The 111,453-nt window shown below is 69.6% G+C and carries 104 protein-coding genes (1 of these 104 only partly in view); 47 read left to right on the plus strand and 57 right to left on the minus strand.

Annotation, left to right across the window (positions count from 1 at the left end):
• Positions 1–826 precede the first annotated feature (826 nt).
• Positions 827–2,533, plus strand: a complete 1,707-nt coding sequence (locus AC1DSA_RS08570) for a Na/Pi cotransporter family protein (protein WP_477888050.1) — start codon at positions 827–829, stop codon at positions 2,531–2,533.
• On the opposite strand, the gene AC1DSA_RS08575 is transcribed toward AC1DSA_RS08570, so the two are convergent.
• The 3 genes from AC1DSA_RS08575 to AC1DSA_RS08585 form a co-directional block, all read right to left on the minus strand.
• Positions 2,454–2,888 carry a response regulator gene (locus AC1DSA_RS08575; protein ID WP_477888052.1) on the minus strand — a complete coding sequence of 145 codons (435 nt, stop codon included), beginning with the start codon at positions 2,886–2,888 and terminating at the stop codon, positions 2,454–2,456. The two genes, AC1DSA_RS08570 and AC1DSA_RS08575, sit on opposite strands and share 80 nt — an antisense overlap.
• A gap of 116 nt (positions 2,889–3,004) precedes the next feature.
• Positions 3,005–3,796 (minus strand): NUDIX hydrolase, encoded by a 792-nt coding sequence (locus AC1DSA_RS08580; RefSeq protein ID WP_477888054.1) that lies wholly within the window; start codon positions 3,794–3,796, stop codon positions 3,005–3,007.
• Positions 3,793–4,776: a quinone oxidoreductase family protein gene (locus AC1DSA_RS08585; RefSeq protein ID WP_477888056.1), complete on the minus strand. Its 984-nt coding sequence runs from the start codon at positions 4,774–4,776 to the stop codon at positions 3,793–3,795. The genes AC1DSA_RS08580 and AC1DSA_RS08585 overlap by 4 nt, the downstream gene beginning before the upstream one ends.
• Positions 4,777–4,883: 107 nt before the next feature.
• Between AC1DSA_RS08585 and AC1DSA_RS08590 the strand changes: the two genes are divergently transcribed.
• A complete protein-coding gene (locus tag AC1DSA_RS08590) occupies positions 4,884–5,774 on the plus strand; it encodes a DMT family transporter (protein ID WP_477888058.1) in 891 nt (296 codons plus the stop codon).
• 18 nt (positions 5,775–5,792) lie between these two features.
• Here AC1DSA_RS08590 and AC1DSA_RS08595 read toward each other — a convergent pair whose 3' ends face one another.
• The 4 genes from AC1DSA_RS08595 to AC1DSA_RS08610 all read right to left on the minus strand — a co-directional run bounded on the left by AC1DSA_RS08595 (position 5,793) and on the right by AC1DSA_RS08610 (position 8,841).
• Positions 5,793–6,590 carry an SDR family oxidoreductase gene (locus AC1DSA_RS08595; protein ID WP_477888060.1) on the minus strand — a complete coding sequence of 266 codons (798 nt, stop codon included), beginning with the start codon at positions 6,588–6,590 and terminating at the stop codon, positions 5,793–5,795.
• A gap of 121 nt (positions 6,591–6,711) precedes the next feature.
• The gene (locus tag AC1DSA_RS08600; RefSeq protein WP_477888062.1) at positions 6,712–7,719 is read right to left on the minus strand and encodes a 2-dehydropantoate 2-reductase; all 1,008 of its coding nucleotides are present in this window, start codon (positions 7,717–7,719) and stop codon (positions 6,712–6,714) included.
• 31 nt (positions 7,720–7,750) lie between these two features.
• Positions 7,751–8,518: a fumarylacetoacetate hydrolase family protein gene (locus tag AC1DSA_RS08605; protein ID WP_477888064.1), complete on the minus strand. Its 768-nt coding sequence runs from the start codon at positions 8,516–8,518 to the stop codon at positions 7,751–7,753.
• An 8-nt stretch (positions 8,519–8,526) separates the two neighbouring features.
• Complete coding sequence (locus AC1DSA_RS08610; protein WP_477888066.1) at positions 8,527–8,841, minus strand: HAD family hydrolase; 315 nt, start codon at positions 8,839–8,841, stop codon at positions 8,527–8,529.
• A gap of 211 nt (positions 8,842–9,052) precedes the next feature.
• On the opposite strand from AC1DSA_RS08610, the gene AC1DSA_RS08615 reads away from it, so the two are divergent.
• Positions 9,053–9,547: a putative pterin-binding protein gene (locus tag AC1DSA_RS08615; protein ID WP_477888068.1), complete on the plus strand. Its 495-nt coding sequence runs from the start codon at positions 9,053–9,055 to the stop codon at positions 9,545–9,547.
• The gene (locus AC1DSA_RS08620; protein ID WP_477888070.1) at positions 9,547–11,709 is read left to right on the plus strand and encodes an ATP-binding protein; all 2,163 of its coding nucleotides are present in this window, start codon (positions 9,547–9,549) and stop codon (positions 11,707–11,709) included. The genes AC1DSA_RS08615 and AC1DSA_RS08620 overlap by 1 nt, the downstream gene beginning before the upstream one ends.
• 58 nt (positions 11,710–11,767) lie before the next feature.
• On the opposite strand, the gene AC1DSA_RS08625 is transcribed toward AC1DSA_RS08620, so the two are convergent.
• The 6 genes from AC1DSA_RS08625 to AC1DSA_RS08650 all read right to left on the minus strand — a co-directional run bounded on the left by AC1DSA_RS08625 (position 11,768) and on the right by AC1DSA_RS08650 (position 18,710).
• Positions 11,768–12,679, minus strand: coding sequence for a DMT family transporter (locus AC1DSA_RS08625; protein ID WP_477888072.1), 912 nt, complete (start codon positions 12,677–12,679; stop codon positions 11,768–11,770).
• Complete coding sequence (locus AC1DSA_RS08630) at positions 12,657–13,940, minus strand: DUF3422 family protein (RefSeq protein WP_477888074.1); 1,284 nt, start codon at positions 13,938–13,940, stop codon at positions 12,657–12,659. The genes AC1DSA_RS08625 and AC1DSA_RS08630 overlap by 23 nt, the downstream gene beginning before the upstream one ends.
• Positions 13,941–14,014: 74 nt before the next feature.
• Positions 14,015–15,526 (minus strand): tripartite tricarboxylate transporter permease, encoded by a 1,512-nt coding sequence (locus AC1DSA_RS08635; protein WP_477888076.1) that lies wholly within the window; start codon positions 15,524–15,526, stop codon positions 14,015–14,017.
• Between the two features lie 13 nt (positions 15,527–15,539).
• On the minus strand, positions 15,540–16,028 hold the full coding sequence (locus AC1DSA_RS08640; RefSeq protein WP_477888078.1) for a tripartite tricarboxylate transporter TctB family protein: 489 nt from the start codon (positions 16,026–16,028) through the stop codon (positions 15,540–15,542).
• A 125-nt stretch (positions 16,029–16,153) separates the two neighbouring features.
• A complete protein-coding gene (gene tfpB / locus AC1DSA_RS08645) occupies positions 16,154–17,944 on the minus strand; it encodes a type IV pilus assembly ATPase TfpB (protein ID WP_477888080.1) in 1,791 nt (596 codons plus the stop codon).
• A 13-nt stretch (positions 17,945–17,957) separates the two neighbouring features.
• On the minus strand, positions 17,958–18,710 hold the full coding sequence (locus tag AC1DSA_RS08650) for a class I SAM-dependent methyltransferase (protein ID WP_477888082.1): 753 nt from the start codon (positions 18,708–18,710) through the stop codon (positions 17,958–17,960).
• A 215-nt stretch (positions 18,711–18,925) separates the two neighbouring features.
• On the opposite strand from AC1DSA_RS08650, the gene AC1DSA_RS08655 reads away from it, so the two are divergent.
• A complete protein-coding gene (locus AC1DSA_RS08655) occupies positions 18,926–19,900 on the plus strand; it encodes a hypothetical protein (RefSeq protein WP_477888084.1) in 975 nt (324 codons plus the stop codon).
• Between the two features lie 7 nt (positions 19,901–19,907).
• Here the strand turns inward: AC1DSA_RS08655 and AC1DSA_RS08660 are convergent, their stop codons facing one another.
• Positions 19,908–20,726 carry a TatD family hydrolase gene (locus AC1DSA_RS08660; protein ID WP_477888086.1) on the minus strand — a complete coding sequence of 273 codons (819 nt, stop codon included), beginning with the start codon at positions 20,724–20,726 and terminating at the stop codon, positions 19,908–19,910.
• Positions 20,727–20,845: 119 nt separating this feature from the next.
• Here AC1DSA_RS08660 and AC1DSA_RS08665 point away from each other — a divergent pair, with 119 nt between their 5' ends.
• From AC1DSA_RS08665 to AC1DSA_RS08680, 4 genes are read left to right on the plus strand one after another with little or no spacing between them, the layout of a single operon-like run.
• The gene (locus tag AC1DSA_RS08665) at positions 20,846–21,859 is read left to right on the plus strand and encodes a S1C family serine protease (protein WP_477888088.1); all 1,014 of its coding nucleotides are present in this window, start codon (positions 20,846–20,848) and stop codon (positions 21,857–21,859) included.
• 34 nt (positions 21,860–21,893) lie between these two features.
• Positions 21,894–22,901 (plus strand): AAA family ATPase, encoded by a 1,008-nt coding sequence (locus AC1DSA_RS08670; RefSeq protein ID WP_477888090.1) that lies wholly within the window; start codon positions 21,894–21,896, stop codon positions 22,899–22,901.
• Positions 22,882–23,901 carry a DUF58 domain-containing protein gene (locus AC1DSA_RS08675; RefSeq protein WP_477888092.1) on the plus strand — a complete coding sequence of 340 codons (1,020 nt, stop codon included), beginning with the start codon at positions 22,882–22,884 and terminating at the stop codon, positions 23,899–23,901. The genes AC1DSA_RS08670 and AC1DSA_RS08675 overlap by 20 nt, the downstream gene beginning before the upstream one ends.
• Positions 23,902–23,914: 13 nt before the next feature.
• Entirely contained in the window at positions 23,915–24,955 is a 1,041-nt protein-coding gene (locus tag AC1DSA_RS08680) for a VWA domain-containing protein (RefSeq protein WP_477888094.1), read from the plus strand.
• Between the two features lie 117 nt (positions 24,956–25,072).
• Here the strand turns inward: AC1DSA_RS08680 and lolD are convergent, their stop codons facing one another.
• Together lolD and AC1DSA_RS08690 are read right to left on the minus strand one after the other, a co-directional pair.
• Positions 25,073–25,843, minus strand: coding sequence for a lipoprotein-releasing ABC transporter ATP-binding protein LolD (lolD, locus tag AC1DSA_RS08685; RefSeq protein WP_477888096.1), 771 nt, complete (start codon positions 25,841–25,843; stop codon positions 25,073–25,075).
• Positions 25,836–27,089, minus strand: coding sequence for a lipoprotein-releasing ABC transporter permease subunit (locus AC1DSA_RS08690; RefSeq protein WP_477888098.1), 1,254 nt, complete (start codon positions 27,087–27,089; stop codon positions 25,836–25,838). The genes lolD and AC1DSA_RS08690 overlap by 8 nt, the downstream gene beginning before the upstream one ends.
• A gap of 80 nt (positions 27,090–27,169) precedes the next feature.
• On the opposite strand from AC1DSA_RS08690, the gene AC1DSA_RS08695 reads away from it, so the two are divergent.
• Positions 27,170–28,105 (plus strand): hypothetical protein, encoded by a 936-nt coding sequence (locus AC1DSA_RS08695; protein WP_477888100.1) that lies wholly within the window; start codon positions 27,170–27,172, stop codon positions 28,103–28,105.
• Positions 28,102–29,811: a single-stranded-DNA-specific exonuclease RecJ gene (gene recJ / locus AC1DSA_RS08700; protein WP_477888102.1), complete on the plus strand. Its 1,710-nt coding sequence runs from the start codon at positions 28,102–28,104 to the stop codon at positions 29,809–29,811. The genes AC1DSA_RS08695 and recJ overlap by 4 nt, the downstream gene beginning before the upstream one ends.
• Before the next feature lie 10 nt (positions 29,812–29,821).
• Here the strand turns inward: recJ and AC1DSA_RS08705 are convergent, their stop codons facing one another.
• On the minus strand, positions 29,822–30,148 hold the full coding sequence (locus AC1DSA_RS08705; protein WP_477888104.1) for a hypothetical protein: 327 nt from the start codon (positions 30,146–30,148) through the stop codon (positions 29,822–29,824).
• Positions 30,149–30,157: 9 nt separating this feature from the next.
• The gene (locus AC1DSA_RS08710; RefSeq protein ID WP_477888106.1) at positions 30,158–30,478 is read right to left on the minus strand and encodes a hypothetical protein; all 321 of its coding nucleotides are present in this window, start codon (positions 30,476–30,478) and stop codon (positions 30,158–30,160) included.
• A 115-nt stretch (positions 30,479–30,593) separates the two neighbouring features.
• Here AC1DSA_RS08710 and AC1DSA_RS08715 point away from each other — a divergent pair, with 115 nt between their 5' ends.
• Positions 30,594–31,511, plus strand: coding sequence for a delta(1)-pyrroline-2-carboxylate reductase family protein (locus AC1DSA_RS08715; protein ID WP_477888108.1), 918 nt, complete (start codon positions 30,594–30,596; stop codon positions 31,509–31,511).
• A gap of 25 nt (positions 31,512–31,536) precedes the next feature.
• Here the strand turns inward: AC1DSA_RS08715 and dcd are convergent, their stop codons facing one another.
• Together dcd and AC1DSA_RS08725 are read right to left on the minus strand one after the other, a co-directional pair.
• Entirely contained in the window at positions 31,537–32,103 is a 567-nt protein-coding gene (gene dcd, locus AC1DSA_RS08720; protein WP_477888110.1) for a dCTP deaminase, read from the minus strand.
• 74 nt (positions 32,104–32,177) lie between these two features.
• Positions 32,178–33,155 (minus strand): tripartite tricarboxylate transporter substrate-binding protein, encoded by a 978-nt coding sequence (locus AC1DSA_RS08725; RefSeq protein ID WP_477888112.1) that lies wholly within the window; start codon positions 33,153–33,155, stop codon positions 32,178–32,180.
• Positions 33,156–33,283: 128 nt separating this feature from the next.
• Between AC1DSA_RS08725 and AC1DSA_RS08730 the strand changes: the two genes are divergently transcribed.
• Positions 33,284–34,081, plus strand: coding sequence for an alpha/beta fold hydrolase (locus AC1DSA_RS08730; RefSeq protein WP_477888114.1), 798 nt, complete (start codon positions 33,284–33,286; stop codon positions 34,079–34,081).
• Here the strand turns inward: AC1DSA_RS08730 and guaD are convergent.
• The 4 genes from guaD to AC1DSA_RS08750 all read right to left on the minus strand — a co-directional run bounded on the left by guaD (position 34,078) and on the right by AC1DSA_RS08750 (position 38,685).
• Positions 34,078–35,376 carry a guanine deaminase gene (gene guaD, locus AC1DSA_RS08735; protein WP_477888116.1) on the minus strand — a complete coding sequence of 433 codons (1,299 nt, stop codon included), beginning with the start codon at positions 35,374–35,376 and terminating at the stop codon, positions 34,078–34,080. The genes AC1DSA_RS08730 and guaD overlap by 4 nt on opposite strands.
• Positions 35,377–35,380: 4 nt before the next feature.
• Positions 35,381–36,454, minus strand: a complete 1,074-nt coding sequence (locus tag AC1DSA_RS08740; RefSeq protein WP_477888118.1) for a BMP family ABC transporter substrate-binding protein — start codon at positions 36,452–36,454, stop codon at positions 35,381–35,383.
• Positions 36,455–36,537: 83 nt separating this feature from the next.
• A complete protein-coding gene (locus AC1DSA_RS08745) occupies positions 36,538–37,470 on the minus strand; it encodes a beta-xylosidase (RefSeq protein WP_477888120.1) in 933 nt (310 codons plus the stop codon).
• Between the two features lie 201 nt (positions 37,471–37,671).
• On the minus strand, positions 37,672–38,685 hold the full coding sequence (locus tag AC1DSA_RS08750; protein ID WP_477888122.1) for a hypothetical protein: 1,014 nt from the start codon (positions 38,683–38,685) through the stop codon (positions 37,672–37,674).
• 277 nt (positions 38,686–38,962) lie between these two features.
• On the opposite strand from AC1DSA_RS08750, the gene AC1DSA_RS08755 reads away from it, so the two are divergent.
• Genes AC1DSA_RS08755 through AC1DSA_RS08765 form a run of 3 tightly spaced genes read left to right on the plus strand, consistent with a single transcriptional unit; the run spans position 38,963 to position 42,398 of the window.
• Positions 38,963–40,657 (plus strand): thiamine pyrophosphate-binding protein, encoded by a 1,695-nt coding sequence (locus AC1DSA_RS08755; protein ID WP_477888123.1) that lies wholly within the window; start codon positions 38,963–38,965, stop codon positions 40,655–40,657.
• Positions 40,658–40,698: 41 nt separating this feature from the next.
• Positions 40,699–41,676, plus strand: coding sequence for a tripartite tricarboxylate transporter substrate binding protein (locus AC1DSA_RS08760; RefSeq protein ID WP_477888125.1), 978 nt, complete (start codon positions 40,699–40,701; stop codon positions 41,674–41,676).
• Positions 41,673–42,398 carry a VOC family protein gene (locus AC1DSA_RS08765; RefSeq protein WP_477888127.1) on the plus strand — a complete coding sequence of 242 codons (726 nt, stop codon included), beginning with the start codon at positions 41,673–41,675 and terminating at the stop codon, positions 42,396–42,398. Before AC1DSA_RS08760 ends, AC1DSA_RS08765 begins: the two co-directional genes overlap by 4 nt.
• On the opposite strand, the gene AC1DSA_RS08770 is transcribed toward AC1DSA_RS08765, so the two are convergent.
• From AC1DSA_RS08770 to AC1DSA_RS08795, 6 genes are all read right to left on the minus strand, one after another.
• Positions 42,342–43,379, minus strand: a complete 1,038-nt coding sequence (locus tag AC1DSA_RS08770; protein WP_477888129.1) for an adenosine deaminase — start codon at positions 43,377–43,379, stop codon at positions 42,342–42,344. The two genes, AC1DSA_RS08765 and AC1DSA_RS08770, sit on opposite strands and share 57 nt — an antisense overlap.
• Positions 43,380–43,964: 585 nt before the next feature.
• Positions 43,965–45,131 (minus strand): BMP family ABC transporter substrate-binding protein, encoded by a 1,167-nt coding sequence (locus tag AC1DSA_RS08775; protein ID WP_477888131.1) that lies wholly within the window; start codon positions 45,129–45,131, stop codon positions 43,965–43,967.
• 40 nt (positions 45,132–45,171) lie between these two features.
• On the minus strand, positions 45,172–46,092 hold the full coding sequence (locus tag AC1DSA_RS08780; RefSeq protein WP_477888133.1) for an ABC transporter permease: 921 nt from the start codon (positions 46,090–46,092) through the stop codon (positions 45,172–45,174).
• 89 nt (positions 46,093–46,181) lie between these two features.
• On the minus strand, positions 46,182–47,252 hold the full coding sequence (locus AC1DSA_RS08785) for an ABC transporter permease (RefSeq protein WP_477888135.1): 1,071 nt from the start codon (positions 47,250–47,252) through the stop codon (positions 46,182–46,184).
• A complete protein-coding gene (locus AC1DSA_RS08790) occupies positions 47,245–48,822 on the minus strand; it encodes an ABC transporter ATP-binding protein (RefSeq protein ID WP_477888137.1) in 1,578 nt (525 codons plus the stop codon). Before AC1DSA_RS08790 ends, AC1DSA_RS08785 begins: the two co-directional genes overlap by 8 nt.
• Before the next feature lie 15 nt (positions 48,823–48,837).
• Positions 48,838–49,773, minus strand: a complete 936-nt coding sequence (locus AC1DSA_RS08795) for a LysR family transcriptional regulator (RefSeq protein WP_477888139.1) — start codon at positions 49,771–49,773, stop codon at positions 48,838–48,840.
• 102 nt (positions 49,774–49,875) lie between these two features.
• On the opposite strand from AC1DSA_RS08795, the gene AC1DSA_RS08800 reads away from it, so the two are divergent.
• Together AC1DSA_RS08800 and xdhB are read left to right on the plus strand one after the other, a co-directional pair.
• Positions 49,876–51,435, plus strand: coding sequence for a xanthine dehydrogenase small subunit (locus AC1DSA_RS08800; RefSeq protein WP_477888141.1), 1,560 nt, complete (start codon positions 49,876–49,878; stop codon positions 51,433–51,435).
• Positions 51,432–53,738, plus strand: a complete 2,307-nt coding sequence (gene xdhB / locus AC1DSA_RS08805; RefSeq protein WP_477888143.1) for a xanthine dehydrogenase molybdopterin binding subunit — start codon at positions 51,432–51,434, stop codon at positions 53,736–53,738. Before AC1DSA_RS08800 ends, xdhB begins: the two co-directional genes overlap by 4 nt.
• Before the next feature lie 9 nt (positions 53,739–53,747).
• On the opposite strand, the gene AC1DSA_RS08810 is transcribed toward xdhB, so the two are convergent.
• From AC1DSA_RS08810 to AC1DSA_RS08820, 3 genes are all read right to left on the minus strand, one after another.
• On the minus strand, positions 53,748–54,131 hold the full coding sequence (locus AC1DSA_RS08810) for a hypothetical protein (protein WP_477888145.1): 384 nt from the start codon (positions 54,129–54,131) through the stop codon (positions 53,748–53,750).
• Between the two features lie 74 nt (positions 54,132–54,205).
• On the minus strand, positions 54,206–56,368 hold the full coding sequence (locus AC1DSA_RS08815) for an alpha/beta fold hydrolase (RefSeq protein WP_477888147.1): 2,163 nt from the start codon (positions 56,366–56,368) through the stop codon (positions 54,206–54,208).
• On the minus strand, positions 56,368–57,072 hold the full coding sequence (locus AC1DSA_RS08820; protein ID WP_477888149.1) for a TetR/AcrR family transcriptional regulator: 705 nt from the start codon (positions 57,070–57,072) through the stop codon (positions 56,368–56,370). The genes AC1DSA_RS08815 and AC1DSA_RS08820 overlap by 1 nt, the downstream gene beginning before the upstream one ends.
• A 139-nt stretch (positions 57,073–57,211) precedes the next feature.
• Between AC1DSA_RS08820 and AC1DSA_RS08825 the strand changes: the two genes are divergently transcribed.
• The 5 genes from AC1DSA_RS08825 (at position 57,212) to AC1DSA_RS08845 (ending at position 63,467) form a co-directional block, all read left to right on the plus strand.
• On the plus strand, positions 57,212–60,085 hold the full coding sequence (locus AC1DSA_RS08825) for a DUF2339 domain-containing protein (protein WP_477888151.1): 2,874 nt from the start codon (positions 57,212–57,214) through the stop codon (positions 60,083–60,085).
• Positions 60,082–61,488: a DUF3999 family protein gene (locus tag AC1DSA_RS08830; RefSeq protein ID WP_477888153.1), complete on the plus strand. Its 1,407-nt coding sequence runs from the start codon at positions 60,082–60,084 to the stop codon at positions 61,486–61,488. The genes AC1DSA_RS08825 and AC1DSA_RS08830 overlap by 4 nt, the downstream gene beginning before the upstream one ends.
• Positions 61,489–61,609: 121 nt before the next feature.
• Positions 61,610–62,419 carry a dioxygenase family protein gene (locus AC1DSA_RS08835; protein ID WP_477888155.1) on the plus strand — a complete coding sequence of 270 codons (810 nt, stop codon included), beginning with the start codon at positions 61,610–61,612 and terminating at the stop codon, positions 62,417–62,419.
• Positions 62,416–63,033 carry an esterase gene (gene ypfH, locus AC1DSA_RS08840; RefSeq protein ID WP_477888157.1) on the plus strand — a complete coding sequence of 206 codons (618 nt, stop codon included), beginning with the start codon at positions 62,416–62,418 and terminating at the stop codon, positions 63,031–63,033. The genes AC1DSA_RS08835 and ypfH overlap by 4 nt, the downstream gene beginning before the upstream one ends.
• A complete protein-coding gene (locus AC1DSA_RS08845) occupies positions 63,030–63,467 on the plus strand; it encodes a hypothetical protein (protein WP_477888159.1) in 438 nt (145 codons plus the stop codon). The genes ypfH and AC1DSA_RS08845 overlap by 4 nt, the downstream gene beginning before the upstream one ends.
• A 3-nt stretch (positions 63,468–63,470) precedes the next feature.
• Here AC1DSA_RS08845 and AC1DSA_RS08850 read toward each other — a convergent pair whose 3' ends face one another.
• Together AC1DSA_RS08850 and AC1DSA_RS08855 are read right to left on the minus strand one after the other, a co-directional pair.
• The gene (locus AC1DSA_RS08850) at positions 63,471–63,839 is read right to left on the minus strand and encodes a hypothetical protein (RefSeq protein ID WP_477888161.1); all 369 of its coding nucleotides are present in this window, start codon (positions 63,837–63,839) and stop codon (positions 63,471–63,473) included.
• 166 nt (positions 63,840–64,005) lie between these two features.
• The gene (locus AC1DSA_RS08855; RefSeq protein ID WP_477888163.1) at positions 64,006–65,139 is read right to left on the minus strand and encodes an alpha/beta hydrolase family protein; all 1,134 of its coding nucleotides are present in this window, start codon (positions 65,137–65,139) and stop codon (positions 64,006–64,008) included.
• Between the two features lie 112 nt (positions 65,140–65,251).
• On the opposite strand from AC1DSA_RS08855, the gene AC1DSA_RS08860 reads away from it, so the two are divergent.
• Both AC1DSA_RS08860 and AC1DSA_RS08865 read left to right on the plus strand, forming a co-directional pair.
• Positions 65,252–65,695, plus strand: a complete 444-nt coding sequence (locus AC1DSA_RS08860; RefSeq protein ID WP_477888165.1) for a helix-turn-helix domain-containing protein — start codon at positions 65,252–65,254, stop codon at positions 65,693–65,695.
• A gap of 82 nt (positions 65,696–65,777) precedes the next feature.
• Positions 65,778–66,059 (plus strand): hypothetical protein, encoded by a 282-nt coding sequence (locus tag AC1DSA_RS08865; RefSeq protein WP_477888167.1) that lies wholly within the window; start codon positions 65,778–65,780, stop codon positions 66,057–66,059.
• On the opposite strand, the gene AC1DSA_RS08870 is transcribed toward AC1DSA_RS08865, so the two are convergent.
• The 3 genes from AC1DSA_RS08870 to AC1DSA_RS08880 form a co-directional block, all read right to left on the minus strand.
• Positions 66,049–66,942, minus strand: coding sequence for a LysR family transcriptional regulator (locus AC1DSA_RS08870; protein ID WP_477888169.1), 894 nt, complete (start codon positions 66,940–66,942; stop codon positions 66,049–66,051). The genes AC1DSA_RS08865 and AC1DSA_RS08870 overlap by 11 nt on opposite strands.
• A 75-nt stretch (positions 66,943–67,017) precedes the next feature.
• The gene (locus tag AC1DSA_RS08875) at positions 67,018–67,686 is read right to left on the minus strand and encodes a c-type cytochrome (RefSeq protein WP_477888171.1); all 669 of its coding nucleotides are present in this window, start codon (positions 67,684–67,686) and stop codon (positions 67,018–67,020) included.
• A 23-nt stretch (positions 67,687–67,709) separates the two neighbouring features.
• Positions 67,710–68,777, minus strand: a complete 1,068-nt coding sequence (locus AC1DSA_RS08880; protein ID WP_477888173.1) for a PQQ-dependent sugar dehydrogenase — start codon at positions 68,775–68,777, stop codon at positions 67,710–67,712.
• Between the two features lie 388 nt (positions 68,778–69,165).
• On the opposite strand from AC1DSA_RS08880, the gene AC1DSA_RS08885 reads away from it, so the two are divergent.
• The 6 genes from AC1DSA_RS08885 to AC1DSA_RS08910 all read left to right on the plus strand — a co-directional run bounded on the left by AC1DSA_RS08885 (position 69,166) and on the right by AC1DSA_RS08910 (position 76,368).
• Positions 69,166–71,319, plus strand: coding sequence for a thiamine pyrophosphate-dependent enzyme (locus tag AC1DSA_RS08885; protein WP_477888175.1), 2,154 nt, complete (start codon positions 69,166–69,168; stop codon positions 71,317–71,319).
• A complete protein-coding gene (locus AC1DSA_RS08890; RefSeq protein WP_477888177.1) occupies positions 71,316–72,938 on the plus strand; it encodes an indolepyruvate oxidoreductase subunit beta family protein in 1,623 nt (540 codons plus the stop codon). The genes AC1DSA_RS08885 and AC1DSA_RS08890 overlap by 4 nt, the downstream gene beginning before the upstream one ends.
• A 107-nt stretch (positions 72,939–73,045) precedes the next feature.
• Complete coding sequence (locus tag AC1DSA_RS08895) at positions 73,046–74,071, plus strand: TRAP transporter substrate-binding protein (protein WP_477888179.1); 1,026 nt, start codon at positions 73,046–73,048, stop codon at positions 74,069–74,071.
• A 64-nt stretch (positions 74,072–74,135) separates the two neighbouring features.
• On the plus strand, positions 74,136–74,651 hold the full coding sequence (locus tag AC1DSA_RS08900; RefSeq protein ID WP_477888181.1) for a TRAP transporter small permease: 516 nt from the start codon (positions 74,136–74,138) through the stop codon (positions 74,649–74,651).
• The gene (locus AC1DSA_RS08905; protein ID WP_477888183.1) at positions 74,648–75,949 is read left to right on the plus strand and encodes a TRAP transporter large permease; all 1,302 of its coding nucleotides are present in this window, start codon (positions 74,648–74,650) and stop codon (positions 75,947–75,949) included. Before AC1DSA_RS08900 ends, AC1DSA_RS08905 begins: the two co-directional genes overlap by 4 nt.
• A 2-nt stretch (positions 75,950–75,951) precedes the next feature.
• On the plus strand, positions 75,952–76,368 hold the full coding sequence (locus AC1DSA_RS08910) for an acyl-CoA thioesterase (protein WP_477888185.1): 417 nt from the start codon (positions 75,952–75,954) through the stop codon (positions 76,366–76,368).
• A gap of 122 nt (positions 76,369–76,490) precedes the next feature.
• On the opposite strand, the gene AC1DSA_RS08915 is transcribed toward AC1DSA_RS08910, so the two are convergent.
• The 4 genes from AC1DSA_RS08915 to AC1DSA_RS08930 all read right to left on the minus strand — a co-directional run bounded on the left by AC1DSA_RS08915 (position 76,491) and on the right by AC1DSA_RS08930 (position 80,481).
• The gene (locus AC1DSA_RS08915; protein ID WP_477888187.1) at positions 76,491–77,057 is read right to left on the minus strand and encodes a cysteine hydrolase family protein; all 567 of its coding nucleotides are present in this window, start codon (positions 77,055–77,057) and stop codon (positions 76,491–76,493) included.
• A 66-nt stretch (positions 77,058–77,123) separates the two neighbouring features.
• The gene (locus tag AC1DSA_RS08920; RefSeq protein ID WP_477888189.1) at positions 77,124–78,077 is read right to left on the minus strand and encodes a tripartite tricarboxylate transporter substrate binding protein; all 954 of its coding nucleotides are present in this window, start codon (positions 78,075–78,077) and stop codon (positions 77,124–77,126) included.
• Between the two features lie 54 nt (positions 78,078–78,131).
• The gene (locus AC1DSA_RS08925; protein WP_477888191.1) at positions 78,132–79,202 is read right to left on the minus strand and encodes a tartrate dehydrogenase; all 1,071 of its coding nucleotides are present in this window, start codon (positions 79,200–79,202) and stop codon (positions 78,132–78,134) included.
• A gap of 103 nt (positions 79,203–79,305) precedes the next feature.
• Positions 79,306–80,481: a hypothetical protein gene (locus tag AC1DSA_RS08930; RefSeq protein WP_477888193.1), complete on the minus strand. Its 1,176-nt coding sequence runs from the start codon at positions 80,479–80,481 to the stop codon at positions 79,306–79,308.
• 83 nt (positions 80,482–80,564) lie between these two features.
• Here AC1DSA_RS08930 and AC1DSA_RS08935 point away from each other — a divergent pair, with 83 nt between their 5' ends.
• Together AC1DSA_RS08935 and AC1DSA_RS08940 are read left to right on the plus strand one after the other, a co-directional pair.
• Entirely contained in the window at positions 80,565–81,491 is a 927-nt protein-coding gene (locus tag AC1DSA_RS08935) for a LysR family transcriptional regulator (RefSeq protein ID WP_477888195.1), read from the plus strand.
• Positions 81,492–81,513: 22 nt separating this feature from the next.
• On the plus strand, positions 81,514–82,092 hold the full coding sequence (locus AC1DSA_RS08940) for a DUF4337 domain-containing protein (RefSeq protein WP_477888197.1): 579 nt from the start codon (positions 81,514–81,516) through the stop codon (positions 82,090–82,092).
• Between the two features lie 3 nt (positions 82,093–82,095).
• Here AC1DSA_RS08940 and AC1DSA_RS08945 read toward each other — a convergent pair whose 3' ends face one another.
• From AC1DSA_RS08945 to xdhC, 4 genes are all read right to left on the minus strand, one after another.
• Positions 82,096–83,412: a glycerate kinase type-2 family protein gene (locus AC1DSA_RS08945; protein WP_477888199.1), complete on the minus strand. Its 1,317-nt coding sequence runs from the start codon at positions 83,410–83,412 to the stop codon at positions 82,096–82,098.
• A gap of 57 nt (positions 83,413–83,469) precedes the next feature.
• Positions 83,470–84,513, minus strand: a complete 1,044-nt coding sequence (locus AC1DSA_RS08950; protein ID WP_477888201.1) for a hypothetical protein — start codon at positions 84,511–84,513, stop codon at positions 83,470–83,472.
• Between the two features lie 21 nt (positions 84,514–84,534).
• Positions 84,535–85,734, minus strand: coding sequence for a urate hydroxylase PuuD (locus AC1DSA_RS08955; RefSeq protein ID WP_477888203.1), 1,200 nt, complete (start codon positions 85,732–85,734; stop codon positions 84,535–84,537).
• Between the two features lie 113 nt (positions 85,735–85,847).
• A complete protein-coding gene (gene xdhC / locus AC1DSA_RS08960; RefSeq protein ID WP_477888205.1) occupies positions 85,848–86,651 on the minus strand; it encodes a xanthine dehydrogenase accessory protein XdhC in 804 nt (267 codons plus the stop codon).
• A 125-nt stretch (positions 86,652–86,776) separates the two neighbouring features.
• Between xdhC and AC1DSA_RS08965 the strand changes: the two genes are divergently transcribed.
• Complete coding sequence (locus AC1DSA_RS08965) at positions 86,777–87,286, plus strand: hypothetical protein (RefSeq protein WP_477888207.1); 510 nt, start codon at positions 86,777–86,779, stop codon at positions 87,284–87,286.
• Positions 87,287–87,333: 47 nt separating this feature from the next.
• On the opposite strand, the gene uraH is transcribed toward AC1DSA_RS08965, so the two are convergent.
• Positions 87,334–87,687: a hydroxyisourate hydrolase gene (uraH, locus tag AC1DSA_RS08970; protein ID WP_477888209.1), complete on the minus strand. Its 354-nt coding sequence runs from the start codon at positions 87,685–87,687 to the stop codon at positions 87,334–87,336.
• A 66-nt stretch (positions 87,688–87,753) separates the two neighbouring features.
• On the opposite strand from uraH, the gene AC1DSA_RS08975 reads away from it, so the two are divergent.
• Genes AC1DSA_RS08975 through AC1DSA_RS08995 form a run of 5 tightly spaced genes read left to right on the plus strand, consistent with a single transcriptional unit; the run spans position 87,754 to position 93,457 of the window.
• A complete protein-coding gene (locus AC1DSA_RS08975) occupies positions 87,754–88,422 on the plus strand; it encodes a GntR family transcriptional regulator (protein ID WP_477888210.1) in 669 nt (222 codons plus the stop codon).
• The gene (puuE, locus tag AC1DSA_RS08980) at positions 88,419–89,444 is read left to right on the plus strand and encodes an allantoinase PuuE (RefSeq protein ID WP_477888212.1); all 1,026 of its coding nucleotides are present in this window, start codon (positions 88,419–88,421) and stop codon (positions 89,442–89,444) included. Before AC1DSA_RS08975 ends, puuE begins: the two co-directional genes overlap by 4 nt.
• Position 89,445: 1 nt before the next feature.
• Positions 89,446–91,257: a 2-oxo-4-hydroxy-4-carboxy-5-ureidoimidazoline decarboxylase gene (gene uraD / locus AC1DSA_RS08985; RefSeq protein WP_477888214.1), complete on the plus strand. Its 1,812-nt coding sequence runs from the start codon at positions 89,446–89,448 to the stop codon at positions 91,255–91,257.
• Entirely contained in the window at positions 91,254–92,477 is a 1,224-nt protein-coding gene (locus tag AC1DSA_RS08990) for a M20 family metallopeptidase (protein WP_477888216.1), read from the plus strand. Before uraD ends, AC1DSA_RS08990 begins: the two co-directional genes overlap by 4 nt.
• Positions 92,478–92,482: 5 nt before the next feature.
• A complete protein-coding gene (locus AC1DSA_RS08995; protein WP_477888218.1) occupies positions 92,483–93,457 on the plus strand; it encodes an MYG1 family protein in 975 nt (324 codons plus the stop codon).
• A gap of 15 nt (positions 93,458–93,472) precedes the next feature.
• Here AC1DSA_RS08995 and AC1DSA_RS09000 read toward each other — a convergent pair whose 3' ends face one another.
• Genes AC1DSA_RS09000 through AC1DSA_RS09010 form a run of 3 tightly spaced genes read right to left on the minus strand, consistent with a single transcriptional unit; the run spans position 93,473 to position 98,058 of the window.
• Positions 93,473–96,004 (minus strand): branched-chain amino acid ABC transporter ATP-binding protein/permease, encoded by a 2,532-nt coding sequence (locus AC1DSA_RS09000; RefSeq protein ID WP_477888220.1) that lies wholly within the window; start codon positions 96,002–96,004, stop codon positions 93,473–93,475.
• Positions 96,001–96,876, minus strand: coding sequence for a branched-chain amino acid ABC transporter permease (locus AC1DSA_RS09005; protein ID WP_477888222.1), 876 nt, complete (start codon positions 96,874–96,876; stop codon positions 96,001–96,003). The genes AC1DSA_RS09000 and AC1DSA_RS09005 overlap by 4 nt, the downstream gene beginning before the upstream one ends.
• Positions 96,877–96,879: 3 nt before the next feature.
• Positions 96,880–98,058 (minus strand): ABC transporter substrate-binding protein, encoded by a 1,179-nt coding sequence (locus AC1DSA_RS09010; protein WP_477888224.1) that lies wholly within the window; start codon positions 98,056–98,058, stop codon positions 96,880–96,882.
• A 199-nt stretch (positions 98,059–98,257) separates the two neighbouring features.
• Here AC1DSA_RS09010 and AC1DSA_RS09015 point away from each other — a divergent pair, with 199 nt between their 5' ends.
• The 4 genes from AC1DSA_RS09015 to AC1DSA_RS09030 are packed head-to-tail and all read left to right on the plus strand — an operon-like array spanning position 98,258 to position 101,641.
• Positions 98,258–98,686 carry a nuclear transport factor 2-like protein gene (locus AC1DSA_RS09015; protein ID WP_477888226.1) on the plus strand — a complete coding sequence of 143 codons (429 nt, stop codon included), beginning with the start codon at positions 98,258–98,260 and terminating at the stop codon, positions 98,684–98,686.
• Positions 98,683–99,660: a polysaccharide deacetylase family protein gene (locus AC1DSA_RS09020; protein ID WP_477888228.1), complete on the plus strand. Its 978-nt coding sequence runs from the start codon at positions 98,683–98,685 to the stop codon at positions 99,658–99,660. Before AC1DSA_RS09015 ends, AC1DSA_RS09020 begins: the two co-directional genes overlap by 4 nt.
• On the plus strand, positions 99,657–100,904 hold the full coding sequence (locus AC1DSA_RS09025; protein ID WP_477888230.1) for an amidase: 1,248 nt from the start codon (positions 99,657–99,659) through the stop codon (positions 100,902–100,904). The genes AC1DSA_RS09020 and AC1DSA_RS09025 overlap by 4 nt, the downstream gene beginning before the upstream one ends.
• Positions 100,901–101,641: a GntR family transcriptional regulator gene (locus tag AC1DSA_RS09030; protein ID WP_477888232.1), complete on the plus strand. Its 741-nt coding sequence runs from the start codon at positions 100,901–100,903 to the stop codon at positions 101,639–101,641. The genes AC1DSA_RS09025 and AC1DSA_RS09030 overlap by 4 nt, the downstream gene beginning before the upstream one ends.
• Positions 101,642–101,713: 72 nt before the next feature.
• On the opposite strand, the gene AC1DSA_RS09035 is transcribed toward AC1DSA_RS09030, so the two are convergent.
• The 7 genes from AC1DSA_RS09035 to AC1DSA_RS09065 all read right to left on the minus strand — a co-directional run bounded on the left by AC1DSA_RS09035 (position 101,714) and on the right by AC1DSA_RS09065 (position 107,248).
• Entirely contained in the window at positions 101,714–102,259 is a 546-nt protein-coding gene (locus AC1DSA_RS09035; RefSeq protein WP_477888234.1) for a phosphatase PAP2 family protein, read from the minus strand.
• Between the two features lie 81 nt (positions 102,260–102,340).
• Complete coding sequence (locus tag AC1DSA_RS09040; protein WP_477888236.1) at positions 102,341–103,312, minus strand: SMP-30/gluconolactonase/LRE family protein; 972 nt, start codon at positions 103,310–103,312, stop codon at positions 102,341–102,343.
• 10 nt (positions 103,313–103,322) lie between these two features.
• Positions 103,323–103,520, minus strand: coding sequence for a hypothetical protein (locus tag AC1DSA_RS09045; protein WP_477888238.1), 198 nt, complete (start codon positions 103,518–103,520; stop codon positions 103,323–103,325).
• 87 nt (positions 103,521–103,607) lie between these two features.
• Positions 103,608–104,891 carry a TRAP transporter large permease gene (locus AC1DSA_RS09050; protein WP_477888240.1) on the minus strand — a complete coding sequence of 428 codons (1,284 nt, stop codon included), beginning with the start codon at positions 104,889–104,891 and terminating at the stop codon, positions 103,608–103,610.
• Positions 104,882–105,370: a TRAP transporter small permease gene (locus tag AC1DSA_RS09055; protein WP_477888703.1), complete on the minus strand. Its 489-nt coding sequence runs from the start codon at positions 105,368–105,370 to the stop codon at positions 104,882–104,884. Before AC1DSA_RS09055 ends, AC1DSA_RS09050 begins: the two co-directional genes overlap by 10 nt.
• A gap of 61 nt (positions 105,371–105,431) precedes the next feature.
• Positions 105,432–106,397, minus strand: coding sequence for a TRAP transporter substrate-binding protein (locus AC1DSA_RS09060; protein WP_477888242.1), 966 nt, complete (start codon positions 106,395–106,397; stop codon positions 105,432–105,434).
• 32 nt (positions 106,398–106,429) lie between these two features.
• Positions 106,430–107,248, minus strand: a complete 819-nt coding sequence (locus AC1DSA_RS09065; protein ID WP_477888244.1) for an NAD-dependent epimerase/dehydratase family protein — start codon at positions 107,246–107,248, stop codon at positions 106,430–106,432.
• Positions 107,249–107,363: 115 nt separating this feature from the next.
• On the opposite strand from AC1DSA_RS09065, the gene AC1DSA_RS09070 reads away from it, so the two are divergent.
• The 4 genes from AC1DSA_RS09070 to gudD form a co-directional block, all read left to right on the plus strand.
• Positions 107,364–108,083: a FadR/GntR family transcriptional regulator gene (locus tag AC1DSA_RS09070; RefSeq protein ID WP_477888246.1), complete on the plus strand. Its 720-nt coding sequence runs from the start codon at positions 107,364–107,366 to the stop codon at positions 108,081–108,083.
• An 81-nt stretch (positions 108,084–108,164) separates the two neighbouring features.
• Complete coding sequence (kdgD, locus tag AC1DSA_RS09075) at positions 108,165–109,076, plus strand: 5-dehydro-4-deoxyglucarate dehydratase (RefSeq protein WP_477888248.1); 912 nt, start codon at positions 108,165–108,167, stop codon at positions 109,074–109,076.
• Between the two features lie 30 nt (positions 109,077–109,106).
• Positions 109,107–110,066: a Bug family tripartite tricarboxylate transporter substrate binding protein gene (locus tag AC1DSA_RS09080; RefSeq protein ID WP_477888705.1), complete on the plus strand. Its 960-nt coding sequence runs from the start codon at positions 109,107–109,109 to the stop codon at positions 110,064–110,066.
• 114 nt (positions 110,067–110,180) lie between these two features.
• On the plus strand, positions 110,181–111,453 hold the 5' portion of the coding sequence (gudD, locus tag AC1DSA_RS09085) for a glucarate dehydratase (protein WP_477888250.1). The gene runs 53 nt beyond the window's last position; 1,273 of the gene's 1,326 nt are visible here — the first part of the coding sequence; it begins with the start codon at positions 110,181–110,183; the stop codon falls past the right edge of the window.

A 111,453-nucleotide genomic window follows, 5' to 3' on the forward strand; every position in this document is an offset into this window, starting at 1 on the left:
GCGTCCCCCTCGTTGTAGTGCGCCTTCTGGGCATTCAGGTTGCCATTGACGAAGACTTCCTGGCTCTGCCCCGTCCCATCGACATCGCCCTGCAGGACCGATCCATCGGCCCACTGGTCCAGGTTGACACTGACATTTCCGCTGAGTGGCTTGGCCATGGCTGACTCCGATCAAGAGAAGTTGAACAAGGCCGCATCCGGCAGGCAGGGCTGCCGGAGTACAGCGGGAAGGATGGAGCGATGCGCGCTCGCGTGGCGGGGCATGGCGTCACGGTAGTGATCCAAGCTCTGGAGCAGCAATACATCGCATGGTGTACCCCGACCGTTCTGAAAACGGCTCGCCGGCCCCTGCCTTGCACGCCAGGTTGAGAGTGGAGATGAAGACATCACGGCTCCCTTGGTGCGCGTGGAGATGCGTCGCCATGGCGTCAGCCTTAGCAAATCCATGCCATGGCGTCCTGTAGGCCGAAACTCCTGGCACGCGCTGGGAGCAGCAGCCAATGCCAGGGCGCGTGCGCTGACCTAGAGTGAGGCCGCCGCGGTGCCATCCCGCCGCGCCCGCCTACGGCGCTTGCCCGGGACACACGGCCGTGCATCCGTGAAGCGAAAAGCGGGGCGGCTTCGCCGACACAGTCTCCCCGCAGCACCGGCCGCGTGCGGTGTCCGGAACCGGTGCTTTCACCGGCGCCGGCGCCGCCTTTCAGGCCGGTCGCGCCCCACCGGACGCGGCCGGCTCTCTTTACGTTGGCGCGGACGCAACTTCTGCACGCACGCCAGGCTGCCGCCTGGCACGCAGCCCAGCTGCCCGGCGTATCATTGCTTCAAACATGAAGCATTTGCTGAACCTGCTGGCGGCCGTTGCGCTGCTGGTCTGGGGCACGTACCTCGTACGCACCGGCATCCTGCGCGTCTTCGGCGCCAACCTGCGGCAGGTGCTGGCCCGCAGCATCGGGACCCGACCTGCCGCGGCCATGGCCGGATTGGGAGTCACCGCGCTGGTGCAATCCAGCACGGCGACCGCACTCATCGTGGCCTCGTTCGTCGGCCAGGGCCTGGTCGCGCTTCCCACCGCTTTGGCCGTGATGTTGGGTGCCGACGTGGGCACCAGCCTGATGTCGGTGGTGTTCTCCTTCGACCTGTCCTGGCTGTCGCCGCTGCTGATCTTCGTGGGGGTGGTGCTGTTCATCACGCGCCAGGCGACGCCGCTGGGGCGCTTCGGCCGCGTGCTGATCGGGCTTGGCCTGATGCTGCTGGCGCTGCGGCTCGTGTCCGAATCCACCGCCATCATCGTGCGCTCGCCGGCGGTGAAGGCGCTGCTGGAGTCCCTGTCCAGCGACATCCTGCTGGAGATCACGGTGGGCGCGGTGCTCGCGGTGGTGTCCTACTCCAGCCTCGCGATCGTGCTGCTCACCGCCACGCTCGCCGCGTCCGGCGCAATCCCGCTCGACGTCGCCCTGGGCCTCACCCTCGGCGCCAACCTGGGCAGCGGCCTGCTGGGCGTGCTGGCCACGGCGAAGTCCACCGTCGAAGTCCGCCAGGTGCCCATCGGCAACCTGGTGTTCAAGTGCGTGGGCGTACTCATGGCAGCTCCTTTCGTGGGCTTCTGGATCCGCACCCTCAAGCCCTACCTGCCCGAACCCGCCGCGGTGGTGGTGCTCTACCACCTGGTGTTCAACCTGCTGATCGCATTGATCTTCCTGGCCTTCACGCACGTGGTGGCCCGCTGGGTCGAGCAGTGGCTGCCCAAGCCGGACCGCAGCATGGTGGCGGGCCGGCCGCACCACCTCGATCCCTCCGCGCTCGCCACGCCCTCGCTCGCCATCTCGAACGCCGCGCGCGAGGCGCTGCACCAGGCGGACGTGGTGGAGACCATGCTGCTGGGCATGCTCAAGGTGATCAAGGAAAACGACCTGCGCCAGGCGGAAGAGCTTCGCCGCATGGACGACACGGTCGACCAGCTCTACTCCGCGATCAAGTACTACCTGACCAAGATCTCACGCGAGGCGCTCGGCGAGGAGGAAAGCCGCCGCTGGACCGACATCATCAGCTTCACGATCAACATGGAGCAGGTCGGCGACATCATCGAACGCATCCTGCTGGACATCGAAGACAAGAAGATCAAGAAGGGCCGCACCTTTTCCGACGCCGGCATGGCCGAGATATGCGAACTGCACGCGCGGCTGCTGGACAACCTGCGCCTGAGCATGAGCGTGTTCCTCAACGGCTCGGTGCGCGACGCGCAGAAGCTGCTGGAGGAAAAAGCCCGGTTCCGCGACCTGGAGCGCGCCTATGCGGGCACGCACCTGATGCGGCTGACCGAGAACACGGTGCAGAGCATCGAGACCAGCTCGCTGCACCTGGACCTGATCAGCGACCTGAAGCGCATCAACTCGCACATCTGCTCGATCGCCTACCCCATCCTCGATTCGGCCGGCGCGCTCTCGCCCACCCGGTTCAAGCAGGTGCAGCCGGAAGAGCCGGCGCTGTCGGTGCCACGTTCGTCTCCGCATCCGGATGCTCGCGCTGCGCCTTGAAGCGCGCGCAGTAGTCCACCAGCATCTCCAGTTCGGTCGACTTGTCGAACACGGCATCGGCGCCCAGCTGCATGCAGCGCCAGCGCACGTCCCGCGAGGAATGGTTGCTCAGCACGACGACCTTCTGGCCGGTTCGGCGCTGCCGGCACGCGTCCAGCACGTTCATGCCGCTGCCTTCCTGCAGGAACAGGTCGATCACCGCCAGGTCCCAGTCGTTCTGGGCGAGCCAGCGCTTGGCTTCGTGTTCGGATCCGGTGGTGCCCACGGGCTGCACCTGGGCCAGCTCGTTCAGGGTCTCGATCAGGTTCTCCCGGATCGTCGAGCTGTCCTCGACGATGTAGGCGCGGAACGTCATGGCTTCTTCTCCAGGGACGGCCACTGCGGCGGGCCGTCGTCTGGGAAGCCACTGTAGGCGTCCACCTGCAGCGCGGCTGAAAGCGGCCAAGCCATGCTGCTGTAGGAAAGCACAACTCAGCCGGGATGGGCGGCCAGCAGCACCAGCGCAGCATCGATGGTGCAGGCGTCCTGCTGCAGGCGCAGCGCGACCTCTCCGGCCTCCAGGCACTCGAAGGCCGCCACCTCGCCGTCCTGGTTGCAGGGCGCGACGCCCTGCGGCAGCGTGCCGGCATACCAGTCCAGTGTTTCCACCACGTAGCCATGGGGCTGCTCGGCGAAGGGACGGCGGGTCTCGACGCGGCCGCGATGGCGCAGCCCTTGCAGCTGGGACAACTGCAGGCCGGCCTCCTCCCAGGTCTCGCGCGCCAGCGCCTGTTCCAGGCCGTCGCTCGCCGGCACGGTGCCGCCCACCAGCGTGTCCCACAGGCCGGGGTCGGAGGGCTTGTCGAAGGCGCGCTGCTGCAGCCAGATGCGGCCGTCGGGTGCGATGGCGGTGAGGTGCACGGCCTGCGTGGCGATGCCCAGCGCGCGCGTGACGGCACGCTCCACGGTCCCGAGCACGGCGCCATCGCCAGCGCGGACGGCGAGCTGCTCGTTGCGCCAGGTGTGGGCCAGGCCGGTGTCGCGCAGCACCTGGGCGATGCGCTGCAAGGAGGCGCCCAGGTCGCCGGCGATCCGCCATCCGCCGTCGCCGGCAGCTTGCAGCAGCACATCGCCGGCGAGCCCGGCCCTCGCAAACAGGTCGGGCTCCACCGAACCGATGCGGTGCGCCTGCCACCACAGCGGAACGCGCGGTCGCAGAGGAGGCGCGTCCGCCCGGGCCTGCAGGCGCTCGCGCCAGGCGGGCGCGACCGCCAGCGCCGTCACAGCGTCAGGATGGTGCAGCCGGTGGTCTTGCGCGCTTCCAGCGCGACGTGCGCCTCGCGCACCTGCGCCAGCGGGAACTTCTGGTCGATGCGGATCTGCACCTTGCCGCTGGTGACGGCGCCGAACAGGTCGTCGGCCATCTGCTGCGTGCTCTCGCGCGTGGCGATGTGCGTGAACAGGGTCTGGCGCGTGACGTACAGCGAACCCTTCACGCCCAGGATGCCGGGGGCGAACGGCGGCACCGGCCCGGAGGCGTTGCCGAAGCTGGCCATCAGGCCGAAGGGCGCGAGGCAGTCCAGCGACTTGTCCCAGGTGTCCTTGCCCACGGAGTCGTACACCACCTTCACGCCCTTGCCGCCGGTGATCTCCTTGACCTTCTCCTTGAAGTCTTCCTTGCTGTAGTTCACCATGAACTCGGCGCCGAGCGACTTGGCGAGCCGGCATTTCTCGTCGCTGCCGGCCGTGCCGATCAGGCGCAGGCCCATGGCCTTGGCCCACTGCACGGCGATCAGGCCGACGCCGCCCGCGGCAGCGTGGAACAGCACGAAGTCGCCCTCCTTCAGCCCGCCCTGGGGCAGCGTGCGCTTGAGCAGGTACTGCGCCGTCAACCCCTTGAGCATCATCGCGGCGCCGGTCTCGAAGTTGATCGCATCGGGCAGCTTGCACACGTTCCTGGCGGGCATCACGCGCACTTCCGAATAGGAGCCGGGGGGATGGCTCGCGTAGGCCGCGCGGTCGCCGGCCTTCAGGTGCGTGACGCCCTCGCCCACCGCCTCGACGATGCCGGAGCCTTCCATGCCGAGCGTCGCCGGCATCGGCAGCTGGTACAGGCCGGTGCGCTGGTATACGTCGATGAAGTTCAGGCCGACCGCGTGGTGGCGGATGCGGATCTCGCCCGCGGCCGGGTTGCCGACCTGCACGTCCACCAGTTCCATCTGTTCGGGGCCGCCGTGCTGGCGAATCTGGACCGCTTTGCTCATGTGAGACTCCTTGTGCTGTGGCTCGGAATGCCGCGCATGGTGCCATGAATCCCGGGGCATCGCCCCGGAAGGCCCGGTCGCACGTCGGCTAAAGTGCGCGGCTGCCCATGAACCAGCGCCTCACCTTCTCCACGGCCCTCCTGCTCACCCTGGCGCCCGTGTTGTGGGCCGGCAATGCGGTCGTCGGCCGCCTGGTGGCACCGCTGGTGCCGCCGCTGACGCTGAACTTCCTGCGCTGGGCCCTGGCCTTCCTGATCCTGCTGCCGTTCGCCTGGCGCGTGCTGCGCGCCGACGGCCCCATCTGGCCCAACATGCGCCGGTATGCGGTGCTCGGCCTGCTGGGCGTGGGCTGCTACAACGCGCTGCAATACCTCGCGGTGAAGACCTCGACGCCGGTGAACATCACGCTCGTGGGCTCCAGCATGCCGGCCTTCATGCTCGCACTGGGCGCGGCGTTCTTCGGGCAAAGGATCAACCGGCGCCAGGTGGCAGGGGCGCTGCTCTCGGTCGCCGGCGTGCTGGTGGTGCTGTCGCGTGGCGATGTCGCGCACCTCGCGCAGGTGCGCTTCGTCGCGGGGGACCTCTACATGCTGCTGGCCACCGCGGCCTGGGCGCTGTACAGCTGGCTGCTCACGCGCCCGGACGAGCTGCGGCGCGACTGGGCCGGCTTCCTGATGGCGCAGCTGGTGCCCGGCCTGGCGTGGTCCGGCCTGTTCGCGGCGACCGAAAGCGTGGTGACGACGCAATCGATCCAATGGGGCGCGCCGCTGGCGCTGGCGCTGGCCTTCATCGCGATCGGGCCGGCGATCATCGCGTACCGGTCCTGGGGCGTGGGCGTGCAGCGGGTGGGACCCAACATCGCGGGCTTCTTTTCCAACCTCACGCCATTGTTCGCGGCGATGTTCTCGGCGGCCTTCCTCGGCGAGCCGCCGCACCTGTACCACGCCCTCGCCTTCGTGCTGATCGTCGGCGGTATCGTGGTGTCGTCGCGGCGCTGAGCACGCCGCGACCCTGCGTCAGTAGGTGCCGGGGTAGGCCCCGCCGTCGATCAGCACGTTCTGGCCGGTGATGTAGCTGGCCTGCGCGCTGCACAGGAAGGCGCAGGCCGTTCCGAATTCGTCCGGTGTGCCGAGCCGCTGCGCCGGGATGGTCTTCATGCGCATCTGGCGCACTTCATCCACCGACTTGCCGGTCTTCTTGGCGGCACCTTCCATCGTCGCCTTGATGCGATCGGTATCGAACGATCCCGGCAGCAGGTTGTTGATGGTGACGTTGGACGACGCCAGCTTGGTCGTGCGCGCCACGCCCGCGACAAAGCCCGTGAGCCCGCTGCGCGCGCCGTTGGACAGGCCCAGGATGTCGATCGGCGCCTTCACCGAGCTGGAGGTGATGTTGACGATGCGGCCGAAGCCGCGCGCCGCCATGCCGTCGACCGTGGCCTTGATCAGCTCGATCGGCGTGAGCATGTTGGCATCCACCGCCTTGATCCAGGCCTCGCGGTCCCAGTCGCGGAAGTCGCCGGGCGGCGGGCCGCCGGCGTTGGTGACCACGATGTCGAAGTCCTTGCGGAAGGCAAAGACTTTCGCCCGGCCTTCCGCCGTCGTGATGTCGACCGCAATGGGTTCGACCTGCGTGCCCTGCGGCACCTGCGGGTCCTTGCGCAGCCTGTCCGCGGCCGCCTGCAGCGCCTCGGCGCCGCGCGCCACGATCACCACATGCGCGCCCTCGCGTGCCAGCGCCTGCGCGCAACCGTAGCCCAGCCCCTTGCTGGCGCCGCCGACCAGCGCCCACTTGCCCTTGATGCCCAAGTCCATAGATTGCCCGCACTGAAAGAATGAACCGCGATGATACGCACGGGAGCGCAGGGCGTGGGCCGGCCGGCCCCGAGCCCCCGGGCGCGTGTCAGGGTTGCGGCAGAGCAGGCGCGCCCGCCGCTCAGGCGGGCTGCATGCGCACCCGCCCGCGCTCCGCGTCCATGTTCTTCGCCAGCAGCTTGACCAGGGCGTAGACCGTGTCGATGTGGGGCGTCGGCGTTTCGGTCATGCGCGCCAGTTCGGCCACCGAGCCCACCAGCGCATCGATCTCCGGCGCGCGTCCGGCCTCGATGTCCTGCAGCATCGAGGTCTTGTGCTTGCCCACCTTCTCGGCGCCGGCGATTCGCTTGTCCAGCGGCACGCGGAATTCGATGCCCAGCTTGTGGGCCACGGCCTGGGCCTCGCGCATCATGTTCGCGGCGAGACCGCGCGACAGCGAGTACTGGCAGATGTCGACCAGCGTCGCGTGCGTGAGGCTGCTGATCGGGTTGAAGGTGAGGTTGCCCCACAGCTTCAGCCAGATTTCCGAGCGGATGTTGTCCAGCACCGGGGCCTTGAAGCCGGCGCGCGTGAACACCTCGGCGATGCGCGTGACGCGCTCGGAGGTGCTGCCGTCCAGTTCGCCGAGCGGGAATCGATCGCCTTCGATGTGGCGCACGACGCCGGGCTCGACCAGTTCGGACGCGGGATAGACCACGCAGCCGATCACGCGTTCCGGCGGGATGCGACGCGCCAGTTCGCCGTCGCTGTCGACGCTGCGCACGGGACTGCCTTCCAATCGGCAGCCGGTCTTGTGGAAGTACCAGAACGGGATGCCGTTCTGCATGGTGACCACCGCGGTGTCGGGTCCGAACAGCCGCGGCAGTTCGCCCGCCACGGCGGCTACCTGGTGCGCCTTGGTGGCCAGGATCACCACGTCCTGCGGGCCCGCTTCGTCGTAGTTGTCGGTGGCGCGCACGTTGCGCGCGGTGAACTCGGCGCCGTCGTGCATCACGAGGCGCATGCCCCGCTCGCGGATGGCGCGCAGGTTCTCGCCGCGCACGATGAATGTGACGTCTTCGCCCGCGAGCGCGAGCTTGACCCCCACGTAGCCGCCGATGGCACCGGCGCCGATGATTGCAATCTTCATGTTCCCTCCCGAGGGAATGAGGGGGTTGAACTTATTCGAAACGGTTGGAGAGCTTGCCGATGCCGGCGATCTCCACGTCGACCTGGCTGCCGGGCTTCATGGAGCCGACGCCGACCGAGGTGCCGCACAGGATGATGTCGCCCGGCAGCAGGCTCATGTCCTGCGAGATCAGGCTGACCAGTTGCGCGACCGAGAAGCGCATGTCGCTGACGGGGTAGTCCTGCCGCACCTCGCCATTGAGCACGGTGCGCACGCGCAGCTTGTCCGCATCCAGCCCCGTCGCGACCGCCGGCCCGAAGGGGCAGAAGGTGTCGAAGCCCTTGGCGCGCACCCATTGGGCGAAGGACGCATCGCGGTTCAGGATGTCCGCCGCCGTCACGTCGTTGGCGCAGGTGAAGCCGAACACGTGCTGCAGGGCGTCCTGCTCGCTGACCTGCTTGCAGGTGCGCCCGATCACGATCCCGAGTTCGCCTTCGAACACCACCTTCAGGCCGCCGCCGGGATGCCGGATGGTGCCGCCGGGCTCGAGGTAGGAGTTCGGCGTCTTCACCAGGTACAGCGGTTCGGGCGGCGCGGAGAGATTGAGCTTGTCGCCGAGCGCCTTGAAGTTGTTCCACAAGGCGATGACCTTGGTGGGCTGCACCGGCGTTAGCAGGCGCACGTCGGCCAGCGGCACCGTGCGGTCACCGCGGTCGGGGTATTCGAACATGTTGCCGTGCCAGACCCGCACGCGCTCGCCTTCGAGCGTGCCGAACCGCACGGTGTCGCCTTCGAGGAAGCGCACCCATTGGAGTTGCATGGCGGCTCCTAGGCGGCAAGGCGCGGTTGGGGATCCTGCCCGATGCGGGCCTGGACGGCGGCGGCGATGCGTTCGTGGCAGCGCGCCTTGGTGGCTTCGATCAGGTCCACCAGGAAGTCCGCCGTGTACGCGCGCAGCAGGTGCGCCTGCTGGCCTTCCAGGTAGGAGCGCACGCCGGCGCGGCCGTAGGGCTGGAGGCGCGCGAAGGTCTCGGCGTCCCAGTGCCACCCGAGCTCGAGTTCCTGGAAGGCCGTGTTGTAGGCGTGGCGGTGGCCCTCGGAGGCCGTGTCCGCGGTGGCGGGGGGATGCAGGGGTTGCAGCACTTCAATCTCCTTCGATTCAAAACCGGTGCCTTTGCAGGCTTGAAGGAAATCTAGGGCTCGCCACCAATAAAGGATAGTGAAACTATTTGATGATGTTCATCAGCGATCGTTGATGGTTTCCCCCATCCCTGGCCCTGGCTGGGTTTGGTTGACAATGAGGGACTAGCTGCACCCGGCTCCATCCCACTCCCATCCGATCGAGGAGAGCTTCTTGATCCCAGGCCTGTCGCGACGCGCCCTCATCGCGTGTGTCCCCGCCGTCCTGGCCGCCCCCTGGCTGCACGCGAACGAACACGAAGTGGCACTCCAGGTCACCGGGCGGGTCAAGTCGGGGAGCGTGCGGCTGAGCCTCGCTGACCTGCAGAAGCTGCCGCAGCACAGCTTCGTGACCAACACGCCGTGGACGCGCGAGCCGCACATGTACGCGGGGCCCCTGCTGCGCGACGTCCTCGCCGCCGCCGGCGCCGACCTGACGGCCACCACCATCCGCGCTGTGGCCCTCAACGATTACCAGATCACCATCCCGCTGAAGGACGCCCTCAGCTACCCGGTGATCGTGGCCCACCAGCGCGATGGCAAGCCGATGCCGGTGCGCGACCGCGGCCCCCTGTTCATCATCTATCCCTTCGACAGCGACGCCGCCCTGAATTCGACGCGGTTCTACCAGCGCGCGATCTGGCAGCTCAAGAGCATTCAGGTGGATTGATGCGGCCCTGGACCGACCGCACCCGGCTGATCGTCTTTGTGGCCTTCGCCATCGCGGTCACCATCCTCGGGGCCGCGATGCTGTCGATCGCGCAGGGACGCCGCGTGGCCGCGGAAGAGGCGGTCAAGATGGGCTGGCGGGACTCCGTGGCCGGCGTGGTGTTCGGCTTCGAGCGCGAATTTTCGCGTTTCCGCGGCGAGCTGGCCGCCGACGCGCGCCACCCGGAGGACGCCGCCCTCGACGACCTGCAGCTGCGCTACGAGCTGCTCGTGAGCCGCATCCGGCTGCTGGAGTCGACGGCTCACCTCGACGTGCTGCGCGGCACGCCGCAGTACGCCGCGCTGATGGAACGTCTGCACGCGATCAACGCGCGTGGCGACATCGTTTTCGCCGATCCCGCGCCCAAGGCCGCGGGACTGGTCGCGCTGTTGCGGCAGGTGGACGAGGCGACTCCGGGCGTGCAGGATTTCACCCGCACGGCCTCGGCCGCCATCGGCGAGGTGCTTCAGGGCCAGTTCGACGTGATGCAGCAGCAGGCCGTCGCCATCGTCGTGCTGACGCTGCTTCAGTTGGTGGTGCTGGCCGCTGCGGCGGGGCTCGCCTTGCAGCATATCCGCAAGCAGGAGGCGACGCGCGCCAGCCTGGAGGCGCTGGCCGCGCAGTTGCAGGAAGCCAAGCATGCGGCGGATGCGGCCAACCGCACCAAGAGCCAGTTCCTGGCCAACATGAGCCACGAGCTGCGCACGCCGTTCCAGGGCGTGATCGGGATGCTGCAGCTGCTGGACCAGTCGTCCCCCACCCCCCGCCAGAAAGACCTGATCGGGACCGCGCGCGACTCGGCCAACCACCTGCTCGTCCTGCTCAACGACGTGCTGGACCTCTCGGCCGTCGAAGAGGGGCGCGTCGCCCTGGAGCACCGGACGCTGGACCTGCACCGCAGCTGCCGCGACGTGCACGACCTGATGCGCGGCCAGGCCGCGCGCCGCGGCCTGCGCATGCACACGCAGATCGCTCCCGACGTGCCGCACTGGGTCGAGGGCGACGTGACGCGCATCAAGCAGGTGCTGTTCAACCTCCTGGGCAACGCGATCAAGTTCACCCCCGCGGGCGAGGTGACGCTCGAGGTCGGCAAGGGCGCCGGCGGCACCGTGCTCTTTGCCGTCACCGACACCGGCATCGGCATGGACGAAGCCACGCAGGGGCGGCTGTTCCGCCGCTTCGAGATGGCCGACGTGAGCCTGTCACGCCGCTTCGGCGGCGCCGGACTGGGCCTGGAGATCTCGCGCAGCCTCGCGCGCCTCATGGGCGGCGACATCGTGGCAACGAGCCAGCCCGGGCACGGCTCCCGCTTCGAGTTCAGTGCGGTCCTGCCTGCCTGCGATGCGCCGGAACCCACGATCGCTTCGGCCCCAGCGCCGTTGCAGCAGCCGCTGCGGCTGCTGGTGGCCGACGACCATCCGGTCAACCGCAAGTATCTCGGCCTCGTGCTGGAGAACATGGGCCATGCCGTGGTGCTGTGCGAGGATGGCGCGCAGGCGCTGGCGCAAATCCGCGCGGGCGCCTTCGATGCGGCGCTGATGGACGTGCACATGCCGGTGATGGACGGCCCGGCCGTCACCGCAGCCGTGCGCGCGCTGGACGGGGCCAGGCGCGCCCTGCCGATCCTGTTGATCACCGCCGACGTGATGGTCAGCACGCGCGACCGCGCGGGACGCTCCGGCGTCACGGCCTTCCTGCAAAAGCCCGTGCAGGCGGCGCAGCTTGCGGCCGCCCTGCAGGCCGCGGTCACGCGCACGGTCCCGGTCGGCGAGCCGGCCGCCGCCGCCGGTGAGCCGCTTCCCTCGCACGCCGGCCAGCGGGCCAAGGGTCTGCCCCCTCACCGCCTCGAAGCACTGGTCAGCATGTTCTTCCAGGACGAATCCGGAACGATCTCCGGGCTGCAGGCCATGCTCGCTGCCGGCGACGGGCAAGGCGCCAGCGCCATGGCGCACAAGCTCAAGGGCCCCGCGCACCTGCTCGGCTTCCGACCGCTCGCCGCGCTCGCCGAGGAGATCGAGCAAGCCGGACGCGACCTGCCCCAGGCGGACTGGGTCGGGATGCAGGCGCGCCTCGCGCAGGCGATCACGGAGGCGCGCGCCTCCGTCCTGCTCGCGCAGCACTGAACACCAGCAGGCCGGACGTTCTTCACGGCGCGTCCGTCGCGCAGCACGCCGCCCGTCTTCAGCGGGTCCCGCGGGTGAACACGAAGATGCCGGCGATGACGAGCGCCGTCCCCGCGGCCACCCAGGCGGTGAAAGGCTCGCCCAGCAGCCACACCCCCAGCAGGATGGTGGAAATGGGCCCGACCATTCCGGCTTGCGCCGTGGCGGCGGCACCGATGCGCTCGATGGCCATCATCACCAGCAGCACCGGAACCGCAGTGCAGGCCACCGCGTTGAGCAGCGACAGCCACACGACCTCCGGTGCGACGCTGAAGGCCGTCGCCACCGGACGCAGCAGAACGAACTGCAGGATGCACAGCAGGCAGGCGACGCTGGTCGCCAGCCCGACCAGCCGCAGCGAGCCGAGGCGCTTCACGAGCTGGCCGCTGTAGACGAGGTACATCGCATAACTCGCCGCGCTCAGGAGCACGAGCAGCGCACCCAGCGCCACGTTGCTGCCTTCCAGGCGCGCCTCGTGGCCGAACACCAGCACCACGCCCGCATAACTCACCGCCATGCCCGCCAGCTGCACGCGCGAGAAGGGCTTGCGGTACGCCAGCCAACCCAGCAGGAGCACGAGGGTAGGGGTGATGTACAGGATCAGGCGCTCGAGGGAGGCGGTGATGTACTGCAGCCCGATGAAGTCGAGGAAGCTCGCGAGGTAGTAGCCCGACACGCCCAGGCCCAGCACGCCCAGCCAGTCGCGGCCCGAAAGGGGCGCCTTGCCGCGGCTCGCCCACCACGACATCACGGCGAAGATCGGGAGCGCGAACAGCATGCGGTACATGATCACCGTGACCGCATCCACGCCGTAGCGGTAGGCCAGCTTGACGATGATGGCCTTGCCGCTGAACGCCATGGCGCCGGCGAGCGCGATCAGCACGCCGGACCAGGCGGGGGCGGTCTGCTCAGGGGCCGAGGAGGCGGGCATGCAGCCGACGCAGCGAGAGCCAGACGGCGCCGGCCACGACCGGGATGGCGCATGCCGCCGTCGCCTCCGCGCTGAACGGCCAGCCCAGCGCCTGCGCGCCCTTGGCCACGTAGCTCACGAGGCCGACGATGTAATAGGTGATCGCCGCGACCGACAGCCCCTCCACCGTGGCCTGCAGCTTCAGTTGCAGGTCCTGGCGGCGGTTCATGGTGCCCAGCAGTGCCTGGCTGCTTTGCTGCTGTTCGATCTCCACGCGGGTGCGCAGCAGGTTGCTGATGCGCGAGACGCGCTGGGACAGCGCGTCCTGCCGGCGCACCGACCAGGCGCAGGTGGCCCGGGCCGGCGACAGTCGCCGCTCGATGAATTCGCCCAGCGTCTGCAGCCCGCCGAGCTTCGCTTCGGCGACGTCCTGCAGGCGCTGGTCCACCAGCTCGAAATAGGCGGCGCTCGCGGAAAAGCGCGCGTGGGTCGCGGCGTAATGGCTCTCCACCTGGCCCGCGAGGCGCGTGAGGCGGTCCAGCAGCTGCGGCTCCTCGTCGCGGCCGGCCAGGCGGATCGCCTCGGCCAGCGCCGCCAGTTCACGCTCGGCAAAACCGAGCACCGCCGAAGCGTCGCGTGCCGCCGGCAGCCCCAGCAGTGCGGCCATGCGGTAGGTGTCGACTTCCAGCAGCCGCTGCACCAGGCGACCCAATCGGCGTGACGGCAGTCCGTCGGCCAGCAGCACCATCCGCGAGGAGCCGTCCGCGTGGATCGCGAAGTCGGTGAACACGGCGCCCTGCCCGTCCGCGATGGTCGAACCGACCAGCGTCTCCTCGTGCAGCAGGTGGCGGGTCAGCGCCTGCGGCTGGATCTCACGCGTGGGCAGCACCCACACGTGCAGGGCGGCGAGGCATTGTCCCGGCAGGCCGGCGAGCCAGTCCTGCGGCACCGCCTGCACCGCAGTCAGGGGCTCGGCGTCGCCGAAGCCGGCGCTGTCGAACGGACGCGAGAAGGTCCACGTCACGAATTCGGTGTGCATTTCCCAGCGCAGGCGAAACCCGCCGAAGTCCATCCGCAGGTGGGTGCTCTGCGCATCGGGCTGGGGCAGGTGGTGGTCGCGCAGCAGCGCGCTCAGGTGCTCCCGGCTCGCCTCGCGCGCGGCGGCGTCCCCGAACATCACCACGTGCGACAGCGCGAGCGGCGCGGCCATCGCTTCGGGCGGGCGGGCGTGGATCTCGTTGTGCAGCAGCACCCGTTGCGGGTGCGCGGGAGGCTGGACCATGGGCTCGATTGTGCCGAAGAAAAAAWGGGCGCCCGACCGGGCGCCCTTCTCGATGCGCGAAGCGGGGCTTCGCGTCAGTCCTCGACGAAGGCTTCCTCGCGCTTGCTCTTCACCGCGGGCAGCGCCACGATGATGACCAGCAGCAGTGCGGCCGCCAGCAGGCCGGCCGACAGCGGGCGCGTGACCAGCACGCTCCAGTCGCCGCGGGACAGCAGCAAGGCCCGGCGCAGGTTTTCTTCCATCATCGGACCCAGGATGAAGCCGAGCAGCAGCGGCGCCGGTTCGCATCCGAGCTTGATGAACAGGTAGCCGATCACGCCGAAGATCGCGACCATCCAGATGTCGAACACGTTGTTGTTCGTCGAGTACACACCGATCGCGCAGAACAGCACGATCGACGGGAACAGCCAGCGGTAGGGCACCGTCAGCAGCTTGATCCACATGCCGATCAGAGGCAGGTTCAGGACGATCAGCATCGCATTGCCGATCCACATGGAAGCGATCAGGCCCCAGAACAGCTGTGGGTTGCTGGTCATCACCTGCGGGCCCGGCTGGATGTTGTGGATGGTCATGGCACCCACCATCAGCGCCATCACCGCGTTGGGCGGGATGCCCAGCGTCAGCAGCGGGATGAAGGAGGTCTGCGCGCCGGCGTTGTTGGCCGACTCGGGCGCCGCGACGCCGCGGATGTTGCCCTTGCCGAAGGGCACTTCGCCCGGATACAGCTTGGTCTTCTTTTCGACCGTGTACGCGGCGAAAGCGGCCAGCAGCGCGCCGCCGCCCGGCAGGATGCCCAGCGCCGAACCCAGCGCGGTGCCGCGCAGCACCGCGGGAATCATCCGCTTGAAGTCCTGCTTGGTCGGGAACAGCCCCGTCACCTTGGCCGTGAACACCTCGCGGTGCTCCTCGCTCTTGCCCAGGTTGGAAATGATCTCGCCGTAGCCGAACACGCCCATCGCGATCACGATGAAGCCGATGCCGTCCGTGAGTTCCGGGATGTCGAACGAGAAGCGCGCCACGCCGGAGTTCACGTCGGTGCCGACCAGGCCCAGCAGCAGGCCCAGCACGATCATGCCGATGGCCTTGACCAGGGAGCCCGAGGCCAGCACCACGGCGCCGATCAGGCCCAGGATCATCAGCGAGAAGTATTCGGCGGGGCCGAACTTGAACGCGACTTCGGTCAGCGGCGCGGCGAACGCGGCCAGGATCAGCGTGCCGACGCAGCCCGCGAAGAACGAGCCCAGGCCGGCAGCCGCCAGCGCGGGCCCCGCCCGGCCCTGCCGCGCCATCTGGTAGCCGTCGATCACCGTCACCACCGAGGACGATTCGCCCGGCAGGTTCACCAGGATGGCGGTGGTGGAGCCGCCGTACTGCGCACCGTAGTAGATGCCGGCCAGCATGATGAGCGCGGACACGGGCGGCAGCGCGTACGTGGCGGGCAGCAGCATGGCGATGGTCGCCACCGGGCCGATGCCGGGCAGCACGCCGATCAGCGTGCCCAGCAGGCAGCCGATGAAGGCGTACAGCAGGTTGATCGGCGTGAAGGCGACGCCGAAGCCGAGGGAGAGGTTGCTGATCAGGTCCATGAATCGTTTCCTCTCAACCGCTGATGAAGCTGGGCCACACCGGGAACTGGAGCTTCAGCAGGACGATGAACGCCAGGTAGCTGCCGACCGCCAGGACGGCCGACAGGATGGCGACCTCCTTCGTGTTGTGCTCGTCGCCCGCGAAGCTCGCGACGAAGGTCAAGGCGATGATGGCGATGATGAGGCCCATGGCGGGGATCCCGAACTTGGGCAGGCCGGCCAGCAGGATGCCGAAGATCAGGTTGGCGCCGATGATGAAGCCCAGGGGCTTCCAGGCCCAGCCGCCGATCGGCTCGCCGTCTTCCGTCTCGACGACCAGCGCCTCGAACGTGACGAACAGCCCGATCAGCGTCAGCAGGATGCCGAGCATCAAGGGGAAATAGCCGGGGCCCATGCGGGCGCCCTCGCCGACGGTGTAACTGGTGGCCCCCCACGCGAACGCGATGCCGGCCCCCATGAACATCAACCCCGACCAGAAGTCCTTCTGGCTCTTGATTTTCATGTTGTCTCCTAGCGGAATGGAACCGGCGGATTTTGGGGGATGGACCCGCCCCGGCGCATGTGGGTATCACCTACATCCGGTTACCCCACCGCAACCTGACTCCCCGGCAGCGCCAGGGGACTTTCCTATTCCAGGGGCGGCGTGGCGCTCAGCACTTCCTCGATGGTGGTGAGCCCCTCGGCCACGCGCAGGGCGCCCGCCAGCCGCAGCGGCCGCATGCCGTCCGTGATGGCCTGGCGGCGCAGCCCGGGCGGAGCGGGGTCGCGGACCAACTGTTCCTTGAAGGTCTCGCTGACGGCCAGCAGTTCGTACAGGCCCATCCGGCCCATGTAGCCGGTCATGCGGCAGTCCACGCAACCGACCGGTCGGTAGGGTTGCCAGGTGCCGGTGATCTTCCAGGGTTTCACCACCTCGTCCAGCGCATCGCGCGCCGTGGCCTGGTCCGGCTCCTTGCACTGCCGGCACAGCGTGCGGACGAGCCGCTGCGCCAGCACGCCGATGACGGTCGCATTGATCAGGTAGGGCGGAACGCCGAGTTCCATCAGGCGCGTGATCGCCGACGGCGCGTCGTTGGTGTGCAGGGTGGAAAAGACCAGGTGCCCGGTCAGCGCCGCCTGCACCGCCATCTCGGCGGTGGGCAGGTCGCGGATCTCGCCCACCATGATGATGTCCGGGTCCTGCCGCATCAGCGCGCGCAGCCCTTCGGCGAAGTCGAAGTCGAGCTGCGGCTGCACCTGCGTCTGGTTGAAGGCCGGCTCGATCATCTCGATCGGGTCCTCGACCGTGCTGACGTTCACCTCCTCGGTGGCCAGGCGCTTGAGCGTCGAATAGAGCGTCGTGGTCTTGCCCGAACCCGTGGGACCGGTGACCAGGACGATGCCGTACGGCCGCTTGACGAGCTGCTCCCAGCGCTGCGCGTCGTGCGGCGAAAACCCCAGCGCGTCGAGATCCTTCACCGCGGTGTCCGGATCGAAAATGCGCATCACCATCTTCTCGCCGAAGGCCGTGGGCAAGGTCGACAGCCGCATCTCCACCTCGTCGCCGCGCGGATTGCGCGTCTTGATGCGGCCGTCCTGCGGACGCCGCCGCTCGACCACGTCCATGCGCCCCAGCAGCTTGATGCGGGCCGTCATCGCATTGAGCACCGCCATCGGCATCTGGTAGACCGGATGCAGCATGCCGTCGATGCGGAAGCGGATCACGCCCTGTTCGCGCCGCGGCTCCAGGTGGATGTCGCTCGCGCGCTGGTCGAAGGCGTACTGCCACAGCCAGTCCACCACCTGCACCACGCCCTGGTCGTTGGCATCGAGCTGCTTGTTGCTCTTGCCCAGTTCCACCAGCTGCTCGAAGCTGGCGCCGACCGAATTGCCGCCGCTTTTCTGCGCGGCGCGCACCGACTTCGCCAGCGAGAAGAACTCCGCCGTGTAGCGCTGGATGTCCTGCGGATTGGCGACCACGCGGCGCACGGTGCGGCGCGACTGGCGCTCGACCTCGTCGATCCAGTCGGCGACGAAGGGCTCCGCGGTGGCGACCACCACCTCGCTAGCGGTCACCTGCACTGGCAGCACGCGGTGGCGTTCGGCATAGGCCGCGCTCATCACGTCGGCCACCTTGGCGACGTCCACCTTCAGCGGGTCGATGCGCAGGTACTCCATCTGCCCACGCCCCGCCAGGTATTGGGTGAGCATCTCGATGTCCAGCGGCTTGCCATCCGCGGCGCGCGTCATGGCCACGGAGGCAAGACGCACCAGCGGATGCTGCGCGCTCTCGGCCTGCGAGCAGCGCGCGATGGTGCGGCGCGCCTCCTCGTGCGAGATCACGGCGTCCTCGGACAGCCATTCCACCAGTTGCTGCCAGTGCAGCGGCCCGCGCGGCGGGGTACGGGCAGAGATCTTGGTCTTGGCCTGGACACTCATGCCCGCATGGTACTCAGGCCGCAGCGCGGAACACGCGCAACCACTTGCGCGCCGGCAGGCCCCAGCGGGCCTCGATCTCCTCGGCCCGCTGGGAAAACAGCGCGCGCGTGGGGTGCACGGGCTCGCGCAGTGCGAGCACCACGGTGTTGCCTTCGCGCGTCGGTCTGAACGCCCACACGGCATCGTCCCCAAAGGCGGCCTCGATCCGCTCTAGGCTGCGCTCGTAGCTCGATGAGCGCCCGAACAGGTTCACCGTCATGCAGCCGTCCTCGGTCAGCAGGCTGCGGCAGCCGCGGTAGAACGCCTCGCTGTCCAGGACCGGCGCCGCCGCCTCGTGGTCGTAGAGGTCGACCTGCAGCGCGTCGACCTGGCCGCGCCAGTGCTCGTGCGCCACCACCTGCTCCGCATCGCCCAGGATCACGGAAAGGCGGCTGTCGTCCCTGGGCAGCTTGAACCAGAGACGGCAGGCAGCCACCACCTGCGGATTGAGTTCGATCGCGGTCGTCTTCATCCGCAGCTTCTTGTGGCAGAACTTCGTGAGCGAAGCGGCGCCCAGTCCCAGCTGCATGGCATGGCGCTTCGCCACGGTCTGCGGCTCGACGAACAGGAGCCACGCCATCATGCGCTGCACGTACTCCAGGTCGATGTCGTACGGGTCGTCGATGCGCATCGAGCCCTGGATCCACTCGGTCCCCAGGTGCAGGTAGCGGACATCCCCCGCGTCGGAGAAGTTGACTTCGGGGAGCTGGGGGAGTGTGGCCTTCACGGGCGCGGATTATCCCGTGCCGCAACGACGCTCCGACCCGCCGTCTCATGTGTGTCCTGCCGCACGACTCGTTGGGGCCGCCCGTCGCCACCGGCCGGCACGCCAGCCATGCCCGCCCTTCTTTCGTGATGGACTGCACGAAGTGAGTACGGAGGAGTTAATGCCATGGTTACAGAATGTTGCGAATCCTCCGAAAAAGAACGCAAGCCGCATCGATGACCGACTTCCTCCCGGAATCCGCCTGGGCCGAGCCCGCGAGCACTTGTCCTCCCGACTTCTGGGAATCGACCCGCTCCTCGCCACTGGCGGAGCCCCCCTCCGCCCCGCCGCAACTCACAACACGCAACGCACCGGTCGTCCGTCCCGCCGCCGCCCTGGCGGCGGACGTGCACGAGCTGCTGCAGTCCATGGCGCGCAAGCGGGTACCCCGGCTGGATGCGGTGCGCCGCAAGCTGCGCGAGGCCCGCGCCAGCATGGACCTGGCGGCGATCGGCCCGTCCGCGCAGGCCCTCCAGGCGGCGACCACGGCCCTGGACTTCCTCGACGGCCGGACCGGGGGCGAGCGCGGCGCCGACTTCCTTCGGCAGGGGCAATCTCTCCAGCGCGCGGGCCGCGAGCTGTCTTCGTCTCTTGCCAGCTTCCTCGAGCGGCAGGGCATCGCCACTTCCGTCGCGCGGCTGGTCTGGATCGAGCTCGTGCTGGAGTCCGGCTCGCTGCACAAGCGGGTGCGCCAGGGCGCGCACTGGCTGCTGCAAATGGAAAAGGACTTGCAGCAGCAGCGCCGCCAGGCCAGTGCCGGCGTGGCCTCCCGTGCGCTCGATGAACTGTCCCGGCACGCGCAGGCGATGCACCAGCGATTGCAAACCGTGCACCGCCTTTGCGGCGATGCCCGTCGGGTGCACACGCTGTGCGAGCAGCTCGCCTCCGAGCATGGCGCGCTGTGCACCACGCTGCAGGCCCGCGTGCAGCCTGCGCTGGCCGCCCTGCAGCACACGCTGGAGCCGCTGCTGGAAGCTGCGGCCTACCGGGCGCTGGTTCCCACGGAACTGATCGCCGCCATCGATGCGCACCATGCGCTGCAGGTGGAGCTCACCGGGGCGCTGGCCCAGCTCGAACGGCTGCACGACGGCAACGAGGAGCTGGCCAGCCAGCTCGCCTCGATGGAAGTGCTGGCCGCGCGCGTGGCCTGAAGCGCGCTCAACCGCGCAGCAACGCCCCCAGACGTGGCAAGGCCTCGCAAGCATTGGTGAACGTCGCCGCGGCCAGTTCCTGCGCGGGCATTGCGCGCAGCTTGGCCAGCACTTCACCGATCCTCGGCAGCTCGCCCGGCTCGTTGCGCCCTTGCGGAGTGCCAGCACCGCGCTCGTCCGCCGTCCGGTAGAGCCAGTGGGGTGGAATGTCCGGGGCGTCCGTCTCGAGCACCAGGGCCGAGAGCGGCAATTCACCGGCCAGCTTGCGGATCTGCAGCGCGCGCTCGAAGGTGACGGTGCCGCCGAAGCCCAGCCGGAAGCCCAGCTTGACGAATTCGGCGGCCTGCTGGGCGCTGCCGTTGAAGGCATGGGCGATGCCGCCCACCTGCGCTCGGCGCAATTCCTTGAGCAGCTGGTCGGCCGAGCGCCGCACGTGCAGCAGCACGGGCAGGCCGTGGCGGCGTGCCAGCGCCAGCTGCTCGCGGTAGAAGTGTTCCTGGCGCGGGCCGTCCAGGCCGGGCACGAAGTAGTCCAGCCCGATCTCGCCGACCGCCACCAGGCGCGGATCGTGGCGGTGCTCCGCCAGCGCACGGTCCAGCAGCAGAAGGTCCTGCTCCGTCGCTGCGCCGGTGCACAGCGGATGGATGCCCAGCGCGTAGCTGTCGCCCCATTTCTGGGCGAGCGCCCGCACCGCCGCGAAGTTGCCGGGCGCGACCGCCGGCAGCACGCAATGCACCACGCCGGCCGCCGCCGCCCGGCTGCGGACAGCGGCAACATCGCCGGCGAATTCCGGTGCGTCCAGGTGGCAGTGCGTATCGATCCACATCGCCTGACCATGATGCCGCATCCCGTGCAGAGCGCTGCAAACCGTGATACCGTGTGCCATCGCCAGGGCTGCATCGGCGTGGCCCCAGGCACTCTCCCGGATCAGCCCAAGGAATACGGATGCGCAGGCCCGCCCTTTACAGCTCCAGCCGCCCAGGCCGCACCGCTGCGGCGCCCGGCGATCCACAGGCCTCGCTCCCGGCCGATTCCCAGCCGCCCGCCCAGGCCGAGGCGGCCCCCCGCCGGCGCCGCTACCTCCCTTCCCCTTCCAGTCCTGCCCTGCTGTGGGCCGCGATCCTCGTGCTGGGCATCGCGCTCGGCCTGAGCCTGGCGCTGCAGCCCCACCAGCGCCGCCTGACCCAGGAAGACATCAACGCCGCCGTGCTCAAGACGATGGAGACGCAGGTCATGCCGTCGGAATACGCGCGGGCCTACGAGAACATCCGTCCCTCGGTGGTGCGGGTGATCAGCTACATCAAGAAGAGCCGGCTGAAGGAAGAGGACCAGAAGCTGCTTGCGAAGAAGACGGCCAAGGGGGCCAAGCCCAAGCCGCTGGGTCCGGCCGAAACCGACCTGACCGGCGACGGCGACGAGATCGAGAACGGCGTGGGCACCGGCGTGGTCATCATCGACAAGGGCGTGATCCTGACCAACCTGCACGTGGTGCATGGCGCCGACCGCATCAAGGTGATCTTCCATGACGGGCTGGAGTCGCCCGCCACCATCACCGGCGTCCAGGCCGACAACGACCTGGCCGTGCTGCAGGCCGCCAAGATCCCTGACGACATGATCGCCGCCACCATGCGCTCCACCTCCGACCTGGCGCCGGGCGACAAGGTGCTGGCGGTGGGCTTCCCCTTCGGCATCGGCCCGTCCGCTTCCGGCGGCATCGTCTCTGGCCTGGGCCGCGTGTTCCGCTCGCCCGAGGGCAAGCAGGAGATGAAGAACCTGATCCAGTTCGACGCAGCGGCCAATCCCGGCAATTCGGGCGGCCCGCTGGTCACCATGGACGGCGAGGTGGTGGGCATCGTCACCGCCATCCTCAACCCGACCTCCGCGCGCACCTTCCTCGGCATCGGCTTCGCCGTGCCGATCGAGAATGCCGCGTCCGCCGCCGGGCTGCCGCCGTTCTGACGGCCGCCTTCCCTTCCTTCCCCAGCAGGACTACATGGACACCTTGAGCCGCACGGACAGCGCCACGGCGCAGTTGATGGAACAGATCCTCTACGAGGTCAAGCGCGTCGTGGTCGGGCAGGACCGCTTCCTCGAACGCGTGATGGTCGCGATGCTCGCGCAGGGCCACCTGCTGGTCGAGGGCGTTCCCGGCCTGGCCAAGACGCTCACTGTCAAGACCCTGGCCAGCACCATGCGCGGCCAGTTCAAGCGCATCCAGTTCACGCCCGACCTGGTGCCGGCCGACCTGGTGGGCACGCGGATCTACAACCAGAAGACCGGCGACTTCTCCACGTCGCTCGGGCCGGTATTCGCCAACCTGCTGCTGGCGGACGAGATCAACCGCGCGCCCGCCAAGGTGCAGAGCGCGCTGCTGGAAGTCATGCAGGAACGCCAGGTGACGATCGCCGGCGAAACGCACAAGGTGCCCAATCCATTCCTGGTGATGGCCACGCAGAACCCGATCGAGACCGAGGGCACCTATCCGCTGCCGGAGGCCCAGGTCGACCGCTTCATGATGAAGGTGTTGGTGGACTACCCCACCGACGAGGAAGAGTTCGTGATCGTGCAGCGCGTCACCGGCCCGAGCGTCGAGGTGAGCGCGGTGGCCACCACCGATCAGCTTGCCGAACTGCAGCGGGAGTGCCGGCAGATCTACGTCGATCCCTCGCTGGTGCAGTACGCAGTCAAGCTGGTGTCGGCCACCCGCACGCCGGAACGCCACGGACTGAAGGACCTGGGCCGCTTCATCACCTACGGCGCGAGTCCGCGGGCGACCATCAACCTGACCGAGGGCGCTCGGGCGCTGGCCATGCTGCGCGGCCGCGGCTATGCGCTGCCCGAGGACATGGTCGACCTGGTGCCGGACGTGCTGCGCCACCGCGTGGTGCTCTCGTACGAGGCGCTCTCCGAAGGCCTGACTTCCGACGCGGTGGTGCAGAAGGTCATGGCCAAGATCCCGCCACCGGCCAAGCCGCTGGAACATGAAAAGCTGGTGGCGTAAGCGCGGCACGGTCGCGGCAACCGATGCCGCCCCGTCCACGCGCGGGGCGACGCCCATGGTCGCCGCGGGCTCGGCTGCCCACCACGCCGAGCAGGTGATGCGCCGGCTGGAGTGGAAGGTGATCCGGCGGCTCGACGGCCTGCTGCAGGGCGACTACCGCACCCTGCTGCGCGGCGCCGGCCTGGACCTGGCCGACCTGCGCGAATACCAGCTGCACGACGACGTGCGCCACATCGACTGGAACGTCACCGCGCGCATGCAGTCGCCGCACGTGCGCGTGTTCACCGAAGACCGCGAGATGTCGGCGTGGTTCCTGGTCGACCTGAGCCCCTCCGTCGACTTCGGCTCGGGCGAGGTGCGCAAGCGCAACGTATCGGCCGAGTTCGTGGCGGTGCTGGCGCGCCTGCTCACGCGCCACGGCAACCGCGTGGGCGCGATGCTCTATGGCGCCGGCGTCGACACCATCATCCCGACGCGCAACGGCCGCCGCCATGTGCTGCACGTCCTGCACAGCATCCTCGACCGTGTGACCGCCGTCGAGAGCGGCCCGACCCGCCTGCACGAACTGCTGACGTCCGCGGCCGCGCTGATCAAGCGCCGCTCGACCATCTTCGTCATCTCGGACTTCATCAGCGAGCCAGGCTGGGAGCGCGCGCTGGCGCAACTTGCGCAGCGCCACGAGGTGGTCGCCGTGCGGGTGCTGGACCCGCTGGAACTGGACCTGCCCGACCTGGGACTTCTCACGCTGCGCGACGCCGAGACCGGCGAGCAGCTGGTCGTGGACACGCACGACGCGGGCTTTCGAAAGCGTTTCGCCCGCATCGCGGCGCAGCGCGAGTCCGAGCTGCGCGAGGCCCTCACCCGCAGCGGCGTGGATGCACTCGAACTGTCCACCGACGCCGAGCTGGTGGACGCGATCGTGCGCTTCGTCGACATGCGCAAGCGGCGCAGCCAACTGAGCGCCGGCGGTCTGCCCGCCCACTTGCGGCACGCTGCCTGACCCGGAGACCGCCATGCAATTCCTCTGGCCCCAATTCCTCTGGCTGCTGCTGGCCCTGCCGCTGCTGGTGGGGCTGTACGTGCTGCTGTTGCGCCGCAAGAAGAAGCTGGCGGTGCGCTACGCATCGCTGTCCATCGTGCGGGAAGCGATGGGTGCGCGGCAGCAGATGAAGCGGCACATCCCGCCCTTGCTGTTCCTGCTGTCGATGGCCACGCTGCTGCTGGCGGCGTCACGCCCGGTGGCAGTGGTCACCCTGCCCTCCAACCAGCAGACCATCATCCTGGCCATGGACGTCTCGGGCAGCATGCGTGCGACCGACGTCCAGCCCAACCGCCTGGTCGCGGCGCAAAACGCGGCCAAGTCCTTCATCGGCGAGCTGCCCCGGCACGTCAAGGTCGGCATCGTGGCCTTCGCCGGATCCGCGCAGGTTGCGCAGTTGCCCACGGTGAACCACGAGGACCTGATCACCGCCATCGACCGCTTCCAGCTGCAGCGTGCCACGGCCACCGGCAACGCGATCGTGATCTCGCTGGCGACGTTGTTCCCCGATGCCGGGATCGACCTCGAGTCCATGCAGAGCGGACGCGAGCGCCAACGCGGCTTTTCCATCGACAACGAAAAGAAGGCCAAGAAGGAATTCACGCCGGTCGCCCCGGGCTCGTATCCGTCGGCCGCGATCATCATGCTGACCGATGGCCAGCGCACCACCGGCGTGGATCCGCTGGACGCCGCCAAGCTGGCGGCGGACCGCGGCGTGCGCGTGTACACGGTGGGCATCGGCACCGTCGACGGCGAGACCATCGGCTTCGAAGGCTGGTCCATGCGCGTGCGGCTGGACGAGGAGACCCTCAAGGCGATTGCGCAGAAGACCTCGGCCGAATACTTCTACGCCGGAACGGCGCAGGACCTGAAGAAGGTCTACGAAACGCTCAGCTCCAAGCTGACGGTGGAGAAGAAGGAGACCGAAATCTCCGCGCTGTTCGCGCTGGCCGCCGCCGCGCTGGCATTGCTGTCCGCCGGCCTCTCACTGGTGTGGTTCAACCGGATCCTGTAGGTCCGCCGGCGCTGGGGTTCGGGCTGCGCCGCTCACCCCAGCCTACGGACATCCACAGGCATCGGGGCCTCGTAGGCTGGCGGTGAGCGGCGCAGCCCGAACCCCAGCACTCGGCCCTTACGAACCCAGCTTCCCCGAAGTCAGCCGCACCATGCGGCCGCAACGCGCCGCCAGCTGCTCGTCGTGCGTGACCATCACGAAGGCGGTGCCGCGCTCGCGGGCCAGGCGCAGCATCAGCGCGAACACGGTGTCGGCCGTGCCGCGGTCCAGGTTGCCGGTGGGTTCGTCGGCCAGCACGCAGGCGGGGTGGGCGACCAGTGCGCGGGCGATCGCCACGCGCTGGCGCTCGCCGCCCGAGAGTTCGGCCGGGCGGTGGCGCATGCGCTCCTTCAGCCCCACGGCCGTGAGCATGTCCGCGGCCTGCCGGTGCACCACCTCCATCGGCTCGCGCCGGATGCGCAGCGGCATGCCTACGTTGTCGAGCGCGCTGAACTCCGGCAGCAGGTGATGGAACTGGTACACGAACCCGAGGTGCCGGTTGCGCAGCCGGCCCTGGGTGGCGGCATCCAGCTGCGAAAGCTCCTGCCCCATCAGCTGCACGGCGCCCGAGGTCGGCGCGTCCAGCCCGCCCAGCACGTGCAGCAGCGTGCTCTTGCCGGAGCCCGAAGCGCCGACGATCGCCATCGTCTCCCCTGCGTGGATCTCGAGGTCGACGCCGCGGAGCACCTCGACGTCCAGTCCGCCTTCGGTGAAGCGCTTGGTGAGGCCCTGGCATGCGAGCACTACGCCGGTGTGCGGCTGGAATGCAGCGTCGCCCGGCAGTTCCGAGATCCGGCCCGACGCCGGGGACGCCTGCGCGGGATCCAGCGCATCGACCCGTTCATTCATAGCGCAGCGCCTCCGCGGGATTGACACGGCTGGCGCGCCAGCTCGGGTACAGCGTCGCCACGAAGGACAACAGCAGGGAGATCACCCCGATCGGAACGATGTCCGAGGACTGAGGATCGCTGGGCATGCGGCTGATCAGGTAGATGTCCTTAGGCAGGAAGCTGGCGTTGAGCGCGTGCTCCAGCGCCGGCACGATCACGTCGATGTTCAGCGCGATGCCCAGTCCGAACAGCAGTCCCGCCAGCGTCCCGATCACGCCCACCGCCGCGCCCTGCACCACGAAGATCCCCATGATGCTGCCCGGGCTCGCGCCCAGCGTGCGCAGGATGGCGATGTCGGCGCGCTTGTCGGTCACCGTCATCACCAGGGTGCTCACCAGGTTGAAGGCGGCCACCGCGACGATCAGCGTGAGGATGATGAACATCATTCGTTTTTCCAGCTGCACCGCGGCGAACCAGGTGCGGTTCTGCCGGGTCCAGTCGCGCACCAGGAATTCGCCGGTGATCTGGGTCGAGAGGTCGGCCGCGACGCGGCGCGCCTGATTCAGGTCGCGCAGCTTCAGCCGCAAGCCGGTAGGGCCTTCCAGCCGGAAGATGCGCTGGGCGTCCTCGATGTGCAGAAGCACCAGGCCGCTGTCGTACTCGAAGTGGCCGGAGTCGAAGGTGCCGACGACCGTCATCTGCTTCAGGCGCGGCACCACGCCCGCGGGCGTCACCTGGCCGCCCGGCGCGATCAGCGTGACCGCATCGCCGGCGCGCACGCCCAGGTTGCGCGCCAGCTCGGCGCCCAGCACGATGTTGAACTGCCCCGGCACCAGCTTCTCCAGCACGCCCGGCGCGGCCGCCGCGAGGTCGGTCACCTGCGGCTCCAGGCGCGGGTCGATGCCGCGCACGATGGTGCCGCGCATGTCCTCGCCGCGCGCCAGCAGCGACTGCGCGGCGACGAAGGGCGCGGCGCCGATCACGTCGGGATTGCGCCGGACCTCGGACAGCGTGCGCTCCACGTCGGGCAGCATGCCGCCGCCCGGGCCGTACACCTCGATGTGCGAGACGACGCCCAGCATCCGGTCGCGCACTTCCTTCTGGAAGCCGTTCATGACCGACAGCACGATGATCAGCGCGGCCACGCCCAGCGAGATCCCCAGCATCGACACGCCGGAAATGAAGGAGATGAAGCCGTTGCGCCGGGTGGCACGGCCGGCGCGGGTGTAGCGCCAACCCAGCACCAGCTCGTATGGAAGGGCCATCGTGCCGGCTTTAGTTTTCGTTTCGCATCGGCCGGCATTGTGGCATCCCCGACAATACGGATGTGTCAGACGGAGTCCACTTGCTCGTTCCCTTCGCCATGTGCTCGTCCGCAGCCTGCGCCGAGACCTTGCGCGGCCTGAAGCTCCCCTCCCTGCAGCGGCTGGTGCGCCGCCTCGGCGTCGAGTCGCAGGACCTGGGGCACCCGGACGACCTCTCGATGCCGCACGAGCGCGCGTTGGCGCGGGCCCACGGACTCGACGTGGCGGACGGCCTGGTCCCGCTGGCCGCCCTGCAGGTCGCGCAGGTGGGCGAAGGCGACCCCACCCAGGGCTGGGCGTGGATCAGTCCCAGCCACTGGCGCGTCGGCAGCGACCACATCGCCATGGCGCATCCGCCAGAATTGCAGCTCGATGGCGACGACTCGCAGGCCCTGCTGGCCGCCATGCGTCCCTACTTCGAGGAAGACGGCATCACCCTCCTTTACGATGCGCCGCTGCGCTGGCTGGCGCGCAGCGACATCTTCCGTGCGCTGCCGAGCGCGTCGCTCGACCGCGTGACCGGCCGCACGGTCGAGGCCTGGCTGCCGGGCGGCGAAGCCGGCAAGCCCCTGCGCCGCCTGCAGCAGGAAATGCAGATGCTGCTGTACACGCTGCCGCTGAACGAGGTGCGCCAGCGCCGCGGCCTGCTGCCGGTCAATTCGTTCTGGATCAGCGGCACCGGCGCCCTGCCCCCGGGCCACGCCGCGCGCACCCCGAACGGCCTGCAGGTGACGCCCTACCTGCGCGATGCGGCGCTGCAGGGCGACTGGAACGGCTGGGCAGCAGCTTGGCGCCAGCTCGACGATCGTGACTGCGCACGGCTGCTCGCCGACCTGGAAGCGGGCCGGCCGGTGCGCCTGACGCTGTGTGGCGAGACCGGTGCGCGCACCTGGTCCTCCACTGCCGGCAGCACCTGGCAGCGCTTGTTGAAATTCCTGGCGCCTGCCGCGCCGACTGCATTGCTGGAAGGCCTGTGAAGATCATCACCCGCGACGTCCCGCCGCGCGCCGCCTGGGCGCTGGAACAGGCCGGCATCCATCCCCTGCTCGCCCGCCTCTATGCCGCGCGTGGCGTGCTTGGCAAGGACGAACTCGACAACGGCCTGGGCCGCCTGCTGGCGCCCGCGTCGCTCAAGGGCGCCACCGAAGCGGCCCGCCTGCTCGCGGACGCGATCGCCGCCGACCGCAGGCTGTGCATCGTGGCCGACTACGACTGCGATGGCGCCACGGCCTGCACGGTCGCCCTGCGCGGCCTGCGCCTGCTGGGCGCCAAGCACGTGGACTACCTGGTGCCGGACCGCGTGGTCGACGGCTACGGCCTCACGCGCCCGATCGCGCAGCGCGTGAAAGCGCGCGGCGCCGACGTGCTGATCACGGTGGACAACGGCATCGCCAGCATCGACGGCGTGGCGGCCGCCCGCGAACTCGGGCTGCAGGTGCTGGTGACCGACCACCACCTGCCCGGCGCCATGCTGCCGTCGGATGCGCTGATCGTGAACCCCAACCAGCCGGGCTGCGGATTCGAAAGCAAGTCCATCGCCGGCGTCGGCGTGATGTTCTACGTGCTGCTCGCGCTGCGCGCGGAACTGCGCGCGCGCGGCGTGTTCGACGAGCGCACGCAGCCCAAGCTGGACGCGCTGCTGCCGCTGGTGGCCCTGGGCACGGTCGCCGACGTCGTGAAGCTGGACGCCAACAACCGGCGCCTCGTCGCGCAAGGGCTGCGACGCATCCGCGCCGGCGCGATGCCCTGCGGACTGGCGGCGCTGTTCAAGGTGGCGGGGCGCAAGACGGAAGCGGCGACCACCTTCGACTTCGGTTTCGCGCTGGGCCCGCGCATCAACGCCGCGGGCCGGCTGGCCGACATGACGCTGGGCATCGAATGCCTGCTCACGGAGGATGCGGTGCGCGCGGACGAACTGGCCGCGCAACTGGACGGCATCAACCGCGCCCGCCGCGAGATCGAAGGCGACATGCGCGAGCAGGCGCTGGCGATGGCCGAATCGCTGTTCGACGAAGGCGAGGAGCCGCCGCCCGCGATCTGCGTGTTCGACCCCGACTTCCACGAAGGCGTGGTGGGCATCGTCGCCTCGCGCATCAAGGACAAGCTGCACCGCCCGACCTTCGTGTTCGCGGCCAGCCAGGCGCCCGGCAAGGAGCACGAACTCAAGGGTTCGGGCCGCTCGATCCCCGGCTTCCACCTGCGCGATGCCCTGGACCTCGTGGCCAAGCGGCATCCCGGCGTGCTGCTGCGCTTTGGGGGCCACGCCATGGCCGCGGGCTGCACGGTGGCCGAGGACCACCTGGACGTGTTCGAGCAGGCCCTGGCGCAGGTTGCACAGGAATGGCTCGATGCGGCGACGCTGCTGCGCAGCCTGCACACCGACGGCCCGCTCGCGCCCGAGTACCGCCGCGCCGACCTGGTCGACACGCTGCATGGCGAGGTGTGGGGCCAGGGCTTCGCGCCGCCGGTGTTCAGCGAGGAAGTGGAGATCGTCTCGCAGCGGCTGGTGGGCGAGAAGCACCTGGCCATCAAGCTGCGCCACCAGGGGCAGGCGGTGGATGGCATCTGGTTCGGCCACACCGAACCGCTGCCCGCGAGAGTGAAGATCGCCTTTCGCCTCGATGCGGACGTATGGCAGGGCACGCGGCGCGTGCGCTTCCTGGTCGAAGGGGCGGAGTTCTAGGCGGGCCGGCTCAGGCCGTGCCCATCACCGCGATGCCGCTGTGCTGCGGGTCGTCGAAGTAGGCGAACAGGCGCGCCGCCACGGCGGCGAGTTCGGGGTCGTCGGTGGCGCGGGCGCAGGCCAGCTGCCACATCGCGTATTCGCGGTCCCCCAGCATCACGTCGGTGTGGACGCAGCGGCCGCGGCCGGCCATCAGCAGCGCGAAACGGGCCAGCAGCTCGATGGGGCAGTAGCGCGGCGAGCGGGACACGCCCTCGAAATCGTCGGAAGCCTCGATCGAATCGGCAGGCTGCACGCCGGTGGGCATCCGGGGCGCGCGTGCTTGGAGCGGGGCCATGGCGGCCTCTCAGCGGAAGCTGAAACCGACCGGCACCGTGCCGGCCACCGCGGGGTTCGCACCGGGCTGCGCCGCTGCCTGCGTGGGGCGGTCGCCGCGCACCGTGCAGCTCGCGATGGTGGAACCGGGGATGTACTGCAGGCAGTCCGACAGCGCCATCTGCTGCACCACCGCCTCGCTGTGTCGCGCTTCCGCCTTGCGCACCTGGTGGCTGCAAAGGAGCCAGAACGCGAACAGCTGCATCGCCGCCAGCGCACCGAAGATCACCCAGAACATCGGGGTGCGCGGTTGCTGCGTGCCCGGATCGATGACGTTGGCGAGGAGGGACATGGCGGACTTCCTTGAGTGCTTTGATGCTATGCCTGCAACCGAAGGTGCGCCAGCGGGAGCGGCTCAACTTGCTGTAGGACAAAATCCGGACTGAACAGTTTCCAACCTCCTCCCGATGGACGATCTGCCGAACGCCGCCGCCACGGCGGCCCGCCTGCCCTACCCCGCGTTGGTGCAGGAGCTGGTGCGCGTCCTGCGCGATCCTGTCGTGCAGGTGCCACCCCGCCTGGTGCAGGCCCTGCCCGGCGGTGGCAGCCTGTTCGTCATGCCGGCCTGCGACGCCGAGGTCGCCATCACCAAGCTGATCACCTTCACGCCCGCCAACGCGGGCACGGGAAGGGCGACGATCCAGGGCGATGTGGTGGTGTTCGACGTGCGCTCGGGCGCGCGGCGCCTGGTTCTGGATGGGCCAGCAGTCACGGCGCGGAGGACGGCTGCCGTCTCGCTGCTGGCCGCGCAGTGGCTGGCTCCCAACACCGCGGGCCCGCTCCTCATCGTCGGCGCCGGCGCCCAGGGCCGCGCCCACCTGGAGGCCTTTGCCCAGGGACTGGGCGTCCGCGAGGTAAGGGTCCATTCCCGCTCCGAAGCGAGCGCACACGTGCTGGCCGCGCACGCCCGCGAGATGGGGCTGCAAGCCCGGGTGGTTGCCGATGCCGATGCCGCGCTGGCCGAATGTCCGCTCGTCGTCACTTGCACCCCTGCCGCCGGCGTCGTGCTGCGCGCGCTGCCGCGGGACGATGCCTTCATCGCCGCCGTCGGCGCCTTCACGCCCGCGATGATCGAACTTGCGCCGGAATTCACGCGCCACTGCGCACGCCACGGCCGCATCGTCGTGGACACGCGCGACGCCGACCATGAAGCAGGCGACCTGCTGCAGGCCGGGCTCGACGTCGCGAGCCTTGCGAGCCTGCGGGACATCGATGCCGCCGCCGCGCCTGCGCGCGGCCCCGTGCTGTTCAAGAGTTGCGGCTGGGCGGGCTGGGACCTGGCCGCCGCCCGCTGCGCGTTGCAGACGCCGTCCGCTCAGGATTGACGAGGCCGCTGGAACGCGGCCCGGATCAGGCCTTGGGCAGCGTCACTCCCTGCTGACCCTGGTACTTGCCGCCGCGGTCCTTGTAGCTGACGTCGCACGCCTCGTCGCTCTCGAAGAAGAGCACCTGCGCGCACCCTTCGCCGGCGTAGATCTTCGCGGGCAGCGGCGTGGTGTTGGAGAACTCCAGCGTGACGTAGCCTTCCCACTCGGGCTCGAAGGGCGTGACGTTGACGATGATGCCGCAGCGCGCGTACGTGCTCTTGCCCAGGCAGATGGTCAGCACGTTGCGCGGGATGCGGAAGTACTCCAGCGTGCGCGCCAGCGCGAAGCTGTTCGGCGGGATGATGCAGACGTCGTCGTGGAAGTCGACAAAGCTCTTCTCGTCGAAGTTCTTCGGGTCCACCACCGTGCTGTGGATGTTGGTGAACACCTTGAACTCCGGCGCGCACCGGATGTCGTAGCCGTAGCTGGAGGTGCCGTAGCTGATGACGCGGCGCCCCTGCACCTCGCGCACCTGGTTGGGCTCGAAAGGCTCGATCAGGCCATGCTGTTCGGCCATGCGGCGGATCCACTTGTCGCTCTTGATGCTCATCTCGGGGGGCACTCCTGGTCGGCCATTTTAAGTGGCGCCCCCGCGGTCTCCTTTTGACCGGCGGCAGGAGCGCTTCAGTTCGCCTTGACGCCGGCCTTGACCAGCAGGCCGCCGAGCGTGTCGATCTCCTCCTTCAGGTGCGCCCGCAGCCAGGCCGGCGTCGCCTGTTCGGGGCTGACCGCGGAGATGCCCATGCCTTCCAGGCGCGCGCGCACCTCGGGGTCGGCCACCACCTTCTGCAGGGCGGCGGTCAGCTGCTCCAGCACCGGCCTGGGCGTCCCCTTCGGCGCGTAGAGGCCGAAGGAGATGTTGATGTCCAACCCCTGCACGCCCGCTTCCGCGATCGCCGGCACCGCCGACAGCGAAGGCAGCCGCGCCTTGCCGGCCGCCGCGAAGGCCTTGATGCGGCCGGCCTTCACCGTCGGCACCGTGCCGGACGTCTGGTCGCACAGGACATCCACCTGGCCGCCCATGAGGTCGTTCAGGGCCGGTCCCGTGCCCTTGTACGGGATCTCGTTGAGCTTCACGTTCAGCGCGCTCATCATCATCAGCCCGCACAGGTGCGAGGCCGAGCCCACGCCGGCATGGGCCAGGCTCACCCGGGGACCGTTGGCCCGCAGGTAGGCGATGAATTCCTCGAGGTCCTTTGCCGGGAAGTCGTTGCGCGCCACGATCACCATCGGCCCGTTGGTGGCCGAGCCGATCGGCTCGAAGTCGTCGACCGGGTGGTAGGGCAGTCCCTTGTACATCGCCAGGTTGGTGGCGTGGCTCACGTGGATCATCAGCAGCGTGTAGCCGTCGGGCGCGGCACGGGCGACCTTGGCGGTGCCGATGGTGCCGGAGGCGCCCGCGGGGTTGTCGACCACGACCTGCTGGCCCAGCGTCTTCTGCATCGCCGCCGCGAAGACCCGCGTGATGGTGTCCCCCGGGCCACCGGGCGCGTAGGGCATCACCAGGGTGATGGGCCGCGCCGGATAGGCCTGCGCGCCGGCGCTGGACGCGAGCACGGCCAGCAGCACGGCGGCGATCACTTTCGAAACAGGCAGGAGCATGGTCGTTCCTCGGGGTGCTGCGCAGTCTAGGGACGGTGCCGCCCGGCTTCGCTGGGGCTTACCCCATGCGAACCTTGCGACCCATCCGCCGTTCGCGTACAAGCCATGCCAACCCAGGAGATCGCCCCATGACGCAGGTCGTCCCGTTCCACAAGGAAGCCGGCAGCGGCCCGACCGTCTTGTGCCTGCACTCCAACGCCAGTCACTCCGGCCAGTGGCGCGGGCTCATGGACCAGCTGTCGGACCGGTTCCGCGTCGTCGCCGTGGACTCCTACGGATCCGGCCGCACGGCCGAGTGGCCGTCCGACCGCGTGATCCAGCTCGCCGACGAAGTGGCATTGCTGCAGCCGCTGGTGGACGGCGCCTCCCTTCCGACCTACCTGGTGGGGCATTCGTATGGCGCCGCCGTGGCCCTGAAGGCCGCGCTGCTGCACCCCGGCCGCTTCGCCGGACTGGCGCTCTACGAGCCGACCTTGTTCGCGCTGGTGGACCGCACCACGCCACGCGACGTGGACGGCATCCGCAACGCGGTGAGCGCCGGGGCCGAGCGGCTGGACGCGGGCGACGACGACGGCGCCGCGCGCAGCTTCATCGACTTCTGGATGGGCCAGGGCAGCTGGGACCGCACCCCGGCCGAGCGCAGGCCCGCGGTGGCCCGGTCGGGACGCAACCTGCGCCGGTGGGCGCACGCCCTGATGACCGAACCCGCCACGCAAGACGACCTGCGCGGCATCACCGTCCCGGTGCTGCTCATGACGGGGGAGCGTTCGCCGCGTTCCTCGCTCAGCGTGGCCGATCTGTTAAGCGCCACCTTGCCGCAGGTGCGACGGGTGCGTTTCGACCAGCTCGGGCACATGGCGCCCGTGACGCATCCCGACCCCGTGAACGCGGAGATCGCGCGCTTCCTGGACGAAATCGCCCCCTAGGCGGACGGGTGCTGAGGCACGCCGGCGACGACCACCTGCGCCACCGCACGGTCGTCGCCCAGCACGATCAGCGAGAACAGCAGCTCGTCGAGGTTGCGCGCGGCCGCCGCCTTGCGGGCGAGCAGCGGCGTCGCCTGGGGATCGAGCACCAGGAAGTCGGCCTCGCAGCCAGGCGCCAGGTTGCCCACCACGCCGTCGAGCCCGAGCGCCTGCGCCGCGCCCGCCGTGTGCTGCCACCACAGGTGCTGCGGACCGAGGCTGATGCCGGGCTTGGTCTGGCCCTCGCGGCCGACGTAGTAGGCGGCGAGCATCGTGTGGAAGGGGCAGAAGCTGGTGCCGCCGCCCACGTCGCTGGCCAGCCCGAAGCGGAAGCCCACGCGCATCGCGCCCGCGTAGTCGAAGAAGCCGCTGCCCAGGAACAGGTTGCTGGTCGGGCTGACCGCCGCGGCCGAGCCCGTGTCGCGCATCAGCGCGCGGTCGTCGTCGTCGAAGTGGATGCAATGCGCGTACACCGCACGCTCGCGCATCAGGCCGAAGTCGTCGTAGATCGACAGGTAGCTGCGCGCGGAGGGAAACAGCTCGCGGGCCCAGCGGATCTCTTCCTTGTTCTCCGCCACGTGCGACTGGATCCACACGTCGGGATGCGCGGCGGCCAGTTCACCGGCGCCGCGCAATTGGGCCTCGCTGCAGCTCGGGGCGAAGCGCGGCGTGATCGCATAGCCGAGGCGCGCGCGTCCGTGCCAGCGGCGGATCAGGGACTCGGTGTCGGCCAGCGACTGTGCCGTCTCGTCGCGCACGCCGTCGGGCGAATGCCGGTCCTGCAGCACCTTGCCCGCGATCATGCGCAGGCCGCGCCGCTCGCTGGCTTCCATCAGCGCGTCGACCGAGTGCGGATGCGAGGTGCAGAAGGTGAGCGCGGTGGTGACGCCGTTGCGCAGCAGTTCGTCGAGGAAGACCTCCGCGACGCCGACCGCATAGCCATGGTCGGCGAAGCGGGCCTCGTGCGGAAAGGTGTAGTTCTCCAGCCAGGGCAGCAGGCCTTCCGCCGGCGAGCCGATCACGTCGGTCTGCGGGAAGTGCACGTGCAGGTCGATGAAGCCCGGCGCCAGGATCCTCCCCGGCAGGTGCGTCACCGCCACGCCCGGGTAGTTGGGCGCGAGCGCCGCGTGCGCGCCGGCGGCGCGGATGACCGGGCGGCCCGATGCATCCGGGCCGACGACCAGCAGGCCGTCCTCCTCGTAGCGGGCCGAACCGTCGTCGGCGAAGGACAGGAGCGCGGCGCGGTAGGCGTGCATCCGCCTATTGTCCGGCCTTGCCCTGTACGCCCGATACGAGAAACTTCATACCGAGTATCTGTTCATCCGTCAGGGCCTGGCCCTTGCCGATCACGGGCTTGCCTTCGTTGTCGGCGATGGGGCCGGCGAAGGGCACCAGCTTGCCGGCCGCGATCTCCTTCTGCCGCGCCGCCACTTCGTCCTGCACCGCCTTGGGCACCTTGCTGCCGAAGTAGCCGACGCGGATCATCCCGTCCTTGACGCCGCCCCAGACGTTGCCGCTCTTCCACGTTCCGTCCAGCACGGCCTGCGTGCGCTTGCGGTAGTACTCGCCCCACTGGTGCGTGACGGCGACCACCTGCGCGTCCGGCGCGACCTTGCGCATGTCCGAGTGGTAGGCGACCGCCAGCTTGCCGCGCTCCTGCGCGGCGGCCATCACGGCGGTGGAGGCGGTGTGGAAGGAGAGCACGTCCGCGCCCTGGTCCATCAGCGCCATGGCGGCATCGCGTTCCTTGCCCGGGTCGAACCAGGTGTTGAGCCACACTACCTTGACCTGCGCCTGCGGATCCACCGAACGCATGCCCAGGGTGAATGCGTTGATGCCCTGCAGCACCTCGGGGATGGGAAAGCCCGCCACGTAGCCGGCCAGGTGGCTCTTGCTCATGCGCCCCGCCGCGATGCCGGCCAGGTAGCGCCCTTCGTAGTAGCGCGCGTTGGCCGCGGCGACGTTGGGCGCGGTCTTGTAGCCGGTGATGGATTCGAACTTCACGTCGGGGAAGTCCTTCGCCACCTTGAGGGTCGGCTCCATGTAGCCGAAGCTGGGCGTGAAGATCAGCTTGTGGCCGGTGGACGCGAGGTCGCGGATGACGCGCTCCGCGTCCGGGCCTTCGGCCACGTTCTCCACGAAGCTGGTCTTCACGCGCTCACCGAAGGCCGCCTGCACGGCCTGCCGGCCTTCCTCGTGCTGGCGGACCCAGCCGGCTTCGGTGAGGGGCGCGACGTAGACGAAGCCGACCTTGAGCGGCTCGGTCTTCTGTGCGTGCGAAGGAAAGGCGATGACGCTGGCCGCCATGGCGATGGCGGCGAGGTTTTTGTACATGGTGTTCCTCGACATGGCCCCGGAATCGACAAAGAAAAAGGCCGCCGGGGCGCGACCTGATGCGGGAATTGTAAGCGGCGGGGCTAAGCGACGGCGGCGACCGGCGAGGTCGCGACGGGGGTGGCGCGGGAGTGCCCGTAACGCCGCACCATGCGGGCACAGAAGGCGGCGAATTCCTCGGGCACCTGCGGCGCGCTGGTGGGATGCGGCTCGATGCCGCGCTGCTCGGGCGTGAAGCAGAAGGTGACGGTGAGGTCGAAGCCGTCGAGCGCCGCCATCTGCCGGTCGAACCACGCATCCGCCCCCGGACGCACGCTGTCCGCCCAGCTGAGGCCGGTGCGCAGCTTTGTCACGCCCAGCTTCTTCAGCCAGTGCACGGCGTGCTCCAGCCGGTGGTCGCCGAAGTGGAACCACTGGCAGATGCCCATGGCGGGTGCGTAGTCGGCAAAGCGCCGGCACGCGAGCTTGGGCGTGCCGTCCTCGCGCAGCAGGCCCATGTGGTGGTGGCGGTCCTGGCTGGAGCCCGCGGCCCCGCGCTGCCGGGGGGCCGCGGTCCAGGCCCGCGGCAGGTCGTACAGCGAATACCAGTGGATGCGCGGTACCCGGCCCAGCAGCAGCTCGGCGGTGCGCTTGAGGCCGAACTCCTGCACCTCCTCGGCTCCGAAGCTGGAGACCCCCACCTGCGTCACCCACACCGGCAGGTGCGTCACCGCCTGGATGTCGGCGATGCGATCGGGCCACTGGTCGATCTGCCAGGGGGTCCAGTCCAGGGGGAAGCCGTGCACGGCCACGGCATCCACCGTGTCCAGCACGCCCTGCGCGTTGAGGCTGCGGATGAAGGCAGGGTCGATCGGCGAGATCCCGCCGAGTACCTTGGTGAGCCCGGGCGATTCCGCCTGCACGGCGGCGCTGGCCAGTTTCACCATCTCCGCGTACTTCACCCAGCCGGGATCCACGTCGAGATCCCAGTGGGACTTGTTGTTCGGCTCATTCCAGAACTTGGCGGCTTCGATCATGGGTGGCGTCGGTGTCAGGTTCGGGCGGCGCAGCGATGGCGGCATCGCCGCGCTCGAATCGTTTCACCAACGGCCGCGCCTGGGGGCCGCGAACTGCAACGGCCGTGACTTCCTGTAAAGGCTGGACAGCCATTGATCGGATCGATGCCGCAGGTGACGCCGATCCCGGCGCAGCGGATGAGCAGGCCCGCCGTGGCGGCCTCAGCGGCGCTGCGGCTCCAGCGGTGCCGGCATCGTGCCCCGCTCCTCGTTGGGGCGTGCGGTGTAGGCGGAGAAGGGTTGCGAGTCCTCCTGCGGGAACATGGAGTGGCGCAGCTCGCTCGGGGACTCGGCCTCGCGCACGCGGCCCGTGGCGCCTTTCGCGGCGCGGGCTTCGTTGGTCGTGATGGCACCCGCGTAGTACAGGACCGCCAGCGCGTTGGCCAGGGTGGGTTCGGTGAGGCCGACGTTCTCCTGCAGCTGCGGGAAAGTCTGCGGCTCCGCACCCAGTTCCGACAGGATCGCGTAGTGCGATTCCCGCATCAGCCGCTGCGGCACCCGGGGCAGCGCGCGGAAGTACAGCATCGAGCGCCGGTAGCGGTCGGGCAGCAGGTCCGCCTCGACCCGGGTCACGTAGGTCCACAGCACCTCGGCGAAGCTGGTGCAGAAGAAGTGCGGCGGCATGGCTCCCGCGGCGCTGGGCAGCGGCCGCCAGTCCGCGTGTTCCAGGTGGGGCGGCAGCAGGTTCAGGTCGATGCCGATGGCGCCGCCCATGTTCACCACCGCCACCAGGCGGCCGCGCTGGGACACGTGGTAGGTGCTCGCCGTCAGCTGCGGCAAGTGCGCGGCGATCTCGTGCGCGATGGCCAGCTGCATGACGACCGGGTGCAGCACGGCCTCGGCGCGGCGCAGCGCGCGATCGACGCTGGGCGCCGAGTGCAGGTCCAGCACCTGCGGGGCCCGGATGCGTTCGTCGGCCAGGGGCAGCGTGAAGAAGGTGGGGCGCTCCAGCGCGTGCAGGTCCAGCGTCAGCGCGGGGGACCGGGCGCCTGCCGCGACCCGCACCACGCCTTCGTGCACCAGTTCGGCGGATTCGCCGTGGATCCACAGGGCGTCGGCATCGGCCGCGTCGGCGCGCTCCCAGAACAGCACCGCGCTGCGCGTGCGCAGCAGCGCCAGCAGGTAGTCCTCCTCCGCGAAGCCCACCAGTCCCATGCGGAGCCGGGGTTTGCTCATACCGTGTGCCTTCCCTCGTCGAATGCCGGCCCTGGCCGCCGCGACACCCGGATGGGATCCAAACGGGCTCGCAGTGCAGGTCCCCCAACCGGGCGACAGTCGACGCCGCCATTTTCCCACGTGAACCCATTGGCTGCCAGCGATGGCGGCGGTCCGGGCGGAGCGAGGCACGGCGTCGGCAGCGGCGGCCGAGGGCATGTCCGGACGTGGAATGGCGCCGCCGACCGGTTCGTATACTGGAACGCACGGACCGCGGACCGTCCGCGCGGAGACCCAATTGACCACGATGAACGGCGCCGACGCCCTGGTGCGCATGCTGCAGCTCAATGGCGTGAAGCACATCTTCGGCCTTTGCGGCGACACCAGCCTGCCCTTCTACGACGCGCTGGCGCGGCTGGACCACGGCATCGACCACGTGCTGACGCGGGACGAGCGCAGCGCCGCCTACATGGCCGACGGCTATGCGCGCGTCACCGGCAAGCCGGGCGTGTGCGAAGGCCCCAGCGGCGGTGGCGCGACCTACCTGCTGCCCGGCCTGGTGGAGGCGAACGAATCCGCCGTGCCGGTGCTGGGCATCACCTCGGACGTGTCGGTGGGCGCGCGCGGCAAGTTCCCGCTGACCGAGCTGGACCAGCAGGCGCTTTACAAGCCGCTGACCAAATGGAACACCACCATCGACCGGGTGGACCAGATCCCGCATGCGGTGCGCAGCGCGTTCCGCGCGATGACCGTGGGCCGGCCGGGCGCGACGCACATCTGCCTGCCCTACGACGTGCAGAAGCACTCCATCGCCGCGGCCGAGGTCTGGGCGCAGCCGGGCCACGACGTGGTCCCCGCCACGCGCTTCGCGCCGGACCCGCGCGATGTCGAACGGGCGGCGGACCGCCTGGTCGCGGCGCGCTCGCCCGTGTTCATCTGCGGCGGCGGCGTGGTGATTTCGCGCGCCATGGCGGAACTGGAAGCGCTGGCGACCCTGCTGAATGCGCCGGTGTGCACCAGCGTGAGCGGCCAGGGCAGCCTGGCCGGCCCGCACCCCCTGAACGCCGGCGTGGTCGGCACCAACGGCGGCGTGGCCGCCACGCGCGACGTGGTGGCGCAGGCGGACCTGGTGCTGTTCATCGGCGCACGGGCGGGCTCCACCACCACCGAGCACTGGCAGATGCCCGCCCGCGACGTCGCCATCCTGCACCTGGACCTGGACCCGATGACCATCGCGACCAACTACCGCACCGACGTGGCGCTGGTGGGCGATGCCAGGCTGGGTCTGGCGGCGCTTGCTGCCGCGGTGCGCGAACGCATCGCCCAACGCCCGGCGGACGCGGTCGACGGCCGCGCGATCGTCGCCCGCGCCCGTGCGGCCAAGCAGGCCTTCTTCTCCGCGCTGGCGGAGTCGCAGGACCGGCCGATCAAGCCCGAGCGCGTGGTGGACGCGCTCAACAAACTGCTGCCCCCCGGCGCGATCGTGGTCGCCGATCCCGGCACGCCCTGCCCCTACTTCTCCGCCTACTTCGATGCACCGCAGGCCGGCCGCCACTTCATCACCAACCGCGCGCACGGCGCGCTCGGCTTCTCCCTGTCCGCCGCGGTTGGTGCGTCCTTCGGCCGGCCCGATGCGATGGTCGTGTCGGTCATGGGCGACGGCAGCTTCGGATTCACCTGCGGCGAGCTGGAGACCGTGGTGCGCCGCAGCATCCCGTTGAAGATGGTCGTGTTCTCCAACGCCGTGTTCGGCTGGATCAAGGCCAGCCAGAAGACCGGCTACGGCGGGCGCTACTTCTCGGTGGACTTCGACCGCACCAACCATGCCCGCGTGGCCGAAGCCTTCGGCGTGAAGGCCTGGCGCGTGGAGGACCCCGCGGACGTGCACGGCGCGCTGAAGGCCGCGCTGGCCCACGACGGCCCGGCCCTGGTGGACATCGTGTCGCAGGAATTGCAGGACACTGCGGTCCCGGTCAGCCAGTGGATGGGCTGATGCATCGCCTCGCTTCCCAGCACTCCAGAAAGGTCCCGTTCATGAGCAGCAGTCCTCGGTTCACCCGGCGCCAGGCCCTCGCCGCCGCCGCGGCCCTGGGCCTCGGTCCCCGCGCCTTCGCGCAGACCGATGCGCCGGTGCGCCTGGTGGTGACCTTCCCCCCCGGCGGCAGCACCGACATCGCCGCCCGCATCATCCAGCCGGAACTGGCCAAGCGCATGGGTCGCACGGTCGTGGTGGACAACAAGCCCGGCGCCGCCAGCCAGATCGCCACCGACTTCGTCGCCAAGTCCGCACCCAACGGCAACACGCTGCTGGTGAGCTTCGACACGCACGCGATCAATCCGATCGCCAAGGCGAAGCTGCCCTACGACACCTTCAAGGACTTCGCGGGCGTCACGCTGGCGGTGCGCTTCCCGCTGGTGATCGGCGCATCCGCATCGGTCAAGGCCAAGGACCTGCGCGGCTTCCTCGACGAAGCGCGCAAGCAGCCCGCGAAGTTCAGCTATGCGTCGACCGGCGTCGGCTCGATGAACCACCTGGTGATGGAAGACATCAAGCGCAAGGCGGGCGTCTACGTGCTGCACGTTCCGTACGGCGGCGGCGGCCCCGCCGTGCAGGCGGTGCTGGGCGACGTGTCGCAGCTCACGCTTCTCAGCTACGCCGCGCTCAAGGGCCAGATCGCGGGCGGCAAGATCAAGCCGCTGGCGGTCACCGGAGCGAAGCGCCTGCCCGAACTGCCGGACGTGCCGACGGTGGCGGAGTCGGGCTTCCCCGGTTTCGAGGCGTACTCCTGGATCGGCATCTTCGCGCCCGCCGCCACCCCGCCCGACACGCTGCACAAGCTCACCGAGGATTTCCGCGCCACGCTCAACGCACCCGAGGTGCACGGCCGGCTGACGCAGGCCGGATTCGAGGTGATGGCCACCGACGGCCCGGGCGTCGAACGCCACGCGAAGCAGGAATACGAGCGCTGGGGCACCTTCGTCCGCAACAGCGGCCTGAAGCTGGAAGAATGAGTCCCGTCCTGCGCCTGGACCACGTCGTCATCGTCGTGCGCGACCTCGAGCAGGCGATCGAGGATGCACGCATCGCCGGCTTCACCGTCGTGCCCGGCGGCCGCCATCCCGGCCGCAACACCCGCAACGCGCTGGTGGTGTTCGAGGACGGCGCCTACCTGGAGCTGATCACCTACGACGCGCCCTCTCCCGACGAGCGCTGGTGGCGCGTGCTGGCGGCGCACGACGACGGCCTGGTGGACTTTGCCCTCCTCCCGCAGGACATCGAGGCGACCGTGGCCGCGGCACGTGCCCGCGGCCTGCAGGGCCTCACCGGCCCGCACCCCGGCGGTCGCGTGCGCCCCGACGGCGCGCAGCTGCAATGGCAGACCGCGCGCCAGGCGACGCATGACCTGCCCTTCCTGTGCGCCGACGTGACGCCGCGCGCGCTGCGGGTTCCCGAAGGCGAAGTGCGGCACCACCGCAATGGCGCGACCGGCATCGCCGGCGTGACGGTGAGTGTCGCCAGCCTGCAGGACACGCTCGCCCGCTACCGCGCCTTCCTGGGCAAGGAAGCCGTGGACGGCGACGAGGTCATCCTCGCCGGCGCGCGCATCCGCTTCGTCGAGCACCCGCGCCGCGCACGGGGCGAAGGCCCGGGCGGGATCGACCTGCGCTACGCGCGCTCAGGCGGCGGCGGCGAAGGCCGCATCGAGCCGCTCGATGTACCTTTTCTTGGCTGAGGCTTCCGCGAAGCTGCCTTCGAAGCTGTTGCGCGCCAGCCGGTAGGCGTGCTGCGCGTCCAGCCCCGTGGCAGCGAAGGTCTGCAGGAAGTTGGCATTCATGTAGCCACCGAAGTACGCCGGGTCGTCCGAGTTGACCGTCGCACACAGCCCGGCGTCCAGCAGTTCGCGCAGGTTGTGCTGCTCCAGCTTGGGGAACACGCACAGCTTCAGGTTGGACAGTGGACACACCGTCAGCGGGATGCGGTCCTGCGCCAGCCGCTTCATCAGCGCCGGATCCTTGGTCGACTGCACGCCATGGTCGATGCGCTCCACCTTCAGCACGTCCAGCGCGGACCACACGTAGGCAGGCGGGCCTTCCTCGCCGGCATGCGCCACCAGGTGCAGCCCCTGCGTCCGGCACTTGGCGAACACGCGTGCGAACTTTTCCGGCGGATGCCCCAGTTCACTGGAGTCGAGCCCCACGCCGATGAAGCGGTCGCGAAAAGGCAGCGCCGCCTCCAGCGTCTCGAACGCATCCTCTTCGCTCAGGTGGCGCAGGAAACACAGGATCAGTTCGGCATCGACACCGATCGTTTGCGCATCCCGGCATGCGCGCGACAGTCCGGCGATCACGGTCTGCATCGGCACGCCGCGCGCGGTGTGCGTCTGCGGGTCGAAGAAGATTTCCGCCCGCACCACATGGTCCGCCGCCGCCCGCTGCAGGTAGGCCCACGCCATGTCGTAGAAGTCCTGCTCCTGCAGCAGCACGCTGGCGCCGGCGTAGTAGATGTCCAGGAAGCTTTGCAGGTTGGTGAAAGCATAGGCGCGCCGCAGTGCCTCCACGCCCGCATACGGAAGCGCGACGCCATTGCGCTGCGCCAGCGCGAAGATCAGCTCGGGCTCCAGCGAGCCCTCGATATGGATGTGCAGTTCGGCCTTGGGCATGGCCGCAAGCAGTGCGGGCAGGCGCTCGGCCGGGATCGTCGCGGTGGTGTTCATGGGGAATGATAAAAACAAATCGCTGTCCGCCGACGGCTGCTCTCGTGGAACGTGCGCTTTCTACTTTTTGTGCGCTCAAGTCATCTGTGGCGCTCGGCGCGATGCGGACGCGTCGGTGGGTACGGCCCGGCGCGGGGCAGCCTCCCTGGGCGAATGTCCCCCGGCGCGGGCTGAAGCCCGCACCTCCTCCTTTATTTCGCCCAGGGAGGCTGCCCCACACCGAGCCTGAGCCGTGTCCGTGCGCCGAGAGGATCGACGGGATGCGAACTGGCCGAAGCAGCCGGCCCGTGGCTCGGGCATGCGCTTGCAATGCAGACTCTCGAGCGGTCCATCGTGGGCGTCCTCGCATTCAGCCGACTTGGGGCCACGTAATCCCCGCTCCAGGACGAGGATGGGGTGGTCCCTCTCGGCGAAATAAAGGAGGAGGCGCGGGCTTCAGCCCGCGCCGGGGGACATTCGCCGAGAGGGATCGCCCCGTCCTCGTCCGGCCCAGCGAGCGCAGCACCCAAATCAACAGCACCAAACCAGCAAGCACAAAACAAAAAGGGCCGCATCGAGCGGCCCCTTTGAGGAACGAAGCGAAGACTACTTCTTGTCCCCACCCGGCACCTTGCCTTCGACGCCCTTGACGAAGAAGTTGATGCCACCGAGGAACTTGTCGTCGGCCGCCGCGTCCTTGGCCAGGACTTCCTTGCCGGTGTTGTCGACCAGCGGGCCCTTCCAGATTTGCAGGCTGCCGTCCTTCAGGCCGGCCTTCACCTTCTCCAGGTTCTGCTTGGCGGCGTCGGGCACGTCGGCTGCGACGGACACGAAGTCGATCGCGCCCTCCTTCACGCCCCACCACGTCTGGCCGGTGGTCCACTTGTTCTCCAGGACGTCACGCACGGCCTTGATGTAGTACGGGCCCCAGTTGATGACCGCGGAGCCCAGGTGGGCCTTGGGGCCGTAGGAGCTCATGTCGCTGTCCCAGCCGAAGGCGCGCTTGCCCATCTTCTCGGCGGTCTGCAGCACGGCCGACGAATCGGTGTTCTGCATCAGCACGTCGGCGCCGCCGTTGATGAGGGCCGTGGCCGCTTCGGTTTCCTTTGGCGGATTGAACCAGTCACCGACCCACACGACCTTGGTCTTGACCTTGGGGTTCACCGACTGCGCGCCCAGCGTGAAGCTGTTGATGTTGCGCACGACCTCGGGAATCGGGATCGAGCCGACCACGCCCAGCGTGTTGGTCTTGGTCATGGCGCCGGCGATCACGCCGGCCATGTAGGCGCCTTCGTAGGTGCGGCTGTCGTAGGTGCGCAGGTTCTCGGCGGTCTTGTAGCCGGTCGCGTGCTCGAACTTCACTTCCTTGTTGTCGGCGGCGACCTTGAGCATCGGCTCCATGTAGCCGAAGGTGGTGCCGAAGATCAGCTTGTTGCCCTGCCCCACCATGTCGCGGATCACGCGTTCGGCGTCGGCCGACTCGGGCACCTTCTCGACGAAGCTGGTCTGCACCTTGCCGCCGAATTCCTTCTCCATCGCCTTGCGGCCGTTGTCGTGGGCGAAGGTCCAGCCGCCGTCGCCCACCGGGCCCACGTAGGCGAACGCGATCTTCAGCGGCGCGGCCGGCGCGGGGGCCGAAGCAGGCGCCGCCGCGGTCGGCGCGGGCGCCGGTGCCGGGGCGGGAGTCTCCTGCTTGCTGCAGGCGGCGAGGCCCGCAACGGCGGCAGCCAGGGCGGCCGCTTGCAGCAGGGTGCGTTTCTTCAGGTCGGTCATTGCCATTCCTTCTGGGGAGGACGGTTGTGTAAAACGGCGATTATGTGCCGGGATAAAACGGTTTTCCAAGCGAAGCCGGCATGTTGATGCGGATCCACGCCGGGTTGCGCGAGATCAGCGCCAGCACCACGATGGTCGCCACGTAGGGCAGCATGTTGAGGAATTCGCTGGGAACCTCGACCCCGCTGCCCTGCAGGTGGAACTGCAGCATGGTGACGCCGCCGAACAGGTAGGCACCCAGCAGCACGCGGGCCGGCCGCCAGGTGGCGAAGGTGGTCAGCGCCAGCGCGATCCAGCCCTTGCCGGCGACCATGCCCTCCACCCACAGCGGCGTGTAGACGATGGAGATGTAGGCTCCCGCGAGCCCGCACAACGCGCCACCGGCGACCACCGCCAGCAGCCGGATGCGCCGCACCGGGTAGCCCAGCGCATGCGCCGACTCGGGCGACTCGCCCACCGAGCGCAGCACGAGGCCGGAGCGCGACCGGTACAGGAACCACATGAGCCAGGCCACGATGCCGACGGCGAGGTAGACCATCGGGTGCTGGCGGAACAGGGCCGGGCCCAGCACGGGAATGTCCCCCAGCAGCGGCAGCGAGAAGTGCGGCCGCTCGGGCAATTTCTCCTGCACGTACTTGATGCCGGCAAAGGCCGAGAAGCCCGCGCCGAACAGGCTGAGGGCCAGCCCGGTCGCGTACTGGTTGGTGTTCATCCAGATCACCAGCAGGCCGAAGGCAGCCGCCAGCAGCGCGCCGGCGCCGATGCCCGCGGCAAAGCCGACCCAGTCGTTGCCCGTGTGCACCACCGCGGCGAAGCCCGCGATGGCGGAGCACAGCATCATGCCCTCGGCCCCGAGGTTGACGATGCCGGCTTTCTCGTTGATCAACAGCCCCAGTGCGGCGATCGCCAGCACGGTGCCGGCATTGAGCATGGAAGCAAAGAGGAGTGCGTACTGGTCCATCATGACTCCGACAGGCCGCCCTTAGGAGGCATGCGCCCCCTCTGGGGGCAGGGCAGCGGCGCAGCCGCAAACGTGGGGGTCGACATGTTTCAGGCGGCTTTGGCGTCGGGCAGGAAGCGGATGCGGTAGGCCATCAGCGTGTCGCAGGCGAGCAGCGTGAACAGCAGCAGCCCCTGGAACACGCCGGTGAGCGACTTGGGCAGGCCCAGGCGCGACTGCGCAAGTTCGCCGCCGATGTAGAACATGCTCATGAGCAGCGCGGAGAACACCATGCCCACCGGGTGCAGCCGCCCGACGAAGGCGACGATGATCGCGGCGAAGCCGTAGCCCGCGGGAATGTAGGGAGTGAGCTGGCCGATGGGGCCGGCCACTTCGAGGCCACCCGCCAGGCCGGCCGCGCCTCCGGAAATCAGCAGGGCCGTCCACAGCGCCTTGCGCGAGGAGAAGCCGGCATAGCGAGCCGCGGCGGGCGCCAGGCCGCCGACCTGCTGCGCGAAGCCGGCGCGGGTGCGGAACAGGAAGATCCACAGGCTGGCGACGCCCGCCAGCGCCAGCAGCACGCCGACATTGACGCGCGATCCGGCCATCAGGCGTGGCACCTGCGTCACCGCTTCGAAGGTCTTGGTCTGCGGGAAGTTGTAGCCCTGCGGATCCTTCCAGGGGCCGAACACGAGATAGTTGAGCGTGAGCGTGGCCACGTACACCAGCATCAGGCTCACCAGGATCTCGTTGGCGTTGAACCGGTCGCGCAGCAGGCCGGTGATGGCCGCCCAGGCCATGCCGCCCAGCACGCCCGCAAGCAGGATCGCGATCACGATCAGTCGGCTCGTGTCCTTGCCCGCCAGCAGCGCGACGCCGCCGGCGACCACGGCGCCGATCACGAACTGGCCTTCGGCGCCGATGTTCCACACGTTGGAGCGGAAGCACACGGCCAGGCCCAGCGCGATGATCAGCAGCGGCGTGGCCTTCACCAGCAGCTCGCCGACGCGGTAGCCCGAACTGATCGGCTCCCAGAAGAAGATGCGCAGCCCCTGCACCGGGTCCTTGCCGAGCGCGGCGAACAGCATGGAGCCCAGGATGACGGTGACCACGAGCGCCAGCAGCGGCGAGGCGATGCTCCAGAACTTCGAAGCTTCGGGACGGGGTTCGAGCTTAAACATGCTTGCCTTCCTCCCTCTCCCGCTGGGAGAGGGTTGGGGTGAGGGCCGGGGCCGCCGATTCGCGCAGCGGCTGCACCACCCACAACCCACTCATCCACTCGCCGATCTGCGTGACGGTGGCGCGCGCGCGGTCCACGCTGGGCGACAGGCGCCCCTTGGCGATCACGTGCAGCCGGTCGCTGATCTCGAACAGCTCCTCCAGCTCCTCGGACACCACCAGCACGGCGCAGCCCGCGTCGCGCAGCGCCAGGATCTCGGCGCGGATCTGCGCCGAAGCGCCGACGTCCACGCCCCAGGTCGGCTGCGACACGATCAGGAGTTTCGGGTTCGCGTCGATCTCGCGGCCGACGATGAATTTCTGCAGGTTGCCTCCCGACAGCGACTTGGCTGCCGCGTGCGGTCCGCCTGCCTTGACGTTGAAGCGGCGGATGATGTCCGCGGCCTGCGCCTGCAGCGCCTTGACGTCGATCCAGCCGCTGCGCCCCACGGTGTCGGTGCGCGTGAGCAGCAGGTTCTGCGCGAGGCCCAGCGTGGGCACCGCGCCGCGTCCCAGGCGCTCCTCCGGAACGAAGTGCAGTCCCAGGTGGCGGCGGTGCGCGGGACCGAAGCGGCCCACGGGCTTGCCGCCCACCTGCACCATGTCGGGCGCCGCCCGGGTGTCCTCGCCCGACAGCGCGAACAGCAGTTCGCGCTGGCCGTTGCCCGACACGCCGGCAATGCCGACCACCTCGCCGGCGCGGACGTCGAAGGAGATGGCGTCGAGGTCGTGGCCGAACTGGTCTTCGCGCGGCAGCGTCAGGCCCTGCACGCGCAGCACCACGTCGCCGGGCGCGTGCTCGTGGTGTTCCAGCTGCGGCGGCTCGGCGCCGATCATCAGGCGCGACAGCGACGCATTGGTCTCACGCCGCGGATCGGTCACGCCGGTGACCTTGCCGCCGCGCATCACGGTGCAGGCAGTGCACAGCTCGCGGATCTCGTGCAGCTTGTGGCTGATGTACAGGATGCTGCAGCCCTCGGAGGCCAGCTGCTTGAGCACCACGAACAGCTTTTCCACCGCCTGCGGCGTCAGCACCGAGGTCGGCTCGTCGAGGATCAGCAGCTTCGGGTTGGTGAGCAGCGCCCGGATGATCTCCACCCGCTGCATCTCGCCCACCGACAGCGTGTGCACGGGACGCGAGGGATCGAGGTCCAGCCCGTATTCGCGCGCCTTGGCGGTGATGCTGTGCGTCACCTGGTTGAGCGTGAGGCTCTTGTCCAGGCCCAGCCAGACGTTCTCCGCCACGGTCAGCGTGTCGAACAGGCTGAAATGCTGGAACACCATGCTGATGCCCAGCGCCCGCGCCTCCTGCGGGTTGCGGATGTGGACCGGCTGGCCGTTGAACATCACGCTGCCCTCATCCGGCTTGACGGAGCCGTAGATGATCTTCATCAGCGTGGATTTGCCGGCGCCGTTCTCGCCCAGCACCGCGTGCGTCTCGCCCGGCTGGACCGTCAGCGACACGTCGCTGTTGGCCACCACGGACGGATAGCGCTTGGTGATGTGCGCGAGCTGCAGTCGCGGAATGCTCACTCGGTGGTCTCCGGTTTATGTGGCTTGGCGCAGGCTGGCCGCCACGCTCTTGACGCGCTCGCGCAGCCAGCGGCCCGCGGCGGACTGGTGGGTCCGTTCGTGCCACAGCTGGTAGTAGACGAGCTCGGGGAAACGCACGGGGCACTCCAGGACCTGCACCGGCATCAGGCCCACGTAGCGTTCGCAGAACTGGCGGCCGGTGGTCAGGATGAGCAAGCTCGATGCCACCATGCGCGGCAGCAGGCCGAAGTGCGGGCAGCGGGCCGTGATGTTGCGCGCCAGCCCCAGGCCTTCCAGGTATTCGTCGATCACGCCGCGCGCTCCCGGGTGCGTGGGCGTGGGGGCGATGTGCTCGGCCTCCAGCCAGCTTTCCTGCGTCCAGCCCCGCTTGGTGGCAGGATGGTCGCGTGAGACCAGGCACACGATCTCGTCGGAAAACAGCTTGCCCAGGTGAAGTTCCTCGGGCGGCTTGAGCCAGTTGCCGACCACGACGTCCACCTCGCCCTGCGCCAGCTGCGCGTGGTAGTCCGAGGCGGCGGACAGCGGATGGATCTCGATCTGGCTGAGCGGCGCCTGCGCCTTCACCAGCCCCACCAGCTGCGGCAGGAACTGCGGATCGAGGTAATCGGCGGCGGCCACGCGGAAGGTGGTGGCGGACGTCTGCGGTTCGAAGCCGCGCGCATCGGAGAACAGCATCTCGGCGGCACGGAGGATGCTTCCACTGGGCTCGATCATGCGCAGTCCCGCATCCGTGGGCACCATTCCGGCGCCGGAGCGCACCAGAAGGGGATCGCCGGCCAGTTCACGCAAACGCTTGAGCGACGCCGACACCGCCGGCTGGTACATGCCCAGCTTCATGGCGGCTCGCGAAACGCTGCGTTCGGTCAACACGGTATGCAGGACCCGGATCAGATGGAGGTCTATCTTGTCGAACAGCGCCTGGTCTCTCATACCTTTGCCTGCATTTCGCCCATAACAGCACCCATATGCGAAGGACGAGGGTTCCCCCTAACCTCGCGGCATCCACTCCCGGAATTGACCCATACTGAAAGCATGGAAGCGAAGACGATCCGACTGGTCCGACGCGGCGAACTCGTCAGCTTGACCAATGTAGCACCCGACCGCACGCTGCTGGAAGTGCTGCGCGAGGACCTCGGCTGCACCGGCACCAAGGAGGGCTGCGGCGAAGGCGACTGCGGCGCCTGCACCGTGGTCATCGCCGAGCCGCACGAAGGCCGCCTGCGCTACCGCGCCATCAACAGCTGCATCCGCCTGGCCCACTCGGTGGACGGCATGGCCTTGTGGACGGTGGAAGACCTCGCCGCCGACGACGGCACGCTGCACCCCGCGCAGGAAGCGATGGTGCGGGCCCACGGTTCGCAATGCGGCTTCTGCACGCCGGGCTTCGTCATGAGCCTGTTCGGCATGTACCAGAACCACGTGGGCCGGGGCAAGCCGGTCACGCGCGAGCTGGCGCAGGAGGAACTGTCCGGAAACCTGTGCCGCTGCACCGGCTACCGGCCCATCCTCGATGCGGCCCAGCAGATGGGCGACCTGCCCCGCGTGGCCGTGGACGAGCAGGCGATCCTGAACCAGCTGGGCCGGCTCGCGCGCGAGCGCGAACCGGCTGCGTCGGGCGGCGGCTACCTCGACCCGCGCACCCTGCCCGAGCTGCTGCGGCTGCGCGCCGCCCACCCCCAGGCCCAGATCGTCGCGGGCTGCACGGACGTCGGCCTGTGGGTAACCAAGCTGCACAAGCAGTACCCGCAGGTGCTGGACGTGACGCGCGTGGAGGAACTGCAGCGCATCGAGGCGTACGACCACCACGTCGCCATCGGCGCCGCCGCGACCTTGACGGACGCCTTCGACGCGCTGGTGCGCGAGCGGCCGCAGCTCAAGACCTTCGCCAACCGCTTCGCCGGCCTGCCGGTGCGCAACTCCGGCACGCTGGGCGGCAACGTCGCCAACGGCTCGCCCATCGGCGACTCCATGCCGCTGCTGATCGCGCTGGGCGCGCACGTCGTGCTGCTGTCGGTGCGCGGGCATCGCGAGATGCCGCTGGAGGACTTCTACACCGGCTACCGGCAGACCGTGCTCGCGCCGGACGAGGTGGTGGGCTGGATCAAGGTGCCGCGTCCGGGCGGCCCTCACCCCGACCCTCTCCCGCCAGCGGGAGAGGGAGCGAATGGCCCTGCTCCCTCGCCCCGCTTGCGGGGAGAGGGCGGGGGTGAGGGGATGGAGCTGCTGCGCGCCTACAAGATTTCCAAGCGCTACGACGACGACATTTCGGCCGTGTGCCTGGTGATCGCGGCCCGGCTGCGCGACGGTATGGTGGATCACATCGGCATCGGCGCCGGCGGCGTGGCCGCCACGCCCGTGCGTGCGGTGCAGACCGAGGCCGTGCTGCGCGGGGCGCCCTGGACGCTGGAGACGGCGCAGCGGGCGACCGCCGCGTTGCGCGCCGAGTTCCAGCCGATCAGCGACATGCGTGCCTCGTCGGCGTACCGCTCCGAGGTGCTCGGCAACCTGATGCAGCGCTTCTGGCTGGAAAGCCAGGGCCACGAACAGATCAACCTGGAGAGCTTCCGCCTGGTGGAAGCCGCGAGCCCATGAACGCCCCCGAGAAGTTCCTGGCGGGCACGGTCGCCCAGCCGGCGACCGGTCGCCCCCATTTCCACGAAAGCGCCCGCGCCCAGGTGGCCGGCGGCGCCACCTACATCGACGACATCCCCGAGGTGCGGGGCACGCTGCATGCGGCGCCCATCCTGTCCACCGTCGCGCACGGCAAGCTGCTGGGCGTGGACAGCGGCGAAGCGCTGAAGATGCCGGGCGTCCAGGGCGTGGTGCTCGCGCAGGACATTCCCGGCGATCCGATCCTGGCCACCTTCGTGCACGACGAACCCGTCTTCGCGCGGGACACCGTCGAATTCGTCGGCCAGGTGGTGGGCATCGTGGTGGCGGACACGGTGATGCAGGCACGCCGCGCGGCGCGCAAGGTCAAGCTGAAGATCGAAGCGCTGCCCGCGATCGTCGACGTGCGCGAGGCAGTGAAGGCGCGCAGCTTCGTGCTGCCGCCGGTGACGGTGCGCCGCGGCGCCCCCGAACAAGGCATCGCAGGCGCGCCGCACCAGCTGCGCGGGTCGCTGGACGTCGGCGGCCAGGAGCACTTCTACCTGGAGGGCCAGGTCGGCTACGCGCTGCCGCTGGAGCAGGACAACTGGTGGATCTACTCCAGCACCCAGCATCCCGGTGAGGTGCAGCACTGGGTGGCCCACACCCTGGGTCTGGACAGCGGCGCCGTGACGGTGGAATGCCGGCGCATGGGCGGCGGCTTCGGCGGCAAGGAGACGCAGGCCGGGCACATCGCGGTCTGGGCCGCGCTCGCCGCGCGCAAGTTCAGGAAGCCGGTGAAGCTGCGCCTGGACCGCGACGACGACTTCATGGTCACCGGCAAGCGCCATCCGTTCGCGTACGACTACGAGGTCGGCTTCGACGGCGAGGGCCGCATCCTGGGCCTGAAGCTGATGCTGGCGGCCAACTGCGGCTGGAGCGCCGACCTGAGCGGCCCGGTGGCCGACCGCGCCGTCTTCCATGCCGACAACGCCTACTACCTGGGCGACGTGGAGATCGTCTCCTACCGCTGCAAGACCAACGTGCAGAGCCACACGGCCTTCCGCGGCTTCGGTGGCCCGCAGGGGATGATCGTCACCGAAGCCATCCTCGGCGACATCGCGCGGGCGCTGGGCAAGGATGCGCTGGACGTCCGCAAGGCGAACCTGTACGGCACCACCGAGCGCAACGTCACGCACTACGAGATGACGGTGGAGGACAACATCCTCGATCCGCTGATCACGCGGCTGGAGCAGACCTCGCGCTACCGTGCCCGTCGCGCCGAGATAGCCCGGTGGAACGCGCTGAGCCCCGTCATCAAGCGCGGGCTCGCGCTCACGCCAGTGAAGTTCGGCATCTCCTTCACCGCCACCTTCTTCAACCAGGCGGGCGCGCTGGTGCACGTGTACACCGACGGCAGCGTACAGGTGAACCACGGCGGCACCGAGATGGGCCAGGGCCTGCACACCAAGGTCTGCCAGATCGTGGCCGACGAACTGGGCATCCCGTTCGAGAAGGTGCGCATCAGCGCGACCGACACCAGCAAGGTTCCGAACGCGAGTGCGACCGCGGCGTCCAGCGGCACCGACCTGAATGGCCGCGCGGCGCAGTTCGCGGCGCGCCAGGTGCGCCAGCGCCTGGCCGAATACGTGGCCGACAAGCAGAAGTGCAAGCCCGAGCAGGTGATTTTCGCGCACGGCCAGGTGAGCGGCCCGGATGCCGTGATGACCTGGGAGCAACTGCTGGACGACGCCTACAAGTCGCGCGTGCAGCTGTGGAGCGACGGCTTCTACAAGACGCCCAAGATCCACTACGACAAGCACACGCTGACCGGCCGGCCGTTCTACTACTTCTCCTATGGCGCGGCCTGCACCGAGGTGGCGATCGACACATTGACCGGCGAGAACCGCGTGCTGAAGGTCGACATCCTGCACGACGTGGGCACCTCCATCAATCCGGCGATCGACCTCGGCCAGATCGAGGGCGGCTTCATCCAGGGCATGGGCTGGCTCACCACCGAGCAGCTGGTCTGGAGCGACAACGGCCACCTGGCGACGCACGCACCGAGCACCTACAAGATCCCCGCCACCGGCGACGTGCCGGAGCACTTCCGGGTCGAGCTCTGGCCGGAGCCGAACCGCGAGGACAACGTGGGCGGCAGCAAGGCGGTGGGCGAGCCTCCCTTCATGCTGGCGATCAGCGTGTGGGAGGCCCTGCGCGACGCCGCAGCGGCCGCGCGCGGCGGCCCGGTGCACATGGATGCGCCGGCGACGGCGGAGAACGTGCTGAAGTCGCTGCGGCGCTGACGCGCGGCCTCAGCCGAGCTGCGGCGGCGCGAAGCAAGTGCGCGTCGTCTCGCAGTCCGAATACTCGTAGACCAGCGTGGTGGGTGGGCCGAGCGGCATCTCGGCGGTGTCGACGCCGCTCAGCTTTTGGATCTGGGCGCGGAACCAGACGGGGAAGTCGCCCTGGTGCTGCGCGAAGCGCGGCGCCGATTCCTGCACGTCCTCCACCTGCGTGAGGCCGATCACCCACGGCCCATGCTCGGTCTGCTGCACGTACCAGGACTCGTGGGTGACCCCGTGCTCCTGGTAGAAGTCGTCCACGCCCGCCTTGCGGGGGCCCTGGAGCTCGGCGATGAATTTCTGCAGATCAGCTTCGGACGCCTTCAGGGGGAATGCACGGACGAGCAGGGACATGATCGACTCCTGGAAGTGAGGCCGGCACTGTCCTCCCGCGCCACGCCCGGGGCATCGCCCGAACGGAGGATTCCTCAGGCCGCGGCCCAGTGGCGGTTTTCCATGACCGCCAGGATCTCCCGCGCCGCACGCGCTGCGCCGTCCGTTTCCACTGGCTTGTATTCCACCGGTGCGTGCATCGCCTGCAGCGCCCGGTCGGCCAGCTGCTCCACCGTGAGCTCGCGAAAGCGCACCGCGCAGTCCGCGCAGTAGTTGTGCAGACGGTTGCGCACGTGGATGCACTGCTCGAAGTGCCGCTCCAGCGGGAAGCTGAGGAAGCGGCGCCGCGTTGCCACCAGTTCCATGCAGGTGGACAGGCCGCCCTGCACCAGCGCCAGGTCGGAGCAGGCCAGGTGTTCGAACAGGTTGTGCACGTAGGGCAGCACGTCCAGGCCCTGGTGCTGCGGGAAGGCCTCGCGCGGCACGCGCGGGCCGGCCACCAGCACCATGCGCAGCTCCGGCACCTGTTTCTTCATCAGCGGGAAGGTCTGCGCGATCCGGTGCAGCAGCGGTGCGCCCACCGCCGTGCCACCGACGGCGGCGATCACCAGCTTCTCGTGGGGACGGTAGCCGTGCCGGGCGCGCAGCGCGTCGGTGTCGGCCAGCGACTTCGGATCGAAGGGCAGCGCGTAGCCGGTGAAGGTGTAGTTGCGCCGCGTCCATGCGCGGATCTCCGGCAGGCCGGGACCGAAGGGGATTTCGGGCGTGTCCTCCAGGTTGCCGACGAAGATCGCGCGGTCGCGGATCCAGGGATAGCGCGCCACGTGCTCGATGTCGTCGGCATTGCGGTCGGCGCACAGGAAGGCCTCGCGCTCGTCGCCTTCCTCCATCGGCAGGCAGCCCACGAAGTCGGTGAGGAACACGAAGGGCTGGCGCTTCAGCTCCGGGTTCTCGTGGTAGTGGTAGTCCACGTCCCAGGCCTCGTCGCCGATCACGATGTCGTAGTGCTCCTGAGCCAGCAGGTCGGCGAACACCAGGAAGTTGCGCGCCATCACCTCGTCCATCGTGCGCAGCGCGAAGAAGGCCTGCAGGTCGTGCTCCCCGGCGAGGTTCTCGAAATGGCGGCTCTCGTTCGCCAGGCGCTGCGTGATGGGATGGACCCGCTCGCCTTCGCGTTCCAGATAGGTCGACGCCGGCGGCACCGTGAACCAGTCGACCTCCAGGTCCGGGTGCTGCGCGCGCATGGCCCGCGCGATCGCCAGGTCGCGCTGCACGTGACCCAGGCCGATGGCGCTCGACACGAACAGGGCCTTGCGCTTGCGCGCCATCGCCCGCACCCAGGTGGAGCGCGCCGGCTGCACGCCGGTGAATTCGCGCACCAGCCGGCAGAAAGCCACCGGGTCGCGCGCCGGCAGGAGGTGGCCGCCGTCGCCGATGGTGACCATCCGCGCGCCGGGGATCAGCCTGGCCGCGGTTGCGCCCTGGCCGTAGGGCACGCGCTGGTCGTTGTCGCCGTGGACCACCAGGGTGGGGCACGCCAGGGCCTGCGCCAGCGGCCGCACGTCGTTGCCCAGCCAGCCGGCCAGCCCCATCGCGACGTGCGCTCCTTCCGCCGCCCAGCCGTCTCGCACCCCGTCCTCGTAGGGCTTGGTCGAATGCGGCTCGGGGAAGCAGATGGAGAAGAACTCGTCGAGGTAGCCGGGCCAATCCGCGCGCATGCGGCCCAGCGTCTGCTGCACCCCCTCGACCACTTCAGGCCGATCCAGCCGGCGTTCGACCCAGCCGCCGAAGAGCATGAGGTGGGACACCCGCTGGGGCTGCGCATGCGCGAACCGGATGGCCGTCATGGCCGTCGCCGAGATGCCGACCACCGCGGCCCGGTCCACCTCCAGCCGGTCGAGGACCGCCACGAAATCGGCGTAGTAGTGGTCGAAGGAATACTGGTCCTGCGTGGCGGGCCGGTCGGAGCGGCCGTTGCCGCGCAGGTCCATCACCACCACGCGGTAGTGCTGCGACAGGTAAGGCAGCACGCCGCGCAGCAAGTGGCTGTTGGCGATCTGGAAGATCGGCGCGAAGGCGAGCCAGGGGCCGCTGTCGCCGTACTGCGCGTACCACGACTTCACCCCCTCGCGCTCCACGAAGCCCTCCCTGTGCGGCGTGACGGTTTCGAAGGGGTAGGGCTGCGGCAGCGCGCCCGGCGCGGGCAGGGGTCCGGCCGTGCGCAGCAGCCGGGCCGGGATCGCGGGGTGCGGGTCCATCACTTCCTCCTGCGGGGTGCTTCCTTGCGGGGGGCGGGCGCACGCTCCGCGCGCCGCAACAGGGTGGCGACCGCCTGCAGCGCCTCGCGCTGGTGGCCCTGTTCTTCCGGGATCTCGAGAGCCATGCTGGCTTCCATGCCCATCCAGAACCAGCCGATCCAGGCCGCGATGGCGCGCGGCGGCACCGGCAGCTTCAGGCCCGACTCCCGGACGAAATCGGCAACCGCCTCTTCCACCAGCGCGTGCCACGCCAGCATGCGCGGGGTGAATTCGCGGCGCAGTTCTTCGTCGTGGAAGCTCGCGCCCATCAGCTCCATCAGCAGCTTGACGAAGCCGGAACGCAGGTCGTCCTCGTAGAAGTCGCAGGCCTGCCGCCATTTCTGCGAGGGGCTCGCGGCCGCGTCGTACATCCGCGCCTGCCGCTCCAGCAGCCGGCTGTTGGCCTCGTCCAGCACCGCCAGCACGAGCTGCTGCTTGCCGCGGAAGTGGTAGCCGATCAAGGCGTGGTTGACGCCCGCGTCGGCGGCAATGTCGCGCACGTTCAGGTTGGCGTAGCCGCCCTCCACCAGCCGCCGGCGCGCCGCCTCGAGGATGAGCGCGCGCGTGCCGGCGCCATCGGCCCGCACCGCGCGCGGCGCTGCGCGCGCGGTGCGCGGACGTGCCGAGGGGCGACTGCGTCGAGTTTGAACGTCTGGTTTATCCATCTGTTCAATGTAAAAACGGGGCAGAACGATGTCAAGCCGGCGGGCCCGGCGGTAGCGATTTCCTATACTGCGCCGAAATGCCCGGGAACAAGGGCGTGGCCGCGCCACAGTCGCACGGCCAATCAGCGAGGGGGTTGCCATGGTTTTCTGGGGAATCGCGTGGGGTGCGGTGTTCGGGTACCTGTGGCCCGGACACTTCCTGAACGACGACGGGCGCGTCGCGCTCGGCGCCGTGTTCGGCGCACTGGCCGGATGGACGCTGCGCATGGCCGTGCGCGCGGAGCTCGCGCGCCAGCGGGCTCGCGCCGAGCCGACCGGCGCCACGCAACAGGCGCGCGCCCCGGCGCGACCAGAAGCGCGCATGGAGACGCCCCCTTCCACTGCGGCACCAGCCCCATTGGCGGCCGCGGCGATCGCCGCAGAGGTCCCGTCCTCCGCCGTGCCGCGCACGGAACCGTCCACGGCGTTCGCCGACACCACACCCGCGGCCCTTCCCCCCGCGAAACCAGCGGCTGCAGCATCCCCGCAGCCCGATGTCGTCACCGCCCTGCTGCTGCGCGCGCGCGACTGGCTGCTGGGCGGCAACACGGTGGTGCGCATCGGCGTCGTGCTGCTGTTCCTCGGGCTGGCCTTCCTCGCCAAGTACGCGGTGGAGAACGCATTGCTGCCGCCCGAACTGCGCCTGGCCGGAATCGCCATCGCCGGCATCGGGCTCTTCGTCACCGGCCTGCGCATGCGCGGTCAGGCGGAACGACGGGGCTACGCGCTCACGCTGCAGGGCGCGGGCATCGCGGTGCTGTACCTCACGGTGTTCGCGGCCTTCCGGCTGTACCAGTTCCTGCCCGCCGGTGCGGCCTTCGCGGCACTGGGCCTGGTGTGCCTGTTCTCCGCCGTCATCGCGCTTGCGCAGAATGCGCAGTCGCTGGCCTTCATCGGCTTTGCCGGCGGCTTCGCGGCGCCGGTGCTGGTGTCCACCGGCCAGGGCAACCACGTCGGCCTGTTCAGCTATTACCTGCTGCTGGGCGTCGCCATCGCGGCGATCGCCTGGCTGCGGGCCTGGCGCGCGCTCAACCTGCTGGGCTTCTTCGCCACCTTCGGCGTCGCGACACTGTGGGGCGTGCTGAAGTACCGGCCGGAGCAGTTCGCGACCACTGAGCCCTTCCTCGCCGCCTTCTTCGTGGTGTACCTGGCCGCCGGGCTGGCTTATGCGCTGCGCCATGGCCAGGCCGCGCGCAAGGCGGTCGACGCGACGCTCCTGTTCGGCACGCCGATCGCCGCGTTCAGCCTGCAGGCCGGGCTGGTCCACGACATGCCCTATGCGCTGGCGTTCTCCGCGCTGGCGATGGGCGCCGCGTACGTGGCGCTCGGCTGGGCGATGCTGCGCCGCCGGCGCGGCGACGCGCAGGTGAACCGCTGGCTGGCCGAGTGCTTCGTCGCGCTGGCGCTGGGCTTCATCACCCTCGCGGTACCGCTGGCGCTCGACGGCCGCTGGACCTCCGCCGTGTGGGCCGTGGAAGGAGCCGGCGTGTACTGGATGGGCCGCCGGCAGGGTCGCTGGCTCGCGCGCGGCTTCGGCCTCGCGCTCCAGGCCTTCGCCGCGCTGCTGTTCCTGGACTCGAGCCTGCGCTACGCGGAAGGCGATTGGCCGTTCGCCAATCCGGCGTTCCTGGGCGCCGCGATGCTCGCCGGCGCGGCCCTTGCCATCGCCTGGTGGTCGCGCACGCCGCTGGCGCCGGAGCACCGTGGCGCGGCCGCGCGGGTCTTCGGCGAAGTCGAGGACAAGCTGTCGCCGGTGCTGTTCTGGATCGGCTTCCTGTGGTGGATGGCCGCCCTGGGCATCGAGATCGATCGCGTGCGGCAGGACGCGCAAGGGCTGCTGCTGCCCGTGTTCAGCAGCGCGCAGCAGGACATGCTGCGCATGGCGGGCTGGGTGCTCAGCGCCTACGCGCTGCACCGGCTGGCCCTGCCCTGGCGCGCGGCTCCATGGTCCGTGGCCGCCACGCCGGCGTGGTTCGCGCTGCCGGTGATGCTGCTGACCGCGCTGTGGGGCATGGCGAACCGCGACCACGTGTTCCAGGGCGCGGGCTGGGTGGTGTGGCCGATCGCGATCGCGCTGCAGCTGCACATGCTGCGCCGCCTGGATGCCGGCGCGCCGCGACGCTGGTGGCCCTGGGTGCATGCCGGCGGTGTCTGGCTGCTGGTGCTGCTGGCGGCCAACCTGCTGGTGTTCGCGATCGGCCGCGCGCAACTGTGGCGCACCGCCTGGGCCACGGTGCTGCTGCTGGCGTCCGGCAGCGTCGTGCTGCTCGGGCTGGTCGCCTGGTGCCGGCGCGGGCTGCAGCAGGATGCGGCGGGGCGCTGGCCGCTGGACCGCTTCCTGCCGGCGTATGCCTGGCGCGCCGCAGCGCCGCTGGCCGCCGTGCTGGCGGCGGGCGCCCTGCTCGTGGCGGTGTACTCGTCCGGCGAGGCGCGACCGCTGCCCTACGTGCCGCTGCTCAATCCCACCGACCTCGCCGTGGCGCTGGCGCTGGCGGTGTGCGCGCTCTGGTTGCAGGCCGTGCGCGCGAGCCGGCTGGCGCTGCCCTCGTTCGCGCGCAGCATGGCGCCCGTCGCGCTGCTCGCCGGGATCGCCTTCATCGCGGTCAACACGGTCTGGCTGCGCGTGGCGCACCACTTCGCCGCGGTGCCCTGGGAGGCGCACAGCCTGTTCGCCTCCTTCACGGTGCAGGCGGGCTACTCGATCCTCTGGACGCTGATCGCGCTCGCGCTGATGGTGGCCTCGCACCGGCGCGCCCTGCGCGCGCCCTGGATGCTGGGCGCCGGCCTGCTGGCGCTCACGGTGCTGAAGCTGTTCGTGATCGACCTGTCGAACAGCGGCGGCTCGCAGCGCATCATCGTGTTCATCGCCGTGGGCCTGCTGATGCTGGTGGTGGGCTGGCTCGCGCCGCTGCCGCCCTCGCAACGCGCGCGCCCGCCCGCGTCCGACAGTGAACTGCAGGGAGCCGCTTCATGAGATCCCCCCGCTGGCTGGCCGCCGCCTGGATGCTGGCGGCATCGCTCACGCAGGCGCAGGACACCCTGGCTCCGGAGGCCTTCGGCTGGCGCGCCAGCCTCGACGCGGCCGGCCACATGGGGCTGCTGCGCGCCGCCGTTCCGGCCGATGCGCTGGCGCGCCTGCAGTCGCGCGATGCCGCCGACCTGCGCCTGTTCGACCGGAAGGGCCGGCTGGTGCCCTTCGCCCTCTCGCGGCCGCCCTTGCCGCCCGCGCCTTCGCGCCAGCAGACCTCTGCTTTCCCGGCGTTGCCGCTCTATGCCGCGCAGCCCGGGCAGCCCGGCCCCAAGGGCGCCGTGCAACTGCGGGTGGAGGAGAAAGGCGACAGCCGCACGATGTGGGTGCAGCTCGGCCAGGACGGCGCGCAGCCGGCACCCGCCGGCGCGCAGCCGCTGCAGGCCGCGCTGTTCGACACGCGCGCGCAGAAGGAACCCGTCACGGCCTTCATCGTGCGCGCCGGCATTCCAGCCAACGTGCCAGTGCGCTTCACGCTGGCGACCAGCCCGGACCTGGCGAACTGGACTCCCGTGCGGGTCCAGGGCCGCGTCTTCCGCTTCGAGGGAGAAGGCGCGCCGGCCAACGACCGGCTGGAACTGCAGGCGCCTCTCGCGCTGCAGGACCGCTATCTGCGGGTCGACTGGAGCGGCCAGGACGGCGTCAAGCTGGACGCGCTGGTGGGCCTGCTGGGCGCACCCCTGCCCGAGCCTGCGTACGTCGCCGTGGACCTGCCGGCGCCGGTCGCCGACGGGCCGTCGGCGCTGGAATGGCAGCTGGGCTTCGCCACGCCGATCGCCCGCCTGGACCTGGGAACGCCGAACGACAACACCATCGTTCCCCTGCGCGTGCTGGGGCGCAACCAGCCGTCGGAGCCCTGGCGCCTGCTTGCCTCGCCCCTGGTGTACCGGCTGGGCGCCGCCGGGCAGCCAGGAAGCAGCAACCTGCCCGTGGGCCTGGCGGATGCTTCGGTGCGCTGGCTGCGCGCGGAAGCCACCCACGGCGCCCGCCTCGACGGCGTGTCGCTCAAGGCACGCGTGCTGTTCGAGCCGCTGGAGGTGGTCTTCCCGGCCGGCGACGCCGGTCCCTACACGCTCGCGGCGGGACGCGCGTCCACCCCCGCGGCGGCCCTGCCGCTGGGCATGCTGGCTGCCACCACCAGCACACCGATCGCATCGCTGCCCCTGGCGACGATCTCCGCGGCGCAGGGCACGGCGCCGGCGACCGGCTGGTGGACGCCCTGGCTGCCGCGCGGCGTCGACACGAAGACGGCGACACTGTGGGCCGTGCTCGCCGTCGGCGTGCTGGTGCTCGGCGGGGTGGCCTGGGCGCTGCTGCGCCAGGTGAACGCCTCGCGCGACGCCGGCTGAGCCACGCACGACCATTGTCTTGCGCCATGCAACAGTGCATGCCGCCGGATCCCGTTTATCTTTGGCAGCGCGGCCTTTAGATTGAAGGCGTGGCCGCAAGTCGGCCTGGCAAGGAACCTCCATGACCCGCACCCCTGTCCTCTTCCTCTCGCACGGCGCTCCGACCTTCGCGCTGCAACCGGGCCGCCTGGGCCCGCAGCTCACGGCCGTGGGCGAGCAACTGGCGCGGCCCCGTGCCGTGCTGGTGGTGTCGCCGCACTGGATGACGCGCGGCGTGCGCGTCGCCACCACGGCGCAGCCGGACACGGTGCACGACTTCGGCGGCTTCGATCCCGCGCTGTACCGCATCCAGTACCCGGCCCCTGGCCACCCCGAGCTGGCCGCGCGCACGGTCGACGTGCTGCGCGCCGCCGGCTGGCCGGCGGAGGCCGATCCGGGCCAGGGCCTGGACCACGGCACCTGGGTGCCGGTGCGCTTCCTCTACCCCGATGCGGATGTGCCGGTGTTCCAGGTGTCGCTGCCGGCGTCGCTCAGCGCGCAACAGGCCTATGCCCTCGGCCAGGCGCTGCGCCCGCTGCGCGACGAGGGCGTGCTGATCGTCGGCTCCGGCTCGATGACCCACAACCTCTACGAGTTCCGCATGCACGACGACGGCCAGGAAGCCGAGTACGCGCGGGAGTTCGCCGCCTGGGTGCGCCAGTCCGTCGAAGCCCGCGACGACCAGCGCCTGCAGGAGACCTTGCGCATCGCGCCGCACGCGCAACGCGCCCACCCGACGCCGGAGCACTTCCTGCCGCTGCTGGTGGCCGCCGGCGCGGCCTCGGACGAACAGGAGGTGAAGACGCTGGAAGGCGGCATCACCTACGGCGTCCTCTCGATGGATTCCTACCTGTACGGTGCTTCCGCGCCGGCCGCCACGGAGGCACGATGAGCGAGGCCCTGGTCCTGCAGTCACCCGCCGCGCCGAAGGCGCTGTTCCTGCTGTTCCACGGGGTGGGCGCCTCGCAGCACGACCTCGCGCCGCTGGGCACGCGGCTGGCGCACGAGTTTCCGGAGGCCGCGGTGGTGAGCGTTCCCGGTCCCGACGACTCCGATCTCGGCCGCGGCCTGCAATGGTTTTCCGTGCTCGGCGTGACCGAAGTCAACCGGCCGCAGCGCGTCGCGGCCACGCTGCCGCGCTTCCTGGACACGGTGCGGCACTGGCAACAGCGCCTGGGCGTCGCGCCTGCCGACACCACGCTGGTTGGCTTCTCGCAAGGGGCGATCATGGCGCTGGAGGCCGCGCATGCACGACCGGCCGTGGCCGCGCGCGTGGTGGCGCTGTCCGGCCGCTATGCGGAACTGCCGCAGGAAGCGCCGGCCGCGCGCGTCCACTTCCTGCACGGAGCGGCCGATCCGGTGATCCCGGCGGCGCAGGCCGAAGCGGCGGCGCGTCGCCTGGAAGAACTGAAGGCGGGCGTCACGCTGGACGTGCTGCCCGGTCTCGGCCACGGCATCAACCGGCAGGCCGAAGACCTGCTGGTCGAGCGCTTGCGCCAGCCATGATCACGCTGGAACTCGGCGCGCGCACGTCCCGCTTCAGCCTGGACGGGCGAGCGCTCACCGACACACTGCCGCTGGGCGCCGCGCTGCTGCGCGAACAGTGGCTGCGCCACGATCCGCCTCAGCCGCAGGAGCTGGAAGCGGCGATCGAAGCGGTGGAAGACGTCGTGATGCCGCTGCACCGCGTGCTGCCGGCCGATGCCATGCTGTGCGTGGTGGCATCGGCGGCCGACAGCGCGGTGCTCGCCCCGCTGGCGGAGGCGCGCACGCGCGACCAACTGGAAGCGCTGTTCGACCGCGCCGCCGCCATTGCACAAGGACGTCCGGCCCGCAGCGACCCCGCGCTGGCGGGTGCGGAGGTGATGGCGGCCCTGGTGATCGTGCGGGAGGTGATGCACCACCTCGGCTTCACGCAGCTGCAGTTCGCGCCGCGCTGAGGCTCAGCCGATCGGGATCACCCGGGCGTTGGGAAACTGCGCGAACGGGTCGTAGCCGCGCAGGCCTTCGCGCACGGTGGGTTCGTGGTGCCGCGCGATGCGCAGCCGGTGCGCCGCATCGCAGCGCCACAGCGCATCGAGCAGCGACGGGTCGATGCGCAGCAGCACCGGCGTGGCGTAGGGATAGATGGCGCCGGGCTCGTCGTGCACCGACCAGGAGATCACCACGGCGCCCTGCGGCGTCTGCGCGGCCAGCGAATGCGCGGGGAACAGGTGGCGGTAGGCCTGCCAGAACGCCACGCGCACGCAGTCCAGCGCGGCGCCCGGATCGAGCTGGCCATGGGGGGCGCCGTCCGCCTCGGAGCTGTCCATCAACGCCACCTCGCCCGGCCCACAGTTTGGGTACAGGGCGCCGGGACCGCTCAGCGGTACATCCACTTCCATCAAGACCTCCGTTCAGCGGGGCGATGCTAGAAGGGCGTGCTGTCGAGCCATGTAGGACGAAGTCGACACGGCTGTAGTCAGTGTTGCAATGTCGCTAAAGCGCGAGGATCCAGTCAGCGATCACTTCGCTGGTTTCATCGACGAGTTGCGGCTGCCCGGCGAGATAGTGGTTGCCGCCGTGGATGTCGACGTTGCGCAGGCGTCCAGCCCCCGCCGCCATCCAGGCGGCCCGGGTGCTGGGGAAGGTGGATGGGTCGGCGGTGTAGGTGCACAGCAGCGCGGGCACTGAAGTGCGCGCCAGGTTCGCCGGTCCATCGGCACGGCTGCGCGGGGACCACTGGGAGAGCCAGGCCGTGAGCGACGTGATGCGTCCCATCTGGCTGGCCGCGTAGTTCACCGCGCGGGCGCCGGCTGCACCGGCACCCCACACGCTGCCCACGGCGCGGTCATTCGCATCGAGCGACAGGTCCAGGAAGCGCGGGTCGGCATGCGTGCGGTACACGACGAACACCTCGTCGCGCGGGTTGCCCGGTTCGCCGCGCAGGCGGTGCAGGCGTTCGCCCACCCACTGGTCGATGCGTTCGTAGCGCGCCTGCTGGGCATTGCGGAAGCGCTCGAGGAAGGCGTGGCCGTAGGGCGGGCCATTGCGCACGTCGTACATGTCGAGCGCCGGATCGACCGACAGGCCGTCGTGTTCGTCCGTGAGCGAGGGATCGATCCAGTTGCGCATCAGCGTGGAGCGGCCCTCGTGTGCCGCGCACAGGGCGAGGCCCTGCACCGGCGGCAGGTCCGCCGGCGACAGTCCCGCGGGGTCGCCATCCATCATGCGTTCGATGGTGAGCTGCTCCGCCTGCGCCTGGTAGAAGGCCGAGAGCGAGGCGCCGCCCGAGTTGCCGACCAGCACGATCTTCTCGTACCCCTGCGCCCGCAGGAACTGCACGCCGGCACCCAGGTCCTGCAGCACCCGCTCCATCAGCAGCAAGGTGTCGTTGCCGCTGTAGCGCGAGTTCAGGCCCATGCAGGCCACGCCGCGCGCGGCCAGCGGCGCGATCAGGTAGTGCCCCATGAAGTTGCTGGTGGGGTGCATCACGATCGCGGCCGCGCGCTTCGGACCGGCGGGCTGCATCCAGGCGCCGTAGATGCGAGGGCGCAGCAGCTGCAGGCCCGACTGGCTTTCCAGGGCGGCACCCGGCCGCACGTCGATCACCGCGAGCTCGAGTTGGGGCATGGTCGGATTGTGTCGCAGCCGGTTCCGTCCAGCCCGACTATGATGGCATCAGGGAGCCACGACCGGCGACGGCGACAGCCCAACGCCAGCAACCGGCCATCAAGAACCTGACATGCCGAACATCGCAGCCGTCCTCAAGGACGAGATCGCCCGCATCGCCCGCAAGGAAGTGCGCGTGCAGACGGAGGAGTTCAAGAAGGCTTCGGCCCACTACCGGACCCAGATCGCGGCCCTGAGGCGCAGGGTGGACGACCTCGAGCGCCAGCTCAAGCGCGTGGGCAAGACGACCGCGCGCAGCAGCCCGTCCGGCGAGGACGAGCAGGAAAACGGCACGCCGCGCCGCTTCAGCTCCACCCGCCTGGCCGCCCAGCGGCACAAGCTGGGCCTCTCGGCCGCCGAGTTCGCCGCCCTGCTCGGCGTCTCCGGCCAGTCGGTCTACAAGTGGGAGCATGGCGAATCCCGCCCGCGTGCCCGGCAGCTGGAAGCGATCGCCGCGCTGCGCGGCATCGGCAAGCGCGAAGCCGCTGCCCGCCTGGAAAAGCTGCAGCCGAAGTAGCACTCCCCGCAGGCGCTCGTCCTAGGCGACGAACCGCTGCGCGTCGACAGGTGGCCCTGGCCGGGCGCGCGAAGCTGCGGCCATGGACACATCCCGGGTGGAACTCGCCAGGACCGAGCTGGCCTTCCTGCAGCGCCTGCTGCTGGAAGCGCAGGGCCGCCTGCATGCCGAGGGCGAGGACGACCTCGTCTCCGCCATCGAACTCGCGCTCGCCCTGCTGCATTGGGACGGCGAAAGCCCGCCCGCCCTCGACGCGCAGGTGGGCCTGGGCGCCGCGGTGCAGCTGAAGCTCGGTCCGGATGCGATGTGCGCCTACCGCCAATGGCGCAGCGACCGCCGCCGGCGCGTCGCCCTCAGTTCCTGAACAGTTCCTCGATCACTCCGCGCAGCCAGCGGTTGCCCGCGTCGGCCTCGAAGCGCTTGCTCCAGTGCAGCGCGACCGCGAAGTCGCGCTGCGGGAACGCCGGCTCCACGATCGCATAGCCCCCTTCGAAGCCGCGCGCGATGTTGCGCGGCATGATCGCCGCCAGGTCGGTGGCCTTCACGATCGAGGGCAGCACCATGAAGTGCTCCGTGACGAGCCGCAGCCGGTCTTCCAGCCGCATCTGCTGGACGATGCGCAGCGTGTCGGCATGCGAGCGCACGGCGACGAACTCGAGCTCGCGCAAGGCCGCCAGCAGGGCCTTGCCGGTGCGACGCCTGCGCGTGAAGGGATGGCGCTCGCGCAGCAGCACGACGTAGCGGTCCTCCAGCAGCTTCATGCGCTGCGTGTCCTTGACCACCGGCAGGAAGCCGAAAGCGAAATCGATGCGGCCGGCGTCCAGCGCCTCGGTGATCTGCTCGCGCGGCACCGGCCGCGTCTCGATGCGCAGCCCCGGCGCCCGCTCGCGCAACGCCACCATCAGCTCGGGCAGGAAACGGCCCTCGCCGATGTCGCTCATGTGGATGTGGAAGGTGCGGGTGGACTGCGCCGGATCGAATCCCGCCATGTCGCCCAGCGCCTGCTCCACCGTGGCCAGGGCCTGCCTCACCGGCCCCGCCAGCCGCCGCGCCTTGGGCGTGGGCTGCATCCCGCCGGCGCTGCGCATGAACAGCGGGTCGTGGACCAGCGAGCGCAGCCGGCCCAGGCCCTGGCTGGCCGCGGGCTGCGTGAGGTCCAGCAGTTCGGCCGCGCGGCTGACGTTGCGCGTGCGGTAGACCGCGTCGAACAGGCGCAGCAGGTTGAGGTCGACGTCCTTGATATGCATGGTCTGAATGAAGGTCCAGCCGATTATTCAACGGCTGGGCTCCACCCCGGCAAGGGACGCGCGAAGCCGATCCGCTTACTTTCCGGCCGGCGCCCCGGACGCGACCGGGAACCGTGCCGCGTAGTACGCCAGCACGTCCAGGTCGGCCACCGGGATCTGGCTGACCGCCGACGTCATCGCCTGCGTGTACCCCGGGCGGGCACCGGACTGGAAGCCGCGCAGGGTTGTCCGAAGGTAGTCCTCATGCTGGCCGGCGATGCGTGGCACCTGCTGGCCGCCACCGAGATCGGCGCCGTGGCAGAACACGCACTTGTGCTGCTCCGCCAGCGCGCGCCCCTTGGCCATGCGGACCGGGTCGGGTGGCGTGGCGGGGGCTGGGGCAGGTACGGGCGGCAGCGTCGCGATGAAGTCGGAGAAGCCACGCAGGTCGTCGTCGGTCAGGGTCTTGCCGACGGCCGTCATGTCGGGGTTGCCGCGGCGGCCTTCGCGGAACAGGAACAGCTGCGTGATCACATAGAGCGAAGGCTGGCCGGCCAGCACCGGCGTGAGCGGCTGGTCATTGCGCCCATTGGCCCCATGGCAGGTCGCGCACAGCCCGGCGAAGCGCTGCGCGTAGGACGGCGCGGCCGGGGCCTTGGCGGCGGCCTTGGGGCCACTCGCCGCGCCCCGGGCGCCGGGGGCTTTCTGCTGGCCCTCGGCGCCCGGAGAAACCACCGCCAGCGCCAGCGCCGCAGCGCAAGACATCAGGCTTGCAGCGCCCCGCAACATCACTTCCCGTAGCTGATGCGGTAGATGGCCCCCGCGTGGTCGTCGCTCACCAGCATCGATCCGTCCTTGAGCACCAGGAAGTCCACCGGACGGCCCAGGTAGCCGTTGTTCTCGACGAAGCCGGTCATGAAGGGTTCGACCTTGGCACCGCCCTTGCCGTCCGGCCAGGCGACCGAGATGTCGGCGTACTTCTTGGTGCGGTTCCAGGGGCCGTGACGGGCGATGAACATCGCGCCCTGGTACTTCGCGGGGAACATCTTGCCGCGATAGAAAGTCAGGCCCAGCGAGCCCGCGTGCGGACCGAGCAGTGCGGCCGGCTTGACGTAGTCGTCGCAGGACTTGCCCCAGCCGAATTCCGGATCGGGCAGGTTGCCCTGGTGGCAGTACGGGTAGCCGAAGTGCTGCTGTCCCGGCTTGGTCACGTGATTGAGTTCATCGTTGGGCAGTTCCTCGCTCAGCCAGTCGCGCCCGTTGTCGGTGAACCAGATGTCGCCCGTCTTCGGGTCGAAGTCGAAGCCCACCGTGTTGCGCACGCCCGAGGCGATCGTCTCGATGTTGCTGCCATCCAGGTTCATTCGGTAGATCTTGGCGTACTGGCCCGGGTCGCAGATGTTGCAGGGCGCGCCGACCGCGTAATACAGCTTGTCGTCCCGGATGCGAAGGAACTTCCAGCTGTGGTCGCCGCCGCCGGGGAGCTTGTCGTAGATCACCTTGGGCTCGCCGAGCTTGTCGAGCCGGTTGTCGACGTTGTCCCAGCGGTAGATCTTTTCGTTCGTCGCGAGGAACAGGCTGCCCTTGTTGTATTCGATGCCGGTGGCGAACGGCATCTTGTCGATGATCACCTTGGCCTGGCGGTTGCCCTGCTCCGGGACCACGTAGACCTTGTTGGCGACGAACAGCGAGCTGACCAGCACGTTGCCATTCGGACCCTGGCGCAGGCCGCGCGCATCCAGGATGCCCGAGGCCCAGGTCTCCACCTTGAAGCCGGGGGGCAGCTTGAACTTGGCGGTGGGCAGCTTGTCAGCTGCCGTGGGGATGGGGAAGGCCGGCACCGGCGCCATCTTCATGGCGGAGTCGTTCGCCTTCGGTCGCCCCTTGGCCCAACCGGGCTCTTCCGCCGGAGGGGGCGTTTGCGCAAGGGCCGCAAGGCCGCTCCCGCAAAGCGTCGCAAGCACAATGAACGAGCGAAGATCCCTCATGACTTGTCTCCTTTGGATTGGGGAGCCAACGATTCTGAAGCAAGCACAAGGGGCGGGCAACAGCGCCCGACCGGCGAGCACCTGTCCAGCTGGACCATTCGAATGCGACGGGCACCGGGGAAATGCAACAAGTTGAGCGCCCGCGAATCGATTGATTCCACATGCAGCCATTGCATACCGCTTAGTCGCTTCATTGGATTGAGCGATGGCGGCGAATCCGGGACACTGCCGCGTTGCAGTTCGCCGGAGATGCGCCTTGGAAGTTTCGTTCAGCAGGGAAATCGAGTCGTTGCGCCTGGGCGCGGGCGAGACCTTCCACGGCGAGGGCATCATCGCGATCACCAAGGCGCTGCTGCAGTCCGGCGTGGCTTACGTCGGCGGCTACCAGGGCGCACCGGTGTCGCACCTGCTGGACGTGATGGTGCAGGCCAAGGGCTACATGGACGAGCTGGGCGTGCACGTCGAGGCCTGTTCCAACGAGGCGTCGGCCGCGGCGATGCTGGGCGCGTCCATCCACTACCCGCTGCGCGGCGCCGTCACGTGGAAGTCGATCGTCGGCACCAACGTCGCCGCCGATGCGCTGTCCAACCTCAGCTCGCCGGGCGTGACCGGCGGCGCGCTGATCGTGGTGGGCGAGGACTATGGCGAAGGCGCCTCGGTGATCCAGGAGCGCACGCATGCCTTCGCACTGAAGTCCAGCATGTGCCTGCTGGACCCGCGGCCCGACCTCGGCGTGATGACGCGGATGGTGGAGGAAGGGTTCCGCCTCTCCGAGGCGTCCAACATGCCAGCGATCCTGGAACTGCGCATCCGGGCCTGCCACGTGCGCGGCAGCTTCCAGGCCAAGGACAACGTCCGGCCGGCGGTGTCCACGCGCGACCTGATGGAGAACCCCGCCGCCTTCGACTACATGAAGCTGGCGCATCCGCCGGTGACTTTCCGCCAGGAAAAGCTCAAGGGCGAACAGCGCATCCCGGCCGCGCGCAAATACATCGTCGAGCAGAAACTCAATGAGCTGTTCGGCGGCACCCTCGGCGACCTGGGCCTCGTCGTGCAGGGCGGCCTCTACAACGCGCTGATCCGCAGCCTGCAGCAACTGGGGCTGGCCGATGCCTTCGGCGAGACCGCCCTCCCCATCCTGTGCCTGAACGTCACCTACCCGCTGGTGCCGGAGCAGGTGGCGGACTTCTGCATCGGCAAGCGCGCGGTACTGGTGGTGGAAGAAGGGCAGCCGGAATTCATCGAGCAGGAGATCGCCACGCTGCTGCGCCGCCGCGACATCCAGACGCGCCTGCACGGTAAGGACCTGCTCCCCTCGGGCGGCGAATACAGCGTGGAGACGCTCGCCACGGGCCTCACACAGTTCGCCGCCAGCTACCTGCCGGGGCCCGCGACGGAGGCGGCACGCCGCTGGCTCACCGGCAACACGGAGCGCCGCCAGGCCGCAGCCGCCGCGCTGGCCAAGCCCTTGCCCGTGCGCCCGCCGGGCTTCTGCATCGGCTGCCCGGAGCGTCCGGTGTTTTCCGCGCTCAAGCTCGCGCAGCAGGACATCGGCAACGTGCACATCGCTGCCGACATCGGCTGCCATGCCTTCGGCACCTTCGAGCCGTTTTCCATGGGCCACTCGATCCTGGGCTACGGCATGTCGCTCGCCTCGCGCGCCGGCGTCTCGCCCATGATGCAGCGGCGCACGCTGGCGATCATGGGCGACGGCGGCTTCTGGCACAACGGCCTGCTCACCGGCGTGCAGAGCGCGCTGTTCAACGGCGACGATGCCGTGCTGCTGATCTTCAAGAACGGCTACACCTCCGCCACCGGCACGCAGGAGATCCTGTCGACGCCGAGCGAGGCCGCGAAGGCCGCCGCGACCGACAAGGCGCGCAGCATCGTCGACAGCAACCAGACCATCGAGTCCGCGCTGAAGGGGCTGGGCGTGCAATGGATGCGCACCGTGCACACGTACGAGGTGGGGCAGGTGCGCAAGACGCTCACCGACGCCTTCACCAGCGACTTCGACGGCCTGAAGGTGATCATCGCCGAGGGCGAATGCCAGCTGGAGCGCCAGCGCCGCATCAAGCCCTGGATCGCCGGCCTGCTGCAGAAAGGCAAGCGCGTGGTGCGCGTGAAGTACGGCGTGGACGAGGACGTGTGCAACGGCGACCACGCCTGCATCCGGCTGTCCGGGTGTCCCACGCTCACGCTCAAGGACAATCCCGATCCGCTCAAGGTGGACCCGGTGGCCACGGTGATCGACGGCTGCGTGGGCTGCGGCCTGTGCGGCGCCAACGCGCATGCCGCGACGCTGTGTCCCAGCTTCTACCGCGCCGAGGTCGTGCAGAACCCGAAGTGGCACGAGCGCCTGCTCCACTCCCTGCGCGGCGCCCTCGTCCGCGCGCTGCAGCCCGCATGAACGCCGCTCCCATCTCCCTGCTGGTCTGCGCGCTCGGCGGCGAAGGCGGCGGCGTCCTGACCGAATGGCTGGTCGACATCGCACGGCAGGCCGGCTACGCCGCGCAGGCCACCTCCATCCCCGGTGTCGCGCAGCGCACCGGCGCCACGACCTACTACGTCGAAGTGTTTCCCGTCCCCATCAAGGACCTGGGCGGCAAGCGCCCGGTGTTCAGCCTCAACCCGGTGCCGGGCGCGCTGGACGCGATGGTCTCCTCGGAACTGCTGGAGACGGCGCGCCAGGTCGGCAACGGCATGAGCTCGCCCGAGCGCACGCTGGTCATCACGTCGTCCGCGCGCACGCTCACCACGCAGGAACGCATGCAGCTGGGCGACGGCCGCACGGATGCGGCCGAACTGTCGAAGCTGGTGCAGCGGTTCAGCCGCGCGCACCAGGTGTTCGACATGGCCGGCATCGCCAGGGAGGCCGGCACGGTGGTCAGCGCGGTGATGCTGGGCGCGATCGCAGGCAGCGGCCTGTTCCCGTTCCGGCGCGAGGACTACGAATCGGTCGTCAGGGCCGGCGGCAAGGGCGCGGAAGCGAGCCTGCGCGGCTTCGCGCAGGCCTTCGACATCGTGGCGCAGGGCAAGGCGAAGAGCGACTACGTGGCGCAGGTGCTGGAGCTGGCGCAGCCCGCGATGCCGGCGGGCACGCTGGCGCCCCAGGCATCGCCCGCGCAGCATCGCCATGCCGGCGCCTTTCCGCAGACGGTCGAAGAGATGTTCGGCCTGGGCTACGCCCGCCTGCTCGACTACCAGGGCCAGGACTACGCCGAGCTCTACGTGCAGCGCCTGCACTCCGTGCTGGCCGCCGAACGCGAGGCCGACCCGCAAGGGGTGCAAGGCTTCGCCATCACCCGGGAGATGGCGCGCTGGCTTGCCCTATGGATGGCGTTCGACGACATCGTGCGCGTGGCCGACTTGAAGAGCCGCGCCTCCCGCTGGACCCGCGTGCAGGGCGAGGTGAAGGCGGGCGAGGACGACCTGCTGAAGGTCTACGACCACTTCAAGCCCGGCGTGCCGGAACTCGCTTCCCTGCTGCCCGCGGGACTGGCGGGCCGGCTCGTCGCGTGGGACCGCAACCGGACGGTGCGCGGCCGCCCCCCCTGGGCCCTGCCGCTGAAGATCGGCACGCACAGCGTGTCGGGCATGCTGGCGCTGCGCACGCTTGCCTCGCTCAAGTGGCTGCGGCCCAAGGGAAGCCGCTTCGCGCTGGAGCAGAAGATGATCGGCCAGTGGCTGCAGGGAGTGATCGCCGGCACGCGTCTCGACTGGACGCTGGGCCACGAGATCGCGCTGTGCGGCCGGCTGGTCAAGGGCTACGGCTCCACCAACGAACGCGGCAAGGAAAACCTGCTGCACGTGCTGGAGCACCTGGCGCACGGTGGCGTGCCGGCGGAAGCGGCGGGCGCCGTCCGCGCCGCGCGCGAAGCCGCGCTCACCGACGAGGGCGGCAAGGCCCTGGACGCGGCCCTGGTGCAGCACGGGGCGCCGCCGCGGCCCCTGAAGGCGGTGCCGGTGCGCTGGGTGCGCAAGCCGCGCGGCCTGGCCGATGGGGAACCGCACGCGAAAGTCCATTGACCGACCGGTCGCGCGGCGCCGTCCTCAAGGTAAACCACGATGACGGCGTCGCGCAGTTCGTTATACAAAGTAATCGATCGTTGATCGCCACCGAGGAGACAGACCCCATGCGCAACCCCATCCCCGTGAAGGCCGCGGCCTTTGCCGCCGCCCTCGCGCTCGCCGCCGGCCTGGCGCAAGCCCAGGACAAGCCCGTCCTGCTGAAGCTCTCCAGCTGGGTTCCCGCCCAGCACCCGCTGAACCCCAGCCTGCAGGCGTGGGCCGACGACATCAAGAAGGCTTCCAACGGCACCATCACCGCCACCCTGTTCCCGAGCGAGCAGCTGGGCAAGGCCTTCGACCACTACGACATGGCGCGCGACGGCATCGCCGACTTCGCGTACGTGAACCCCGGCTACCAGCCGGGCCGCTTCCCGGTCATGGCCGGCGCCTCGCTGCCCTTCCTCTTCGCCAACGCGAAGGGCGGCACCGCCGCCATCGACGCCTGGTACAAGCAGTACGCGGCGCAGGAGATGAAGGACGTGAAGGTGTGCTTCGCCTTCGTGCACGACCCCGGCACCTTCCACGCCCGCAAGAAGATCACCGTGCCCGCCGACATCAAGGGCATGAAGATCCGGCCGGCCACCAGCACTATCGGCCAGATGGTCACCAGCCTCGGCGGCACCAACGTGCAGGCCTCGGCGCCCGAATCGCGCGACATGCTGGAGCGCGGCGTGGCCGATGCGATCACCTTCCCCTGGGGCTCGATCCCTCTGTTCGGCATCGACAAGGTGGTCAAGTACCACATGGACGCGCCGCTGTACGTCACGCCCTTCGTCTGGGTCATGAACAAGGCGAAGTACGACGGCATGTCGGCCGGCCAGAAGAAGGTGATCGACGACCACTGCACCACCGAGTGGGCCGAGAAGGTCGCCACGCCCTGGGCCGACTTCGAATTCGCCGGCCGCGCCAAGATGGCCGCCGCCGGCCACGAGGTCTACAAACTCACGCCCGAGCAGCTGAAGGCCTGGCGCGATGCCACCGCCGGAGGTGAGGCGCAATGGGCGGACAGCGTCAAGAAGGTGGGGCAGGACCCGGCGAAGGTGATGGAGTCGCTCAAGGCGAACCTGGTGAAGTACAAGGCGGCGCTCTAAGCCGCAGCGCACGGGGCCGCGCCTGCCGCACTGGCAGGCCGGCCCTCGTTCCATCCGGGCCCCCATGAAAAAGAACTCCGCGGACCGCTTCATCAACGCGATCGAGTGGCTCGCCGCCATCTTCGTCGGCATCGTCGCGCTGAACATCTTCGTCAACGTGCTGCTGCGCAAGTTCTTCAGCACGTCGATCCCCGACTCCTACGACTTCGGCCGCATGCTGCTGGGCATCCTGATCTTCTGGGGCATCGCCGCCACCAGCTACCGCGGCGGGCACATCACGGTGGACCTGCTGTGGGGCGCCGTGAACCCGCGCAGGCAGCGCATCATCGACGTGTTCGCGACCGTGGTGCTGCTGTTCGTGGTCGCCGTGCAGACCGCGATGCTGTTCGACAAGGTGCGGCTGACCTACGCCGACCACGTGCTGACCTACGACCTGAACATCCCGACCTGGCCGTTCTACGCGGTCGCCTGGATCGGCGACGTCTGCGCCGTGATCCTCATTGCCATCCGCACCTGGCGTCTCGTGTTCAAGCCCGAGGCGCTGCACGACGAACACTTCGAACAGAAAGCGGTGGAATGAACACGGACCTGCTCGCCCTCGTCGGCTTCGTTGCCCTGTTCGCGCTGATGCTGCTGCGCGTCCCCGTCGGCATGGCCATGGGCCTGGTCGGCATCACCGGCTACAGCATGATCGCGGGCGTCGGCCCGGCCCTCAAGCTGGTGGGCCAGACCTCGATGCGCACGGTGACCGACTACACCTTCGGCGTCATTCCCATGTTCATGCTGATGGGCGCGCTGGTGTCGGTGTCGGGCGTCAGCCGCGAGCTGTTCAAGGCCGCCAACTCCATGATCGGCCACCTGCGCGGTGGCCTGGGCGTCGCCACCGTGCTGGCCTGCGGCGGCTTCGCGGCGATCTGCGGCTCCTCGGTCGCCACCGCCGCCACCTTCTCGGGCGTCGCCTATCCCGAGATGCGGCGCTTCGGCTATCCGCAATCCTTTTCCACCGGGGTGATCGCCGCCGGCGGCACGCTGGGCGCGATGCTGCCGCCCTCCACGGTGCTGGCGGTGTACGCCATCCTGACCCAGCAGGACATCGGCAAGCTGTTCATGGCGGGCGTCATCCCCGGCCTGTTCGCGATGCTGCTTTACGTGGTGACCATCATGATCATCGTGAAGGTCCGGCCCGACTGGCTGCCGCGCGGCGAGGCCAAGCCCTGGGGCGAGCGCATCGTCGACCTGAAGAACGTGTGGGCGCCCCTGGTGCTGTTCCTGTTCGTGATCGGCGGCCTCTACGGCGGCTTCTTCACGCCGACCGAGGCGGGCGGCGTGGGTGCCAGCGGCGCCTTCATCCTGGGGCTGGTGCGCGGCAAGCTCGACCGCGCCAAGATCAAGGAGGCGCTGCTGTCGGCGACGCGCACGGCCGCGGCCGTGTTCACCGTGCTGATCGGCGCGCTGATGTTCGGCTACTTCCTCACCATCACGCAGACGCCGCAGAAGCTCACCGCCTTCCTCACTGGCCTGGGCGTGGGCCCGTACGGCGTGCTGGCGCTGATCATGGTGATGTACCTGGTGCTGGGATGCCTGATGGATGCCATGGCCATGATCATCCTGACCGTGCCCATCATCTTCCCCGTGATCACCCAGCTAGGGTTCGACCCGATCTGGTTCGGCGTCATCATCGTGATGACCGTGGAGCTGGGCCTGATCCACCCGCCGGTGGGCATGAACGTGTTCGTGATCAAGAGCGTGGTGCCGGACGTGAGCTTCACCACCATCTTCCGCGGCGTGCTGCCCTTCGTGGCAACCGACATCTTCCGGCTGGTGATCCTGATCTCCTTCCCGATCATCGCGCTGTGGCTGCCTGGGAAAATGGGCTGACCATGAAGGAAATCGTCTACACCGTGCGCGTGGAATTCGGCGATTGCGACCCCGCGCGCATCGTCTGGTTTCCCAACTTCTTCCGCTGGATCGACGCGGCCTCGCGGCACTTCTTCGTCGCCTGCGGCGTGCCGCCCTGGCACGAGACGGAGCAGTCCATGGGCATCATCGGCACGCCCCTGGTCGACACCCACGCGACCTTCGTGCGGACCGCCAGCTACGGGGACACGCTGCAGATCCACACCAGCATCGCCGAATGGCGCGGCAAGAGCTTCGTGCAGCGCTACCGCGTGCTCCGCGGCGAAGAGCTGGTGATGGAGTGCGACGAGGTCCGCATCTTCGCCGCGCGTCGCGACGGCGATGCAACGGCCATCCGCGCGGTGCCCGTGCCGGAACAGGTCAAGGCGCTGTGTTCGTAGGCTGGCGGTGAGCTGTCTTCGTAGGCTGGCGGTGAGCTTTGCGAACCCCAGCGCTGCGCGCGACCGCTGGGGTTCGGCTTCGCGCTCACCACCAGCCTACGTCTTCCGCCCTCACCTCCAGACTACTTTCGGCGCGCGCGCGAAGAGCGCACGTCGCACTTGAGGATGTCGCGCATGTAGGCCAGCGCATTCGTCTTCGCCTTCGCCGTTTCCGCCGCCGTGCAGTCGGAGGGCACCCAGACCTTCTCGAATCCGCGCAGAAAGGCATCGGCGGCCGTCATCTGCACGCAGATGTCCGCGGCCAGCCCCGCGAGGATCAGCTCCTTCGCGCCCATGTCCTTGAGCAGCAGTTCCAGCGGCGAGCAGTAGAAGGCCGAGTGCCGCGGTTTCAGCAGCGTGAGGTCGGTGGCGCGGGGCGACAGCAGCCGCGCGATCTCGCCGCTGATGTCGTCGCGGGCCACGCATTGCGCGACCAGGCTGTGGAAGTCGGACTGCCACACGCCGTAGTTGTCGTTCGCATAGACCACCGCCACGTTGTCGGCGTCGAGCCTGCCGCGCAGCCGCAGCGTGGCCTTCGCGGCCTCCAGCGCGCCCGGGGCGAGCTTCTCCGCGCCGGGAAAGTCCAGCGGGTTGATGAAGTCGATGAGGACGAGCACGCGCGGTCTGCGCGGGACCTTGGCGGGATTCATGGGCAGCAACGAAAACGGCGCCCATGGTAGGGCGCCGTGCGGCTCGGCCGTTGTAGGAGGCAGTCGTTACTTCTTGCCCAGGCCCATGCGGGCCGCACCCTCGGTGTACAGCTTCGTCTTGCCGGCCATGAAGCCGTCCATTTCCTCGACGCCGACGTTCACCAGCTCGAAGCCGCTCTTGGCCGCGAGTTCCTTCATCTCGGGATCGTTGTTCAGCGCGCGCCAGAGGTCGGACATTCGCTTGCGCGCTTCCGGCGGGGTGGTCTTGGGAACGCCGATGCCGCGGTAGGCGCCGTCGACCCAGTCGACTCCCAGCTCCTTGAAGGTCGGGACGTCGGGCATCAGCGGGTGGCGCGTTTCCATCGCCACCGCCAGCGGCCGCACGCGGGTCTTGTTGCCGATGGCGAAGGGCGTGTAGGTCATCGCACCGTCGACCTGCATCCCGAGCACCGAGGTCGCCATGTCACCGGTGCCCTTGAAGGGAACGTACAGCGTCTTGATGCCGAAGGCGGCATCGAGGCGCTCGTGCGCCGCGTGGTTGGCGGAGAACTGCCCGGAGCCGCCCAGGCTCAGCTTGCCCGGATTGGCCTTGGCCGCCTTCACGAAGTCCTGGAAGTTCTTGATCGGGCTCTGCTCGGGCACGACGAGGATGTCGGGCGTGAAGTGGAACCAGAACACCGGCGTGACGTCGGCAGTCTTGTACTGCACGGTGCCCTCGATCGGCTGGAACACGATGTGCGGCAGGTTGACCCCGACGACGTTGACGCCGTCCGGGGGCAGCTGGTTCATCTGCGTCCACATCAGCGCGCCGCCGGCACCGGCCTTGTACTGGATGATGGTCTCGATGTTGGGGCACTTCTTCCGCAGCACCACCTGCTGGTGCCGCGCCGACAGGTCCGACTCGCCGCCGGGCGGGAAGGCCTGCCAGTACATCACGTTCTTGTCGGGGCAAGTCACGCCCTGGGCCAGGGCGACCGGCGCCAGCAGGACCAGCGCCACGGTCGAAAGAATGCGTTTCATCCGGATGTCTCCTTGTGTTCTGATGGACTGCAGGCCGTGCGTTGTGGCACGGATTCAGCGGTTCTTCAACCGGGAAATCACGGCCGCGGTGACGTCCTTCGTCTTCGCAGTCCCGCCGAGGTCGCCGGTGTGCAGCTTCGGGTCCGCGGTGATTTCCTCGATCGCGCGCATGAGGCGCGCGGCGGCTTCGTTCTCGCCCAGGTGCTCCAGCAGCATCACGCAGCTCCAGAAGGTGCCCACCGGGTTGGCGAGGCCCTTGCCCATGATGTCGAAGGCCGAGCCGTGGATGGGCTCGAACATGCTGGGATAGCGGCGCTCGGGATCGATGTTGCCGGTGGGCGCGATGCCCAGGCTGCCGGCCAGAGCCGCGGCCAGGTCGCTCAGCACGTCGGCGTGCAGGTTGGTCGCGACCAGCGTGTCGAGCGACGCCGGGCGGTTGACCATGCGCGCCGTGCAGGCGTCCACCAGTTCCTTGTCCCACTTGACGTCCGGGAACTCCTTGCTGACCTGCAGCGCGATCTCGTCCCACATCACCATGCCGTGACGCTGCGCGTTGGACTTGGTGACCACGGTGAGCAGCTTGCGCGGGCGCGACTGCGCGAGCTTGAACGCGAAGCGCATGATGCGCTCGACGCCCACACGCGTGAGGATGCTCATGTCGGTGGCCACCTCCATCGGGTGGCCCTGGTGGGCGCGGCCGCCCACGCCGGCGTATTCGCCCTCGGAGTTCTCGCGCACGATCACCCAGTCCAGGTCCTTGGGCGTGCAGCGCTTCAGCGGCGCGTCGATGCCCGGCAGGATGCGCGTCGGCCGCACGTTGGCGTACTGGTCGAAGCCCTGGCAGATCTTCAGGCGCAGGCCCCACAGCGTGATGTGGTCCGGGATGTGCGGGTCGCCGGCGGAACCGAACAGGATCGCGTCCTGGTCGCGCAGCGCGTCCAGGCCGTCGTCCGGCATCATCTTGCCGTGTGCGCGGTACCAGTCGCCGCCCCAGCCGAAGCTGGTGAATGCGAAGTCGAAACCGGCGCCGCCGGCGGCCAGCGCCTGCAGCACTTCCTGACCGGCCGGGATGACTTCCTTGCCGATGCCGTCACCCGGGATGCAGGCGATCTTGTAGGTCTTCATGGGAGGAATCCTTTCACCGGGCACTGTAGTCCCGTGGCGCCGGAAAGGACGCGCGCGAATTCACACCATTGTTAACCTGGGCGGCAGCAATGCCGCCGCCGGTTCACAGCGCCTTGTTGAGGTCGATGTCCAGGCCCGCCTGCTTCATCTCGCGGGCGAGCAGCAGGCGCCACACGCCGCCCGGATCGAGCGCGATGCGCGCGAGGCTGTCCAGGCCGGGTGCCGAGCCCGACGCGGGAAGCAGGAGGCAGACGCGCTGGGCCCGCAAGGCGCCGAGCAGGAAGCCGGTCTCCAGCGGGCGGTCCGAGCGCATCAGGATGGCGAACTCGACATTGCGCAACTTCTCCAGGGCGTCGGGCGTGGGTCCGGCCCCGGAACCTCCCATCGCCACCTCGATCCCCAGTTGCTTGAGGTAGGCCGCCAGCGCCTTGGCCGACTCGTCCCCGGCGCGGCAGATCACCGCGACCCGGCTGGTGCTGGTGGCGGACGATGTGGCGGGCGCGGGGGCCGGAGCGGGTGCTGGTGCCGGAGTGGGCGCCGGCGTCGGTGCAGGCGTCGGTGCAGGTGTGGGGGCCGGGGTTGGCGCAGGCGTCGGGGCTGGTGTCGGTGCTGGTGTCGGAGCCGGAGTCGGTGCAGGGGTCGGCGCCGGAGTCGGGGCTGGCGACGGCGCCGGAGTCGGGGCCGGAGTAGGTGCAGGCGTCGGCTCCGGCGTCGGCGCTGGAGTTGGTACTGGCGTCGGCGCTGGCGTCGGCGCTGGAGTCGGCGCTGGAGTCGGCGCTGGTGTGGGTGCCGGGGTGGGTGCAGGAGTCGGTGCTGGCGTCGGCTCCGGCGTCGGCGCCGGCGTCGGCGCCGGCGTGGGCTCCGGCTCCGATACAGGCGTTGGCGCTGGAGCAGGCTCCGCTGCCGGGGGCTTCGCCGGCTGCTTGAGGCGTTCGTCGAGGACCTTGCTGACCGCGGTCAGCCGCGCCATCGCGGCGGCGAGGGACTTTCTCACTTCCTCGTGGAACTCGTCTTCAGTGAAGCGATCGCCCAGCGCGGTGTCCAGCGCCGCGTCCAGCGGGCCGATGGCGTGCTGCTTGTACAGCGCCGAGCCCAGGCCGAAGGCCTCGGCGACCAGCTTGTTCACGTTCTTCTGCGCCACGTCCAGCCGCGTGTCCCAGCGATCCTTGATCGTGGACGCGTCGAAGCCCCGCAGCTCCTTGATGCGCTTGGCGATGCGGTCCTGGACCGCCTCGATCTCCGCCCGGTCCTGGGCCCCACCGGACTTCCCGTTCGACATGCCGCGCTCCTCTCAGCTGGAGTCACTTTACCAGCGCCCTCCCGCGCCGACCCCGATGCAGGCACGGCAGAATGCGTCGATTCATGACCGGTGTCTCACGAATGCCGCATTCGGCCGCTTCCCAGGAAATGCAGTTCTTCAGCGTCCTCATGCGCTGCGGCAGCCTCGCCGCCGCCGCCCGCGAGCTGCAGGTGAGCCCGCCCGCGGTGAGCAAGCGCCTCGCCGCGCTGGAGGCCCGTCTGGGCGTGACCCTGCTCAATCGCACCACGCGGCGGCTGGCACTGACGCACGAAGGCGAGACCTACCTGGCCAGCGCCCGGCGCATCCTCGGCGAGATCGAGACCCTGGAGCGCGAGCTGCAGGGCGCGCGTTCGGAACCGAGCGGGCTGCTGCGCGTGAATGCCACGCTCGGCTTCGGCCGCACGCACGTGGCGCCGGCGATCGCCAGCTTCGCGCGGGCGCATCCCAAGGTGGAGGTCCAGCTGCAGCTGTCCGTCAACCCGCCGCCGCTGACCGACGATGCCTTCGATGTCTGCGTGCGCTTCGGCGAGCCGCCCGACGCCCGCGTGGTGGCCCGCCTGCTGGCGCCCAACCGGCGGCTGCTGTGCGCCTCGCCCGCCTACCTGCAACGCATCGGCACGCCCCGCACCCCGCACGACCTGGCGGGACACAGCATCATCGCGATCCGCCAGGGCGACGAGGTCTACGGCCTGTGGCGCCTGCGTTCCGGCAAGCGGGTGGAAACCGTGCGCGTGCGCGGCCGCCTGAGCACCAACGACGGCGAGATCGCCGTCAACTGGGCGCTGGCCGGGCACGGCATCGTGCTGCGCGCGGAGTGGGACGTGGCCCGCTACCTGCGCAGCGGGCGCCTGCGGCAGGTGCTGGAGAACTGGCAGTCGCCCCCCGCGGACATCTATGCCGTGTACCCGCCCCGCCACCAGTCCACCCTGCGGGTGCGGGCGTTCGTCGACCACCTCGCGGACGAATTCGCCCGCCGTTTTGCCGGCTAGCCGCGACGGCACAATCCCGCCCATGGATCTCAACCCACTCGACACCGTGGAGGCCCGGGCCTCGCGCCTCAATGCCGCCGTGGCGCTCACCGTCGCCTTGCTCAGCACCGTGATGGGCGTGTGCAAGGTGAAGGATGACAACATCGTGCAGGCCATGCAGCAGGCCCAGGCCGACAAGGTGGACCACTGGGCCTTCTACCAGGCGCGCAACCTGCGCGAGGAGCTGGCCCGCGCCACCGCGGTGCAGTTGCGCCTGCAGGCCGGCGCGAAAGCCCCGGCGGAGCGGGCGGACTACGACGCCGCCGTCGCCCGCTACGAGTCGCTGGCCACCGAGCAGGCGCAGAAGAAGGCGGAACTGCTGCAGCAGGCACAGGAGGACCAGAAGACCTACGACCGCCTGAACGAGCGCGACGACCAGTTCGACCTGGCCGACGCCGGCATCGCGATCGCCATCGCCGCCCTGGCCGTCGCTTCGCTCACGCAGGCATGGTGGCTCTATGGCCTGGCGCTGGTTCCCGGCCTGTTCGGCAGCTTCATGGGAATCGCCGGGCTGGCGGGCTGGCCCGTGCACCCGCAGTTGCTCGCCGGGCTGCTGTCCTGAAGCTCAGAGCAGCAGGATCGCGCGGAAATCGTTGACGTTGGTGTGGGTGGGGCCGGTGACCACCAGGTCACCCAGCGCGTGGAAATAACCGTAGGCGTCGTTGCGCCCCAGGTAGCTGTCGATCTTCATGCCCAGCGCCTGCGCGCGCTGCAGGGTGTCGGGCGCCACGAAGGCTCCGGCGTTGTCTTCCACGCCGTCGATGCCGTCGGTGTCGGCGGCCAGCGCCCAGGCGCCGGACTGCCCCTGCAAGGCCTGTGCGAGTCCCAGGCAGAACTCGCCGGCGCGGCCGCCCCGCCCGCGGGGGGTGCCCGGTGCCTGCTTGCGCACGGTCACGGTGGTCTCGCCGCCGGACAGGATCACGCAGGGCCGGCGGAAGGGCTGGCCACGCTGCGCCACCGCGCGCGCCAGCGCCGCGTGCACCTTGCCGACCTCGCGCGATTCGCCTTCGATCTCGTCGCTGAGGATGTGGGCGGTCAGTCCCGCATCGCGCGCGGCCGCGGCGGCGGCTTCCAGCGACTGCTGCGGCGTGGCGATCATGTGCACCTGCTGTCCCTGGAACACGGCATCGGCGGGCTTGGGCGTTTCCAGCGCGCCCTGCTCCAGCAGGCTCATGATGGCGCCGGGCACTTCGATTCCGTAGCGCTGCAGGATCGCGACGGCGTCGGCGCAACTGGTGGCGTCGGGCACCGTCGGGCCGCTCGCAATGACCGACGGATCGTCGCCCGGCACGTCGCTGATGGTGAGCGTCACCACCTGCGCCGGGGCACAGGCGGCCGCCAGGCGCCCGCCCTTGATGCGCGACAGGTGCTTGCGCACGCAGTTCATCTCGGTGATGTTGGCGCCCGAGTCCAGCAGTTCGCGGTTGATCCGCTGCTTGTCTTCCAGCGACAGGCCCTCGGCCGGCAGCGTCAGCAGCGCCGAGCCGCCGCCCGAGATGAGGCAAAGCACCAGGTCGTCCGCCGTCAGTCCCTGCGCCAGCGCGAGGATCCGCCCGGCCGCCTCCAGCCCCGCGGCATCGGGCACCGGGTGCGCGGCTTCCACCACCTCGATGCGCTGCGGCAGTCCCGCCGGGCGCGGCGGCGTGTGGTGGTAACGCGTGACCACCAGGCCGGAGATCGGCGCATCGGCGGGCCACAGCGCTTCGACCGCCTGTGCCATCGCGCCGCCGGCCTTGCCTGCGCCCAACACCAGCGTGCGGCCCTTGGGCGGGCGCGGCAGGAATGGCGCGGTGTTGTGCAGCGGCAGCGCCCGGCGCACCGCCGCGCGGTAGAGGTGTTCGAGGAAGGCGCGGGGCTGTTGGCGGGGATCGGGCGCGGTCATGTCGTGTCTCCTGCGCCGATTGTGACGCGGTAACCGCGCCGTAACCCGCCGCTGTCCTTATTGCACCTTGCCGATCGCCATGAAGCCGGGCGCCTGGCTGCTGTTGCGGCCGGCCACGACCACGCCCAGCTCGGAGGTGCGAGTGGCGAAGAAGTTGCCGGCGGCGGTGGTGGTGACGACCGTCACGTTGCCCATGCCGCTGACGGCGAGCGGCGCTGCCGTTCCGGTCTGGGTCGTGGTCACGCCCGAGGGCGAGGTGCCCGTGCTGGTGAAGCTCCCGGCCGTCAGGCTGACCGTGCCCCAGGCCGGCTCGGTCGTCCCGCCCGTGAAGCTGCCGGTGGCAATGGAAGAGCCGGCCGGGACGCCGACGATGAACCGCCGCGTGGTTCCGGTGGAGGCGCTGGCGCGCAGGAACACCTTGTCCGCGCCCACCTGCGCGATTCGGAAGGGGATGTTGCCGCCGCTGGTGGCCGCGGTGAACTGGTCACCGGACACCGTGACCGTGCCCGTCGTCACGGAACTCACCGGGCAACTGCCGATGGAGAAGATCGTGCTGTCGTCGCAGGTGCGCAGGTGGCCGTCCGCGGTGATTTCGGCCTGCTGGATGGTCGTGTTGGGCGCGCCGCCCGCGGTGTCGACCGTGCGGCCCAGGAAGCTGTAGGTGCCGACGGCGCCGGCCAGCGTGTTGACGAAGCTGCGCGGCGCCACGAAGGGCACGGCGCCCCCGGGCAGCGCGAACTCCCCGATCACCGTGTGGGTCGCCAGGCTGAAGCGCGTGGTGCTGGCGCCGGTCGCGCCGACGGCATTGCCGGGCAGGAAGGAGAACACGCCGCCCTGGGCCGCGATGCTGCCGGCCTGGTCCACGCCGTTGCCGGTGACCCGGTAGGTGTTGGCATCGAAGTCCAGGGCCAGCGCGTACTCGCGGGCGTCCGCCGCCATCAGCGTGTAGCTGCCGTTGCGCGCATCCGGCGTGGGCCCCGGCAGCGGTGCAGCGCCACCCCCTGCGCCGGCATCGCCTCCGCCACCACCGCAAGCAGCCACCATCGCGGCGACCGTCGCGCCAACCATCCAGCGGAACGTCCGCCCTGTTGTCTCTCGCATCATTCCTCCTGGTGTCGTCACCTACTGCGTCTTCGCGCCCTCCTGGAACCATTGCCCGATCAAGGCGCGCTCACCGTCGGTGATCTGCGTGGCGTTGTTCAGCGGCATGGTCCTGGCCACCACGGCTTGCTGGTAGACAGCCTGCGCGTGCAGCTTCAGGCCGTCGGCGGAATCGAGTCGCACGTTCTTCATCTGCAGCTGCGCCCCGTGGCACTGGTAGCAGCGCTGCTCCAGCACCTTCTGCACCGCGGCGTAGCTGGCGGCAGCGGTCGGCGCCTTCGCCACCTCGCTGGGCTGCGGGGCGAGCCACACCAGCGTGGCGGCGATCGCCGCCACGCCCACCAGCGCATAGCCGGCAGGGTTGCGGTTGCGTCCGAGCTTCCAGCCGTGGCGCATCACGAAGAACTGGCGGATCGCGGCGCCCGCGAACATCATCAGGATCAGCACCAGCCAGTTGAGCCGGTGCGTGTACAGGAAGCCGTAGTGATTGGAGAGCATCGCAAACAGCACCGGCAGCGTGAAGTAGGTGTTGTGCACGCTGCGCTGCTTGCCGCGGAACCCGTGGATCGGGTCCACCGGTTCGCCGGCCTCGATCGCCTTCACCACCTTCTTCTGGCCGGGGATGATCCAGAAGAACACGTTGGCGCTCATGGACGTGGCGATCATCGCGCCCACCAGCAGGAAGGCCGCGCGTCCGGCGAACCAGTGGCAGGCCAGCCAGGACGCCGCGCACACCAGCAGCAGCACGAGCGCGCCGACGATGGCGTCGCCCTTGTCGCGCTGGCCGAAGATCCGGCAGATCGCGTCGTACAGCAGCCAGAACACCACCAGGAAGGACAAGGCGACCGCGACGGCCGCAGGCGGTGACCAGTTCATCAGGGACTTGTCGACCAGGTAGGTCCCGGCGTTCCACAAGTAGGAGACCGTGAACAGCGCGAAGCCCGACATCCAGGTCGAATAGCTTTCCCAGAAGAACCAGTGCAGGTGCGGTGGCAGCGAGGGCGGTTGCACCGCGTACTTCACGGGGTGGTAGAAGCCGCCGCCGTGCACGGCCCACAGCTCGCCGGTGGCGCCCTCGGCGCGCAGCTTGGCGTCCTGGGGCGCGACGAGGCTGCTGTCCAGGAACACGAAGTAGAAGGAAGAGCCCACCCACGCAATGGCGGTGATCACGTGCAGCCAGCGCAGCAGCAGGTTGGCCCAGTCGAGCAGATAGCTTTCCATGGCATCTCGGCGAAGGGACCTGCTCACCACCGCGGGCGCTCTGAGCAGAGGAAGGTCGCGCCTGTCGTGCGCCGCTGCGACCTGTGGACCAAAGTGTATACAGTTTGTCCGCTTCAAGAAAGTGGCGCCTGCAGCAGCTGGGCCGCCACCGCGACCGCGATCACGGCCGGCTCCTTGCCCGTGATGCCGGGCACGCCGATCGGGCAGGTGACCTGCGCCAGTTCCTGCTTGCGAAAGCCCCGCTCTTCCAGCCGGTGGCGGAAGGTGGCCCACTTGGTCTTGCTGCCGATCAGGCCGACATAGGGCAGGTCGCCGCGTTCGCGCAGGCGTCGCAGGCAGGCGGCCACGATGTCCAGGTCTTCGGCGTGGCTGAAGCTCATGACCAGCACGCGCGAGCGCGGCGCCAGCTGCGCGACGGCCGCGTGCACGGGATCGGAGTGCTCGCACTGCACGTTGTCGGGCACCTCCGCCGGGAAGATCTCGTCGCGGCTGTCGATCCAGGTCACGGCAAACGGCAGCGTCCCCAGCACCTGCACCAGCGCCTTGCCGACGTGGCCGCCGCCGAACAACGCAACCGGTGGCGCGTTGTCCGAAAACCGCTTAACAAGGGACCGCGCGTCGGCGGCGCCGAGCCGCTCGTAGCGCAGGTGCACCACGCCTCCGCAGCACTGTCCCAATGAGGGTCCGAGGGCGTAGCGCAGCACCGGATCGCCGGTGCCGCCCTCCAGGCGCCGGCGCGCCTCCTCGATCGCCTGCAACTCGAGGTGGCCGCCGCCGATGGTGCCGATGAGGGTGTTGGCAAAAACCGCCATCCATGCGCCGCGTTCGCGCGGCACGGACCCGGCAGTTTCGTGGACGGAGACCAACACCGCGTCGGCCTCGGCGAGCCGGTTTGTGACTTCTTGCAGGGGCAGCATCTTTACTCTGCAGCGAAAGGCAAGGACACGAAGCTTTTGGTAACCAAGGTCATCATTGCGGCGTGCGCCGCCGTTGTAGATTCGCGCCGGCAGACAGCCTGCGTTCCACCTCGCCAGGACCCATGATGAAGTATCACCGCACCCTGCGTCCCCTGACCCCCGCGTTGCTCGGCGCTGCCCTGCTCGCGGCCTGCTCGACCTCCGCCCCGCCGGAGGCTCCGCGCGCCTCGGCACCGCCGGCCACCGTCGCCACGGCACCGCGCGTGGCCCCGGCCGCACCGGCCAACGCCCGGACCTCGCAGGCGACCAATCCGCGCGCCTATCGCGCCGACGCCGCCCACCACATCTATGCGCTCAACCAGGACAAGATCTGGAAGGGCCGCCTGCCTCCCCTGCTCTACGCCGTGGGCGTGCTGCAGGTGGAGGTCGACAGCCAGGGCTACGTGCGCACCATGAACTGGATGCGCGCGCCCAAGCACGCGCCCGAAGTGATGGCGCAGATCGAAAAGACGGTGCGCGACGCGGCGCCCTTCCCGGCACCGGCTCGCATGGGCAAGGTGGTCTACACCGACACCTGGCTGTGGCACAAGAGCGGCCGCTTCCAGCTGGACACCCTGACCGAAGGCCAGGACTGAGCTTCGCGTCCCCGAACAAAGGCCGGCACCCGCCGGCCTTTTTCGTTTCAGGAGCCGCGGTAGGTGGAATAGCTCCACGGGCTCACCAGCAAGGGCACGTGGTAATGCTGGCTGGCGTGCGCGATGCCGAAGTCCAGCGTGACGCGGTCCAGGAAGGGCGGGTCCGGCAGGGCGACGCCGCGTGAGCGGAAGTACGCCGCAACGTCGAACACCAGCCGGTACGTGCCCCGCTGCAGGTTGTCGTTGTCGAACAGCGGTCCGTCCGGGTTGCGCCCATCCTTGTCCAGCACGAAGCGCTTGACCAGAGCCGGAGCCGCACCGCCCATGGCGTAGAGCTCCACCCCCATCCCGGCCGCCGGCGTGCCGTTCATGGTGTCGAGGACGTGGGTGCTGAGGCCCATGGCGATCTCCAGAGATTGTCCACCGCAGTGTATACACTTTTCAGCTTTGGGGCTATCATGCCCGCCATGCAGGCGCCCTCCCCCACCCGCACCATCGTCGAGGCGCTGACGCGCGCCATCGTCGAGCACCGGCTGCAGCCGGGCACCAAGCTGGCGGAACAGAAGCTGGCCGACCACTTCGGGGTCTCGCGCACGCTCGTGCGGCAGGCGTTGTTCCAGCTCGCGCAGAAACACCTGGTGAGGATGGAGCCCGCGCGCGGCGCCTTCGTCGCGGCGCCCAATGCGGTGGAGGCGCGGCAGGTGTTCCAGGTGCGCCGGCTGCTGGAAGCCGAGATGGTGCGCGAGTTCATCCGCAACGTCACGCCGGCCAAGATCAAGGCGTTGCGCGAGCACATGGCGCAGGAGAAGGCGGCAATGGGCCACGACGACACCAGCGAACGACAGCAGCTGCTGGGCGACTTCCACGTGCGCATCGCCGAGCTGGCCGGCAACGGCGTGCTGGCGCAGATCCTGCGGGACCTGGTTTCGCGCAGCTCGCTGATCACGCTGATGTACCAGCGGGACAGTTTCGCCGCCCATTCGCAGGAAGAACACGTGGAACTGGTGAAGGCCCTGGCCGCGAAGGACGAGAAACGCGCGGTGAAGCTGATGGACGAGCACCTGCAGCACGTGGAGCAAAGCCTCGCCTTCGACCGCACCATTCCCTCCCACGACATCGCCCTCGCCCTCGCATGAACTCCGAACGCCGCGCCGAGCCGCCTCAAGCCAATTCGCACCCCCTCGCGGGGCAGCCCGGCGCCGCCGGGCCCGTCGACTCCAGGATCTACGACAGCACCGCTGCCTATCCGCGCGACCTCGCCGGCTACGGCCGCAACCCACCGCATGCGCAGTGGCCCGGCCAGGCGCGGGTGGCGGTGCAATTCGTGCTGAACTACGAGGAAGGCGGCGAGAACAGCGTGTTGCACGGGGACGCGGGGTCCGAGCAGTTCCTCTCCGAGATGTTCAATCCGGCCTCGTACCCCGAGCGCCATATGAGCATGGAGGGCATCTACGAATACGGTTCGCGCGCGGGCGTGTGGCGCATCCTGCGCGAGTTCGAGCGGCGCGGCCTGCCGCTGACGGTGTTCGGCGTGAGCATGGCGCTGGAGCGCTGCCCCGAGGTGACGCAGGCCTTCGTGGAACTCGGCCACGAGATCGCCTGCCATGGCTGGAAGTGGATCCATTACCAGAACGTGCTGGAAGCCGTGGAGCGCGAACACATGCGCACGGCGATGGACATCCTCACCCGGCTCACCGGCGAGCGCGCGCTCGGCTGGTACACCGGCCGCGACAGCCCGAACACGCGGCGCCTGGTCGTGGACCACGGCGGCTTCGCATACGACAGCGACTACTACGGCGACGACCTGCCCTTCTGGATGAAGGTGCGCAAGACCGACGGCAGCACCGCACCGCACCTGGTCGTGCCCTACACGCTGGACTGCAACGACATGCGCTTCGCCCTGCCGCAGGGCTATTCGCATGCCGATCCCTTCTTCCAGTACCTGCGCGACAGCTTCGATGCGCTCTACGCCGAGGGCGACGAGGCTCCGAAGATGATGAGCATCGGCATGCATTGCCGCCTGCTCGGCCGCCCCGGCCGCATCACGGCGCTGCAGCGCTTCCTGGACCACATCGCCAGGCACGATCGCGTGTGGGTCTGCCGCCGCATCGACATCGCCCGCCACTGGAAACAGGTCCACCCCTACCCGGAGGGCTGACATGCCCCTCACCATCGACCAAGTGAACGCCGCTTCCGCGGACGAAGCCTCCCGCCTGCTGGACGGCCTGTACGAGCACTCGCCCTGGATCGCGCAGGAGGCGCTCGCGCAGCGGCCGTTCCGCTCTCTCAGCCACCTGAAGCAGGCGATGGCGGACATCGTGCGCAACGCCGGACCCGACCGGCAGCTCGCGCTGATCCGGGCCCACCCGGAACTCGCCGGCAAGGCCATGGTAAGCAAGACGCTCACCAGCGAATCGACGAACGAGCAAAGCAAGGCCGGCCTCACCGACTGCACGCCCGCGGAGTTCGCGCGCATCCAGCAGCTCAACGCGGACTACAACGCGAAGTTTGGCCTTCCCTTCATCCTCGCGGTGCGCGGACCGCGCGGCACCGGCCTGTCCCGCCAGGAGATCATCGACACGTTCGCGCGGCGGCTGGAGAACCACCCCGATTTCGAGCGGGCCGAGGCGCTGCGCAACATCCACCGGATCGTGGAGCTGCGCCTGAACGACAAGTTCGGCGTCGAGCCGACCCTGGGCAATCTCGTGTGGGACTGGCAGGAACAACTCGCGCGGCACAGCGACCCGGGCTACGCGGAACAGGGCCAGCTGACCGTCACCTACCTCACCGACGCGCACCGGGCCGCGGCGAAACAGTTGGCCGACGAGCTGCGCGCCTGCGGCTTCGACGAGGTCGAGGTCGATGCGGTGGGCAACGTGGTCGGGCGGTATCGCGCTGAAGAACGCCCCCACCCCAGCCCTCCCCCAGCGGGGGAGGGAGCGAAAGTCCTGCTCACCGGCTCGCACTACGACACCGTGCGCAACGGCGGCAAGTACGACGGCCGCCTCGGCATCTTCACGCCGATGGCCTGCGTGCGCGAGCTCGCGCAGGCGAAGCGCCGCCTGCCCTTCGGCATCGAGGTGGTGGGCTTCGCCGAGGAGGAAGGGCAGCGCTACAAGGCCACCTTCCTGGGATCGGGCGCATTGACCGGCCACTTCAACCCGGCCTGGCTGGACCAGAAGGACGCGGACGGCATCCCGATGCGCGACGCCATGCGCAACGCCGGCCTGCCCGCGACGCTGGCAGCGATCTCCGCGCTCCAGCGCGATCCCGCGCGCTACCTCGGCTTCGTGGAAGTGCACATCGAGCAGGGACCGGTGCTCAACGAACTGGACATCCCGCTGGGCATCGTCACCTCCATCAACGGCGGCGTGCGCTACCAGTGCGAGGTCATGGGCATGGCCAGCCACGCCGGCACCACGCCCATGGACCGCCGGCGCGACGCCGCGGTGGCGGTCGCGGAACTCGCGCTCTACGTCGAGCAACGCGCGGCGCGCGACGGCGATTCCGTGGGCACGATCGGCATGCTGCAGGTCCCCAACGGCTCCATCAACGTCGTGCCGGGACGGTGTCTGTTCTCGCTCGACCTGCGGGCGCCCAACGACCCGCAGCGGGACGCCCTGGCGCAGGACGTGCTCGCCAGGCTGGGGGAGATCTGCGAGCGCCGCGGGCTGCGTCACAGCGTGGAGGAAACGATGCGCGCCGCCGCCGCGCCCAGCGCGCCCGAATGGCAGCAGCGCTGGGAAGGCGCGGTGCAATCGCTGGGCGTGCCGCTGTACCGCATGCCCAGCGGCGCCGGCCACGACGCGATGAAGCTGCACGAAGTGATGCCGCAGGCGATGCTGTTCGTGCGCGGACAGAACGCCGGCATCAGCCACAACCCGCTGGAATCGACCACCAGCGACGACATCCACCTGGGAGTGCTCGCCTTCCAGCACCTGCTGGAACAGCTGGCCAAGGACACGCAATGAACGACTACGAACGACTCGACGCCTGGATCGACGCGCACTTCGACGAGGAAGTCCGTTTCCTGCAGGAGCTGGTCCGCGTCCCCACCGACACGCCCCCCGGCAACAACGCACCGCACGCGGAGCGCACCGCCGAATTGCTGAAGGGCTTCGGCATGGAGGCCGAGAAGCACCCGGTGCCGGAGGCCGAAGTGAAGGCGCACGGCCTGCAGTCGATCACCAACCTGATCGTGCGGCGCCGCTACGGCGAGGGCCGCACGATCGCGCTCAACGCCCACGGCGACGTCGTCGCGCCCGGCGAAGGCTGGACGCACGATCCCTACGGCGGCGAGATCGCCGACGGCAAGCTCTACGGCCGCGCCGCCGCGGTGAGCAAGAGCGACTTCGCGAACTTCACCTTCGCGGTGCGCGCGCTGGAGTCACTGAAGGCGCCGCTCAAGGGCGGCATCGAGCTGCACTTCACCTACGACGAGGAAGTCGGCGGAGAACTCGGCCCGGGCTGGCTGCTGAAGAACAGGCTGACCCGGCCCGACCTGCTGATCGCCGCCGGCTTCAGCTACGAAGTGGTCACCGCGCACAACGGCTGCCTGCAGCTGGAGGTGACGGTGCACGGCAAGATGGCGCACGCGGCCGTCCCCCAAACCGGCGTCGATGCGCTGCAGGGCGCGGTGAAGATCCTGAACGCGCTGTACGCGCGGAACACGCTGTACCAGCAGGTGAGCTCCAAGGTCGCCGGGATCCGGCATCCCTACCTCAACGTGGGCCTCATCGAGGGCGGCACCAACACCAACGTGGTCCCCGGCAAGGTCGTGTTCAAGCTGGACCGCCGCATGATCCCCGAAGAGAACCCGCAGGAAGTGGAAGCGTCCGTCCGCAGGGTCATCGCCGATGCGGCGGCCACTGTCCCTGGCATCACGGTGGACATCCGGCGCATGCTGCTGGCCAAGCCGCTTCAGCCGCTGGCTGGCAACCAGCCGCTGGTGGACGCGATCCAGCGGCACGGCAAGACGCTGTTCGGCCAGGACATTCCCGCGATGGGCACGCCGCTCTACACCGACGTGCGCCTGTACGGCGAGGCGGGCGTCCCCGGCGTCATCTACGGCGCGGGGCCGCGCACCGTCCTCGAGTCGAACGCCAAGCGCTCCGACGAGCACCTGGAACTGGAAGACCTGCGCCGCGCGACCAAGGTGATCGCGCGCACGCTGTTCGACCTGCTCTCATGAGCGTGGTGCATCCCCGCATCGCGACGCACAGCGGCTCGTTCCATGCCGACGACGTCTTCGGCGTCGCCGTGCTCGCTGCGCTCCATCCGCAGCACGAGATCGTCCGCACGCGCGAGCCGCGCGAAGTGGCCGCGGCGGATTTCGCCGTCGATGTCGGCGGCGAGTGGGATCCCGGGCGCGGTCGCTTCGACCACCACCAGCGCGGCTTCGATGGCGCTCGGGTGCGGGTGGACGCATCGGGCGCCACGGTGCGCGCCGAGGGCTACGCCAGCGCCGGACTGGTCTGGCGCGAATTCGGCGCGTCTTACGTGCGGCAGGCGGCGCAGCGCATGGGACACACGCTGGCCGAGGAGAAGATCGCGCAGGTGGTGCAGGACGCCGATGCCTCGCTCGTGCGCTACCTGGACCTGGTGGACACCGGGGCGCAGGTGGTGTCGCCCGGTGTCGCCGGCCTGTCCAGCCAGCTGGCCCTGCTGAACAGCACGTGGCTGGAGGAACAGGGGCTGGATGGCGCCGGCAAGGCGAACCTGCAGATGGAGCGCTTTGGCGAAGCCATGGCCATGATGCAGCGCTTGCTGGAGCGCCTGGTGCTGCGCCGGATCGGCCAGGAGCTCGCCGCGGACAAGGTGCGCGCCAGCGAGCGGCTGCTGGAAGGCAGGGTGCTGTACCTGGCCGAAGGCGGCATGCCCTGGACCTCGGTCGTGGTCGACGAGATGCCGGACGTGCTGCTGGTGCTCTACCCGGAATCGGACGAGAGCGGCCAGCGCTTCGTGCTGCGCACGGCGCCCGCCGGCAAGGACACCTTCGCGTCGCGCATGGACCTGCCCAAGGCGTGGGGCGGCCTGCGGGAAGCGCAACTCGCCGCCGCCTGCGGCGTCCCCGACGCCCTGTTCTGCCACACCAACCTGTTCATCGCGGTGGCGCGCAGCTTCTCCGGCGCGCTGCGCATGGCCGGACTCGCGCTCCAGGACGCCGGTTAGCAGGCGGGTGCCAAGTCAGGCCGCGCGCAGCGGCTCGGCGCCCGCAGTTTCGCTGCCACCGGACAGGTAGGCCTTCGCAAGCAGGTCGTCGGCCGCGATCTCCGCCGCGCTGCCCTGCGCGACGATGCGCCCGCCTTCGATCACGTAGGCCCGGTCCGCCAGGGCCAGCGCCAGCGCCGCCATCTGGTCCACCAGCACGATGGTCAAGCCCTCCTGCCGCAGCGCGTCGAGCGCATGGAACAGCTCCACGATCACCTTGGGCGCGAGGCCCAGCGAGGGTTCGTCGAGCAGCAGGACGCGCGGGCACGCCATCAGGCCGCGCGCGATCGCCAGCATCTGCTGCTCGCCGCCGGACAGCAGGCCGGCGCGCTGCTGCAGCCGCTCGCGCAGCCTCGGGAAGCGCCGCAGCATGTCCTCCAGCCGCTGCTCGCGTCCGCGCGGATGCAGGAAGCCGCCCAGGCGCAGGTTGTCGGCGACGCTGAGTTCGGGAAACACCTGGCGGCCCTCGGGCACCAGCACCACGCCCAGCGCGGCAATCTTCTCGGCGGGGAGCCCGGCCAGTTCTCGGCCTTCCAGGTGGATGCCGCCCAACACCGGCCGATGCAATCCGGCCAGCGCGCGCATCAGCGTGGACTTGCCGGCGCCATTGGCACCCAGCAGCGCGATCAGCTCGCCCGCGCGCACCTGGACGTCGACCCCGTGCAGCACCGGTCCCGCGCCATAACCCGCAGCGAGCTTGCCGGCTGCGAGCAGTTCCGGCAGGCCGACGTCCCGCACTTTGCGCGCGGAGGGCCGCAAGGCCATCGCCTCGCCCAGGTAGGCCTGGCGCACGGCGGGATCCGCCTGCACCGTCGCCGGGTCGCCCACCGCCAGGCGCTGCCCGGCGTCGAGCACCACCACCTGGTCGGAGATCGCCATCACCAGCGCCATGTCGTGTTCCACCAGCAGCACGCCGATGCCCTGGCGCGCGATGCGGCGCAGCAGGCGGCCCAGGCGCTCCTTGTCCTCGGAAGACAGGCCCGCCGCCGGCTCGTCCAGCAGCAGCATGCGCGGCTGCGTCGCCAGCGCCCGCGCGATCTCGACCAGGCGCCGGTCGACGTGAGCGAGCCCCGCCGCGGGGCAGTCCAGGTCGCCTGTGTAGCCGCAGAAGGCGAGCAAGCGGCGCGCGCGTTCGCGCACCGCGGCCGAACGGAAGCGCGTCGCGCCCAGCAGCGGGCCCAGCGTGCCATGGCTGATGGCCAGCGCCACGTTGTCCTCCACGCTGAGCGTGCCGAACAGCTGCGAGGTCTGGTAGGTGCGGGCGAGCCCGGCGCGCGCGATGCGAAAGGCCGGCAGGCCCACCAGCGGGTGCGCGCCCAGCGCGAAGTGGCCCGCCGTCGGACGGTAGAAGCCGCTCAGCACGTTGAGCGCCGTGGTCTTGCCGGCGCCGTTCGGACCGATCAGGCTGGCCACGCGGCCGGGCTCGAGCGTGCAATGCAGGTCCTGCACCGCGTGCACGCCGCCGAAGCGCATGCCCAGCCCGTGGACGTGCAGCGGCGCCGGCGCGTCGCGCGAGGTCAGCAGCAGCTCGGTGCCGTCCGCGAGCGGAGCGCGCGGCGCCGGGCGCGGGCCACCCCAGCGCAGCCACATGCGGCGCGCCACGCCGACTGCACCGTCGGGCGCCACCCAGAGCACGACCAGCAGCAGGGCCCCGAAGAACAGCAGGCGGTATTCCTCCAGGCTAGCCAGCGCCTCTGGCAGCAGGCCGACCACGATCGCGCCCACCACCGGCCCCGCCACCGTTCCGGCCCCGCCGACGATCACCACCAGCACGAACAGGATGGACTGGATGAAGCCGAAGGCCTGCGGCGTTACCATGCCTTGCAGCGGCGCGAACAGCGCACCGGCCGCGCCCGCGCACACGGCGGAGACGGCGAACGCGACGGTCTTCACCACCAGCGGGTTGATGCCCAGCGATTGCGCGGCGGTCTCGCTGTCGCGCACCGCGCGCAGCGCAGCGCCCCAGGTGCCGCGCGCCAGCAGCGCATAGCCGGCCAGCAGCACGCCCGCCAGCAGCACGGCCAGCAGAGCCGCCGCGCGCTCGCCGCCGGCGAACCCGGCCAGCGAGGGGCCGACGATGCCCATGATCCCGTTCTGCCCGCCGGTGAGGGTGCGCAGTTCGACGATGCCGTGCTCGACGATCAGGCCGAAGGCGATGGTGACCATCGCGAGGTACGGGCCGCGCACGCGCAGGGCCGGCAGCGCGAGCAGCGCACCGACCGCGCCGCAGGCCAGCGCCGCCACCGGCCAGGCTGCCCAGAAGCTCCAGCCCGCCTTGGTGGTGAGCACCGCCACCCCGTACGCACCCAGCGCATAGAAGCCGACGTGGCCGAAGGACATCTGGCCGCCGAGTCCCAGCAGCACGTTCAGGCCGATGCCGACCGCGGCCAGCAGCGCGACCTGCCCGATCACCACCACGTAGTAGCCGTTGGCAGTGGCGGCCAGCAGCAGGCCCAGCGCGACCAGCACCGCCCCCGCCGACCAGCCCAGCGTCGACGCGCGCCTCATACCTTGTGCACCGCGGCGCGTCCGAACAGGCCGTTCGGCCGCAGCGCCAGCACCACGATCACCAGCGCGAAGCTGAGGATCTGCGTGTAGCTGGAACCCAGCGTCGCGGTGATCAGCGCCTCGCAGATGCCGAATAGCATGCCGGCGAGCATCACGCCCCAGGCGCTGGTGATGCCGCCGAGGATCGCCACCGCGAAGGCCTTCAGCCCGAACAGCGTGCCCATGTCGGCATGCACGTTGAACAGCGGCGCGATCAGCACGCCGGCCACGCCCGCCAGCAGCGCCGACAGCGCAAAGGCGACCGCCACCACGCGGCGGATCGGGATGCCCATCAGCCGCGCCGCGTCGCGGTTCTGCACCACCGCCAGCATCGCCGTGCCCCAGCGCGTGCGCCGCGACAGCGCATGCAGCAGCGCGGCCAGGGCCAGTCCCACCAGCGGGATCAGCAGCTGCAGGGGATAGATGCCCAGACCCTCGCCGGCGAACCGCAGTGGCGTTCCCACCAGCGGCGAAGGCAGCGCGCGCGGCTCCTTGCCGAAGGTGAACATCACCAGGTTGTCGGCGACGATGCCCAGCGCCACCGTCGCCATCAGCCAGGCGTCCGAACCGCGGCTGGCGAACGGCCTGACGGCGGCCACTTCCACCAGCAGGCCGTACAGCCCGCACAGGACCAGCGCCGCCACGATCGCCAGCGGCATGGGCCAGCCCAGCGTCTGCGCGAAGGCGTAGGTGAACACGGCCCCCAGCATCATGGCGCTGCCCTGGGCGAAGTTGACCGTGCCGGAGACGGCGAAGGTCAGGTAGAAGCCCAGGGCCATCAGCCCGTACATGCTGCCGAGGCCGAGTCCGCTGATCCAGGCGGAAAGCAGCATCGTCTACTTGGCCAGGCCCACCGGCAGGATGCGGTTGTCGATGAACTGCGCCCAGACGTAGTCGGTGGACGCCACGGCGTCGTGCACCTCCGGCGTGAACGGCTTGTTGTAGGTCTTGATCAGGCCTTGGTAGCTGCCGATCTTGTAGAAGCCCTGCCGCACCGCGTCCCCTTCGGTGGAGCCCGCCGCGGCGATCGCCTGGGCGGCGAGCATCATGCCGTCGTAGGCGTTGGCGACGCCCACGGCCGGCGTGATGTCGTCGGGGCCCTTGATGCTGGGGTATTTCGCCTTCAGCGCGGCGATCACCTTCTCGCCCACCGGCGACTGCTTGCCGAAGAAGCTGTAGGTCTGCACGAAGTGCACGTTCTTGCCGTTGGGGCCGGCCAGCTCGGTGAAGCGGCCGCCCGCGGGACCCCAGTGCGAGACGATGGGCACCTGCCAGCCCATGCGGTCGAGCGACTTCACCACCTGCGCGGACGGGCCCACGTTGCCCACCATGAACAGCGTGTCGGCGCCGGCGGCCTTCAGCCGCGTGAGCTGCGGCACCACGTCGACATCGTTGCCCTCGAATTTCTCGATCGCCACGGCCTTCATCCCTTTGGCGGCCAGCGCGGCGTTCAGGCCCTTCTCGTTCGATTCGCCCCAGGCGTTGTTCACCAGGATCATGCCGAACTTGCTGGTCTTGAAGGTCTTCTGCGCATAGTCGACCATGCCGATGTCCACGATCTCGTCGACCGCCGACACGCGGAAGGCGTAGTTGGGATTGGCGCCGTTGCGGGTGATCGCCGTGCCCGCCGCCCAGGGACCGACGAAGGGCACCTTCTCCTGGTTGGCCACCGGCACGATCGCCATTGACACCGGCGTGTCGAGCCCGCCGAACAGCACCGCCACCTTCTCCTTGAAGATCAGTTCGCGCGCGGCCACCACGCCCTTGGCCGGGTTGGCCTCGTCGTCGCGGCGCACCAGTTCCAGCTTGCGGCCGCCCAACAGGCCACCCTTGGCGTTGATCTCGTCGATCGCGACCGAGAGGCCGCGCGTGATCGCCTCGCCGGCCAGGGCCGATTGGCCCGACAGCGCGGTAACCAGGCCGATCTTGATCGGGTCGGCCGCGTGGCCGGCGATGGGCAGGAGGCCGGCACACAGAGCGGCGGCCAGGACGGTGCGGCGGGATGGGAAGGACATGGCGGTTCTCCGTTGAACAGGCGGCACCGAAACGGGGCGAGGCGCCGCGACGAAGCACGCGAACGCAAAGGCCATGCCAGACGGTCACAATGTCCGCGCCACCTTGTGGACAAGGTGCATCCGTCTTTGTGCACGATCCGGCACAGCTCTTGCACCCGCTGTCGTGCCAAGCCCGGCGCGCACTGAAGGAGTGCAGACCATGTCCAGCCCCGCACCAACCACCGCCACGCCCGCCCAGATCGTCGGCGAGTACCTGCGCCTGTTGATGATCCCGGACCCGGCGGCCGCCAGCGCCTTCATCGCGCCGGACCTGCGCATCCGCTTCACCGGCAACCGCGCGATGGGCCATCCCTCGGAGTGCAGCGCCTTCAATGCGAAGCGCTATGCGTGGGTGAAGAAACGCATCGAACGCACCGAGGTGGTCGGCGGCGGCAGCGACGAGGAGACCGTGGTGTACAGCCTGGGCACGCTGCACGGCGCGTGGCCGGACGGCACGCCTTTCGAAGGCAACCGCTATGTCGACCGCTACGTGGTGCGTCACGGCAGGATCACGCACATGGACGTCTGGAACGACAGCGCCGAATGGCTGCTGGTGCGCGCCGGCCTCGCCACCCTGGAGACGGCATGAGCACCCCGGGCGCCGATGCGCCGCAATGGACCGGCGCGCTGCCGGACCACGGCCGCTTCGACTACCGGCCGATCACGCGCCGGCCGCACTGGCGCTGGCCGGAGGGAGCCGGGCTGGCCGTGTACCTGGGCTTCAACCTGGAGCACTTCAGCTTCGGCGACGGGCTCGGCGCCTGCCTCGGTCCGGCCTCGCCGCACCCCGACGTGCTCAACCACAGCTGGCGCGAGTACGGCAACCGCGTGGGCGCCTGGCGCTGCCTGGAGCTCTTCGACCAGCTGCACTTGCCGGCGGCAGCGATCGTCAACACGGCGCTGTACGACCACTGCCCCGAGCTGGTCGCGGCCTGCGTCGCGCGCGGCGACGAACTGGTGGGGCACGGGCACACCAACGCGGAGCGGCAGGGCGGCTGGACCGAGGATGCCGAGGCCTCGCTGCTCGCCGCCTGCCGCGCACGCATCCACGCCGAAAGCGGCCAGCATCCCGCGGGCTGGCTGTCTCCCTGGATCTCGGAGAGCCGCGCCACGCCCGACCTGCTGGCCGAGGCCGGCTACCGCTACACGCTGAACTGGTGCCACGACGACCAGCCGGTGGCGATGCGCACCCGCAGCGGCGCTCGCCTGTGGTCCATCCCCTATCCGCAGGAACTGAACGACATCCCGATGGTCATGGGACGCCAGATGGACGCCCGCGACTTCTGTGACCTGGTCATCGACAACTTCGAGGAGATGCTGGAGCAGGCCGCGCGGACGCCGCTGGTGATGGGCCTGGCCCTGCATCCCTACATCGTGGGCCAGCCCTACCGGCTGCGCCACCTGCGCCGCGCGCTCGCGCGCATCGCGGCCGCGCGCGACGCCGGCCAGGTGTGGTGCACCACGCCCGGCGCGATCGCTCGGCACATGGACACGCTGGTCGCCGCGCGGCCGCAGGAGTTCGCATGCATACCGCAGGCCATCGTGGCGGAGGTGATCCGGTGAGCGCCGCACGGGGAGGTGATCCCGTACGTGCTTCGTTCACGGTCGACGACCGCGTCGGCGCCTGGGTGCCGCACGGCCGCTTCGTCGTGCAAGGCTCTCCCGACGGGCCGCTTGCCGGTCTCGCCTTCGCAGCCAAGGACGTGTACGACGTGGCCGGCCATCCCACCGGGGCCGGCAATCCACGCTGGCTCGCCACCCACCCCGTGCCGCAGGCGAGCAGTCCGCTGGTGGAGCGCCTGCTGGCCGCCGGCGCGACACTGCAAGGCAAGGTGGTCACCGACGAACTCGCCTACAGCATCCACGGCGACAACGCGCACTACGGCACGCCGCTCAATACGCGCGCGCCGGGGCGCGTGCCGGGCGGTTCGTCCAGCGGGTCGGCCGCGGCGGTGGCGGCAGGCCTGGTGGACTTCGCGCTGGGCACCGACACCGGCGGCTCCACGCGGGTGCCGGCCAGCTATTGCGGCCTGTGGGGCCTGCGCACGACCCATGGCCTGCTCTCCCGCGACGGCCTGGTACCGCTGCATCCCAGCTTCGACACGGCCACCTGGCTGGCGCGCGACCCCGCCGTCTTCGAGCGCGTGGGGCGCGTGCTGCTGCCGGCGCCGCCGGCGCCTGCATGGCGCAGCGCCTTGCGCTGGTCGGCGGCGTGGAGCGAGGCCGATGCGGCCTTCCGGCCGGCGCTGGAGGCGGCCTGGACCGCGGTCACGGACCCGCTCGGCCTGGCGCCGAACGCACTCGCTTTCGATGCGCGCGCACCGTTGGACGCCTGGCGCCAGCACTACCTGATGGCCTCCGCCCACGAAGGCTGGCAGGTGCATGGCGGCTGGATCGGCAACAACGACCCGGGCTTCGCGGCGCCGGTGGCCGCGCGCTGGCGCTTCGCCAGCGGCGTCAGCCCGGAGGCCGCGCAGCAGGCCTGGACCGCGATCGACCAGGTGCGTTCCTTCGTGCGCGGCGTGATCGGCGAGGACGGCGTGGCGCTGGTCCCGTCCGCGGCCAGCGTGGCGCCGCTGCGCGATGCGGCCGCGGAGAGCGTCGATGCCGTGCGCCTTCGCACCCTGCGCATCACCTGCATCGCGGGCCTCGCCGGCCTGCCGCAGGTGAGCCTGCCGTGCCGCGATGCGGAGGGCCTGCCGATCGGCGTTTCACTGATCGGGCCCGCCGGCAGCGACCTGCACCTGATCGCTCTGGCGCGCCGGCTGCATGCGGTGCTGCCCGGCTCCATCGCCTTGCAGCCATGAAGGCCGTCCCGCCCCTCGCCGCCCCGCTGCGCGAAGCCGGCGCCGCGCGCGCGCGGTTGCAGGCGGTCCCCGCCGGTGTCGAGCAGCACATCTACGACGCCGTGTTCGACAGCGTCATGGGCCAGCGGCTCCCACCGGGCACCAAGCTGCCCGAGGCCGCGCTGTGCGATCTTTTCGGCGTCACGCGCTCCGTGGTGCGCAAGGTGCTGCAGCGGCTGGCGCACGACCACATCGTCGAGCTGCGCCTCAACAAGGGCGCGGTGGTGGCGACACCCACGCCCGAGGAGACGCGGCAGATTTTCGAGGCGCGGCGCGGGTTGGAAGCCGCGATCGTGCGGCTGGCGGCGCAGAACGTGAAGCCGGCGGACTTGCGCGACCTGCGCGAGCGCATGCGTCGCGAGCACGAGGCGATGCACGGATTCGACCAGCCCGCCTGGTCGCGCCTGGCGAGCTCCTTCCACCTGCGCCTGGCGCAGCTGGCGGGCAACCCGATCCTGGAGCGCTACCTGGGCGAACTGCTGTCGCGCTGCTCGCTGATCGTCGCGCTGTACGAAGCCCCCGGCAACGCCAGTTGCGAGCACGAGGAGCACGAGGCGCTGGTCGAGTGCATCGCCCGCGGCGACGGCGACGGCGCCGCGCACCTGATGGAGCAGCACCTGCGGGCCCTGGAGCGCAACATCGAGCTGCGCCAGCATGGCGCCGAGCCCAGCCTGGGGCGGATGCTGGGATTGCGCTAGGACGCAGGTCGGCAGGCGGTTCCAGCTGAATTCGTCCTGCCGCGCAGGACCTTCCCCTTGGCCGAACCGCCCTCACCACGTCCTGGCATACGACACCCACGGCCCGCCACCGCGCCACGACACTCCGACCACGCCGCCGTCCGGCAGCGGGTTCGTGAACAGGAACGCCGAACCCAGGCCGACCACCGCGCCGCCCACCACCTGTGCGGTGGTGTGGTGGTCGTGGTGCACGCGCTCGTAGGCGGTCACCGTGGCGAGCGCGTAGAAAGGCCAGGCCTCGCCGAGGCCGTAGCGCCGATGCACGAAACCCGCGGCGGAAAACACCGCCGACGTGTGGCCTGAGGGAAAGCCGTAGCCCGTTCCGTCGGGCCTCGGGCTGTCGATCGTGTGCTTCAGGATCTCGGTCGTGCCCTGCGCCACCAGAAAGGACGTGCCCAGCTGCAATGCGCCCTCCCCGTCGCGGTGGTAGAGCGACAGGGCCGCGGCGGCCAGCGGCAGCCCGTATCGCAGTGCGTCGCCCACCGGGTCCGGGCTCGCCTGGACCTGTGCGGCGGCCGGCGCCACGCCGCAGGCGACAGCGCCGGCCAGCACGGCCGCAATGACATGGGGCTTCTGCATGGTGCGGCCCTCCCACGGACGACCGCGCCAGTTTTTGCATCGCGTCTTAACCGGCGCTTAAGCCCGGTCGCCGCCCGTCACTCAGTCCGCGCCCTGCGTGTTCACGTACAGCGCGTAGAGCGAGTGGCTGGCCGCCATGAACAGGCGGTTGCGGTGCCGGCCGCCGAAGCAGACGTTGGCGCAGCGTTCCGGCAGATGGATGTGGCCGATGGCCGTGCCGTCGGGCGCGAACACGCGCACGCCGTCCAGGCCTTCGGAGTCGACGCCGGGCGCGCCGTTGCCGCCGAAGCCGCACCACAGGTTGCCCGCGACGTCGACGCGGAACCCGTCGAACGCGCCCGGGCCCTTGGCATCCAGCGCAAGCCGCTTGTTGGACAGCCCACCGTCCGCCGCGTGGTCGTAGGCCCAGATCCGGCGATGCGGCGTGGCGCGGCTTTCCACCACGTACAGCACGGACTCGTCCGGCGAAAAAGCGAGCCCGTTGGGCGCCGCGAGATCGGTGAGCACCTGGCGCAGCGTGCCATCCGGTGCGAGCCGGTAGACAGCGTGCGGCAGCTCCTGCTCGGCCGGCTCGCCTTCCCAGTGGCCCGCGATGCCGAAGCTGGGATCGGTGAACCAGATGCTGCCGTCCCGCGCGCAGACGATGTCGTTGGGCGAATTCAAGCGCTTGCCCTCGTGGCGGTCGGCCAGCACCGTGATGCGGCCGTCGTATTCGGTGCGCGTGACGCGGCGCGTGAGGTGCTCGCAGGTGAGCAGCCGGCCCTGGCGGTCGCGGAAGTTGCCGTTGGCGTTGTTCGACGGCGCGCGGAACTCGCTCACCGAGCCGGAGGCTTCGTCCCAGCGCAGGATGCGGTTGTTGGGGATGTCCGAGACCAGCAGGTAGCGGCCGTCGCCGAACCAGACCGGCCCCTCGGCCCAGCGCAGGCCGGTGGCGAGCTGCTCCACGCTGGCGCTGAACAGGCGCAGCTTCAGGAAGCGTTCGTCCAGCACCTCGATGCGGGGGTCGGGGCAGCGGACGCTGGGAGCGAAGTTCGGGGTCGCGGTGGACTGCATGCGGGGGACCTCAGTGGGCCTGGAGGAGGTGCAGGCGGGTGGCCTGCGCCGCGTTGAGCGCGCCGAGCGGCATGCGGCCCGCCAGCGGCAGGTCGCCGGTATGCAGGCGCACCTCGGCCAGCGCACGCAGCGCCGCGAGCGCTGACTCGCCGTAGTCATTGCGGCGTGCAGTGTCGCCGAAGGTCAGGAGGACTTGCGGCTTGGACATCCGCCTATTGGAACACCACGGGCGGCGACCACTGCGGGGCCTGGGGATGCAGGTCCTCGTCGCACGGGCCGCACGCGAAGCCCTCGCTCATTTCAGCACCAGGTTGGGCAGCGCCATGGAGAACGCGGGCACATAAGTGACCAGCATCAGCGCGACGATGAGGCCGCCGTAGAAGGGCCAGATGGTCTTCATCACGGTGCCCACCGAGACCTCGCCGATGGTGCAGCCGACGAACTGCGTCGTGCCCACCGGCGGGGTGTTCAGCCCCAGCGCGCAGTTGATCAGCATGACGATGCCGAACTGCTCGGTGCTCATGCCGAACTGCTGGCAGATCGGCAGGAAGATCGGCGTGCAGATCAGGATGGTCGCCGCCATGTCCAGGAAGGTGCCCAGCACGAACAGGATGATGTTGACCCACAGGAAGATCACCCAGGGCTGCGAGCTCACGCCGGACAACATCTTGCCCGTGAGTTCGGCCACGCCGTACAGGCCGATCAGGTAGCCGAACATGGAGCTGATGCCGATCAGCAGCAGCACCGTGCCCGTGCTCTTGACCGCCTTGGCCGCGGCCTTCAGGAACTGTTCGCGCGTCAGCTTGCGATAGACCAGCGCGGCCAGGAACAGCGCCCACAGCACCGCGACCGAAGCCGACTCGGTGGCGGTGAAGGCGCCCGACAGGATGCCGGCGATGATGATCGCCACCACCGCCAGCCCCGGCAGCGCTGCCGCGAAGGAATAGGCGACGATGTTCCAGCCCGGGAAAGTGCCCTTCGGGTAGCCGCGCTTCACCGCGACGAAGTAGGCGGCGCCCAGGTTGCAGAGGGTGAGGATGACGGCGGGCACGATGCCCGCGAGGATCAGCGCGGCGATGCTCACCTTGCCGCTGGCGGCCAGCGCGAAGATGATCAGGTTGTGCGAGGTGGGCATCAGCGCGCCGACCAGCGACGCGTGGGTGGTCACGTTCACCGCGTAGTCGGCGTCGTAGCCCTCCTTCTTCATCTGCGGGATGAGCACTGCGCCCATCGCCGACACGTCGGCCACCGGCGAGCCGGAAACGCCGCCGAACAAGGTGCAGGCCAGTACGTTGCTCATGCCCAGGCCGCCGCGCACATGCCCCGCCATCGACTTGGCCAGCGCGATGATCTTGTCCGCGATGCCGCCGTACATCATGATTTCGCCGGCGAAAATGAAGAACGGGATCGCCAGGAACGAGAACGGGTTCATGCCGGAAATCATCTGCTGGAAGCCCACCGCCAGCGGCAGTCCTTCGTACAGCAAGGTCGCCAGCGACGACAGGCCGATGGAGAAAGCCACCGGCACGCCGAGCAGCAGCAGCAGCGTGAAGCTCACGCACAGGATGGTTAGTGCCACGAGGGCTCCACTTCTTCTCCGCGCGCCAGCGCGATCAGGTGTTCCAGCGAAAACAGCGCCACCAGCACGCCCGCCATGGCCGGCGGGATGTACTTGAAGGCTTCGGAGATGCCCAGCGTCGGGATCTTGTAGCTCCACACGCTCTGGGCCAGCACGCCGCAATTCCAGGCCATGACGACGCCGAAGACCAGCACCAGCACGTGGATCAGCCGCTCCATCGCGAGCCGCACCTTCTCCGGCGCCAGCACGAGCATCGATTCCAGGCCGATGTGGCCGGCATCGCGCACGCCCACGGCCATGCCCAGCATGGTCACGTACAGCACCAGCAGCACGGCGCCGCTCTCGGCCCAGGTGGGCGTGTCGTTGAAGATGTAGCGGCCGACCACCTGGTACAGCACGGCCACGATCAGCAGGCACATGCCGGCCACGCCGATGCGCAGGCAGATCCGCGCCAGCTTGGCGCAGAAACGGGTGTACAGGTGGGCCGGCCCCTCCAGGGGGACGGCCGCCACGGCTTGGGTATGCATGGAGCCGCCGCGCTTACTTGACGTCGCCGACGCGCTTGACCATGTCCTGCAGCTTCGGGTCCTTCAGGTACTTGTCGTACACCGGCTTCATCGCCGCCCGGAAACTGGCCGTGTCGACGTCGACGATCTGCGCGCCGCCGGCCTTGACGATGGCGAGCGACTTGGCCTCGCGCTCGTCCCACAGCGTGCGCATGTAGCCCACCGATTCCTTGGCCGCGGCGCGGATGGCCTGCTGGTCTGCCGGCGTCAGCGTGTCCCAGGTCTTCTTGGAGAACAGCAGGATCTCGGGTGCCATCGAGTGTTCGGTCTTGTTGTAGTACTTGGCCACTTCGAAGTGGCGGGTGCTCTCGTAGCTGGGGTAGTTGTTCTCGGCGGCGTCGACCAGGCCAGTCTTGAGCGCGGTGTAGACCTCGCCGAAGGGCATCGGCGTCGCGTTGGCGCCCATGGCTTCCATCAGCGACACCCACAGGTCGGACTGCTGCACGCGGATCTTCATGCCCTTGGTGTCGGCCAGGGTGTGGATCGGCTTCTTCACCGAGTAGATCGAGCGCGCGCCCGAGTCGTAGAAGGCCAGGCCGACGAAGCCCTGCTCCTCGCAGCTCTTGAGGATCTCGTCGCCGATCGCGCCGTCCAGCACCTTGCGCATGTGCGCCGTGTTGCGGAACAGGAAGGGCATGGTCGGCACCATGGTGGCGGGGCAGATGTTGTTCATCGGCGCCACGTTCACGCGGGTCATGGCGAGCGCGCCCAGCTTGGTCTGCTCGATCGTGTCCTTCTCGGAGCCCAGCGCCGACTTGGCGAACACCTTGATGGTGTGCCTGCCGTTGGTGGCCTTGGAAAGCGTCTCGCCCATGTGGCGGACCGCCAGCACGGTGGGATAGTCATCCGGATGGATGTCCGAGGACCGGAACTCGGTGGCCTGGGCCGCGGCCGCGGCAGCCAGGGCCAGCAGGACAGCGGTTCGCTTGAGTACGCGCATGGAAGTCTCCTCTTGATGGCGGGAACAGGGTTTCATTCGAACGGGCCCATGCGCACGAAGGCGCCGCCCTGGTAGATCACGGCCGGGTCCTGGTGGTCCGGCGCCGGCTGCGCCGCTTCGCGCGCGGCGCGGAACGGCTCGGAACTGTCCTGCGGCCGGAAGCCGATGTGGCGCGCCTGCGTGTTGTCCCACCAGGTCGTGGCGTTGTCGGACATGCCGAAGACGACGCTGTGGCCGACCACGGGCGCGGTGAGGCTCGCGACCACCAGCCGCTCGAGGTCGTCGTAGCTCAGCCAGGTGGCCAGCATGCGGCGGTCCTTGGGCTCGGGGAAGGAGGAGCCGATGCGCAGGCAGACTGTCTCGATGCCGTAGCGGTCGAAGTAGAAGCGCGAGAGGTTCTCGCCGAAGGCCTTGGACAGGCCGTAGTAGCCGTCGGGGCGCACCGGCATGGTCGCGTCGATCACCTCGTCCTGCCGGTAGAAGCCCGTGACGTGGTTGGAACTGGCGAACACGATGCGCTTGACCCCGTGCCGGCGCGCCGCCTCGTACAGGTTGTATGCGCCGACGATGTTGGCCTGCAGGATGGCGTCGAAGGGCTGCTCGGTGGAGATGCCGCCCAGGTGCACCACGGCGTCCATGCCCTGCAGCAGCGCGTCCACGGCGGCGCGGTCTTCCAGCCTGGCTGGCACCACCTCCTCGCCGGCGGCAGCGGGATCCATGGCGGCGACGTCGCTCACCCGCAGCAGGTTGCAGCGGGCCTGCAGCCGGGGGCGCAGCACCCGGCCGAGGCCGCCGGCGGCGCCGGTGAGCAGGACACGGCCGAGCGAAAGGGGGGTGGCGGGGGCGGTCATGGTGGTTTTTTTGGGGGGTCGCCTGCTACATTCGGGTTCAGGCGCTTGTCATCTGTTATCAGTCGTCGTACAAGTATGGCCAGACAGCTCCTGATGCGAAGAGAGGGTTTTCCCGATGAATGAAGTGGTGCGCCGCCGCCCCCGCAGCCTGGCCCACGACGTGGTCGATGCGCTGACCGGGCGCATCCGTGACGGCTCGCTGGCCACCGGCGAGAAGCTGCCGACGGAGGCGGCGATCATGGAGGAGTTCGGCGTCAGCCGCACCGTGGTGCGCGAGGCGATCTCCCGCCTGCAGGCCGCCGGCCTGGTCGAGACCCGCCATGGCGTCGGCACCTTCGTGGTCGGCCTGGGCGATGCCGCATCGTTCCGGATCGCGCCGGAGCAGCTGGAGACGCTGCAGGACGTGATCGCCGTGCTGGAACTGCGCATCGGCGTGGAGACCGAGAGCGCGGCCCTCGCCGCCATGCGCCGCACCCCGGAGAACCTGCAAACGCTGCGCAACGCCTTGAAGGCCTTCATGAGCGCGGTGGAGGAAGGCCGCGACGCGGTCGGGCCGGACTTCCAGTTCCACCTGGAGATCGCCCGCGCCACCCAGAACCACCACTTCGTCGACCTGATGGCCACCCTGGGCGGGATGATGATTCCGCGCGCCCGGCTGGAGCCGCCCGGCCCGCTCACCCCGGACCGCCAGGCCTACCTGCGCCGGGTCAACGCGGAGCACGAAAGCATCGTCGACGCCATCGCGCACCAGGACCCGGAGGCCGCTCGGGCGGCCATGCGGACCCACCTGGCGAACAGCAGGGAGCGCCGGCGCCGGCTGGCCGAGGCGCGCTGAAAGACCCAGGAATGGGTCGGAAATTGGATGGCGGAGCCCCCAGTCAGTTGTATGATGTCCTACCTCTTGACCGGAAGCACCATGTCCCCGAATGAACTGAAGAAGGCCCTGTCGTCGGGCCTGCTGTCCTTCCCCCTGACCGATTTCGACAGCCAGCTGCGCTTCGAACCCAAGGGCTACGCGAACCGCCTGGAATGGCTGATGCCCTATGGCGCGACCGTGCTGTTCGCCGCCGGCGGCACCGGCGAGTTCTTCTCCCTCGAGCCGACCGAATACGCCGCCGTCATCAAGACCGCGGCCGAGACCTGCAAGGGCCGCGTGCCCATCGTCGGCGGCGCCGGCGGCGGCACCACCCTGGCCATCAGGTACGCGCAGGAAGCCGAGCGCAACGGCGCCCAGGGCGTGCTGCTGCTGCCGCATTACCTGACCGAAGCCACGCAGGACGGCCTGGTCGCGCACGTCGAAGCCGTGTGCAAGAGCGTGAAGATCGGCGTGATCGTCTACAACCGCGGCGCGACCAAGCTCACGGCGCAGAGCCTGCTGAAGCTGGCCGAACGCTGTCCCAACCTGATCGGCTTCAAGGACGGCCTGGGCGACATCGAGCGCATCGTCTCCATCCGCCAGCAGCTGGGCGACCGCTTCGTCTACATCGGCGGCATGCCCACGCACGAGGTCTACGCCAACGCCTACAAGGCCCTGGGCGTGCCCACCTATTCGTCCGCCGTCTTCAACTTCATCCCGCGCACCGCGGTGCAGTTCTACGACGCGTACGCCAGCGGCGACCAGGTCACGGTCAGCCGCATCATCGACGAGTTCTTCCTGCCCTACCTGTCGATCCGCAACAAGGGCGAAGGCTATGCCGTGTCCATCGTGAAGGCCGGCGCCACCGTCGTCGGCAGGAGCGCCGGCCCGGTGCGCCCGCCCCTGTCCGACCTGAAGCCGCAGGAAGTGGAAGAACTGGCCGCGCTGATCCGCAAGCTCGGCCCGCAGTAGATCCCCAGAGAGACCCAGGAGACAACCATGCTGAAGAAAACCCTGATGGGCCTGGCGCTCGCCGTGGCCGCCGCCACCAGCGCCTTCGCCGCCTACCCCGAAAAGACCGTCACCCTGGTCGTGCCCTTCCCGCCGGGCGGCTCGACCGACGCGATCGCCCGCGTGCTCTCGCAGAAGCTGCAGGAGAAGCTGGGCGGCACCTTCATCATCGACAACAAGCCGGGCGCCACCGGCACCATCGGCGCCGCGTTCGTCAAGCGCGCGCCGGCCGACGGCTACACATTGTTCGTGTCCTCGCTCGGCCCGTTCGTGATCGCGCCGCACCTGATCAAGGGCGTGCAGTACGACGCGCTGAAGGACTTCGACCCGATCACGATCGCGGTGCAGGCGCCCAACGTGCTGGTCGTGCCGGTGAACTCGGCCGACAAGTCGGTGGCCGACCTGCTGGCGCACCTGAAGAAGACCCCGGGCAAGGTGAGCTTCGCCTCGTCGGGCAACGGCTCGTCCGATCACCTGTCGGCCGAACTGTTCTGGCAGCAGACCGGCACCGAAGGCCTGCACATCCCGTACAAGGGCGGCGGCCCCGCCATCAACGACCTGCTGGGCGGCCAGGTCGACGCGGCCTTCGTCAACATCAACAGCATCCTCCAGCACATCAAGGCGGGCAAGGTGCGCGCGCTGGCGATCTCCTCGGAGAAGCGCTCGCCGCTGCTGCCGGACGTCGCCACGCTGCAGGAGCAAGGCGTCAAGGGCGCCGAGGTGCAGTCCTGGCAGGCGATCGCCGCGCCCAAGGGCTTGCCCGCGGACGTCAAGTCCAAGCTGCACGCCGCCATCGTCGCCTCGCTGAACGATCCCGCCGTCAAGGAGAAGCTGCTGGCCCAGGGCTTCGAGATCGTGGCCGACACGCCGGAGCACTTCGCGAAGTTCCAGGCCCTCGAATACGCGCGCTGGAAGGCGCTGATCGAGGCCCGCAAGATCACCGCCGATTAAGTGGGCCCACCCCCGAAGCGGCCTGCGGCCGCCTCCCCCTCGAGGGGGCGCCACCAGCGGCCCGGCGAAGCCGGTTCCGCGGTGGCACCGGAATGGAAACCTTCAGGACTTCAAATGAGTTCTCCCATCGTCAAGAGCATGCGCGTGGTCCCGGTCGCCGGCCGCGACGGCATGCTGCTGAACCTCTCGGGCGCGCATGCGCCCTTCTTCACCCGCAACATCGTCCTCGTCACCGACAACGCGGGCCACACCGGCCTGGGCGAAGTGCCGGGCGGCGAGAAGATCCGGCAGACGCTGGAGGATGCGCGTGCCCTGGTGGAAGGCCAGACCGTCGGCAACCTGCAGGCGATCCTCAACGCGATGCGCACGAAATTCGCGGACCGCGATGCCGGCGGCCGCGGCAACCAGACCTTCGACCTGCGCACGACCATCCACGCGGTCACCGCGGTGGAATCGGCGCTGCTCGACCTGCAGGGCCAGCACCTGGGCATGCCGGTCGCCGCCCTGCTCGGCGAAGGCCAGCAGCGCGACGCGGTGCAGATGCTCGGCTACCTGTTCTACGTGGGCGATCGCAAGAAGACCGACCTGCCCTACGCGAGCGAGCCAGATGCCAAGGACGACTGGTCGCGCCTGCGCCACGAGGAGGCCATGACGCCCGAGGCGATCGTGCGGCTGGCGGAGGCGGCGCAGAAGCGCTACGGCTTCCAGGACTTCAAGCTCAAGGGCGGCGTGCTGCGCGGCGACGAGGAAGTCGAAGCCGTGACAGCGCTGCACGAGCGCTTTCCCGAGGCCCGCGTCACGTTGGACCCCAACGGCGGCTGGCTGCTGAAGGATGCGATCCGCCTGGGCCAGAAGATGCGCGGCGTCGTCGCCTATGCCGAAGACCCGTGCGGCGCCGAGGACGGCTTCTCCGGCCGCGAGGTGATGGCGGAATTCCGCCGCGCCACGGGACTGCCGACCGCGACCAACATGGTCGCCACCGACTGGCGGCAGCTGGCGCATTCGCTGGCCCTGCAGTCCGTGGACATCCCGCTGGCCGATCCGCACTTCTGGACGATGGCGGGCTCGGTGCGCGTGGCCCAGACCTGCCGCGACTGGGGCCTCACCTGGGGCTCGCACTCCAACAACCACTTCGACATTTCGCTGGCGATGTTCACGCACGTCGGCGCGGCCGCGCCCGGCAAGGTGACGGCGATCGACACGCACTGGATCTGGCAGGACGGCCAGCGCCTGACGAAGGACCCGCTGCAGATCCGCGAGGGTTACGTGCAGGTGCCGAAGAAGCCGGGGCTGGGGATAGCGATCGACGAAGCGGAGCTGGAAAAAGCCAACGCGCTCTACAAGCAGCACGGCCTGGGCGCGCGTGACGATGCGATCGGCATGCAAT

Source organism: Ramlibacter sp. P4_H7 (assembly GCF_056400765.1).

Bases quoted from the DNA above. Each gene is read 5' to 3' on its own strand.
- xdhC (WP_477888205.1), bottom strand. From the start codon at position 86,651: ATGCTGCCCCTGCAAGAAGTCACAAACCGGCTCGCCGAGGCCGACGCG.
- AC1DSA_RS08795 (WP_477888139.1), bottom strand. From the start codon at position 49,773: ATGAGAGACCAGGCGCTGTTCGACAAGATAGACCTCCATCTGATCCGG.
- AC1DSA_RS08710 (WP_477888106.1), bottom strand. From the start codon at position 30,478: ATGTCCCTCCTCGCCAACGTCATCGATCCGGGCACGCAGCAACCGCGC.
- AC1DSA_RS08955 (WP_477888203.1), bottom strand. From the start codon at position 85,734: ATGGAAAGCTATCTGCTCGACTGGGCCAACCTGCTGCTGCGCTGGCTG.
- AC1DSA_RS08640 (WP_477888078.1), bottom strand. From the start codon at position 16,028: ATGAAAATCAAGAGCCAGAAGGACTTCTGGTCGGGGTTGATGTTCATG.
- AC1DSA_RS08990 (WP_477888216.1), top strand. From the start codon at position 91,254: ATGAACGACTACGAACGACTCGACGCCTGGATCGACGCGCACTTCGAC.
- AC1DSA_RS08680 (WP_477888094.1), top strand. From the start codon at position 23,915: ATGCAATTCCTCTGGCCCCAATTCCTCTGGCTGCTGCTGGCCCTGCCG.
- AC1DSA_RS08865 (WP_477888167.1), top strand. From the start codon at position 65,778: ATGGACACATCCCGGGTGGAACTCGCCAGGACCGAGCTGGCCTTCCTG.
- AC1DSA_RS09040 (WP_477888236.1), bottom strand. From the start codon at position 103,312: ATGCAGTCCACCGCGACCCCGAACTTCGCTCCCAGCGTCCGCTGCCCC.
- AC1DSA_RS09000 (WP_477888220.1), bottom strand. From the start codon at position 96,004: ATGAGGCGCGCGTCGACGCTGGGCTGGTCGGCGGGGGCGGTGCTGGTC.
- AC1DSA_RS08810 (WP_477888145.1), bottom strand. From the start codon at position 54,131: ATGTCCCTGCTCGTCCGTGCATTCCCCCTGAAGGCGTCCGAAGCTGAT.
- AC1DSA_RS08835 (WP_477888155.1), top strand. From the start codon at position 61,610: ATGACCCGCACCCCTGTCCTCTTCCTCTCGCACGGCGCTCCGACCTTC.
- tfpB (WP_477888080.1), bottom strand. From the start codon at position 17,944: ATGAGTGTCCAGGCCAAGACCAAGATCTCTGCCCGTACCCCGCCGCGC.
- AC1DSA_RS08780 (WP_477888133.1), bottom strand. From the start codon at position 46,092: ATGGACCAGTACGCACTCCTCTTTGCTTCCATGCTCAATGCCGGCACC.
- AC1DSA_RS08905 (WP_477888183.1), top strand. From the start codon at position 74,648: ATGAACACGGACCTGCTCGCCCTCGTCGGCTTCGTTGCCCTGTTCGCG.
- AC1DSA_RS08800 (WP_477888141.1), top strand. From the start codon at position 49,876: ATGGAAGCGAAGACGATCCGACTGGTCCGACGCGGCGAACTCGTCAGC.
- AC1DSA_RS08860 (WP_477888165.1), top strand. From the start codon at position 65,252: ATGCCGAACATCGCAGCCGTCCTCAAGGACGAGATCGCCCGCATCGCC.
- AC1DSA_RS08975 (WP_477888210.1), top strand. From the start codon at position 87,754: ATGCAGGCGCCCTCCCCCACCCGCACCATCGTCGAGGCGCTGACGCGC.
- AC1DSA_RS08915 (WP_477888187.1), bottom strand. From the start codon at position 77,057: ATGAATCCCGCCAAGGTCCCGCGCAGACCGCGCGTGCTCGTCCTCATC.
- AC1DSA_RS08855 (WP_477888163.1), bottom strand. From the start codon at position 65,139: ATGCCCCAACTCGAGCTCGCGGTGATCGACGTGCGGCCGGGTGCCGCC.
- AC1DSA_RS08670 (WP_477888090.1), top strand. From the start codon at position 21,894: ATGGACACCTTGAGCCGCACGGACAGCGCCACGGCGCAGTTGATGGAA.
- AC1DSA_RS08895 (WP_477888179.1), top strand. From the start codon at position 73,046: ATGCGCAACCCCATCCCCGTGAAGGCCGCGGCCTTTGCCGCCGCCCTC.
- AC1DSA_RS08830 (WP_477888153.1), top strand. From the start codon at position 60,082: ATGAGATCCCCCCGCTGGCTGGCCGCCGCCTGGATGCTGGCGGCATCG.
- AC1DSA_RS08600 (WP_477888062.1), bottom strand. From the start codon at position 7,719: ATGAAGATTGCAATCATCGGCGCCGGTGCCATCGGCGGCTACGTGGGG.
- AC1DSA_RS09005 (WP_477888222.1), bottom strand. From the start codon at position 96,876: ATGCTGCTTTCCGCCTGGATCAGCGGACTCGGCCTCGGCAGCATGTAC.
- AC1DSA_RS08770 (WP_477888129.1), bottom strand. From the start codon at position 43,379: ATGAACACCACCGCGACGATCCCGGCCGAGCGCCTGCCCGCACTGCTT.
- AC1DSA_RS08950 (WP_477888201.1), bottom strand. From the start codon at position 84,513: ATGCGAGAGACAACAGGGCGGACGTTCCGCTGGATGGTTGGCGCGACG.
- AC1DSA_RS08945 (WP_477888199.1), bottom strand. From the start codon at position 83,412: ATGACCGCGCCCGATCCCCGCCAACAGCCCCGCGCCTTCCTCGAACAC.
- ypfH (WP_477888157.1), top strand. From the start codon at position 62,416: ATGAGCGAGGCCCTGGTCCTGCAGTCACCCGCCGCGCCGAAGGCGCTG.
- AC1DSA_RS08575 (WP_477888052.1), bottom strand. From the start codon at position 2,888: ATGACGTTCCGCGCCTACATCGTCGAGGACAGCTCGACGATCCGGGAG.
- AC1DSA_RS09070 (WP_477888246.1), top strand. From the start codon at position 107,364: ATGAATGAAGTGGTGCGCCGCCGCCCCCGCAGCCTGGCCCACGACGTG.
- AC1DSA_RS09030 (WP_477888232.1), top strand. From the start codon at position 100,901: ATGAAGGCCGTCCCGCCCCTCGCCGCCCCGCTGCGCGAAGCCGGCGCC.
- AC1DSA_RS08880 (WP_477888173.1), bottom strand. From the start codon at position 68,777: ATGAAGATGGCGCCGGTGCCGGCCTTCCCCATCCCCACGGCAGCTGAC.
- AC1DSA_RS08665 (WP_477888088.1), top strand. From the start codon at position 20,846: ATGCGCAGGCCCGCCCTTTACAGCTCCAGCCGCCCAGGCCGCACCGCT.
- AC1DSA_RS08595 (WP_477888060.1), bottom strand. From the start codon at position 6,590: ATGGACTTGGGCATCAAGGGCAAGTGGGCGCTGGTCGGCGGCGCCAGC.
- dcd (WP_477888110.1), bottom strand. From the start codon at position 32,103: ATGAGCATCAAGAGCGACAAGTGGATCCGCCGCATGGCCGAACAGCAT.
- AC1DSA_RS09065 (WP_477888244.1), bottom strand. From the start codon at position 107,248: ATGACCGCCCCCGCCACCCCCCTTTCGCTCGGCCGTGTCCTGCTCACC.
- AC1DSA_RS08930 (WP_477888193.1), bottom strand. From the start codon at position 80,481: ATGTCGAACGGGAAGTCCGGTGGGGCCCAGGACCGGGCGGAGATCGAG.
- AC1DSA_RS08925 (WP_477888191.1), bottom strand. From the start codon at position 79,202: ATGAAGACCTACAAGATCGCCTGCATCCCGGGTGACGGCATCGGCAAG.
- AC1DSA_RS09035 (WP_477888234.1), bottom strand. From the start codon at position 102,259: ATGCAGAAGCCCCATGTCATTGCGGCCGTGCTGGCCGGCGCTGTCGCC.
- puuE (WP_477888212.1), top strand. From the start codon at position 88,419: ATGAACTCCGAACGCCGCGCCGAGCCGCCTCAAGCCAATTCGCACCCC.
- AC1DSA_RS08850 (WP_477888161.1), bottom strand. From the start codon at position 63,839: ATGGACAGCTCCGAGGCGGACGGCGCCCCCCATGGCCAGCTCGATCCG.
- AC1DSA_RS08715 (WP_477888108.1), top strand. From the start codon at position 30,594: ATGGACGATCTGCCGAACGCCGCCGCCACGGCGGCCCGCCTGCCCTAC.
- AC1DSA_RS08630 (WP_477888074.1), bottom strand. From the start codon at position 13,940: ATGGTCCAGCCTCCCGCGCACCCGCAACGGGTGCTGCTGCACAACGAG.
- AC1DSA_RS08940 (WP_477888197.1), top strand. From the start codon at position 81,514: ATGGATCTCAACCCACTCGACACCGTGGAGGCCCGGGCCTCGCGCCTC.
- lolD (WP_477888096.1), bottom strand. From the start codon at position 25,843: ATGAATGAACGGGTCGATGCGCTGGATCCCGCGCAGGCGTCCCCGGCG.
- AC1DSA_RS08890 (WP_477888177.1), top strand. From the start codon at position 71,316: ATGAACGCCGCTCCCATCTCCCTGCTGGTCTGCGCGCTCGGCGGCGAA.
- AC1DSA_RS09020 (WP_477888228.1), top strand. From the start codon at position 98,683: ATGAGCACCCCGGGCGCCGATGCGCCGCAATGGACCGGCGCGCTGCCG.
- AC1DSA_RS08655 (WP_477888084.1), top strand. From the start codon at position 18,926: ATGACCGACTTCCTCCCGGAATCCGCCTGGGCCGAGCCCGCGAGCACT.
- AC1DSA_RS08760 (WP_477888125.1), top strand. From the start codon at position 40,699: ATGAGCAGCAGTCCTCGGTTCACCCGGCGCCAGGCCCTCGCCGCCGCC.
- AC1DSA_RS08820 (WP_477888149.1), bottom strand. From the start codon at position 57,072: ATGGATAAACCAGACGTTCAAACTCGACGCAGTCGCCCCTCGGCACGT.
- AC1DSA_RS08875 (WP_477888171.1), bottom strand. From the start codon at position 67,686: ATGTCTTGCGCTGCGGCGCTGGCGCTGGCGGTGGTTTCTCCGGGCGCC.
- AC1DSA_RS09045 (WP_477888238.1), bottom strand. From the start codon at position 103,520: ATGTCCAAGCCGCAAGTCCTCCTGACCTTCGGCGACACTGCACGCCGC.
- AC1DSA_RS09060 (WP_477888242.1), bottom strand. From the start codon at position 106,397: ATGCGCGTACTCAAGCGAACCGCTGTCCTGCTGGCCCTGGCTGCCGCG.
- AC1DSA_RS08605 (WP_477888064.1), bottom strand. From the start codon at position 8,518: ATGCAACTCCAATGGGTGCGCTTCCTCGAAGGCGACACCGTGCGGTTC.
- AC1DSA_RS09010 (WP_477888224.1), bottom strand. From the start codon at position 98,058: ATGTCCTTCCCATCCCGCCGCACCGTCCTGGCCGCCGCTCTGTGTGCC.
- AC1DSA_RS08590 (WP_477888058.1), top strand. From the start codon at position 4,884: ATGAACCAGCGCCTCACCTTCTCCACGGCCCTCCTGCTCACCCTGGCG.
- AC1DSA_RS08775 (WP_477888131.1), bottom strand. From the start codon at position 45,131: ATGACCGACCTGAAGAAACGCACCCTGCTGCAAGCGGCCGCCCTGGCT.
- AC1DSA_RS08620 (WP_477888070.1), top strand. From the start codon at position 9,547: ATGCGGCCCTGGACCGACCGCACCCGGCTGATCGTCTTTGTGGCCTTC.
- AC1DSA_RS08765 (WP_477888127.1), top strand. From the start codon at position 41,673: ATGAGTCCCGTCCTGCGCCTGGACCACGTCGTCATCGTCGTGCGCGAC.
- AC1DSA_RS08585 (WP_477888056.1), bottom strand. From the start codon at position 4,776: ATGAGCAAAGCGGTCCAGATTCGCCAGCACGGCGGCCCCGAACAGATG.
- AC1DSA_RS08870 (WP_477888169.1), bottom strand. From the start codon at position 66,942: ATGCATATCAAGGACGTCGACCTCAACCTGCTGCGCCTGTTCGACGCG.
- AC1DSA_RS08920 (WP_477888189.1), bottom strand. From the start codon at position 78,077: ATGAAACGCATTCTTTCGACCGTGGCGCTGGTCCTGCTGGCGCCGGTC.
- AC1DSA_RS08690 (WP_477888098.1), bottom strand. From the start codon at position 27,089: ATGGCCCTTCCATACGAGCTGGTGCTGGGTTGGCGCTACACCCGCGCC.
- AC1DSA_RS08675 (WP_477888092.1), top strand. From the start codon at position 22,882: ATGAAAAGCTGGTGGCGTAAGCGCGGCACGGTCGCGGCAACCGATGCC.
- AC1DSA_RS08845 (WP_477888159.1), top strand. From the start codon at position 63,030: ATGATCACGCTGGAACTCGGCGCGCGCACGTCCCGCTTCAGCCTGGAC.
- AC1DSA_RS08965 (WP_477888207.1), top strand. From the start codon at position 86,777: ATGAAGTATCACCGCACCCTGCGTCCCCTGACCCCCGCGTTGCTCGGC.
- AC1DSA_RS08660 (WP_477888086.1), bottom strand. From the start codon at position 20,726: ATGTGGATCGATACGCACTGCCACCTGGACGCACCGGAATTCGCCGGC.
- AC1DSA_RS08725 (WP_477888112.1), bottom strand. From the start codon at position 33,155: ATGCTCCTGCCTGTTTCGAAAGTGATCGCCGCCGTGCTGCTGGCCGTG.
- AC1DSA_RS08570 (WP_477888050.1), top strand. From the start codon at position 827: ATGAAGCATTTGCTGAACCTGCTGGCGGCCGTTGCGCTGCTGGTCTGG.
- AC1DSA_RS08625 (WP_477888072.1), bottom strand. From the start codon at position 12,679: ATGCCCGCCTCCTCGGCCCCTGAGCAGACCGCCCCCGCCTGGTCCGGC.
- uraH (WP_477888209.1), bottom strand. From the start codon at position 87,687: ATGGGCCTCAGCACCCACGTCCTCGACACCATGAACGGCACGCCGGCG.
- AC1DSA_RS08750 (WP_477888122.1), bottom strand. From the start codon at position 38,685: ATGAGCAAACCCCGGCTCCGCATGGGACTGGTGGGCTTCGCGGAGGAG.
- guaD (WP_477888116.1), bottom strand. From the start codon at position 35,376: ATGCACGCCTACCGCGCCGCGCTCCTGTCCTTCGCCGACGACGGTTCG.
- AC1DSA_RS08635 (WP_477888076.1), bottom strand. From the start codon at position 15,526: ATGGACCTGATCAGCAACCTCTCCCTCGGCTTCGGCGTCGCCTTCACG.
- AC1DSA_RS08815 (WP_477888147.1), bottom strand. From the start codon at position 56,368: ATGGACCCGCACCCCGCGATCCCGGCCCGGCTGCTGCGCACGGCCGGA.
- AC1DSA_RS08730 (WP_477888114.1), top strand. From the start codon at position 33,284: ATGACGCAGGTCGTCCCGTTCCACAAGGAAGCCGGCAGCGGCCCGACC.
- xdhB (WP_477888143.1), top strand. From the start codon at position 51,432: ATGAACGCCCCCGAGAAGTTCCTGGCGGGCACGGTCGCCCAGCCGGCG.
- AC1DSA_RS08740 (WP_477888118.1), bottom strand. From the start codon at position 36,454: ATGTACAAAAACCTCGCCGCCATCGCCATGGCGGCCAGCGTCATCGCC.
- AC1DSA_RS08825 (WP_477888151.1), top strand. From the start codon at position 57,212: ATGGTTTTCTGGGGAATCGCGTGGGGTGCGGTGTTCGGGTACCTGTGG.
- AC1DSA_RS08785 (WP_477888135.1), bottom strand. From the start codon at position 47,252: ATGTTTAAGCTCGAACCCCGTCCCGAAGCTTCGAAGTTCTGGAGCATC.
- kdgD (WP_477888248.1), top strand. From the start codon at position 108,165: ATGTCCCCGAATGAACTGAAGAAGGCCCTGTCGTCGGGCCTGCTGTCC.
- uraD (WP_477888214.1), top strand. From the start codon at position 89,446: ATGCCCCTCACCATCGACCAAGTGAACGCCGCTTCCGCGGACGAAGCC.
- AC1DSA_RS08745 (WP_477888120.1), bottom strand. From the start codon at position 37,470: ATGATCGAAGCCGCCAAGTTCTGGAATGAGCCGAACAACAAGTCCCAC.
- AC1DSA_RS09015 (WP_477888226.1), top strand. From the start codon at position 98,258: ATGTCCAGCCCCGCACCAACCACCGCCACGCCCGCCCAGATCGTCGGC.
- AC1DSA_RS08910 (WP_477888185.1), top strand. From the start codon at position 75,952: ATGAAGGAAATCGTCTACACCGTGCGCGTGGAATTCGGCGATTGCGAC.
- AC1DSA_RS08900 (WP_477888181.1), top strand. From the start codon at position 74,136: ATGAAAAAGAACTCCGCGGACCGCTTCATCAACGCGATCGAGTGGCTC.
- AC1DSA_RS08935 (WP_477888195.1), top strand. From the start codon at position 80,565: ATGACCGGTGTCTCACGAATGCCGCATTCGGCCGCTTCCCAGGAAATG.
- AC1DSA_RS08705 (WP_477888104.1), bottom strand. From the start codon at position 30,148: ATGGCCCCGCTCCAAGCACGCGCGCCCCGGATGCCCACCGGCGTGCAG.